This is a genomic window from Variovorax sp. Soil_C_26, from assembly GCF_057657075.1.
This window is the reverse complement of the sequence record NZ_JBDGJC010000001.1, coordinates 719,357-825,789: the sequence shown is the minus strand read 5'-3', so window position 1 is coordinate 825,789 and position 106,433 is coordinate 719,357. Positions and strand designations below refer to the sequence as shown.

The 106,433-nt window shown below is 67.4% G+C and carries 120 protein-coding genes and 4 tRNA genes (2 of these 124 running past the window's edge); 61 read left to right on the top strand and 63 right to left on the bottom strand.

The window, feature by feature from the left end; translation table 11 throughout:
- Positions 1-543: the final stretch of a hemolysin family protein gene (locus tag AC3A6G_RS03980; protein ID WP_487858333.1), read on the top strand. Its footprint begins 756 nt before the window's first position; only the last 543 of its 1,299 coding nucleotides appear in the window; its start codon lies beyond the left edge, outside the window; it ends in the stop codon at positions 541-543.
- 7 nt (positions 544-550) lie between these two features.
- Positions 551-1,189 (top strand): FABP family protein, encoded by a 639-nt coding sequence (locus tag AC3A6G_RS03975; RefSeq protein WP_487858332.1) that lies wholly within the window; start codon positions 551-553, stop codon positions 1,187-1,189.
- Positions 1,190-1,220: 31 nt separating this feature from the next.
- Here the strand turns inward: AC3A6G_RS03975 and AC3A6G_RS03970 are convergent, their stop codons facing one another.
- Genes AC3A6G_RS03970 through AC3A6G_RS03960 form a run of 3 tightly spaced genes read right to left on the bottom strand, consistent with a single transcriptional unit; the run spans position 1,221 to position 5,830 of the window.
- On the bottom strand, positions 1,221-1,880 hold the full coding sequence (locus AC3A6G_RS03970; protein ID WP_487873117.1) for a hypothetical protein: 660 nt from the start codon (positions 1,878-1,880) through the stop codon (positions 1,221-1,223).
- Entirely contained in the window at positions 1,880-2,623 is a 744-nt protein-coding gene (locus AC3A6G_RS03965) for an ABC transporter substrate-binding protein (protein ID WP_487873116.1), read from the bottom strand. Before AC3A6G_RS03965 ends, AC3A6G_RS03970 begins: the two co-directional genes overlap by 1 nt.
- Positions 2,624-2,668: 45 nt before the next feature.
- Positions 2,669-5,830, bottom strand: a complete 3,162-nt coding sequence (locus tag AC3A6G_RS03960; protein ID WP_487873115.1) for an autotransporter outer membrane beta-barrel domain-containing protein — start codon at positions 5,828-5,830, stop codon at positions 2,669-2,671.
- Positions 5,831-6,090: 260 nt separating this feature from the next.
- Here AC3A6G_RS03960 and AC3A6G_RS03955 point away from each other — a divergent pair, with 260 nt between their 5' ends.
- Complete coding sequence (locus AC3A6G_RS03955; RefSeq protein ID WP_487858328.1) at positions 6,091-6,438, top strand: hypothetical protein; 348 nt, start codon at positions 6,091-6,093, stop codon at positions 6,436-6,438.
- Positions 6,439-6,447: 9 nt separating this feature from the next.
- Here the strand turns inward: AC3A6G_RS03955 and AC3A6G_RS03950 are convergent, their stop codons facing one another.
- From AC3A6G_RS03950 to AC3A6G_RS03900, 11 genes are all read right to left on the bottom strand, one after another.
- On the bottom strand, positions 6,448-6,918 hold the full coding sequence (locus AC3A6G_RS03950; RefSeq protein WP_487858327.1) for an N-acetyltransferase family protein: 471 nt from the start codon (positions 6,916-6,918) through the stop codon (positions 6,448-6,450).
- A 51-nt stretch (positions 6,919-6,969) separates the two neighbouring features.
- A complete protein-coding gene (locus AC3A6G_RS03945; RefSeq protein ID WP_487873114.1) occupies positions 6,970-7,959 on the bottom strand; it encodes a CobW family GTP-binding protein in 990 nt (329 codons plus the stop codon).
- Positions 7,956-9,632 (bottom strand): amidohydrolase, encoded by a 1,677-nt coding sequence (locus AC3A6G_RS03940; protein ID WP_487873113.1) that lies wholly within the window; start codon positions 9,630-9,632, stop codon positions 7,956-7,958. The genes AC3A6G_RS03945 and AC3A6G_RS03940 overlap by 4 nt, the downstream gene beginning before the upstream one ends.
- A 25-nt stretch (positions 9,633-9,657) precedes the next feature.
- Positions 9,658-10,953, bottom strand: coding sequence for an NAD(P)/FAD-dependent oxidoreductase (locus AC3A6G_RS03935; RefSeq protein ID WP_487873112.1), 1,296 nt, complete (start codon positions 10,951-10,953; stop codon positions 9,658-9,660).
- Between the two features lies 1 nt (position 10,954).
- Positions 10,955-11,983, bottom strand: a complete 1,029-nt coding sequence (locus tag AC3A6G_RS03930) for an ABC transporter ATP-binding protein (RefSeq protein ID WP_487858323.1) — start codon at positions 11,981-11,983, stop codon at positions 10,955-10,957.
- Entirely contained in the window at positions 11,980-12,993 is a 1,014-nt protein-coding gene (locus AC3A6G_RS03925) for an ABC transporter ATP-binding protein (RefSeq protein ID WP_487858322.1), read from the bottom strand. Before AC3A6G_RS03925 ends, AC3A6G_RS03930 begins: the two co-directional genes overlap by 4 nt.
- Positions 12,993-13,853, bottom strand: a complete 861-nt coding sequence (locus AC3A6G_RS03920) for an ABC transporter permease (RefSeq protein WP_487858321.1) — start codon at positions 13,851-13,853, stop codon at positions 12,993-12,995. The genes AC3A6G_RS03925 and AC3A6G_RS03920 overlap by 1 nt, the downstream gene beginning before the upstream one ends.
- Positions 13,850-14,824 (bottom strand): ABC transporter permease, encoded by a 975-nt coding sequence (locus AC3A6G_RS03915; RefSeq protein ID WP_487873111.1) that lies wholly within the window; start codon positions 14,822-14,824, stop codon positions 13,850-13,852. The genes AC3A6G_RS03920 and AC3A6G_RS03915 overlap by 4 nt, the downstream gene beginning before the upstream one ends.
- 52 nt (positions 14,825-14,876) lie before the next feature.
- Positions 14,877-16,472 carry an ABC transporter substrate-binding protein gene (locus tag AC3A6G_RS03910; RefSeq protein WP_487873110.1) on the bottom strand — a complete coding sequence of 532 codons (1,596 nt, stop codon included), beginning with the start codon at positions 16,470-16,472 and terminating at the stop codon, positions 14,877-14,879.
- A gap of 199 nt (positions 16,473-16,671) precedes the next feature.
- Positions 16,672-18,117 carry an NAD(P)/FAD-dependent oxidoreductase gene (locus tag AC3A6G_RS03905; RefSeq protein WP_487873255.1) on the bottom strand — a complete coding sequence of 482 codons (1,446 nt, stop codon included), beginning with the start codon at positions 18,115-18,117 and terminating at the stop codon, positions 16,672-16,674.
- Positions 18,118-18,141: 24 nt separating this feature from the next.
- Positions 18,142-18,564: a nuclear transport factor 2 family protein gene (locus AC3A6G_RS03900; RefSeq protein WP_487873109.1), complete on the bottom strand. Its 423-nt coding sequence runs from the start codon at positions 18,562-18,564 to the stop codon at positions 18,142-18,144.
- Positions 18,565-18,681: 117 nt separating this feature from the next.
- Between AC3A6G_RS03900 and pdxR the strand changes: the two genes are divergently transcribed.
- From pdxR to AC3A6G_RS03880, 4 genes are all read left to right on the top strand, one after another.
- On the top strand, positions 18,682-20,202 hold the full coding sequence (gene pdxR, locus AC3A6G_RS03895) for a MocR-like pyridoxine biosynthesis transcription factor PdxR (protein WP_487873108.1): 1,521 nt from the start codon (positions 18,682-18,684) through the stop codon (positions 20,200-20,202).
- A 594-nt stretch (positions 20,203-20,796) separates the two neighbouring features.
- Entirely contained in the window at positions 20,797-21,813 is a 1,017-nt protein-coding gene (tauA, locus tag AC3A6G_RS03890; protein WP_487873107.1) for a taurine ABC transporter substrate-binding protein, read from the top strand.
- Positions 21,814-21,823: 10 nt separating this feature from the next.
- Positions 21,824-22,612 (top strand): taurine ABC transporter ATP-binding protein, encoded by a 789-nt coding sequence (locus tag AC3A6G_RS03885; RefSeq protein WP_487858315.1) that lies wholly within the window; start codon positions 21,824-21,826, stop codon positions 22,610-22,612.
- A complete protein-coding gene (locus tag AC3A6G_RS03880; RefSeq protein ID WP_487858314.1) occupies positions 22,605-23,495 on the top strand; it encodes an ABC transporter permease subunit in 891 nt (296 codons plus the stop codon). The genes AC3A6G_RS03885 and AC3A6G_RS03880 overlap by 8 nt, the downstream gene beginning before the upstream one ends.
- Here the strand turns inward: AC3A6G_RS03880 and AC3A6G_RS03875 are convergent.
- Positions 23,413-24,459 carry a LysR family transcriptional regulator gene (locus AC3A6G_RS03875; protein ID WP_487858313.1) on the bottom strand — a complete coding sequence of 349 codons (1,047 nt, stop codon included), beginning with the start codon at positions 24,457-24,459 and terminating at the stop codon, positions 23,413-23,415. The two genes, AC3A6G_RS03880 and AC3A6G_RS03875, sit on opposite strands and share 83 nt — an antisense overlap.
- Before the next feature lie 105 nt (positions 24,460-24,564).
- On the opposite strand from AC3A6G_RS03875, the gene AC3A6G_RS03870 reads away from it, so the two are divergent.
- The 5 genes from AC3A6G_RS03870 to AC3A6G_RS03850 are packed head-to-tail and all read left to right on the top strand — an operon-like array spanning position 24,565 to position 28,048.
- Positions 24,565-25,614, top strand: coding sequence for an SAM-dependent methyltransferase (locus AC3A6G_RS03870; protein ID WP_487873106.1), 1,050 nt, complete (start codon positions 24,565-24,567; stop codon positions 25,612-25,614).
- Positions 25,611-26,153 carry a DUF2878 domain-containing protein gene (locus tag AC3A6G_RS03865; protein ID WP_487858311.1) on the top strand — a complete coding sequence of 181 codons (543 nt, stop codon included), beginning with the start codon at positions 25,611-25,613 and terminating at the stop codon, positions 26,151-26,153. Before AC3A6G_RS03870 ends, AC3A6G_RS03865 begins: the two co-directional genes overlap by 4 nt.
- Positions 26,146-26,955, top strand: a complete 810-nt coding sequence (locus tag AC3A6G_RS03860; RefSeq protein WP_487858310.1) for a DUF1295 domain-containing protein — start codon at positions 26,146-26,148, stop codon at positions 26,953-26,955. The genes AC3A6G_RS03865 and AC3A6G_RS03860 overlap by 8 nt, the downstream gene beginning before the upstream one ends.
- Entirely contained in the window at positions 26,952-27,584 is a 633-nt protein-coding gene (locus AC3A6G_RS03855; RefSeq protein WP_487858309.1) for a DUF6134 family protein, read from the top strand. The genes AC3A6G_RS03860 and AC3A6G_RS03855 overlap by 4 nt, the downstream gene beginning before the upstream one ends.
- A 47-nt stretch (positions 27,585-27,631) precedes the next feature.
- Complete coding sequence (locus AC3A6G_RS03850) at positions 27,632-28,048, top strand: DUF2177 family protein (RefSeq protein ID WP_487858308.1); 417 nt, start codon at positions 27,632-27,634, stop codon at positions 28,046-28,048.
- A 1-nt stretch (position 28,049) separates the two neighbouring features.
- Here the strand turns inward: AC3A6G_RS03850 and AC3A6G_RS03845 are convergent, their stop codons facing one another.
- The 3 genes from AC3A6G_RS03845 to AC3A6G_RS03835 form a co-directional block, all read right to left on the bottom strand.
- A complete protein-coding gene (locus tag AC3A6G_RS03845) occupies positions 28,050-28,511 on the bottom strand; it encodes a carboxymuconolactone decarboxylase family protein (protein ID WP_487858307.1) in 462 nt (153 codons plus the stop codon).
- Positions 28,512-28,617: 106 nt separating this feature from the next.
- Complete coding sequence (locus AC3A6G_RS03840; protein WP_487858306.1) at positions 28,618-29,274, bottom strand: ChrR family anti-sigma-E factor; 657 nt, start codon at positions 29,272-29,274, stop codon at positions 28,618-28,620.
- Complete coding sequence (locus AC3A6G_RS03835) at positions 29,271-29,933, bottom strand: sigma-70 family RNA polymerase sigma factor (RefSeq protein WP_487858305.1); 663 nt, start codon at positions 29,931-29,933, stop codon at positions 29,271-29,273. The genes AC3A6G_RS03840 and AC3A6G_RS03835 overlap by 4 nt, the downstream gene beginning before the upstream one ends.
- Positions 29,934-30,050: 117 nt before the next feature.
- On the opposite strand from AC3A6G_RS03835, the gene AC3A6G_RS03830 reads away from it, so the two are divergent.
- From AC3A6G_RS03830 to AC3A6G_RS03820, 3 genes are read left to right on the top strand one after another with little or no spacing between them, the layout of a single operon-like run.
- Positions 30,051-31,433 (top strand): NAD(P)/FAD-dependent oxidoreductase, encoded by a 1,383-nt coding sequence (locus AC3A6G_RS03830; RefSeq protein ID WP_487873105.1) that lies wholly within the window; start codon positions 30,051-30,053, stop codon positions 31,431-31,433.
- Positions 31,430-32,227, top strand: a complete 798-nt coding sequence (locus tag AC3A6G_RS03825; protein ID WP_487858303.1) for a DUF1365 domain-containing protein — start codon at positions 31,430-31,432, stop codon at positions 32,225-32,227. Before AC3A6G_RS03830 ends, AC3A6G_RS03825 begins: the two co-directional genes overlap by 4 nt.
- Positions 32,224-33,483 carry a class I SAM-dependent methyltransferase gene (locus AC3A6G_RS03820; protein ID WP_487858302.1) on the top strand — a complete coding sequence of 420 codons (1,260 nt, stop codon included), beginning with the start codon at positions 32,224-32,226 and terminating at the stop codon, positions 33,481-33,483. Before AC3A6G_RS03825 ends, AC3A6G_RS03820 begins: the two co-directional genes overlap by 4 nt.
- On the opposite strand, the gene AC3A6G_RS03815 is transcribed toward AC3A6G_RS03820, so the two are convergent.
- Together AC3A6G_RS03815 and AC3A6G_RS03810 are read right to left on the bottom strand one after the other, a co-directional pair.
- Positions 33,484-34,806: an MFS transporter gene (locus AC3A6G_RS03815; protein ID WP_487858301.1), complete on the bottom strand. Its 1,323-nt coding sequence runs from the start codon at positions 34,804-34,806 to the stop codon at positions 33,484-33,486.
- Positions 34,807-34,892: 86 nt separating this feature from the next.
- Positions 34,893-36,536: a GMC family oxidoreductase gene (locus AC3A6G_RS03810; RefSeq protein WP_487858300.1), complete on the bottom strand. Its 1,644-nt coding sequence runs from the start codon at positions 36,534-36,536 to the stop codon at positions 34,893-34,895.
- Between the two features lie 100 nt (positions 36,537-36,636).
- On the opposite strand from AC3A6G_RS03810, the gene AC3A6G_RS03805 reads away from it, so the two are divergent.
- The gene (locus AC3A6G_RS03805) at positions 36,637-37,449 is read left to right on the top strand and encodes an IclR family transcriptional regulator (RefSeq protein WP_487858299.1); all 813 of its coding nucleotides are present in this window, start codon (positions 36,637-36,639) and stop codon (positions 37,447-37,449) included.
- 187 nt (positions 37,450-37,636) lie between these two features.
- Here AC3A6G_RS03805 and AC3A6G_RS03800 read toward each other — a convergent pair whose 3' ends face one another.
- The 9 genes from AC3A6G_RS03800 to AC3A6G_RS03760 form a co-directional block, all read right to left on the bottom strand.
- A complete protein-coding gene (locus AC3A6G_RS03800) occupies positions 37,637-38,512 on the bottom strand; it encodes a DUF2272 domain-containing protein (protein WP_487858298.1) in 876 nt (291 codons plus the stop codon).
- Positions 38,513-38,707: 195 nt separating this feature from the next.
- The gene (locus AC3A6G_RS03795) at positions 38,708-39,508 is read right to left on the bottom strand and encodes a sulfite exporter TauE/SafE family protein (RefSeq protein ID WP_487858297.1); all 801 of its coding nucleotides are present in this window, start codon (positions 39,506-39,508) and stop codon (positions 38,708-38,710) included.
- Positions 39,505-41,058 (bottom strand): AMP-binding protein, encoded by a 1,554-nt coding sequence (locus AC3A6G_RS03790; RefSeq protein WP_487858296.1) that lies wholly within the window; start codon positions 41,056-41,058, stop codon positions 39,505-39,507. Before AC3A6G_RS03790 ends, AC3A6G_RS03795 begins: the two co-directional genes overlap by 4 nt.
- The gene (gene sauS / locus AC3A6G_RS03785) at positions 41,058-42,500 is read right to left on the bottom strand and encodes an acylating sulfoacetaldehyde dehydrogenase (RefSeq protein WP_487858295.1); all 1,443 of its coding nucleotides are present in this window, start codon (positions 42,498-42,500) and stop codon (positions 41,058-41,060) included. The genes AC3A6G_RS03790 and sauS overlap by 1 nt, the downstream gene beginning before the upstream one ends.
- 22 nt (positions 42,501-42,522) lie before the next feature.
- A complete protein-coding gene (locus AC3A6G_RS03780; protein ID WP_487858294.1) occupies positions 42,523-43,527 on the bottom strand; it encodes a tripartite tricarboxylate transporter substrate binding protein in 1,005 nt (334 codons plus the stop codon).
- Positions 43,524-44,333, bottom strand: coding sequence for an IclR family transcriptional regulator (locus tag AC3A6G_RS03775; protein WP_487858293.1), 810 nt, complete (start codon positions 44,331-44,333; stop codon positions 43,524-43,526). The genes AC3A6G_RS03780 and AC3A6G_RS03775 overlap by 4 nt, the downstream gene beginning before the upstream one ends.
- Positions 44,334-44,575: 242 nt before the next feature.
- Positions 44,576-46,294: a cobaltochelatase CobT-related protein gene (locus AC3A6G_RS03770; protein ID WP_487873104.1), complete on the bottom strand. Its 1,719-nt coding sequence runs from the start codon at positions 46,292-46,294 to the stop codon at positions 44,576-44,578.
- Positions 46,291-47,247 (bottom strand): AAA family ATPase, encoded by a 957-nt coding sequence (locus tag AC3A6G_RS03765; protein WP_487858291.1) that lies wholly within the window; start codon positions 47,245-47,247, stop codon positions 46,291-46,293. Before AC3A6G_RS03765 ends, AC3A6G_RS03770 begins: the two co-directional genes overlap by 4 nt.
- Before the next feature lie 35 nt (positions 47,248-47,282).
- A complete protein-coding gene (locus AC3A6G_RS03760; protein WP_487858290.1) occupies positions 47,283-48,116 on the bottom strand; it encodes an IclR family transcriptional regulator in 834 nt (277 codons plus the stop codon).
- Positions 48,117-48,273: 157 nt separating this feature from the next.
- Here AC3A6G_RS03760 and xsc point away from each other — a divergent pair, with 157 nt between their 5' ends.
- Positions 48,274-50,097, top strand: a complete 1,824-nt coding sequence (gene xsc, locus AC3A6G_RS03755) for a sulfoacetaldehyde acetyltransferase (RefSeq protein ID WP_487858289.1) — start codon at positions 48,274-48,276, stop codon at positions 50,095-50,097.
- Between the two features lie 17 nt (positions 50,098-50,114).
- Entirely contained in the window at positions 50,115-51,044 is a 930-nt protein-coding gene (locus AC3A6G_RS03750; RefSeq protein ID WP_487858288.1) for a bifunctional enoyl-CoA hydratase/phosphate acetyltransferase, read from the top strand.
- A 1-nt stretch (position 51,045) separates the two neighbouring features.
- Here AC3A6G_RS03750 and AC3A6G_RS03745 read toward each other — a convergent pair whose 3' ends face one another.
- Entirely contained in the window at positions 51,046-51,990 is a 945-nt protein-coding gene (locus tag AC3A6G_RS03745) for a LysR family transcriptional regulator (protein WP_487858287.1), read from the bottom strand.
- Positions 51,991-52,074: 84 nt separating this feature from the next.
- Here AC3A6G_RS03745 and AC3A6G_RS03740 point away from each other — a divergent pair, with 84 nt between their 5' ends.
- The 3 genes from AC3A6G_RS03740 to AC3A6G_RS03730 are packed head-to-tail and all read left to right on the top strand — an operon-like array spanning position 52,075 to position 56,721.
- Positions 52,075-55,014 (top strand): molybdopterin oxidoreductase family protein, encoded by a 2,940-nt coding sequence (locus tag AC3A6G_RS03740; RefSeq protein ID WP_487858286.1) that lies wholly within the window; start codon positions 52,075-52,077, stop codon positions 55,012-55,014.
- Entirely contained in the window at positions 55,011-55,775 is a 765-nt protein-coding gene (locus AC3A6G_RS03735) for a 4Fe-4S dicluster domain-containing protein (RefSeq protein WP_487858285.1), read from the top strand. Before AC3A6G_RS03740 ends, AC3A6G_RS03735 begins: the two co-directional genes overlap by 4 nt.
- 4 nt (positions 55,776-55,779) lie before the next feature.
- Positions 55,780-56,721, top strand: a complete 942-nt coding sequence (locus tag AC3A6G_RS03730; protein WP_487858284.1) for a dimethyl sulfoxide reductase anchor subunit family protein — start codon at positions 55,780-55,782, stop codon at positions 56,719-56,721.
- A 15-nt stretch (positions 56,722-56,736) separates the two neighbouring features.
- Here AC3A6G_RS03730 and AC3A6G_RS03725 read toward each other — a convergent pair whose 3' ends face one another.
- On the bottom strand, positions 56,737-57,666 hold the full coding sequence (locus tag AC3A6G_RS03725; RefSeq protein ID WP_487858283.1) for an SMP-30/gluconolactonase/LRE family protein: 930 nt from the start codon (positions 57,664-57,666) through the stop codon (positions 56,737-56,739).
- A gap of 99 nt (positions 57,667-57,765) precedes the next feature.
- Between AC3A6G_RS03725 and AC3A6G_RS03720 the strand changes: the two genes are divergently transcribed.
- Together AC3A6G_RS03720 and AC3A6G_RS03715 are read left to right on the top strand one after the other, a co-directional pair.
- Entirely contained in the window at positions 57,766-58,140 is a 375-nt protein-coding gene (locus AC3A6G_RS03720) for a transcriptional regulator (protein ID WP_487858282.1), read from the top strand.
- On the top strand, positions 58,115-58,438 hold the full coding sequence (locus tag AC3A6G_RS03715; RefSeq protein WP_487858281.1) for a helix-turn-helix domain-containing protein: 324 nt from the start codon (positions 58,115-58,117) through the stop codon (positions 58,436-58,438). The genes AC3A6G_RS03720 and AC3A6G_RS03715 overlap by 26 nt, the downstream gene beginning before the upstream one ends.
- A 49-nt stretch (positions 58,439-58,487) precedes the next feature.
- On the opposite strand, the gene AC3A6G_RS03710 is transcribed toward AC3A6G_RS03715, so the two are convergent.
- From AC3A6G_RS03710 to prfB, 5 genes are all read right to left on the bottom strand, one after another.
- Positions 58,488-58,563: transfer RNA gene (locus AC3A6G_RS03710), tRNA-Thr, on the bottom strand.
- 25 nt (positions 58,564-58,588) lie between these two features.
- Positions 58,589-59,605, bottom strand: coding sequence for a class 1 fructose-bisphosphatase (locus AC3A6G_RS03705; protein WP_487858280.1), 1,017 nt, complete (start codon positions 59,603-59,605; stop codon positions 58,589-58,591).
- Between the two features lie 22 nt (positions 59,606-59,627).
- Positions 59,628-62,336 carry an aminopeptidase N gene (pepN, locus tag AC3A6G_RS03700; protein WP_487858279.1) on the bottom strand — a complete coding sequence of 903 codons (2,709 nt, stop codon included), beginning with the start codon at positions 62,334-62,336 and terminating at the stop codon, positions 59,628-59,630.
- Entirely contained in the window at positions 62,320-62,994 is a 675-nt protein-coding gene (locus AC3A6G_RS03695) for an HAD family hydrolase (protein ID WP_487873103.1), read from the bottom strand. The genes pepN and AC3A6G_RS03695 overlap by 17 nt, the downstream gene beginning before the upstream one ends.
- Positions 62,994-64,098 (bottom strand): peptide chain release factor 2 gene (prfB, locus tag AC3A6G_RS03690; RefSeq protein ID WP_487858277.1). Its coding sequence is split into 2 segments (ribosomal slippage): positions 62,994-64,016 and positions 64,018-64,098, totalling 1,104 coding nucleotides; the frame shifts between segments, so codons are not numbered across the junction. Before prfB ends, AC3A6G_RS03695 begins: the two co-directional genes overlap by 1 nt.
- A gap of 199 nt (positions 64,099-64,297) precedes the next feature.
- On the opposite strand from prfB, the gene AC3A6G_RS03685 reads away from it, so the two are divergent.
- On the top strand, positions 64,298-65,002 hold the full coding sequence (locus tag AC3A6G_RS03685; RefSeq protein ID WP_487873102.1) for an aspartate/glutamate racemase family protein: 705 nt from the start codon (positions 64,298-64,300) through the stop codon (positions 65,000-65,002).
- Here AC3A6G_RS03685 and AC3A6G_RS03680 read toward each other — a convergent pair.
- Positions 64,999-65,925, bottom strand: coding sequence for an alpha/beta fold hydrolase (locus tag AC3A6G_RS03680; protein WP_487873101.1), 927 nt, complete (start codon positions 65,923-65,925; stop codon positions 64,999-65,001). The genes AC3A6G_RS03685 and AC3A6G_RS03680 overlap by 4 nt on opposite strands.
- Before the next feature lie 64 nt (positions 65,926-65,989).
- Between AC3A6G_RS03680 and AC3A6G_RS03675 the strand changes: the two genes are divergently transcribed.
- The 4 genes from AC3A6G_RS03675 to AC3A6G_RS03660 all read left to right on the top strand — a co-directional run bounded on the left by AC3A6G_RS03675 (position 65,990) and on the right by AC3A6G_RS03660 (position 68,637).
- Positions 65,990-67,051: an aldo/keto reductase gene (locus tag AC3A6G_RS03675; protein WP_487864071.1), complete on the top strand. Its 1,062-nt coding sequence runs from the start codon at positions 65,990-65,992 to the stop codon at positions 67,049-67,051.
- A complete protein-coding gene (locus AC3A6G_RS03670) occupies positions 67,052-67,546 on the top strand; it encodes an aminoacyl-tRNA deacylase (protein WP_487858273.1) in 495 nt (164 codons plus the stop codon).
- A 64-nt stretch (positions 67,547-67,610) separates the two neighbouring features.
- Positions 67,611-68,246 (top strand): glycerol-3-phosphate 1-O-acyltransferase PlsY, encoded by a 636-nt coding sequence (gene plsY / locus AC3A6G_RS03665; protein WP_487873100.1) that lies wholly within the window; start codon positions 67,611-67,613, stop codon positions 68,244-68,246.
- Positions 68,247-68,280: 34 nt separating this feature from the next.
- A complete protein-coding gene (locus tag AC3A6G_RS03660) occupies positions 68,281-68,637 on the top strand; it encodes a RidA family protein (RefSeq protein ID WP_487858271.1) in 357 nt (118 codons plus the stop codon).
- 6 nt (positions 68,638-68,643) lie between these two features.
- Here AC3A6G_RS03660 and AC3A6G_RS03655 read toward each other — a convergent pair whose 3' ends face one another.
- On the bottom strand, positions 68,644-69,291 hold the full coding sequence (locus AC3A6G_RS03655) for a retropepsin-like aspartic protease family protein (RefSeq protein ID WP_487858270.1): 648 nt from the start codon (positions 69,289-69,291) through the stop codon (positions 68,644-68,646).
- A gap of 11 nt (positions 69,292-69,302) precedes the next feature.
- Positions 69,303-69,788: a YajQ family cyclic di-GMP-binding protein gene (locus tag AC3A6G_RS03650; protein WP_487864069.1), complete on the bottom strand. Its 486-nt coding sequence runs from the start codon at positions 69,786-69,788 to the stop codon at positions 69,303-69,305.
- A 43-nt stretch (positions 69,789-69,831) separates the two neighbouring features.
- Between AC3A6G_RS03650 and murB the strand changes: the two genes are divergently transcribed.
- Positions 69,832-70,884, top strand: a complete 1,053-nt coding sequence (gene murB, locus AC3A6G_RS03645) for a UDP-N-acetylmuramate dehydrogenase (RefSeq protein WP_487858268.1) — start codon at positions 69,832-69,834, stop codon at positions 70,882-70,884.
- A 30-nt stretch (positions 70,885-70,914) separates the two neighbouring features.
- Here murB and argG read toward each other — a convergent pair whose 3' ends face one another.
- From argG to AC3A6G_RS03625, 4 genes are all read right to left on the bottom strand, one after another.
- Positions 70,915-72,255, bottom strand: a complete 1,341-nt coding sequence (gene argG, locus AC3A6G_RS03640) for an argininosuccinate synthase (RefSeq protein WP_487873099.1) — start codon at positions 72,253-72,255, stop codon at positions 70,915-70,917.
- A gap of 20 nt (positions 72,256-72,275) precedes the next feature.
- Positions 72,276-72,602 (bottom strand): pyrimidine/purine nucleoside phosphorylase, encoded by a 327-nt coding sequence (gene ppnP / locus AC3A6G_RS03635; RefSeq protein WP_487864067.1) that lies wholly within the window; start codon positions 72,600-72,602, stop codon positions 72,276-72,278.
- A gap of 129 nt (positions 72,603-72,731) precedes the next feature.
- Complete coding sequence (locus AC3A6G_RS03630; RefSeq protein ID WP_487858265.1) at positions 72,732-73,379, bottom strand: hypothetical protein; 648 nt, start codon at positions 73,377-73,379, stop codon at positions 72,732-72,734.
- A 56-nt stretch (positions 73,380-73,435) separates the two neighbouring features.
- On the bottom strand, positions 73,436-73,792 hold the full coding sequence (locus tag AC3A6G_RS03625; RefSeq protein WP_487858264.1) for an ArsC family reductase: 357 nt from the start codon (positions 73,790-73,792) through the stop codon (positions 73,436-73,438).
- 81 nt (positions 73,793-73,873) lie between these two features.
- Here AC3A6G_RS03625 and folC point away from each other — a divergent pair, with 81 nt between their 5' ends.
- From folC to AC3A6G_RS03580, 9 genes are all read left to right on the top strand, one after another.
- Positions 73,874-75,181, top strand: coding sequence for a bifunctional tetrahydrofolate synthase/dihydrofolate synthase (gene folC / locus AC3A6G_RS03620; protein ID WP_487858263.1), 1,308 nt, complete (start codon positions 73,874-73,876; stop codon positions 75,179-75,181).
- A 71-nt stretch (positions 75,182-75,252) separates the two neighbouring features.
- A complete protein-coding gene (locus tag AC3A6G_RS03615; RefSeq protein ID WP_487873098.1) occupies positions 75,253-76,137 on the top strand; it encodes an SPOR domain-containing protein in 885 nt (294 codons plus the stop codon).
- An 18-nt stretch (positions 76,138-76,155) separates the two neighbouring features.
- Positions 76,156-76,641 carry a CvpA family protein gene (locus AC3A6G_RS03610; protein ID WP_487858261.1) on the top strand — a complete coding sequence of 162 codons (486 nt, stop codon included), beginning with the start codon at positions 76,156-76,158 and terminating at the stop codon, positions 76,639-76,641.
- Between the two features lie 12 nt (positions 76,642-76,653).
- Positions 76,654-78,180 carry an amidophosphoribosyltransferase gene (gene purF, locus AC3A6G_RS03605; RefSeq protein ID WP_487858260.1) on the top strand — a complete coding sequence of 509 codons (1,527 nt, stop codon included), beginning with the start codon at positions 76,654-76,656 and terminating at the stop codon, positions 78,178-78,180.
- A gap of 9 nt (positions 78,181-78,189) precedes the next feature.
- Positions 78,190-79,434, top strand: coding sequence for an O-succinylhomoserine sulfhydrylase (locus tag AC3A6G_RS03600; protein WP_487858259.1), 1,245 nt, complete (start codon positions 78,190-78,192; stop codon positions 79,432-79,434).
- Positions 79,431-80,825 (top strand): glutamate--tRNA ligase, encoded by a 1,395-nt coding sequence (gltX, locus tag AC3A6G_RS03595; RefSeq protein WP_487873097.1) that lies wholly within the window; start codon positions 79,431-79,433, stop codon positions 80,823-80,825. The genes AC3A6G_RS03600 and gltX overlap by 4 nt, the downstream gene beginning before the upstream one ends.
- Positions 80,826-80,898: 73 nt before the next feature.
- Positions 80,899-80,974 (top strand) — tRNA-Ala (locus AC3A6G_RS03590).
- 51 nt (positions 80,975-81,025) lie between these two features.
- A tRNA-Glu gene (locus AC3A6G_RS03585) sits at positions 81,026-81,101 on the top strand.
- A gap of 69 nt (positions 81,102-81,170) precedes the next feature.
- Positions 81,171-81,247, top strand: a tRNA-Asp gene (locus tag AC3A6G_RS03580).
- Between the two features lie 15 nt (positions 81,248-81,262).
- Here the strand turns inward: AC3A6G_RS03580 and AC3A6G_RS03575 are convergent.
- Genes AC3A6G_RS03575 through AC3A6G_RS03545 form a run of 7 tightly spaced genes read right to left on the bottom strand, consistent with a single transcriptional unit; the run spans position 81,263 to position 85,418 of the window.
- The gene (locus tag AC3A6G_RS03575; RefSeq protein ID WP_487873096.1) at positions 81,263-81,586 is read right to left on the bottom strand and encodes a hypothetical protein; all 324 of its coding nucleotides are present in this window, start codon (positions 81,584-81,586) and stop codon (positions 81,263-81,265) included.
- A gap of 9 nt (positions 81,587-81,595) precedes the next feature.
- Entirely contained in the window at positions 81,596-82,690 is a 1,095-nt protein-coding gene (locus tag AC3A6G_RS03570) for a hypothetical protein (protein WP_487873095.1), read from the bottom strand.
- Positions 82,687-82,914 (bottom strand): DUF4224 domain-containing protein, encoded by a 228-nt coding sequence (locus tag AC3A6G_RS03565; protein WP_487873094.1) that lies wholly within the window; start codon positions 82,912-82,914, stop codon positions 82,687-82,689. Before AC3A6G_RS03565 ends, AC3A6G_RS03570 begins: the two co-directional genes overlap by 4 nt.
- Positions 82,911-83,318, bottom strand: coding sequence for a hypothetical protein (locus tag AC3A6G_RS03560; protein WP_487873093.1), 408 nt, complete (start codon positions 83,316-83,318; stop codon positions 82,911-82,913). Before AC3A6G_RS03560 ends, AC3A6G_RS03565 begins: the two co-directional genes overlap by 4 nt.
- A complete protein-coding gene (locus tag AC3A6G_RS03555) occupies positions 83,315-83,680 on the bottom strand; it encodes a hypothetical protein (protein WP_487873092.1) in 366 nt (121 codons plus the stop codon). Before AC3A6G_RS03555 ends, AC3A6G_RS03560 begins: the two co-directional genes overlap by 4 nt.
- Complete coding sequence (locus AC3A6G_RS03550) at positions 83,677-84,327, bottom strand: hypothetical protein (RefSeq protein ID WP_487873091.1); 651 nt, start codon at positions 84,325-84,327, stop codon at positions 83,677-83,679. Before AC3A6G_RS03550 ends, AC3A6G_RS03555 begins: the two co-directional genes overlap by 4 nt.
- Positions 84,324-85,418 (bottom strand): hypothetical protein, encoded by a 1,095-nt coding sequence (locus tag AC3A6G_RS03545; RefSeq protein ID WP_487873090.1) that lies wholly within the window; start codon positions 85,416-85,418, stop codon positions 84,324-84,326. Before AC3A6G_RS03545 ends, AC3A6G_RS03550 begins: the two co-directional genes overlap by 4 nt.
- 229 nt (positions 85,419-85,647) lie before the next feature.
- Here AC3A6G_RS03545 and AC3A6G_RS03540 point away from each other — a divergent pair, with 229 nt between their 5' ends.
- Positions 85,648-85,893 (top strand): hypothetical protein, encoded by a 246-nt coding sequence (locus AC3A6G_RS03540; RefSeq protein WP_487873089.1) that lies wholly within the window; start codon positions 85,648-85,650, stop codon positions 85,891-85,893.
- Positions 85,894-85,895: 2 nt separating this feature from the next.
- Here AC3A6G_RS03540 and AC3A6G_RS03535 read toward each other — a convergent pair whose 3' ends face one another.
- The 11 genes from AC3A6G_RS03535 to AC3A6G_RS03485 form a co-directional block, all read right to left on the bottom strand.
- Positions 85,896-86,390, bottom strand: a complete 495-nt coding sequence (locus AC3A6G_RS03535; RefSeq protein WP_487873088.1) for a nuclease domain-containing protein — start codon at positions 86,388-86,390, stop codon at positions 85,896-85,898.
- Positions 86,387-87,055 (bottom strand): hypothetical protein, encoded by a 669-nt coding sequence (locus tag AC3A6G_RS03530; RefSeq protein ID WP_487873254.1) that lies wholly within the window; start codon positions 87,053-87,055, stop codon positions 86,387-86,389. Before AC3A6G_RS03530 ends, AC3A6G_RS03535 begins: the two co-directional genes overlap by 4 nt.
- 10 nt (positions 87,056-87,065) lie before the next feature.
- Positions 87,066-87,233 (bottom strand): hypothetical protein, encoded by a 168-nt coding sequence (locus AC3A6G_RS03525; protein ID WP_487873087.1) that lies wholly within the window; start codon positions 87,231-87,233, stop codon positions 87,066-87,068.
- Positions 87,230-87,433: a hypothetical protein gene (locus AC3A6G_RS03520; RefSeq protein ID WP_487873086.1), complete on the bottom strand. Its 204-nt coding sequence runs from the start codon at positions 87,431-87,433 to the stop codon at positions 87,230-87,232. The genes AC3A6G_RS03525 and AC3A6G_RS03520 overlap by 4 nt, the downstream gene beginning before the upstream one ends.
- Positions 87,430-87,789, bottom strand: coding sequence for a hypothetical protein (locus tag AC3A6G_RS03515; RefSeq protein WP_487873085.1), 360 nt, complete (start codon positions 87,787-87,789; stop codon positions 87,430-87,432). Before AC3A6G_RS03515 ends, AC3A6G_RS03520 begins: the two co-directional genes overlap by 4 nt.
- Positions 87,786-88,025 (bottom strand): hypothetical protein, encoded by a 240-nt coding sequence (locus tag AC3A6G_RS03510; protein ID WP_487873084.1) that lies wholly within the window; start codon positions 88,023-88,025, stop codon positions 87,786-87,788. The genes AC3A6G_RS03515 and AC3A6G_RS03510 overlap by 4 nt, the downstream gene beginning before the upstream one ends.
- On the bottom strand, positions 88,022-88,159 hold the full coding sequence (locus AC3A6G_RS03505; protein ID WP_487873083.1) for a hypothetical protein: 138 nt from the start codon (positions 88,157-88,159) through the stop codon (positions 88,022-88,024). Before AC3A6G_RS03505 ends, AC3A6G_RS03510 begins: the two co-directional genes overlap by 4 nt.
- Positions 88,160-88,382: 223 nt before the next feature.
- Positions 88,383-89,144: a hypothetical protein gene (locus AC3A6G_RS03500; protein ID WP_487873082.1), complete on the bottom strand. Its 762-nt coding sequence runs from the start codon at positions 89,142-89,144 to the stop codon at positions 88,383-88,385.
- A gap of 626 nt (positions 89,145-89,770) precedes the next feature.
- Positions 89,771-89,944, bottom strand: a complete 174-nt coding sequence (locus AC3A6G_RS03495; protein WP_487873081.1) for a hypothetical protein — start codon at positions 89,942-89,944, stop codon at positions 89,771-89,773.
- A 7-nt stretch (positions 89,945-89,951) separates the two neighbouring features.
- On the bottom strand, positions 89,952-90,683 hold the full coding sequence (locus tag AC3A6G_RS03490) for a hypothetical protein (protein ID WP_487873080.1): 732 nt from the start codon (positions 90,681-90,683) through the stop codon (positions 89,952-89,954).
- Positions 90,684-90,732: 49 nt separating this feature from the next.
- The gene (locus AC3A6G_RS03485; protein ID WP_487873079.1) at positions 90,733-91,404 is read right to left on the bottom strand and encodes a S24 family peptidase; all 672 of its coding nucleotides are present in this window, start codon (positions 91,402-91,404) and stop codon (positions 90,733-90,735) included.
- 72 nt (positions 91,405-91,476) lie between these two features.
- Here AC3A6G_RS03485 and AC3A6G_RS03480 point away from each other — a divergent pair, with 72 nt between their 5' ends.
- Positions 91,477-91,713 (top strand): hypothetical protein, encoded by a 237-nt coding sequence (locus AC3A6G_RS03480; RefSeq protein WP_487873078.1) that lies wholly within the window; start codon positions 91,477-91,479, stop codon positions 91,711-91,713.
- Between the two features lie 3 nt (positions 91,714-91,716).
- Positions 91,717-91,905: a hypothetical protein gene (locus AC3A6G_RS03475; RefSeq protein WP_487873077.1), complete on the top strand. Its 189-nt coding sequence runs from the start codon at positions 91,717-91,719 to the stop codon at positions 91,903-91,905.
- A 113-nt stretch (positions 91,906-92,018) separates the two neighbouring features.
- On the opposite strand, the gene AC3A6G_RS03470 is transcribed toward AC3A6G_RS03475, so the two are convergent.
- On the bottom strand, positions 92,019-92,255 hold the full coding sequence (locus tag AC3A6G_RS03470; protein ID WP_487873076.1) for a hypothetical protein: 237 nt from the start codon (positions 92,253-92,255) through the stop codon (positions 92,019-92,021).
- A gap of 66 nt (positions 92,256-92,321) precedes the next feature.
- On the opposite strand from AC3A6G_RS03470, the gene AC3A6G_RS03465 reads away from it, so the two are divergent.
- Genes AC3A6G_RS03465 through AC3A6G_RS03405 form a run of 13 tightly spaced genes read left to right on the top strand, consistent with a single transcriptional unit; the run spans position 92,322 to position 98,604 of the window.
- On the top strand, positions 92,322-92,804 hold the full coding sequence (locus AC3A6G_RS03465) for a phage regulatory CII family protein (RefSeq protein WP_487873075.1): 483 nt from the start codon (positions 92,322-92,324) through the stop codon (positions 92,802-92,804).
- The gene (locus AC3A6G_RS03460; RefSeq protein WP_487873074.1) at positions 92,804-93,478 is read left to right on the top strand and encodes an HNH endonuclease; all 675 of its coding nucleotides are present in this window, start codon (positions 92,804-92,806) and stop codon (positions 93,476-93,478) included. Before AC3A6G_RS03465 ends, AC3A6G_RS03460 begins: the two co-directional genes overlap by 1 nt.
- Positions 93,475-93,762, top strand: coding sequence for a hypothetical protein (locus tag AC3A6G_RS03455; protein WP_487873073.1), 288 nt, complete (start codon positions 93,475-93,477; stop codon positions 93,760-93,762). The genes AC3A6G_RS03460 and AC3A6G_RS03455 overlap by 4 nt, the downstream gene beginning before the upstream one ends.
- Before the next feature lie 3 nt (positions 93,763-93,765).
- On the top strand, positions 93,766-93,990 hold the full coding sequence (locus AC3A6G_RS03450) for a hypothetical protein (protein WP_487873072.1): 225 nt from the start codon (positions 93,766-93,768) through the stop codon (positions 93,988-93,990).
- A complete protein-coding gene (locus tag AC3A6G_RS03445; RefSeq protein ID WP_487873071.1) occupies positions 93,987-94,373 on the top strand; it encodes a hypothetical protein in 387 nt (128 codons plus the stop codon). Before AC3A6G_RS03450 ends, AC3A6G_RS03445 begins: the two co-directional genes overlap by 4 nt.
- Positions 94,370-94,771 (top strand): hypothetical protein, encoded by a 402-nt coding sequence (locus AC3A6G_RS03440; protein WP_487873070.1) that lies wholly within the window; start codon positions 94,370-94,372, stop codon positions 94,769-94,771. The genes AC3A6G_RS03445 and AC3A6G_RS03440 overlap by 4 nt, the downstream gene beginning before the upstream one ends.
- Before the next feature lie 21 nt (positions 94,772-94,792).
- Positions 94,793-95,647: a ParB/RepB/Spo0J family partition protein gene (locus AC3A6G_RS03435; protein WP_487873069.1), complete on the top strand. Its 855-nt coding sequence runs from the start codon at positions 94,793-94,795 to the stop codon at positions 95,645-95,647.
- Positions 95,604-96,491, top strand: coding sequence for a hypothetical protein (locus tag AC3A6G_RS03430; protein ID WP_487873068.1), 888 nt, complete (start codon positions 95,604-95,606; stop codon positions 96,489-96,491). Before AC3A6G_RS03435 ends, AC3A6G_RS03430 begins: the two co-directional genes overlap by 44 nt.
- Positions 96,491-96,742: a hypothetical protein gene (locus AC3A6G_RS03425; protein WP_487873067.1), complete on the top strand. Its 252-nt coding sequence runs from the start codon at positions 96,491-96,493 to the stop codon at positions 96,740-96,742. The genes AC3A6G_RS03430 and AC3A6G_RS03425 overlap by 1 nt, the downstream gene beginning before the upstream one ends.
- Entirely contained in the window at positions 96,739-97,290 is a 552-nt protein-coding gene (locus AC3A6G_RS03420; protein WP_487873066.1) for a hypothetical protein, read from the top strand. Before AC3A6G_RS03425 ends, AC3A6G_RS03420 begins: the two co-directional genes overlap by 4 nt.
- Before the next feature lie 3 nt (positions 97,291-97,293).
- Positions 97,294-97,608 (top strand): hypothetical protein, encoded by a 315-nt coding sequence (locus tag AC3A6G_RS03415; protein WP_487873065.1) that lies wholly within the window; start codon positions 97,294-97,296, stop codon positions 97,606-97,608.
- Positions 97,609-97,624: 16 nt separating this feature from the next.
- Positions 97,625-97,963, top strand: a complete 339-nt coding sequence (locus tag AC3A6G_RS03410; RefSeq protein WP_487873064.1) for a DUF1064 domain-containing protein — start codon at positions 97,625-97,627, stop codon at positions 97,961-97,963.
- A gap of 11 nt (positions 97,964-97,974) precedes the next feature.
- A complete protein-coding gene (locus AC3A6G_RS03405) occupies positions 97,975-98,604 on the top strand; it encodes a hypothetical protein (RefSeq protein ID WP_487873063.1) in 630 nt (209 codons plus the stop codon).
- Here the strand turns inward: AC3A6G_RS03405 and AC3A6G_RS03400 are convergent, their stop codons facing one another.
- Positions 98,605-99,606, bottom strand: a complete 1,002-nt coding sequence (locus AC3A6G_RS03400) for a hypothetical protein (RefSeq protein ID WP_487873062.1) — start codon at positions 99,604-99,606, stop codon at positions 98,605-98,607.
- A 775-nt stretch (positions 99,607-100,381) separates the two neighbouring features.
- Here AC3A6G_RS03400 and AC3A6G_RS03395 point away from each other — a divergent pair.
- From AC3A6G_RS03395 to AC3A6G_RS03365, 7 genes are all read left to right on the top strand, one after another.
- Positions 100,382-100,582, top strand: coding sequence for an HNH endonuclease signature motif containing protein (locus tag AC3A6G_RS03395; RefSeq protein ID WP_487873061.1), 201 nt, complete (start codon positions 100,382-100,384; stop codon positions 100,580-100,582).
- Positions 100,583-100,659: 77 nt separating this feature from the next.
- A complete protein-coding gene (locus AC3A6G_RS03390) occupies positions 100,660-101,109 on the top strand; it encodes a terminase small subunit (protein ID WP_487873060.1) in 450 nt (149 codons plus the stop codon).
- A complete protein-coding gene (locus tag AC3A6G_RS03385; RefSeq protein ID WP_487873059.1) occupies positions 101,109-102,809 on the top strand; it encodes a terminase large subunit in 1,701 nt (566 codons plus the stop codon). Before AC3A6G_RS03390 ends, AC3A6G_RS03385 begins: the two co-directional genes overlap by 1 nt.
- Positions 102,806-104,083, top strand: coding sequence for a phage portal protein (locus AC3A6G_RS03380; protein ID WP_487873058.1), 1,278 nt, complete (start codon positions 102,806-102,808; stop codon positions 104,081-104,083). The genes AC3A6G_RS03385 and AC3A6G_RS03380 overlap by 4 nt, the downstream gene beginning before the upstream one ends.
- A 3-nt stretch (positions 104,084-104,086) precedes the next feature.
- Positions 104,087-104,941, top strand: coding sequence for a head maturation protease, ClpP-related (locus tag AC3A6G_RS03375; RefSeq protein ID WP_487873057.1), 855 nt, complete (start codon positions 104,087-104,089; stop codon positions 104,939-104,941).
- A gap of 89 nt (positions 104,942-105,030) precedes the next feature.
- Complete coding sequence (locus AC3A6G_RS03370) at positions 105,031-106,323, top strand: phage major capsid protein (protein WP_487873056.1); 1,293 nt, start codon at positions 105,031-105,033, stop codon at positions 106,321-106,323.
- A 62-nt stretch (positions 106,324-106,385) separates the two neighbouring features.
- Positions 106,386-106,433: the 5' end (the start) of a hypothetical protein gene (locus tag AC3A6G_RS03365; RefSeq protein ID WP_487873055.1), read on the top strand. It continues 174 nt past the right edge of the window; only the first 48 of its 222 coding nucleotides appear in the window; the start codon lies at positions 106,386-106,388; the stop codon falls past the right edge of the window.

Sequence of the window (106,433 nt, the reverse complement as noted above, 5' to 3'; positions counted from 1 at the left end):
TGCCGCAATTCACTCGACGACGTGGTCGGCGTGATCAGTGTGGCGCACCTGCTGCGGCTCGGCATCGACCATGCGGGCCGGCTCGGCGAAGAGGCTGCGCCGGCCGTGTTCGTGCCCGAGACGCTCACCGGCATGGAACTGCTCGAGCAGTTCCGCGAACGCGGCGGCCGCCTGGTGTTCGTGGTCGACGAATACGGCGTGGTGCAAGGCCTCATGACGCCGCGCGACATGCTCGAGGCGATCACCGGCGAACTGCAGCCCGGCGTCCTGACCGACGCCTGGGCGCATCAGCGGCCCGACGGCGTCTGGGAGCTCGACGGCCTCATGCCGGTGTCGGAGCTGCGCGCGCGCCTCGGCATCCGCGAACTGCCGGACGAGGAGCGCGGGCGCTACAACACCGTGGCGGGCTTGCTGATGTCGGTGTCGGGCCACCTGCCCGAAGCCGGCGAGGTCATCGACTGCGCAGGCTGGCAGTTCGAGATCACCGCCCTCGAGGGCCGCCGCATCGACCGGGTGCTGGCCATGCCCGAGAAGGCCTCCTAGAAAAACCATGAATCCGACCGAAGACATCTACACCGAGCCCCCCGCCGACCCCGACACGCTGGCCAACCTCGGCCCGCTGCGCGCGATGGCCGGCGTCTGGGAGGGCACGCGCGGCGTGGATGTGAAGCCCAAGCGCGAAGGCCCGAAGACGCAGGCGTATGTCGAGCGCATCGAACTGCAGCCGATCGACGCGCAGACCAACGGCCCGCAGCTGCTCTACGGGCTGCGATACCACACCTACATCCACAAGCCCGGGCTCACCAAGATGTACCACGACCAGGTGGGCTACTGGCTCTGGGAGCCGGCCACCGGCATGCTGATGCACACGCTGGCCATTCCGCGCGGCCAGGTCGCGATGGCGGTGGGCCAGGCCAAGGCCGACGACACGCGCTTCACGCTCAGCGCCGAGCGCGGCAGCCTGGTGAACGGCATCGTCTCGAACCCGTTCATCGAGCGCGCCTTCACCACCACGGCCTGGAACATCAGCGTGACGATCAACCCCGACGGCACCTGGTCGTACGACCAGGACACGATCATGCAGATCGCGGGGCAGGCCGAGCCTTTCCATCACACCGACCGCAACACGCTGACGCGGGTGGCGGGGCCGGGGCTCAATCCGCTGGCATTGGCCGCCGCAGCGCACTGAGGCAGGAAGGCAGGGCGCGGCGGCAGCCGCATCACATCGGGCTGGGCCCGTCCCACTCCACCCGGATCGGCCGCGCCAGCGGCCCGCCGCCTTGCTCGCGCATCCACTTCTGCGCGAATTCGCGCACTGTCTGCTCGGCATTCTTCTGCTGCGCCGCGAGGTACGCGGGGCTCGCGCCGCGCCGCGCGAGTTCGGGGCCGAGGTGGCGCAGGGCCTTCTCGCGGTTGGCGGGCGCCGCGGGCGAGAGCAGGCTCCGTTCGGTCGTGACGATCTCCATCGTCGATGTGTCGAAGCCCACGGGCGCCTGCAACTCCAGCGGCGGCACCGTGAGCCGGTAGTGGTCGCCGCGGGGCTCGAGGCGCCATTCGGCCGCGAGCGGAATGCGGTAGACGTAGCGGGCCTGCACGCGCACGCGCGAAACGGTGCGCGGCAGCCGGCTGCAGTCGAGGAGCGGGCATTCCCACGAGGTCTGCCAGCCGAACTCCTCGGCCTTGGCCATCTCGCTGACCTGCAGGTGGCCGCCCGGCGTGCGGATCAGTTCGATCTTGGCCGGGTCGAGCAGATGCACATGCTGCCCGGTCGTGCCGCCGAGCGTCGACGACAGCCGCAGCCAGCCGCCGATCACCGCGGCCGCAAGGGCACCACCGAGGACGAAGGCCGCGACGGTCCGCTGGCCCGTCGTCATCGCCATCAGGCCGCGGGCGCGACCGACGCGCCCTGGATGCCGTGCCTGTGCAGCGCCTCGGCCACGAAGCCGCTGGCCTTCATTTCTTCGACGAACGCGGCGAGCGCGCCGGCCGCCGGCTCGCCGCGGCGCTTGGGCACGCCCATGGCCTGCTGGATCACCATGAAGCGCCCTGGCAGCAGGCGCAGGCCGGGGTGGCGGGCCTGGTCGGCCTCGAGCTGCTGCTTCACGCCGGCCGCGACCTCGAGGTCCTGGTCGAGGAAGGTCTGCACCACGGCGGGCGACGAAGGCGCGCGCACGATCTGCGCCTGCTTCAGTTCTCGCGTGAGGTAGAGGTCGTAGGCGCTGCCCTTGCCGACGGCCACGCGCATGCCCTCGCGATCGACCTCTTCGTTGCGCGTGAGCGCCGCGCCATCGCGCACGAGGTAGGCGCCCTCGATCAGCACATAGGCCGCGGTGAACGCGATTTCGGCGCCGCGCACCGGATCGATCGCGAAGAAGCCGATGTCGGCGCGGTCGGCGGCCACGGCCTCGACCGACTTGCCGGCGGTGTCGAACACCACCAGCTCGACCGGCACACCGAGCTGCGCGCCGAACGCGCGCGCGAGGTCGATCGACACACCGGCCGGCTCGCCGCTGGCGCTGTCGCGTCCGGCGAGGATCGGGTTGCCGAGGTTGATGGAGGCGCGCAGCACGCCGTTGGGCGCAAAGGCCTGGACGATGTCGGGGGTGGTGGACGAAGAGGGCATGGCCCCCATTCTGAATTCATTTCAGCCCCGCGTGCGCATCACCCCTCACCAGCTGAACTTCACCCCCACGCTCGCGTTGATGCCGCTCTTGATGCGCGCATCGCCGCCCGACGCCCAAAGCTTGCCGACCTCCCCGTACACGCTCATGGCCGGCGTGAGCTGCAGCGTGGCGCCCGCGGCCAGCTCGGTGCTGGTGCCGCCGGTGCGCGTGGCGATGTCGGTGGTGCCCGACGGCCCGACGAAGCGCGTCACGTCGGTGCCGTTGCTGCTGCGGTAGAGGTTGAGCCGCGCATAGGGCTGCAGTGGGCCGGCGGCGGTGGTGAGTTCGCCCTTGACCCGCACGCCCGCGCGCACCAGCCAGCCGCTGTGGCTGTCCTGCTGCACGAGCGCGCCGACGATGCCGGTGTCGTCGAGGCTGACGCGCTGGTGCACCAGTTGAAGCTGGGGCTCGATGGTCCATTGGGGCGAGAGTCGGAACGCCTGGCCGGCCTCGATCGAAGCCAGCAGGCTGTGGCCCTTGCCCGAACTCGCCGAGCCGAGCGTGGTGCTCGCGGTGTAGCGGTGGCGCCCGCCCTGCAGCACGCCGTCGACGTAGAGGCCGCCGTCGTTCTTCCAGGTTGCGTAGGCGCCCAGGTACTGGCTGCGCAGATCGTTGCTGCCGACGGCAAAGCCGTGCAGGCCGCGTGCGAAACCGTTCACGCGCTGGGTGCCTTCGAGCTGGCCGACATAGACACCGACGCGCCAGTTCGGATCGGCCCACAGATCGGTGCCGGTCTGGATGCCCGTGAGGTGCCCTTCGCTCGTGGGGCTCACGGTGCCGGCCTGGCCGATGGTGCGGTCGGTGCGGATGAGCCGGGCCCAGGCCTGGCGGTGGCTTGGCTGCCCGGGCGCACCCGCGCTGCTGCTGCTTACGCCCATCACGCCGTCGTCGCCCACGCGCTGGTGCAGGTTGCCCACCATCGCGAGGTTGCCCTGGCGGAACTGCTCGGGCAGTGCCGCGAGCAATGGCACCTCGACGCGGTAGGTGGGAATGGTCACGCCACCGATGGCGCCGGGCGTGGTGCCGCCGGGGCTGGTGCGCGGCGGGCTCGGTTCTTCGCTCGGCGGCGGTGCGGGAGGGGCTGGCGGTCCCGGCGGTCCGGGGGGCGGCGGTGGGGGCGGTGGCGGTGGTGGCGGCGGCACGGTGACGCCCGAGCGCAAGTACCAGTTCTCGCCTGCGCCGGCCGCATCGGCCGCATGCAGCCGGTATTCGTAGGCGCCTGCATCGACATGACCGCCGGCCAGCACGAAGGCGTCGCGCGTGGTCTGGGCGGTGGTGGTGGCGCCGTTCATCGCGGTCACCACCTCGATGCCGTTGCCGGTGGTCAGCGCGCCGAGGCCCGCGCGGTTGGTGATCTGAATGGCGGTGGTGCCGCTCGCGATCGCGGTGCAGCCGCTCAGGATCAGCCGGTCGCTCAGGCTGTTGCTCGCGCCGAGCGCGGTGCCCAGGCGCAGCGTGCCGCCGTTGCCGACCCAGGGGCCCTGCACGGTGAGCGTGGCGCCCGGCGTGCCGCTCAGGAGCGAGACGACGCCGCTGTTGGTCATGGCGGCGACGGTCTGGCTGTGGCCCGCGAGGTCGAGCGTGGCGCCTGCATCGACCACGACCGCACTCGCCGGGCTCAGCGCGCCGGCCGTGCCCGCGCGCAGCGTGCCCGCCGCGACACGGGTGCTGCCGCTCAGGCTGTTGTTGGCCGCCGAGAGCGTCAAGGTGCCGGCACCGTCCTTCACGAGGCCGCCCGTGCCCACGATCGTGCCCGACCAGCCCATGGCGCGGCCCTGGGTGTCGATGGTGCCCGTGCCGCCCAATCGCAGCGCATTGGGCATGTCGATGCCGTCGGCGCCCGGGGCGATGCGGGCGCTCGAACCGACCTCGATGGCGATCGCGCCCTGCAGCGATGAACCCGCATTCACCGTCAGGCTGTTGCTGTTGCCGCCCGTGAACTGCACCGCCGGCGCACGCGTCAGGCCGTCGCCGCCGAGGCCGCCGGCAATGGTGCCGCTGTTCGCGATGGCCAGGTTCGCACCCGTTGCGCCCGCGCCACCGGCACCGGGGGCACCTGCCGCGCCGCCGTTGCTGCTGGCGCCGCCGAGGCCGCCCGCACCGCCGGCGATGGTGCCGCTGTTGTCGATCGCCGCGCCGGCGCCGACCGACCGGAGCCCGGCGCCGCCGTCGCCGCCGCTGCCCGGTGCGCCGGAGCCACCCGCGCCTCCGCCGCCGGCACCACCCGCGCCACCGACGCCGCCCGTGATCTGGCCGGTGTTGTGGACGCTGGCGGCCGCGCTGCCGTCGAGCGTGAGCCCGTGGCCGCCCGCGCCCCCGCCGCCGCCCGAGGCATTGCTGCGCGCCGGCAGCAGCTCGGCGCCGCCCGCGCCGCCGGCGCCTCCGAGCATGCTGCCGCTGTGGGTGAATGCGGTGCCCGCGGTCGCGGTGCGCAGGAGGAACCCGCTGCCGCCACTGCCGCCGCCGCCCGCTTGCGAAAAGGCGTTGCCGCCGTCGCCGCCCGCACCGCCGGTCGAAGTGCCCGCGGCAACGTGCGCCGCCAGCGGATCGAGCAGCGTCGCGCCATGGCCGCCGGCACCGCCGCCGCCCGCGGCCCAGTACCCGTTGCCGCCGGTACCGCCCGCGCCGCCCGTGTGGCTGCCGATCGAGGCCGGGCTGGCCGCACCCATGGCCAGGCCGATGGCCCCGCCACCGCCGCCGCCGCCATAGCCGTTTCCGTGGCCGAAGCCGCCGGTGTGCGATTCGCCTGCTGCGCCGTCGTCGCCCTGCAGCGCGCCCGGCATCACGAGAGTGGCACCGGTCCCCGCGGCGCCGCCCGCGCCCGCAGTGGCGCCGGCGAAGCTGCCCACGTTGGCGCTCGAACCGGCCATGCCGCCGGCATCGGTCGATGCGCCGCCGTCGCCGCCCTGTGCGCCCAGGTTGCTATCGTTGAACCCGCCTGCGCCGCCGCTGCCGTCGCTGCCACCCGCGCCGGCGTGCAGCCTGGGGTCGCCCTGCGGTTCGCCGCCCGCACCGCCGGCCGCGATGCCCGCGCCGCTGCCGAGCAGCAGCACCGAGATGGCAACGGCGCGCGCACCAGCCGAACGGGCGTGCCCGCGCGCGCTCTCGGGGGCGGCCACGTACGTGCCCAGCGTGGGGTTCCAGAGACTCCTGAAGATCTTGTTCATGGCGTTACCTTTGTCGCGTGTTGTTTCCGTGGTGCAGGGGCCCTGCATGACCCGGTCCGCAACAGGGCCGGGCAGGGTCTGCCACCGTGGACCCACTGTAGGAATTGCCCCGTGCGCGGTCATGAGCCGTGCGCCCCTTGCGCAGGGAGACAAGCGTCACGCCCGCCGGGCCCGGGGCCCATGACAAAGCGCCTGCCGGACGGTTTGCTCGCTGCCTCGTCCTACAGGCGCGGCGCGGCGCTGCCCCGAGGATTCGGTGCATGAGCAGATCGATACTTGTGTGCCTGGGCGCGGCCGCGTGCTGGGCCGTCACCACCGCCGCGGTGGCCGAACCTCTGAAGCTGCCTGTGGACAGCGACGAGAAGGGCACGGTCTACATCGCGCCCAACATCAAGCCGACCGAGACGTCGGCCGTCACCCATGGCGCCACCGTGGGCGTACAGCGGCCTGACGGCAGCGGCACCTACATCGGCACCGACACTTCGATGCCCAAGCCGGTCTACTCGCTCGGCGCGAGCACGGGCGGCGACCTGTCACTCTCGGGTGGCGTGTCTTCGGATGGCAAGAGCAACAACGGCGTCAAGGCCGGCGTCACCATCAAGTACTGACCCCGCGGGTCAGACCATCGTGGCGTAGACGATGAAGCCCTCGTGCGCGGCCACCTTGTCGTAGAGCGCGCGGCCGGCGCTGTTGGTGGTGTGGGTCTGCCAATAGACGCGGTGCGCGCCCGCGTGCTGCACCTGCGCGTACACGCCTTCGATCAGTTGCCGGCCCACGCCGCGCCCGCGCTCCGACGCGCGCGTGAACAGGTCCTGCAGGTAGCAGTTGGGTTCGATGCGCGTGGTGCTGCGGTGGAACAGGTAGTGGACCAGTCCCACGAGCTCGCCATCGCGCTCGGCCACGAGCGCATGCACCGGCTCGTAGGCATCGAAGAAGCGCTGCCAGGTGACGCGCGTGATCTCGTCGGGCAGCGCGGTCGGGCCCTCGCGTCCGTAGAACGCGTTGTAGCCGTCCCAGAGCGGCTTCCAGGCCGCGAAGTCCTCGGGCACGGGCGGGCGGATCAGGAGCGAAGATGAAGGCGTGGTCATGGTGGTCGCACGTTGAATGATGTCAACGCGCGATTGCACCACGGCCGGCGCTCAGTGGGTGTGGAAGAAGCCGGCGAGCGCCGCTTCGGGCAGTTGCCCGCGCAAACCGATGGCGACCACGGCGGCCTGCGCATCGCGTGGCGCGGGCGCACGGCGCACGCTGCCGTGGCGGCCGGCGAATTGCACTTCGGACCATTCGTCGCCTTCGGCGCTGCTGAGGCCGGTGCGCAGCCACCCCTTGAGCCGCAGCACGCCGGGCGGGATGTCGCGCAGCCATGCGCGCAGCGTGTCGGCGGAAATCGCCCCGGTGGGCTGCGCACTCCAGGTCTGGAACATGGCGCCGTGGTCGGGCGCGTGGTCATGGTCATGGTCATGGTCATGGCCGTGTGCAGGGCCATGCGCATGGTCGTCGCCACAGACGGCGCATGCCGCGGTGGCCGGCGCCGGCAATCCGGACAGCAACGCCAATGGAACCGCCGACTGCACGGCCTCGATGCGCGGCGTGCCTGGCGCGGTGGCTTCGGCCCAGGCGTGCGCGGCCGCGAGCGCGGCGGCGTCTGCGAGGTCGGCCTTGTTGACGACGACGAGATCGGCCGAGGTGAGCTGGCGCGCCAGCGTGTCGGCGAGCAGCGGGTCGCGCGACTGCTGCGCCACCGCGCTCGCATCGACCAGCACCACCACGGCTTCGAGGCTCAGTTCGGGCGCGGCCATGCCGATCTGCGCGATGCGCCAGGGGTCGGACACGCCGCTCGCCTCGATCACCACCGCATCGAAGGGCGTGACCGACTCGATCACCTGCACCAGTGCGCGGCCCAGGTCGTCGCCGATCTGGCAACAGACGCAGCCATTGGTCAGCGCGACCGTGTCGCCGTGTGTGGCGGCGATCAGGTCAGCATCGATGTTGAGTGCACCGAAGTCGTTGACCAGCACCGCCATGCGCAGGCCCTGGGCTTCGCGCAGCCAGCGGTTGAGCAGCGTGGTCTTGCCCGCGCCGAGGAAGCCCCCGACGACGGTGAGCGGAATGCGGCGTACCGCCGTCATGCCTCGAACACGCGGCCCGACAGCACGGTGCCCCAGATGCGCACGTCTTTCAGCGCCGACGGGTCGACCTCGAGCGGATCGTCCTCGAGCACGCAGAAGTCGGCGCGCTTGCCGCACTCGATGCTGCCGATCTCGCCGTCGAGCTTCAGGGTCCAGGCCGGGCCGAGCGTGATCGCGTGCAGCGCCTGCATCACAGTGAGCTTCTCGCTCTCGCCGAGCACGCGGCCCTTGGGCGTGATGCGGTTCACCGCACACCAGGCCGTGAACAGCGGCCCGAGCGGCGTGACCGGCGCATCGGAATGGATGGCGAGCGGCACGCCGGCCGCGAGCGCGCTGCCGCAGGCGTCGAGCCGGTGCGCCCGGTCGGGGCCCATGGTCATCTCGTAGTGCTGATCGCCCCAGTACCAGAGGTGGTTCGCGAACAGGTTCGCGCTGAGGCCGAGCACGGCCATGCGGCGGAACAGCGGCGCATCGATCATCTGGCCGTGCTGCAGCGTGTGGCGGTGGTCGCGCCGCGGCGCGCGCGCGAGCACGCGCTCGATGGCGTCGATGGCCGCTTCGCTGGCCTCGTCGCCGTTGGTGTGGGTGTGGATGGTGAGGCCGGCGCGGTGGTAGGTCTCGAAGTCGGTCTCGTACTGCGCGGGCGCCGTGACCCAGATGCCGTTGGGCGCGCCGTTGAAGTGCCCGGGCCAGCGCAGCCGCGCCGAGAAACCCTGGATCGAGCCGTCGAGCATCATCTTCACGAGGCCGTAGCGCAGGCGGTCGGTGTTGCGCTCCATCAGCGTCTTGACGTGCTCGGCGCCGGCCGGCGCCGCATGCGTGCCGTGGAAGGCCTGGAACGCGGGCAGCAGGCGGATCGACACGCTGTCGTCCGCGAGCGCGCGTTCGAGCACCTGCACGTCGTTCTCGCTGAGCTTGTTGACGAGGTCGGTCGCCGTGGTCACGCCTTGGCGGCAGGCCAGCCGTGCGAACGAGCGCACGCCGGCTTCGGTCATGGGTGCGAGCAGGCCGGCGTTGTTGATCTTGCGCAGCACCAGGAACATGGCGGCGGGTTCCTGCAGCTCGCCCGTGGGCTCGCCGGCCTTGGCGTGGCCGGCTGCGAACTTGACGACGCCCTCGACATCGCCACCTTCACCGGTCAGGCGCGTGATCCCGGCCACCTTCAGCATCGCGCTGTTGGCGTTCATGAGGTGGCCGTTGGCATGCGAGATCACGATCGGCCGCGTGGCGCTCGCGCGGTCGAGGTGCTCGACCGTCATGCGCTCGCCGCCGAAATAGATCGGATCGAACCCCCAGGCGATCAGCGGCTCGGTCTCGGGCACGCCCTCGGCCGCCAGGCGCGCGGCGACCTCGGCCAGCCGCGCGACCACTTCGTCCATCGAGCGCAGGCCGGCCCAGATCTTTCCGTCGGGATCGCGCCGGTCGAACCAGCCGGTGTACGTCCACTCCCACATGCTGCCTTCCTTGAGGTGGCAGTGGCCCTCGACCAAGCCCGGCATCAGCACCTTGTCGGCGAAGCGCTCGTCGAGCGTGTAGTCGCCCCATTCGGCGCAGCGCGCCAGGTCGCCGACGGCAAGGATGCGGCCTTCGCGCACCGCCACGTGCGTGGCGCGCGGTTGCATGGGGTTCATGGTGAGGATGCTGCGGGCGGCGTAGACGGTGGTCTGGGTCATGGCAGTGAAGGAGTGGGGATGGTTGCTAGGTTGTATGTTCGGCCAGCTCGCGCCGCATGCGGCGCAGCGACCATTCGAAAGCCAGGCGGCGGATCGGTTCGGGCGGAATGAAGCCCGGCCGGCTGCGCTGCAGCGTCTCGTCGAGCAACGGCGAGCGAACGCCCGCTGCATGGTCCGCCAGCAGGCTGCCGAGCGCCGTCATCTTCAGGATGCCCGAGGCGTTGCAGCCGGCCACCGCATGCAGGCCCTCGGCGAGCTGGCGCACGATCGGCGCATCGTTGCGCGTCATGCCGACCGCGCCGCCCCAGGCATGCTCGAAGACATCGGCGGGCAGGCCCGGGTAGCGTTCGCGCAGGCCGGCCTGCAGCATCGTGCGCACCTGTTCGGGCGCGAGCTCGTGCTTGTACGAAAAGCCCAGGCGCAGCATGTAGCGCCGGCCCCCCACCTTGCGACTGGTGGCCTCCAGGCGCTCGACCGGCGTCACGCCCCATTCGGCCGCGCCGCCCAGTGCCGCGGCCTCGCTGTCGCTGAGGGCGCGCGTGAGCCCGGCATAGGTGAAGACGGCAAGTTGGCGCGAGGCGGCATGGCCGAAGCCGGGCAAATCGGTGCCGACGCACAGCAAGACCTGGCGCGCGCGCACGCAATGCGGGCCGACCTGCAGTTCGTAGCCCTGGCGCTGCTGCAGGCCGCTCACGGGGCTGTCGGTGTACAGGGCCACGTTCGGCGGCAGCGTGTCGACGAGGCCGTGCACCAGCTCGGCCGGCTGCACCAGCGTGCAGTTGCGCAGCCCGAGCGCCGCGGTGTAGCGCGCGGTGCCGAGTTCGTCCTTGATCTCGCCGGGCGCGAGGCGGCGGTAGTGCACGCCGTGCGCGTCGAGCGTGCGCGTCAGGGCCTCGAGGTTCCGAGCACCCAGCGCCGTCGTGGCGGCCTTGTAGTGGCCGATGGCCTGCCAGCCGCAATCGATACTGCCGCCCTCGACGAGGGTGCGCAGGTGCTGCATGCCGTGCGCGAGCAGTCGCGCCTGCCAATCGCGCATGGCAGGGTCGCTGCCGCTCGCGATCTTGGCGTAGGGCAGGTCGAGCATGAAGCCCGAGTTGCGGCCCGAGCTGCTTTCGGCAGGCTGGCCGGCGTCGAGCAGCACGATGCGTTCGTCGGGGTAGCGCAGCGCCAGCGCGCGAGCCGCGGCGAGTCCGGCGTAGCCGGCACCGACCACGGCGAAGCGCGCTTGCAGGTCGGCCTGCAGCGGCCCGCGCGGGGTTGCGCGGTGGCGTGCGATGGCGTTCCAGCCGCTCGGTGTGTGGTAGCGCCGCGGTGTGATCACGCTAGGCTGGGAGTTGCAGCGGGGCCACCGGCTGGCCGCCGACGCTCTCCACGCGCCGGCACCGCACCCAGTGATCCGGTGCCACTTCGCGCAGCGGCGGCAGCTCGGCCGCGCAGGCGGGCTCGGCCACCGGGCAGCGGCCGGCAAAGCGGCAGCCGGCCGGCGGGTTGATCGGGCTCGGCGGATCGCCCGTGAGCTTGATGCGCTGCGCGGCGCGCTGGCGTCCGCCGTGCACCGTCGGCACCGCCGACATCAGCGCCACGCTGTAGGGATGCAGCGGCCGCGCGAAGAACGCTTGGCGCGGTGCGCGCTCGACGATCTGGCCCAGGTACATCACCGCGATGTCGTCGCAGATGTGCTCGACCACGGCCATGTCGTGCGAGATGAACAGGTAGGTCAGGCCGAGTTCACGCTGCAGCCGTGCGAGCAGGTTCAGGATCTGCGCGCGGATCGCGATGTCGAGCGCCGACACCGGCTCGTCGCAGACCACGAGTTCGGGCTGCGTGGCGAGTGCGCGCGCGATGTTGATGCGCTGGCGCTGGCCGCCCGAGAACTGGTGCGGAAACAGGTGCTGCTGCTCGGGCCGGAGGCCCACCTGCATGAACAGCTCGGCCACGCGTGCATCGCGCTCGGCCGGCGTGCCGATGCCCATGAGGTCGAGCGGCGCGCGCACCGCTGCGCCGGCACGCTCGCGCGGATTGAGCGAGGAGTACGGGTCCTGGAAGATGATCTGCAGCCGCCGGCGCGCCTGCCGCAGCGCCTCGCCCTCGAGCTTGCCGAGGTCGGTGTCGCCGAGGCGGATATGCCCGGCCGTGACCGGCGACAGCCGCATCACGGCCAGCGCGGTGGTGGTCTTGCCCGAGCCCGATTCGCCGACCACGGCGAGCGTGCTGCCGCGGCGCACCGTGAACGAGACGCCGTCCACGGCCTTGACCACCTCGGGCGGCTTGAACCAGCCGGACCGGGCGCGCGGAAAATGCACTTGCAGGTCGTCGACCTGTAGCAACGTGTCTGGGGTCATCGCGTTCATGCCACCACCTCTTCTGCATGCAGCCAACAGGCCGCGCCGTGCGGCGTGGCCTCGTCAGCGCCGAGTTCGAACATGGGCGGCACCTCGCTCGCGCAGCGCGGCATCGCATGCGGGCAGCGCTCGCGGAACGCGCAGCCGTGGCCCAGCTCCCAGATCGAGGGCACCACGCCGTCGATCTCGGCGAGGTCGTCGCGCCGCCCCCCGATGCTGCTGCCGAGCTCGGGCAGGCAGCCGATCAGCCCGCGCGTGTAGGGATGGCCCGGCGCGCCGAGCACCTGTTCGCAGCTGCCCTGTTCGATCACGCGGCCGGCATACATCACCATCACGCGGTCGGCCATCTCGGCCACCGCGCCCATGTCGTGCGTGATCAGCAGGATGGCCGTGCCCTTCTCGCGCTGCAGGTCGCGCAGCAGGTCGAAGATCTGGGCCTGCACCGTCACGTCGAGGGCGGTGGTCGGTTCGTCGGCGATCAGGATGTCGGGCCGGCAGGCCAGCGCCATCGCGATCATCACGCGCTGGCGCATGCCGCCCGAGAGCTGGTGCGGGTATTCGTGCACGCGCCGCTCGGGCGCCGGAATGCCGACCTGCTGCAGCATCTCGATGGCGCGCTGGTGCGCCGCGTTGCCGTCGAGGCCGGCATGCAGCCGCAACGATTCGGCGATCTGCTCGCCCACGGTGAACACCGGGTTCAGCGAGGTCATGGGCTCCTGGAAGATCATCGAGATGCGGTTGCCGCGCACCTGGCGCATGCGATCGGTGCTCGCGGCCACCAGGTCTTCGCCCTGGAACAGCACACGCCCGCCGCTGATGCGGCCCGGCGGCGACGGAATGAGCCTGAGCAGCGCCAGCGCCGTCATGCTCTTGCCGCAGCCCGATTCGCCGACCACGCAGAGCGTCTCGCCGGCACGCAGTTCGAAGTCGACGCCGTTGAGCACCATGGCGCGGCCGCGGCGGCCGCTGAATTCGACGCGCAGGTCGTTCACCTGCAGCAATGCAGCTTCTTGTGTCATCAGCGTTCCCTCAGTTTGGGGTTGAGGGCGTCGTTGAGGCCGTCGCCGATCAGGCTCACGGCCAGCACGGTGATGAAGATCGCCGCACCCGGGAAGAGCACGGGCCACCAGGCGCTCAGCACGTACTGCCGCGACGAGCCGATCATCAGGCCCCAGCTCATCTGGTTGGGGTCGCCCAGGCCGAGGAACGACAGGCCGGCCTCGAACAGGATGGCCGCGCCGATCGCCAGCGTGGCCGACACCACCAGCGGCGGCAGTGCGTTGGGCATGATCACTTTCCAGATGATGCGCGCGTGGCGCGCGCCGATGGCGCGCTCGGCGCGCACGAACTCCAGCCCGCGGATCTTCAGGAACTCGGCGCGCGCGAGCCGCGCCGTCGAAGGCCAGCTCACGCTGCCGATCGCCAGCGTGACCGTGATCAGCGAAGGCGAGAACAGCGTGACCACCACCATCGCGAACAGCAGCGAGGGCAGCACCTGGAAGAACTCGGTCACGCGCATGAGCACCGCGTCGACGCGGCCGCCGTAGTAGCCCGCCATGGCGCCCAGCGTCACGCCGATGGTGACCGACAGCAGCGCGGCGATGGCGCCCACGGCCAGCGTGGCGCGCCCGCCGTGGATGATGCCGGTGAGCACGTCGCGGCCGAGCTGGTCGCTGCCGAGCCAGGCTTCTTCGGTGAAGGGCGGTGTCATCGGCGCCGTGATCATCTCGAACGGATCGGCCGGGTACACCCACGGGCCGACGATGGACACCAGCACGACGACGAGCAGGATCGCCATGCCGACGATGGCGGCCGGGTTGCGCATGAACATGCGCAATGCCTCGACGCCGGGATGTTCGACCTTGATGGTTTTGTTCATGAGGTCTTGATGCGTGGGTCGATCAGTCGGTAGCACAGGTCGGTGACCATGTTCATGACGATGACGACGATGGAGGAGAACAGCAGCACGCCGAGGATGGTCGGGTAGTCGCGCCGCAGCACCGAGTCGAAGGCCAGCCGGCCGAGTCCGGGCCAGTTGAACACCGTCTCGACCAGGATCGCGCCGGCCAGCACGTTGCCGAACTGCAGGCCCAGCACCGTGACCACCGGCAGCAGCGCATTGCGCAGCGCATGCTTGTAGAGCACCACGCTTTCGGCCAGGCCCTTGGCACGCGCGGTGCGAATGTAGTCGGCACCGAGCACGTCGAGCATCGACGAACGCGCGAGGCGGCTGTACTGCGCGAGGTAGATCACGGCCAACGTGACCGTCGGCAGCACCAGGTGGTGCAGCACGTCGAGCATGCCGCCCCAGAAGCCGTCGACCGGATCGGGCGCGCGCATGCCCGAGACCGGCAGGATCGGCCACACCGATGCGAACAGCAGCACCAGCATGATGCCGGTCCAGAACACCGGTGCCGCGAAACCGACCAGCGACAGCACGGTGATCGCCTGCGACAACAGGCCATTGGGCTTGCGTGACGACAGAACGCCGAGCAGCGTGCCGAGCACGAAGGCCAGGACCACCGAACTCAGCACCAGCAGCAGCGTGGCCGGTACGCGCTCGAGGATCATCTGCGAGACCGGCAGGTTGAAGTAGTACGAGTAGCCCAGGTCGCCGCTGGCGACCTTGCCGAGGTAGATGCCCAACTGCGTGAGGAACGGGCGGTCGAGGCCGTACTGCTTGCGCAGGTCGGCCATGAGTTCGGGGCTCATGCCGCCCGAGGCGCCGGCGATGGTTTCGACCGGGTCGCCCGGCGCGGAATGCACCAGCACGAAGTTCAGGACCACGACCGCCAGGACCAGCAGCAGGCCCTGGATCAGTCGGGAAGCGAGGAGGCGGAGGAAAGCCATCGTGGCGGCGCCGTTGTCGTTGTTGTCGTCGTCGTGGTGGTGGTCGCCGCGCCTACTTCAGGAACACCTCGTCGTACGGCGAGGCCGGGCCCCAGATGGTCGTCGGCACGTTGGCCACGTTCTTGCGCGTGACCGTGTGGTAGGGCGAATCGTTGATGAAGATGATCGGCACTTCGTCGGTCACGATCTTCTGGAACGTGGCGTAGTAGGCCTTGCGCTTGGTCGGGTCGAGCAGCGTGCCGGCGGTGTTGAGCAGCTCGTCGACCTTGGGGTTGGCGTACGACTGCGTGTTGGTCCAGATGATGGGCTTGATGTTGGTCGAGAGGTAGGTGCGGTGCACGCCGATCACCGGATCGCCCCAGTTGAACACCACGTCCATCGACATGTCGAAGTCGTGCGTGGCAAGGCGCTTGGCCCAGGCCGGGAAGTCGGCCGAGGCGCGCACCTCCACCGTGACGCCGATCTTCTTGAGCTGCGCGCGCACGTACTCGGCCACGTTCTTCTGCTGGTCGTCGTTGCCCGGCAGGTAGTCGATGGTCAGCTTGAGGCGTTCGCCGCCGTTGCCGGGTTTCAGGCCCGCTTCGTCGAGCAGCGCGGCGGCCTTCTTCAGGTCGAGCGGGTAGCGAACCAGGTCGTCGGTCGCGAACGGGCTGCTCGCCACGATCGGGCCGTCGGCCGGCGTTGCGAAACCGCCCATCAGTGCTTTGGTGATGAACTTCTTGTCGATGGCATAGGCGATGGCCTTGCGCACGCGCACGTCGTTGAGCGGCTTCTTTGCTGTATTGAAGGCAAGCCAGTTGAGGGCGCCGATGCCCTCGTAGCCCTTGTTGGTCAGCGCAATGTCGGTGCTGTTCTTGAGCCGCCGGAGTTCGGGAGAGGTCGAGAGGTAAGGGAACATCTGAATGTCGCCGCGCTCGAGGCTCAGGATGATGCTCGCGGCATCGGGCACGATGTTCAGCACGACCTTGTCGAGGTAGGGCTTGCCGGGCAGGAAGAACTTGTCGAAGCGCTCCATCACCACGCGCCGGCCGGCCTGGAACTCGACGAGCTTGAACGGTCCCGAGCCGACCACGTCGTTGCTGTTGCGCGGATGGTTCTTCAGGTCGGTGCCGTCGCCGTAGATGTGCTTGGGCAGGATCGGCGCGAGCGCGGGGCTCATGGCCAGCAGGATCGCCGGGTGCGGCGTGCTCATGCGGATGATGGCCGTGTGCGCATCAGGCGTGTCGACCTTCTCGACCGGCGCCAGCATGGTCTGGAACGGATGGTTGGCCTTGATCGCCATGATCGAGAACGCCACGTCGGCCGAGGTCACGGGCTTGCCATCATGGAACACCGCGTTCTTGCGCAGGTTCAGCGTGAGCGACATGCCGTCGTCGGCGAGCTTCCACGACTCGGCGAGGTAAGGCTGCGGATTCCACTTGTCGTCATAGCGCAGCGGGCTCGCGAACAGCTGCGCCGACGGGATCGCCGTGGCCGTGCCCGACTGGACCGCGCCGTTCAGGTGACGCGGCACCTGGGTGTAGCCGACCACCAGCGTGCCGCCGCGCTTGGGTTCCTGCGCAACGGCCGGCAGGGGCACGAGCGCGCTGGCGCCGAGCAATGCCGCCGACAACAAGACACCGCGGCGATGGGATAGCAAATGGAACATGGATCGACCTCCTGGAACTTCTGTGGATTGGGACGCCCTTGCGGGCCGCACTCGACGATAGGCGCAGGTCGAGCGGGACCGAAGAGCCAACCGTAGCCAAGTTGAAGGGCCAGAAGGCACGGGTTTGCCCCGTTGTGTGGCGGTGCGATGCGCCACTTCGGTGAATGCACCTCGGCCGCGCGGCCGAGAGTGTCAACAACTACTTTTCGTCGCGCAGCCAGTACCACTTGTAAAGCATGCGCTGGCCGAGGCGGCGGAATGGCGCGAAGGCCGGCGACTCGACCAGCCCGAGCACGTTTGGAAAGGGCAGCGGCGAGCGGTAGATCGGCAGTTCGAAGACCTCGCGGCCCGCGTCCTTGCCCGCGATGCGCTCGGCCAGGCGCTTGCCGGCCCAGGTCGAGAACGAGACGCCGTTGCCGCCGTAGCCCACGGCATACCAGATCGACTTGTCGCTGTCGGGCTGCGCGATGCGCGGCATCATGTCGTGGCTCACGTCGACCCAGCCCCACCACGAGTAGTCGATGCGGATGCCCGCGAGCGGCGGGAACTTGCGCGCGATCGCATCGGTGAGCAGCTTTAGGTGCATCGGATGCTCGGCGTCGGCGCCGCTGACGGCGCTGCGGCTGCCGATCTGCAGCCGGTTGCCCTTGAGCAGCCGGTAATAGAAGCGCAGCGTGCGCGTGTCGGTCAGGAAGGTCAGCGACTTGAAGTTGGTGGCCTGCAGTTCCGACTCGGTCAGCGGCCGCGTGACCACCGAGTTCGAGAGGATCGGCATGATGCGGTTCTTCAGCGCCGGATTCAGCGCCTGGCCGGTGTAGCCGCCGGTGCATACCGCCACACGGCGCGCGCGCACCACGCCGCCGGGCGTGCGCAGGTGGTGCACGCCGTCGATCGTCTGCCAGCCCTGCACCGGGCTCGAGGTGTGCACCGTCACGCCGAGGCCGCGCGCCTTCTGCAATAGGCCGAAGGTGAACTTCAGCGGATGGATGCCCACCCCTTCGGGTTCGAACATGGCGCCGCAGGCCTCGCGCTCGTCGCAATAGTCGCTTCGCACCTCTTCGGCCGTGAGCATGCGCGTGCCGTAGCCGAACTGTTCGCGCATCAGGCGCGCCTCGGCTTCGAGCACCGGGAGCTTCTCGGGCCGGTGCGCCAGATAGAGATGGCCACCGTCGAAGGCATCGCAATCGATCTGGGTGGTGAGATGCTTGAAGTTCTCGAAGCCGCCGCGAATCTCGGCGTCGAGCCGCCGCGCGGTGTCGATGCCCCAGCGCTCGATCCATTGCGAACGCTTGAGCCGGCCGCTTGCGTTTTGCCCCTGGCCGCCGCTGCGGCTCGAGCAACCCCAGGCGGCCTGGTTGGCCTCGAGCACCGTGGCCCGGATGCCGTGCTCCTGCGCGAGATAGAGCGCGGTCGACATGCCCGTGGCACCCGAGCCGATGATGGCCACGTCGACGTCGATGTCGTTGTGCAGCGGGCCGTCGTCCTCGGGCGGCGTGCCGGCGCTTGCCACCCACCAGGTAGGCGCATAGGCGCGGCCCGCGCCCGGATCGGACGCGACCAGCGGGTCGTAGCGCGGGTCGTACGGCCGGCCCGTGGGCTGCGGTTCGGACGACGCCGGGGAGAACGCGGCAGTGCCGGAAGGCATGGTCATGGGGTGGCTCCGCGGCGGCTACTTGGCAGCGGGCAGGTTGGGGCGTGCCTTGCGGAACACGTTCTTCAGGTGGATCTTTCCGCCGCGGAACGTGAACACGTCGATGCCGTCGCTCTCGATGCGGCCGCCGTCGGCCGCGGTGCCGGTGAAGGTCCATTGCGAGGTGCCGAAGTCGCCCTGCACGAAGTGCTTGCCGTTGGTCCACTGCGCATCGGGCACCGCCTCCCAGGCTGCGGCAAAGGCGCGGCGCACCGCTTCGGTGCCGACGTGGCGCGTGCCGCAGGCATCGGGGCCGGCGGCGGTCTGGAAGATGCAGTCGTCGGTCATGAAGGACATCAGCGCGTCGATGTCGTGGCGGTTCCAGGCGTCGCTGAACTCGGCGAGGGTGTCGGTGGTCACGGTGGATGAATCGACTGGGGATGAAGATGGCAGTGCAGTCACGCAAGGGCTCCTGAATTGAATGCTGCAAGCGTAGGCAGCACGCTCGCCGGGCGATAGGGCCAGATGGGGGAATTCGACCGAGCCAGAACGCAGCCCTTGCCCTACACTGCGGCGCCTATGGCCAACCACCGAGCGACCCAGTGGGCGCAGCTTTTCGCGTTGCCCGACCAACCCGCGCTGCCGCTGCAGGGTCGATTGCGTGCCGCCGTCGTGCAGGCGATCCTCGAAGACCACCTGAGTCCCGGCGCGTCATTGCCCTCGTCGCGCGAACTGGCCACGCTGCTCGGTTTGAGCCGCAACACGGTCACTTCGGCCTACCTGCAGCTGATCGACGAAGGCTTCCTCGAGGCGCGTCCGCGCAGCGGCGTGTTCGTGGCGCGCAATGCCCGCCCGCTGTCGGCCGCGCATGCCGAGCCGCTGGTGGGGCGCAGCGGCCAGTCGAGCCAGCCGCCCGACTGGCCGGCGCGCGTGCTGCGCTCGCTGCAGGACAAGCCCACGCTTTCCAAGCCCGACCGCTGGCGCGACTATCCGTACCCCTTCGTCTACGGCAACTACGACCCGCAGCTCTTTCCGACCGAAGACTTCCGCGAATGCTGTGCGCGCAGCCTGGCGCGCTCGCAGCTGCCGCACTGGACGCCCGACTTCGAGACCGACGACGTGCCCGAGCTGATCGAACAGATCCGCACGCGGCTGTTGCCCAAGCGCGGCGTGTTTGCCTTGAAGGAGGAGATCCTCGTCACACTCGGTGCGCAGCATGCGTACTACCTGTTGGCCGATGCGCTATTCGGCGAGCAGACGCGCGTCGGCCTCGAGGAGCCCGGCCATCCGCATGCGCGCAACAGCTTCTCGATGCGCAACCCCAAGTGGGTCGAGGTGGCGGTCGACGACGAGGGCCTGGTCGTCGATGCGCTGCCGGCGGCCGACTACCTCTTCGTGACCCCGTCGCACCAGAGCCCGACCACCGCCACGCTGAGCCTGGAGCGCAGGCAGTGGCTGCTGCGCAAGGCCGAACTGCAGGACTTCGTCATCATCGAGGACGACTACGAGGCCGAAAACCTCTATGAGGGCACGCCGATGCCCGCGCTCAAGAGCCTCGACAAGACGGGCCGGGTCATTTACGTGGGCTCGGTGTCCAAGAGCCTTTCGCCCGCGTTGCGGCTCGGCTTCATCGTGGCGCCGCGCGCGCTGATCAAGGAACTGCGGCTGATCCGCCACGCGATGGTGCGGCACCCGAGCGCGTTCCTGCAGCATGCCTATGCGCTGTTCCTTTCGCTCGGCCACCACGAGTCGCATGCGCGGCGCGTGAATGCCGCGATGCAGGATCGGCTCGCGATCGCCGCCAAGGCCCTGCGCGAGCATCTGCCGGAGTTCGATTTCACGCTGCCGCAGGGCGGGGCCTCGATCTGGGTGCGGGCGCCTGCGTGGGTGGATGCGGGGGAACTGTCGCTGATGGCGCGCAGCCATGGCGTGCTGATCGAGGCGGGGGACGTGTTCTTTGCGAAGCCGCCTTATCCGTGTCCCTTCTTCCGGCTGCGGTTGTCATCGATTGCGGCGGGACAGATTCTGGCGGGGATCCAGGCGCTGGGAGCGGCGTTCGAGGAGTTGGCGTTGGCGCGGGGGGAGGTTCGGGCGCATTGAGGCTGTTGGTTTCGTTTGTTGCCTGAGGCCGGGTTTCGCCCCGGCGGGCGACTCACTTTCTTTTGCTTCGCCAAAAGAAAGTAAGCAAAGAAAAGGCGACCCTGCTGTCTGTGTCCCTCCGCTTCGCTACGGGCAACCTGCGGTGCTCGGCTGCGGCGGGGGTCCGCAGAACTCGCTTCGCTCAAACAGCTGCGGCCCTGATCCCGCCTCCGCCTGCGCTCCTCGGCACAGCCAGAAGGGGTGGGCCCCCACGGGCCATCGCTTCGCTCGGCCCCGAATATTCACCAGAGCCTTTGCTTCGCTCGGCTGCCTTGCTCCCTCTCCCTCCGGGAGAGGGCTGGGGTGAGGGCAACTGCGGTGGACAAAGCGCGTCTCTGCCAACGCTGCCTGCCCTCACCCTGACCCTCTCCCGGAGGGAGAGGGAAAAAGAGGGAACGAGCGCACCGAGGCCGTGCGCCCCATCCCCAACGCACCAGAACGAGGGTATTTCCCAACCCCCTGGCTCCATCCTCCCCCCGATGCTGGTACTTCCTCCCGAGCGCCAACGGGTGCAAAGTCCGCCCAGCTTCACCACCATCACCCGGAGGAAAAGAAATGACCACGTCCCGCCGTCTCTCCCTGAAATGCGCAGCCACCCTCACTGCCGCTGCCATGCTGTGCGCAGGCTCCGCTTTCGCACAGAGCAAAAAGGAACTCACCTTCGCGCACCAGGACATGCTCGTGCCGCTGCGGCTCGTCATGGAATCGGGCGAGGTCGAGAAGGCCACCGGCTACAAGATCAACTGGCGGATGTTCTCGGGCGGCGGCGACGTGATCCGCGCCATGGCCTCGGGCGACGTGCAGATGGGCGAAACGGGCTCGAGCCCGCTCACCGCCGCGGCCAGCCAGGGGCAGGACATCAAGCTGTTCTGGATCTCGGCCGACATCGCCAATGCCGAGGCGCTCGTGGCGCGCAACGCATCGGGCATCAACAGCATGAAGGACCTGGCCGGCAAGAAGGTCGCCACGCCCTTCGTCTCGACCGCGCACTACCAGCTCATGGCCGGCATGAAGATGGAAGGCGTCGACGCGAGGAAGGTCAACGTCATGAACATGCGCCCGCCCGAGATCGCGGCCGCCTGGGAGCGCGGCGACATCGACGCCACCTTCATCTGGGACCCGGTGCTTTCCAAGATCCGTTCGAACGGCAAGGTCATCGCCACCTCTGGCAGCATCGGCCAGCGCGGTGCGCCGACCTTCGAGGGCATCGTGGTCAACGCCAAGTGGGCGGCCGAGAACGAGCCGTTCATGATCGCCTTCGTCAAGGCGCTGAACCGTGCGAACGAGGAGTACAAGGCCTCCGGCAAGAGCTGGACGCCCGATTCGCCGCAGACCAAGGCGATGGCCAAGTGGACCAAGGCCGACCCGAAGAACGTGGGCGCGGTGATGGCGCTCTACAGCTTCCCGACCATGGCCGAGCAGGTGTCTCCCACCTGGCTGGGCGGCGGCGCGGCCAAGGCCATGGCGGGCACGGCGGCTTTCCTGAAGGAGCAGGGCCGGGTGCAGGAAGTCAAACCCGACTACGCGGCCTTCGTAACCACCACCTACGTCGAGAAGGCGATGGCCAAGTAAGGCACCCCCCATGCCCACGCTCGACATCCGCGACCTCACGGTCAACTACGCCGTCAAGGGCGGCACGCTGCAGGCGCTGGCGCCGGTCAACCTCACCATGCGCGATGGCGACTTCGTCGTCGCACTGGGCGCCTCGGGCTGCGGCAAGACCACGCTGCTCAATTGCATCGCGGGCTTCCTGCCGCCGTCCAGTGGGCAGATCCTGCTCGATGGCCAACCCGTGGTCGGCCCTGGCGCCGACCGCGGCGTGGTGTTCCAGAAGCATGCGCTCATGCCCTGGCTCGACGTGCGCGACAACGTGGCCCTGGGCATGCGGCTCGCCGGCGTCGGCAAGGCCGAGCGCGACCGCGTCGCCGAAGAGAAACTGGCGCTGGTCGGCCTGCAGAAGTACGCCGACCGCGCCGTCTACGAACTCTCGGGCGGCATGCAGCAGCGCGTGGGCATCGCTCGCGCGCTGGCCAGCGACCCCGCCGTGCTGCTCATGGACGAACCCATGGGGGCGCTCGACGCCTTCACGCGCGAGCAGGTGCAGGAGATCCTGCTGAAGGCCTGGTCGACGTCGAACAAGATGGTGTTCTTCATCACCCACTCGGTCGAAGAAGCACTGTTCCTCGCGACGCGGCTGATCGTGATGAGCCCGAGCCCGGGGCGCATCTCGCACATCTACGACGACGTGCCGTTCTCGCGCCAGTTCCTCGCGCACGGCGATTCGCGCAAGGTCAAGTCCGAGCCCGAGTTCATCCGCATGCGCGAGGAGGTGCTCTCGATCATTCACCACCGCGAGGCCGAACATGCCTGAGGCCACCATGGCAACAACACCTTCCGCCACCGTCGTCACCCCACCCACCCGGCCCGCTGCGCCGCCGCCGGTGGCGGCCGGCACCCAGCTCAAGACCAGCGCCTTCAAGGTGCCCGGCGAGGGCTCGAGCGTGACCATCAGCGTGGTCACCGTGGCGGGGCTCATCGCGCTGTGGTTCCTCGTCACGAACATGGGCTGGGTCAAGCCGCTCTTCCTGCCGTCGCCGCAAGCCGTGTTCCAGCAGTTCCACGAATACCTCACGGGCCAGGCCAACGACAAACCGCTGTGGCAGCACTTCCTCGCGAGCATGTTCCGCGTGTTCTCGGCCTTCCTGCTGGCCTGCGTCACGGCCATTCCGGTGGGCATCGCGATGGGCATGAGCCGCGTCTGGCGCGGCATCTTCGATCCGCCGCTGGAGTTCTACCGGCCGCTGCCGCCGCTCGCGTACCTGCCGCTGATCATCATCTGGTTCGGCATCGACGAGCTGCCGAAGGTGCTGCTGATCTTCCTGAGCTGCTTCGCGCCGCTCGCGCTGGCCGCGCGCTCCGGCATGCGCAGCGCCTCGCAGGAGCAGATCAATGCGGCCTACTCGATGGGTGCCAGCTACGTGCAGGTGATCCGGCACGTGATCCTGCCGTCGGCGCTGCCGGACATCCTGGTGGGCATGCGCATCGCGATCGGCTTCGGCTGGACCACGCTGGTCGCGGCAGAGATGGTGGCCGCCAACATGGGCCTGGGCCAGATGGTGCTCAATGCGTCGAACTTCCTTCGCACCGACATCGTCATCATGGGCATCATCGTCATTGGCGTGGTGGCGTACCTCTTCGACCTGCTGATGCGCTGGCTCGAGCGACGTCTGGTGCCCTGGAAAGGGCGCATGTAGTAGGCGCCGGCCGCGGCGGCAACACCGGCTGCAGCGCCGGGATCGCCGACAGCACTGGCGCGCTGCCGGCGACGCTGCCCACGGCCGGCAGCATCGACTGTTCCAGGAAGTCGAGCATCGCGCGCATCGCCGCGCTGTTGTGGCGGCGCTGCGAATAGGCGGCGTACAGCCAGTGGTCGTGCGGCATGTGCTCGCGCAGCACCGGCACCAGCGCCCCGCGCTCCAGGTGCGACTGCGCCAGCGGCTCGGGCACATAGGCCACGCCGGCGCCGCGCAGCGCCAGTTCGATGAGCGCGAGGGCGTCGTTGGCTTCCATGCGGCTGTGCACCGGCACCTCGTAGGCCTTACCGCCGGTTTCGAACGGCAGGTGCGAGGTGGGCGCCGCCGAATAGCTCAGCACGTCGTGCCGGCCCAGGTCTTCGGGCACCTGCGGCATGCCGCGCCGGGCCCAGTAGGCGGGGCTGGCGCAGACCACCATCTCGAACTGCACCAGCCGGCGCACGATCAGGTTCATGTCGTCGATGCGCCCGCCTGTCAGGTGGATGTCGATGCCTTCCTCGATCAGGTCGACCGCGCTGTTGGTGAACACCAGGCTCACGTACACGTCCGGGTAGCGCTGGATGAATTCGGCAATCACGTCCGAGAGCCAGCCTGCGATCAGGCCGTGCGGCGCGCTCATGCGCAGCCGTCCGCGCGGATGCGCACCGTGCGCCTGCAGGTCGTTGAGCGTGTTCTCGGCCATCGCCACCAGCTCGGTGCTGCGATCGAGCAGCACCTGCCCGGCGTCGGTCAGGCTCAGCGAGCGCGTGGAGCGGTTGAGCAGGCGCACGCCGCTGCGCTGCTCCAGCTCTGCCACGTAGCGGCTCACCGTGGCTTTCGACATGCCGAGGGAAATGGCTGCGCGGGAGAAGCTGCGCCGGAACGCGACTTCGCGAAATGTCTTGATGAGATCGAGGCCGTCCATGGTGGCCGCATTGTTCCAGTTCCCGCAAAGGCCGCAGATCCGGCAGGCCCATTCCTGCGTATAGCGCGTGCCGGCACCACGCCCCGGGGCCGCGAACAAGGAGCCATGCGCATGTCGCAAACCGCTGAATTTGCCATCCGCTCGGTGGAGCAGGGCCTGGTGCCCGATCGCCTGCTGCGGCTCGGCATCCGCCGCCTGCTGAAGGCGCGGCTGGCCGAACTGCACGGCGGTGCCGCGGCACCGGCCGCCGACCTGACGCGGGAGTTCATCCGCGGCATACGCTCGGCCGAACTCGCACCCCTGCCCGAGAAGGCCAACGAACAGCATTACGAGGTTCCCGCGGGCTTTTTCGGCGTGGTGCTCGGCCGCCACCGCAAGTACAGCAGCTGTTTCTGGCCCGAAGGCGTCGAGACGCTGACGCAGGCGGAGGCCGCGGCGCTCGCGGCGACCTGTGCCCGGGCCGGGCTGTCGGACGGACAGGACGTGCTCGAGCTCGGTTGCGGCTGGGGCTCGCTGTCGCTCTGGATGGCGCAGCACTATCCGGCCAGCCGGATCACCGCGCTGTCCAACTCCCATTCGCAGCGCGCGTACATCGAGGCCGAAGCCGCGCGCCGCAACCTGCACAACCTGAGTGTGGCGACCCGTGACTTCAACGACTTCGACACGGCCGAGCGCTTCGACCGCATCGTGTCGGTCGAGATGTTCGAGCACCTGCGCAACTGGCCGCGCGCCTTTGCCAACTTGGCGCGCTGGCTGCGCGCCGATGGCCGCTTCTTCATGCACGTCTTTGCGCACCGCGGCGCGCCCTATGCCTTTGTCGAACGCGACGCGAGCGACTGGATGAGCCGCCACTTCTTCTCGGGCGGCATGATGCCGAGCGACGACCTCGCGCTGCGCTGCCAGGACGACCTGCGCCTGCTCGACCAGTGGCGCTGGGATGGCACGCACTACCAGCGCACCGCCGAGGAATGGCTGCGCAACATGGACGCGCACCGCGCCATGCTGCTGCCGCTGTTCAAGGCCACCTACGGCGACGATGCCGATGTGTGGTGGACGCGCTGGCGGCTCTTCTTCCTATCGGTGGCCGAGCTCTTCGGCTTCGACGCTGGCCAGCGCTGGTGGGTGAGCCACTATCTTTTCGAGCGGCGCGCATGACGGCCTCGGTGCAGGTGGCGAACTTCGTCGTGTTCCAGCTGGCCTGGTTCGCCGCGGTGCTCGGCGCCGCGCATGGCATGCCGCTGGCCGGTACGGCTTGCGTGGCGGCGGCCGTCGGCTGGCACTTGTGGGTTTCGGCCCGGCCCGCGCAGGAAGCGCGGCTCGTGGCACTGGCCTGCGTGGTTGGGCTGGCCGTGGAGATGGCCATCGTGCAGCAAGGCAACGTGGCCTATCCGTCCGGCCAGCCGGTGCCGCAGTTGCCGCCTTACTGGATCGTCGCGCTGTGGGGCCTGCTCGCCATCGCGCTCAACGTGACGATGCGCTGGCTGCGTCCGCGGCTTGGGCTGGCCGCGGTGCTCGGGGCCATCGTGGGGCCGCTGTCCTTCGTCTCGGGCGTGCGGCTCGGCGGCGCGCAGTTCGTGCATGCCGAGCCCGCGCTGCTGACGCTGGCGGTGGTCTGGGCGGTGCTGCTGCCGGCCCTGGTGCGGTTGTCGATGCGCTTCGACGGCGTGATGTCGGCGGAGGCGCGACATGCCTGACGTTTCCTTCGGCCTGGTCGGCGCCGCGCTCGCTGGCCTCGCGTTCACTGCCACGCTGGCCTTCGGCACCTGGCTCGCGAGCCTGGCGCGGCACGATGCAAGCCTGGTCGACCGTATCTGGTCGCTGTGCATCGCGGGGGCGGGCGCGGTGTATTTCTTCTTGCTGCCGCCGCAGGCCGGGCTGCGCGGGCTTGGCATGCTGCTGCTCGCCGCGGTATGGGCGCTGCGGCTGAGCCTGTTCATCACCTGGCGCAATTGGGGCCACGGCGAAGACCGGCGCTACCGCGAGATTCGCGCGCGCAACGAGCCGAATTTCGGGCTCAAGAGCCTGTACCTGGTGTTCGGCTTGCAGGCGGTGCTGGCGTGGACCGTCTCGGCGCCGCTGCTGGCCGGCATGCGCGGCCAGGGCGCGCTCGGTGCCCTCGATGCCGCGGGCTTCGCGCTGGCCGCCTTCGGCCTGGGCTTCGAGGCCATTGCCGATGCGCAGATGGCGCGCTTCAAGGCCGACCGCGCGAACGAGGGTCGGGTGATGGACCGCGGCCTCTGGCGCTACACGCGGCATCCCAACTACTTCGGCGAATGTTGCGTCTGGTGGGGGCTCTGGCTCGTGGCCATGGGCGGCGCGGGATGGGGTGGCGCCTGGAGCATCGTGTCGCCCGTGCTCATGACGGTGCTGCTGCTCAAGGTTTCGGGCGTGCGCCTGCTCGAGAAGGACATTGCCGAACGCCGTCCGGCCTACCGCGACTACATCGCGCGGACCAACGCGTTCTTGCCCGGACCTGTGCGAAGGGAGACACCATGACGAAAATGCAATGGGTCGCCGTGCTGGCCTGCGCGACGCTGCCCTGTGCCGTACAAGCGAACGAATGGAACTTCAGCGTCTTCCTCGACGACAAGCCGATCGGCGAGCACCGCTTCAGCGTGACGGGCCCGACCGAAGCGCGCAAGGTGCTCAGCGAGGCCGGCTTCGCCGTCAAGCTGCTGGGCCTGACCGTGTACCGCTACCGCCACCGTGCGGTCGAACAGTGGCGCGGCGACTGCCTGCGCACGCTCGATGCAAGCACCGACGACGACGGCGAGACGAGCCGGGTGCGCGCCGAGCCCGCGGGCGACGGGCTCGCCGTGACGGTTGGCACCGGCACCGCCGCGCAGACGCTGCCGGGCTGCGTCATGAGCTTTGCCTACTGGAACCCCGTCATCCAGCGCCAGGCGCGGCTGCTCAATGCGCAGAACGGCCGCTACGAGAGCGTGCAGGTCCGCCCGTTGGCAGGCGGGACGCTGGCGGTGCGCGGCCAAAGTATCGCGGCCATGCGCTGGCGCATCGACGGCGCGGCGCAGCCGATCGACGTCTGGTATTCGGCCGAGGGCGAATGGCTCGGGCTGGATTCGACGGTCGAGGGCGGGCGCAGGCTGTCGTACCGCCTGAAGTGATCTTTTGCCTTCTTGGCTTTCACACGAACAACAGGAGTTTTTCCATCATGTCCCTTCGGCAATTCGCCATCGCCTACCTCGCCGCGGCCGTGGTTTTTCTGGTGCTCGACGCCATCTGGCTGACCACGATGGCCGACCGGCTCTATCGTCCGGTGCTCGGCCACCTGATGCTCGAACGCTTCGCGCTCGCACCGGCCGTGCTTTTCTACGTGATCTACCTCGTCGGGGTGGTGGTGTTCGCGGTATCGCCCGCGCTCGCCAGCGGGCGCTGGCTCAGCGCGCTGGGCCACGGCGCGCTGCTCGGCCTCCTGGCCTATGCGACCTACGACCTGACCAACCAGGCCACGCTCAAGGATTGGTCATGGACCGTGACGATCGCCGACCTGTGCTGGGGCACCTTCGTGACCGCCGTATCGGCGGCCGCGGCCGCGAAGGCCGCGCTGACCTTCGGCGCGGCGCGCTGAGTCAGCCGGCCGCGTAGGGCGTCTCGGGCACCTGCATGTGGAAGCTGGCATTGAGCATGTTCCACGAGCGGATCGCGCAGACCGCAAAGGTGAGGTCCGCGACCTCGGCGTCGCTGAAGTGACGTCTCACGGCCTCGAAGTCGGCATCGCTGGGCGTACGCTGCGGCACCGCGTTGACGGCCTCGGCCCAGTTAAGCGCGGCGCGCTCGGCTTCGCCGAAGAACCGCTCCGCCTCGCGCCAGCCGGCCACCGCATTGATATGGCGGGGGTCCATGCCTTGCTTGACCAGGTCGGCCCAGTGCATGTCGATGCAAAAGGCGCAGCCGTTGATCTGGCTGATGCGCAGGTTGATCAGTTCTCGCAGGCGCTTGTCCAGCGTCTTGCCGGCGGCGTACGAGAACTGGGCGCCGGCGCGGGCCGCCGCAGGCGCGAGGGCGTGATAGTCGAGTCGTGCTTGAGACATGGTGAACTCCTTCGGTCTTGAGGTTGAGATATACCTCTTAGACGGGCGGGCGCTCGGCGTTGTGACAGTCGACGCAAAAAAGACGATTTTCTTCAACCGCCCCCGGTCACATCCCCACCAGCGCCCCCAGCGTGCGCGCAATCACCCCATCGAACAGCACCCGTCCACGCACCGACGCAAGGCAGATGCACTCGCTGCCGGCCTGAACCACCGGCTGGTGCTGGAAGCTCCCGTCGCCCTCGTCGAAGTCGCCGGGGCCGAACAGTGCGCGGCCGTCGTGGAAGGTGCCGTGCATCACCTGCGTGAGCTCCGAATCGCTGTGCGTGTGCAGCGGCAGGTTCTTGCCCGCGGCGATGCGCAGCAGAAAGACGTTGGCCGCGGGATCGTCGGGCAGCGTGACGCGGCTCCAGCGCATGCCCGGCCCGAGCCAGCGCCAGGGCGTGGCCGGGCAGGCGGCCAGGGCGCGCGGCCAGGCCATGCCGGGCGGCAGCACGGGCCGAGGCACCGGGGTGGGCGCCGGGCGCGGTGGTGGCGGCGGTGCATCGATGGCGGCCAGGGTGCGCGCGAGCGCATCGGGGGCCATGGCTTCGGGCGGCAACGCGTCGAGCAGCGCGCCGCCCGCGGCTTCGAGCAGGCGCATGCGTTCGCGGCAATGCGCGCAGCCTTCCAGATGGCTCGCGACGACCACCGCGTGGCCGCGCTCGAGGCTGCCGGCCGCGTGGGCAAGCAGCAGGTCGTCGGCAGGATGGTGTTGAATGGTCATGGTTCGTATCCGTCGAGCAGCCGGCGCAGATGGCGCACGGCCAGCCGGACGCGCGATTTGACTGTACCGAGCGGAAGGCCGAGCGTCTCGGCGATCTGCGAATGGGGCTGCTCCTCAAAGAAGGAAAGGCGCAGCACGTGCGCCTGCTCGGCCGGCAGTTGGGCGATCGCCTCGCGCACGCCGGCCTCGCGCTGCCGGGTCAACAGCAGGTCGTCGGGCTGGGGCAGGTCGTCGGGCGTGGCATCGCCGTCGAGTTCGTCGGCGTCGGCCGTGGGGCGATTGCCGATGCGGCGAAAATGGTCGACGCGCAGGTTGCGCGCAATGGTGAAGATCCAGGTCGAGACGTTCGCGCGGCGCGCATCGAAGCTCGGTGCCTTGCGCCAGACGCTCACCATGGCTTCCTGCGCCAGTTCTTCGGCCAGACCTTCGGTGGTGCCGAGCCGGATGAGGTACGACTTCACGCGTGGCGCGAAATGCTTGAAGAGCGCGGCAAAGGCCTGCCTGTCGCCCTGGCGCGCCACGGCTTCGGCCAGGCAGTTGAGTTCTTCGCTTGTCGGCATCGCGTCGCGGCCCTGATGCAGTGTCACCATCGACAGCCAGGGCGCTCGCGATCGGGGCCGCGCGAGGACCGGTGCCTGGGCATGTCGGACGGTGTTCATGCTGCTCCTACGCACCGCCGGCGGGATTAGATCACAGCGCATGCGGCGCACCCCCCGGGCAAATCCAAATCGGTAGCGGCTGCGTACAAGCGGCTACATGTTGTTTCCGGAGCCTCCATGACCGTTGCCGCCGCCCCCGACGCTTCCTTGCCGCCCCCTGGCACCGTGGGTGAAAGCGCGCTCGACATCGCCGTGATCGGCAGTGGCATCTCGGGCCTCGCGGCGGCCTGGCTGCTGTCGCAGCGGCACCGCGTCACCGTGTACGAGGCCGATGGCCGGCCGGGCGGCCACAGCAACACCGTGCAGGTGACGGGGCCCGGCGGCCAGGCGGTGGCGGTCGACACCGGCTTCATCGTCTACAACGAATCGGCCTATCCGAACCTCACGGCGCTCTTCGCGCACCTGGGCGTGGCGACGCAGCCGTCCGAGATGTCGTTCGCGGTGAGCCTCGACGACGGTGCGCTCGAGTATTCGGGCAGCGGGCTGCGCGGGCTGTTCGCGCAGCCCGCCAACCTCGTCAAGCCGCGCTTCTGGGCCATGCTGCGCGAGCTGGTGCGTTTCTACCGCGAGGCGCCGGCCGATGCCGCGCGGTTCGGCCTGCAGCCGCTCGACAGCTACCTCGACGCGCGCGGCTACGGCCGCGCCTTCCGCGACGACCACCTGTACCCGATGGCCGCCGCGATCTGGTCGACGCCCGCCGCACGCGTGGGCGACTACCCGACCGAAGCCTTCGTGCGCTTCTGCGAGAACCACCAACTGCTCAGCCTCGGCGAGCGGCCCGCGTGGCGCACCGTCACGGGCGGCAGCGCGCGCTATGTGGCGCGGCTGATCGAAGGCATCGGCGAGCCGCTGCGGCTCGACAGCGCCGCGGTCGAAGTGCGGCGCGACGCCAGCGGGGTGTTGGTGCGCACCGACGGAACGGCCGCCCCGCGGCGCTTCGACCAGGTGGTGATCGCCACCCATGCCGACCAGGCGCTGCGCCTGCTGCCCGACCCGAGTGCCGCCGAGACGCGGCTGCTCGGCGCCTTCGGCTACAGCCGCAACCGCGCGGTGCTGCACAGCGACCTGGCGCTGATGCCGCGGCGGCGCGCGGTCTGGTCGAGCTGGAACTACGCGGCCGACCGCCGCCGCGCCGAAGCGCCCTGCGTCACCTACTGGATGAACCGGCTGCAGGGGATTGCCGACGACACGCCGCTTTTCCTCACGCTGAACCCGGTGCGCGAGCCCGCGCCCGGTCACATGCTGCGCAGCGAGGTCTACGAGCATCCGGTGTTCGACCCGCATGCGATGCGCGCGCAGGACGAACTGTGGTCGCTGCAGGGGCAGCGCCGCACCTGGTTCTGCGGCGCCTACTTCGGTGCCGGCTTCCACGAGGACGGGCTGCAGGCCGGCCTGGCCGTGGCCGAAGCGCTTGGCGGCGTGCGCCGGCCATGGAACCTGGCCGGCGAATCGGACCGCATCCGCCTTCGGCCGCGCCAGCGCGTGGAGGCAGCCGCTTGAACGACGACGCCGCGCTCTACGTCGGCCGCGTCATGCACCAGCGGCTGCGCCCGGCGCGCCACCGCCTCGGCTACCGCGTGTTCTCGATGCTGGTGGACATCGACGCGCTGCCGGCGCTGTCGCGCAGGCTCCGGCTCTTCTCGTTCGACCGTTTCAACCTGTTCAGCCTGCATGCGCGCGACTATGGCGCGGGCGACGGCCTCGGGCTGCGCGCGCATGTCGAGCGGCAATTGCTCGCTGCGGGCCTGCGCACCGGCGGCGCCATCCGGCTGCTCAGCATGCCGCGCATCCTCGGCCATGCCTTCAATCCGCTCAGCGTGTATTTCTGCGACCACCCCGAAGGCGGCCTGCAGGCGGTGCTCTACGAGGTGAACAACACCTTCGGCCAGCGGCACAGCTACCTCATCGCGGTGGACGAGGCCGAGCGTCACGGCGAGCGCATCGCGCAGCAGTGCGCCAAGCAGTTCCACGTTTCGCCATTTCTCGACATCGACATGCACTATGCCTTCCGCGTCGAGTTGCCCGACCGGCTGCGGCCCGGGCTCGGCATCGGCATCACCGCGTCGGACGCCGAAGGTCCGCTGCTGGTCGCGCGCTTCGATGCCGAACGCCGCCCGCTCGGCGATGCGACGCTCGCGCGGGTCTTCTTCTCGCATCCGCTGCTGACGCTGAAGGTGGTGGGCGCCATCCACTGGGAAGCACTTCGGCTGTGGGTCAAGGGCGCGCGCTTTCGCAGCTGTCCGCCCGCGCCTGCGCAGCCTGTGAGCATTGTTGTTGGAACCAAGGACGCATGAACACGACCACCTCCACCCCTTCCGCGTCGAACAACCTCGAGGCCGATGTCCATTGCCCGCCCGCCGCCTGGACCCGCCGGCCGCTGCGCCGGCTGCTGGTGCGACTGCTGCGCGGCGTGCGCTGCGGCGCCATCGCCGTGGAGCTGCCGAACGGCGAACGCGTGGAAGGGCGCGGCGCGGCCGACGGCCCGCATGCGGCCATCCGCCTGCACCGCTGGCGCCCGCTCGCGCGCATGCTGCTGCGCGGCGACATGGGCCTGGCCGAGTCGTACCGCGACGGCGACTGGACGAGTCCGGACCTGACGGCGCTGCTCGAGTTCGGCATCCGCAACGAAGAAGGCTGGGGCCGTGCCTTCGAGGCCTCGCTGCCCGCGCGGTGGTTCGGCCGCGCGATGCACCGCCTGCGCGCCAACACGCGCCGTGGCAGCCGGCAGAACATCGCCTTCCACTACGACATGGGCAACGCGTTCTATGCCCAGTGGCTCGACCCCGGGATGATCTATTCGAGCGCGCTCTACGCGACCGGCGACGAAACGCTCGAAGAAGCGCAGGCGGCCAAGATCGCGCGCATCGCCGAGTTGCTCGCGCCCGCGCCGGACGACAGCGTGCTCGAGATCGGCTGCGGCTGGGGTGCGCTGGCGCTGGCGCTGGCCGGCCGCCACGGCGCGCGCGTGACCGGCCTCACGCTCTCGACCGAGCAGCTCGCGCATGCGCAGCAACGGGTCGACGAAGAGGGGCTGGCATCGCGCGTCGACCTGCGCCTGCAGGACTACCGCGATGCCGGCGGGCAGTACGACCGCATCGTGTCGATCGAGATGCTCGAGGCGGTGGGCGAACGCTACTGGCCGGTGTACTTCGACACGCTGCGCCAGCGCCTCGCGCCGGGTGGCGTGGCGGTGGTGCAGGTGATCACCATCGCCGACGAATTCTTCGAGCGCTACCGGCGCAGCCCCGACTTCATCCAGCGCTTCATCTTCCCGGGCGGCATGCTGCCGTCGGTCGGCGCGCTCGAAGCCGAGGCGGCCCGCGCCGGGCTCACGCTGGCGCGTGCCGAATCCTTCGGCGGCAGCTACGCGGCCACGCTCGCCGAGTGGCGTCACCGCTTCCTGGCGGCGTGGCCGGCGATCGAGCCGCTGGGCTTTGACGCCTCGTTCAAGCGGCTCTGGGAGTACTACCTCTGCTATTGCGAGGCGGGCTTCCTGTCGGGCCGGGTCGACGTCGGGCTGTTCACCCTCGGGCACTGCCCCGCCGAATAGCTAGCGTGCGGGTTGCACCGCCTCGGCCGGCGCTTCCTCGATGGCCGGCGAGCGTCCGATCATCCAGGCGCACGCCGCCGACACCGCGCCCGCGAACAGCACGTACATGCAGATCTGCCACGGCTGGCCACCGCCCGACTTGAGCAGCGCGGTGGCGATGATCGGCGTGATGCCCGAGGCGAAGATGCCCGAGAACTGGTAGACGAACGAGATACCCGTGTAGCGCACCTTGGCGTCGAACAGGTCGCAGAACAGCGCCGCCTCCGGCCCGTACACCGAGGCGTACAGGATGCCGAACGGCACGATGATCGCGAGCCACACCAGCAGCACGTTGCCACCACTGTTCATCATGAGCCAGAAGCCCGGGAACGCCGACACCGCGGTGATGATCGAGCCCCACATGTAGACCTTGCCGCGTCCCATCTTGTCCGAGAGCCGGCCGAAGAAGGGAATGAAGAAGATCATCACCACCGCCGCCGCCATCACGCCCAGCAGCGCGTCGGTGCGGCTGATCTTGAGCGTGCCGGTCAGGTAGTTGATCGAGAACACGCCGAAGATGTTGAAGAACACGCCGTCGATATAGCGCGCGCCCATGCCCTTGAGCACGTTGCCCGGATAGCGTCGCAGCATGTCGACGAAGGGAATGCGCAATTCGGCGTTGCGCGCCTTCACTGCGGCGAACTCCGGCGTCTCCTGCACGTGCAGCCGGATGTACATGCCCACGATCACCATCACGCCCGAGAGCAGGAAGGCGATGCGCCATCCCCACGCCATGAACTGCTCGTCGGTCAGGAGCCACGACAGCAGCGCCACCACGCCCGAAGCCATGCACAGGCCGATGGCCAGGCCGATCTGCGGCAGCGACGCGTAGAAGCCGCGCTTGCCCTTGGGCGCGTACTCGTACGCCATCAGCACCGCGCCGCCCCATTCGCCGCCCAGGCCGATGCCCTGCGCAATGCGAAGCAGCAGCAGCAGGATCGGCGCCGCGATGCCGATCTGCGCATAGGTAGGCACCAGCCCGATCAGGAAGGTGGCCACGCCCATGATCATCAGCGTGATGACCAGCATGCTCTTGCGCCCGATCTTGTCGCCGAAGTGGCCGAAGATCACGCCGCCCAGCGGCCGCGTGACGAAGCCCACGGCAAAGGTGGTGTAGGCCAGCATGGTCGACACCACCGGGTCGCTGCCCGGGAAGTAGAGCTTGCTGAATACGATGCCGGCCACCACGCCGTACAGGAAGAAGTCGTACCACTCGATGGTGGCGCCCACCAGCGCCGATATCACGACTTTGCGGATCTTTCTCTCTTCGACCGTTGCGCTCATTTGCCTGTCTCCTTTGGGTTGTCTTCGTCGCGGCCTCTCGCGGGCCGTGCGCCTTCAGCGGACTTCCAAGCTCACACCGACCGAACCTAAAGCTGAAGCGCAGTCATGGACGCCATCGCGTCCTCTCTGATCATGTCCACGGCCTTCTCGGCCATCATCACGGCGGGCGCGTTGGTGTTGCCGGACACCAGCGTCGGCATCGCCGAGCAATCGATCACGCGCAGCCCGGCCACGCCGTGCACGCGAAGGCGCGCATCGACCACGGCGAGCGGGTCGCTGCCCATGCGGCAGGTGCCGGTGGGATGGAAGATGGTGGCGCCGTTGTTGCGGCAGAACTCCAGCAGGTCGGCATCGCTCGCGGCCTCGGGGCCTGGCTTCACCTCTCGCTTCACGTAGGGCCGCATCGCGGGCGCCTCGGCAATGGCACGCGCCGCCTTCATGCCCGCGACCGTGGTGGCGCGATCGAGTTCGGTCGCCAGGTAGTTGGGCTGCATCTCGGGCGGCTCGGCCGCATCGAGCGAGCGGATGCGCACATGCCCGCGCGACTCGGGCCGCAACTGGCACACCGACATGGTGAAGCCCGAATACGGATGCACCTTGCCGCCGGCCATGTCGGCCGAGAGCGTGGCCACGTGGAACTGGATGTCGGGCGTGGCGGCCACCGGGTTGCCGCTTTCGTCCTTCAGCGCGCGCATGAAGCAGCCGCCCTGGTTGATGCCGACCGCGAGCGGCCCGGTGCGGTGCATCAACCATTCCATGCCCATGCTCGCCTGCCCGAACCAGGAGTTGAGCTGGTCGTTGGTGGTGATGGGTTTGGCGCACTCGTAGCCGAGGCGGATCTGCAGGTGGTCCTGCAGGTTCTCGCCGACGCCGGGCAGGTCGTGCACCACGGGCACGCCGAAGCGCTCGAGCAGCGCGCGCGGGCCGATGCCCGAGAGCTGCAGCAGCTGCGGCGACTGGATCGACCCGGCCGCGAGCAGCACCTCGGCGCGGCAGCGCGCGGTCTTCGTCTCGCCGCCCTGGCGGTAGGTGATGCCCACCGCACGCCGGCCGTCGAGCACCAGCCGCGTGGCCAGCGCCTCGGTCGCGATGCGCAGGTTCGGCCGGTTCTTCGCTGTCGTCAGGTAGGCCTTGGCCGTGCTGCAGCGCCAGCCCTTGTGCGTGGTGAGCTGGTAGTAGCCCGCGCCTTCCTGCGTGGCGCCATTGAAGTCTTCGGTGCGTGGCACGCCGATCTGTTCGGCGCCCTCGATGAAGGCCTCGATCAGTTCGTGCCGGGCCGCGATGTCCGATACCTTCAGCGGCCCGTCGCCGCCATGAAAGGCGCTGGCGCCGCGCTGGTTGCCTTCGGAGCGGATGAAATAGGGCAGCACGTCGTCGTAGCCCCAGCCTGGATTGCCGAGCGCGGCCCAGTGGTCGTAGTCCTCGCGCTGGCCGCGGATGTAGATCAGGCCGTTGATCGCGCTCGATCCGCCCAGCGTCTTGCCGCGCGGCCAGTAGATGCGCCGGCCGTTCATGTTCGGGTCGGGATCGGTCTCGAAGCGCCAGTTGTAGGTGGAGCTCCACATCGTCTTGCCGTAGCCGATGGGCAGGTGGATCCAGAGCGACTTGTCGGCCGGGCCGGCTTCGAGCAGCAGCACGCGCGTGGCCGGGTCTTCGCTGAGCCGGCCGGCCAGCACGCAACCCGCCGAGCCGGCACCCACCACGATGTAGTCGAACTCCTCGTCACGCATGTGTATCGCACTCCCGGGCAATGGAACAATCGCCGCAATGCGATGCATCCTAGGCTAATGTTTTTCGGAACGCAACGTTCCACTTTTAAGGTTTACCCGTATGCCACGACCCGTGCGCGCGTCCGCCGCAGTGCGTAGTTCTTCCGATTCCGCGACCCCCGAGGAGCCGTCTTCCGGCTCATCCGCCGAGCGCAGCCTGCGCCTGCTGGCGCTGCTGGCCAACCAGGGCCGGGCGCTGACCCTCGCCGAGCTCGCGGCGCAGCTCGGCCTGCCCAAAGGCACGGCGCACCGCATCTGCACCCAACTGCTGGGCACCGGCTTCCTGGCGCGCGACGTGGACGAGCGCTCGTTCATCGTCGGGCCCGCGTTGCGCCAGCTGGCGCTGGACACGCTGAACCACGGCACGGTGCGCGGCCTGCGCCACGAGGTGCTGGCCGCGCTGGTGCGCGAGGTCGGCGAGACCTGCAACCTCACCACGCTCGACGGCGCGCAGGTGCTCTACCTCGACCGGGTCGAGGCGCAATGGCCGCTGCGCCTGACGCTCGACGTCGGCTCGCACGTGCCGCTGCACTGCACCGCGAGCGGCAAGCTCTTTCTGGCGCTGATGCCCGACAAGGCGCGCGACACGATCATCGACAGCCTGCCGCTCGAACGCATGACGGCCAATACGCTCATGACGCCCGAGGCGCTGCGCGCCGAGTGCGACGAGATCGCGCGGCGCGGCCATTCGCGCGACCGCGAGGAGTTCATCGCCGGCCTCGTGGCCGTGGCCGTGCCGGTGCGCGACGCGGCGGGTGCGGTGCGCGCCGCGCTTGCGGTGCATGCGCCGACGGCGCGCATGTCGATGGCGGATGCGGTGGCGCGCATCGGTGCGCTGGAGGCGGCGGCGGGGCGCATGGCGGGGCTGCTGTAAGGTGAGTCAGGCCATCGCGAGATGGAGCAAGGGCAGTACCGATCGGCCAGCGAAGTTTTCGCCGCACACGACGAGAGAGACCGTTCGGCGACGTAGGAGCCGAAGCGGTGTGCGTGCGCCTGGCGTGCACATCATCCAAGCGGATCATGTGTGTTCCTGAGCGCGTCCTGCGCCCCGTCCCCGCGCCTCAGCGCCACTGCAGCAGCAACGACCACGGCTGCCGGCTCATGTGCCGGTCGACGCAGCCCGCGGCGGCGGGGTCGCAGTGGTCGGGCTGGTAGCTCGCATCGAGTGTTCGGGTGCCGGGTGCGAAGTCGAGCCGCCTGCGCGTGACCGACTGCAGCACGTTGCCTCCGACGGCCTCGAAGCCGCGCGCATCGACCTTGACCACCACGTCGCAGTGCATCGGAAGCGGCTCGCCGCCCGTAGGCCGCGTGGCGAGTACTTCGCCGATCTTCTCGAAGCGGTCGAGCCCGGCGCGGGCCGCGCGTGCATGGCAGACGAGGTCGCCCACGCGTGGCGGCGTGCGCATGAGGTCGCAGGCGCGCATCGCGTAGCGCGTCTCGCGGCCGGCCGCCTCGGCGGCGCCGGCCTGCCAGGCGGCGCCGGCATAGTCCACATGCGCTTCGGAGAAAACGAACTCGTCCGCGCCCAGGCCGGCCTCCCGCGCGAGCCAGCTCACGAAGGCGGCCGACCACGGCGTGTCGATGGCGGCGACGCGGTTCACTGCGGTTGTCATTGCATGCAGTTCGGCGGCATCGAGGCCCTGTTCGGGGCCCACGCCGAGGCCTTGCAGGTGCGCCGCGCTGGCCTGGTTGAGCGCTTGCAGCAGCAGCGTGCGGTCGGCCGGTCGCAGCGCGCCGAAGCGCACCAGCGACGGCAGCGCGCTGCGGCGCTCTGGCACCGCTTGCCAGTAGCCGTGCACCCGCTGCCACGGCGCGGGGCCCATGCGCAGCGGGCGCGAGGCGTCGGCCTCCGACCAGCCCGATTCGATGAGCCGGCCTTCGGCATCCATCGCCTGCGCGCCGAAGGCTGCGTGCTCGCGCTCGGCGGCGGCCGCCATGGAGAGCGCGCGCGGCGGTGGCGGAAATTGGATGGCCGTGTCGGCGCAACGGGATGCCGCGACGGCAGTGGTGACCGCCGATGCGAACAGCACCAACCCCGTGGCGGCGGCCCGTGCGGCCCGGCACGGGCGACGAAATGAAGCGCGAGAAATCAGCATGTCGCCGCAGCATACATAGCGGGCGTGCGCAGCGTCTCAGGCCGACAGCAGCGAGACCACCGAGCGCAGCACGCTCACCGACGCCAGCACCACGAGCAGATTCAGCACATGCCGGCGGAACTGCTCCGGCGACACGCCCTTGAACGAACGCTGTCCCCACCAGATGCCGGCCAGCATCGCGGGCGCGAGCCAGAGCGCCCATTTCAGCGTGTCGGGACCGAGCAGCGAGCCCGAGGCATGCGCGCCCGCAGGGATGAGCGCGGCACTCGCGAGCGACACCACGTCGCTGAACAGCAGCAGCGCGATCATGGTCGCACGCAGCGCGGCAGGCGTCATGGCGGTGGTGCTCAGCAGCACCGCGAGCGCGATGCCGCCGATGGCCGCCACGCCGTTGATGAGGCCCGACACCAGGCCGGCGCCGAAGCGCACCGCGCGCGTGGGCACGAGCGTGGCGCGCGCGCCGGCGCGCAGCAGCAGCGCCGCTGCCATGAGCAGCGCGCCGATCAACAGGCGCAGCGGTGTCTCGGGCAACCAGGCGAGCAGGGCGACGCCCAGCGGAATGAACAGCAGGTTGCCCAGCATCAGCCAGCCGAGCCAGGGCATGTCGACGTCGCGCGCCACGCCGCGCAGCTGGCTCAGGCTGGCGAGCACTTCGAGCATGAAGATCGCGGGCACCACGAGCGCGGGCGACACCACCAGCGAGAGCCCGGCCACGGTGACGGCCGAGAAGCCGAAGCCCGCAAAACCGCGCACCACGCCGGCCGCGAACACCACGCAGAGGCTGTAGGCGAGCAGCGCCGGCGCCAGCGGCGGCACCAGCAGTTCCGCCGCCGTCATGCGGCAAAGAGCGGCAGCAGCTTCAGGCGCTGCACCTTGCCCGAGGGGCCGCGCGGCAGGTCGGTGACGAAGCGGTAGTGCCCCGGCGCCTTGTAGCGCCCGAGCGCGGTGGCGCTGAAGGCGCGCAGTTCGTCCTCGGTGCAGGCGCAGCCCTCGCGCAGCACGATGCACACGCCGATCTCCTGGCCATAGTGGCGGTCGGGCACGCCCACGGCCGCGGCCTCGAGCACCGCGGGGTGCTGCAGCAGCGCCTCGTCGATCTCGCGCGGCGCGATGTTCTCGCCGCCCTTGATGATCAGTTCCTTGATGCGGCCGGTCACGAAGAAGAAGCCGTCGGCGTCGCGGTGCCCGAGGTCGCCGGTGCGCAGCCAGCCGTCGGGCGTGAAGCTCGCGCGCGTGGCGTCGTCGTTCTTGTAATAACCGCGCATCACGTTCGGCCCGCGGATCGCCAGCTCACCGGTGACGCCGTCGGGCACTTCGGCCAGGGCGGCGTCGATCACGCGCGCCTCGCAGCCCGAGGCGCGGCCGACCGAGCCGAGTTTGCGCAGCGCCGGCTCCATCGGGTTCGAGAACGAGGGCGCGGCGGTTTCGGTGAGGCCCATGGTCTCGACGATGCCGATGCCGAACTTCTGCTCGAAGGCGCGGTGGTGTTCGGGCGGCAGCGCGGCCGAGGCCGAGCGGCAGAAGCGCAGCGATGCCGTCTGCGAGCGCGGTGGTGGCTCGCCCTCGAGCAGGTATGAGATCATGGTCGGCACCACGTTGATCCAGGTGCAGTGCGTGTCGCCGGCCTGTTGCCAGAAGCGCCCGGCCGAGAACTTCGGCGGCATCGCGAGGCTGCCGCCGAAGGCCAGCGGCGCGAGCATGGTCACGCAGAAGGCATTGATGTGATAGAGCGGCAGCACGGCCAGTACGCGGTCGGCCGCACCGAGCGCATGCTCCGCGCCGATCGCGTGCGCATTGGCGGCCAGGTTGTGCTGCGTGAGCATCACGCCCTTCGGCAGGCCGGTGGTGCCGGAGGTGTACATCAGCAGCGCGACGGCGTCGGGTGAGGGGGGTGCTAACGCCGTGCTGTCTTGCCGATCGTCCTCGTCATCGTCATCGTCTTCGCCGGGCAGCGTGGCCGCATCGGGCGCGGCCACGAGCAGGTCCACCGGCCGGCCGGCATCGACCAGCATCGCGCGCACGCGTTCTTCCCACTCGGGCGCGACGCACACCACGCGGCAGTCGGAATGCGCGAGCACATAGCGCATCTGGTCGGGCTGCGACAGCAGGTTGACCGGATTGACCACGCAACCCGCATGCATCGCGCCGAGCAGCAGCCGCAGCGTCTGCAGCCCGTTCGGCATGACCACCGACACCGTGTCGCCGGGTCGTGCGCCGGCGCGGTGCAGCAGGCCCGCCACACGCCGGCAGCCGCTTGCGAGCGAGGAGAAGTCGATCTGCTGCTGCTCGCCGCTGTCGCAGGAGAGCGCATACACCGCATGCGGCGTGCGGGCGGCAGCGTTCTCGATCAAGCCATGGACGGTGTCCGCGCCGGCCGCCCTGTCCATCAGTTCGCTCCGTACTGCGAAAAGAACGCGCCGAAGATCTCGTCCTGGCTCGGCATGCGCTCGGCAATGGGCCGCGACACGCGCGTGATGTTCAGGTAGTGCCGGTAGTTCATGTTGTCGGAGAAGTTGTTCTTGCCCCAGGTGCCGCAGCCCATCGACAGCGAGAACGGCAGCCCGTTGTCGAAGCTGCCGCCGGTGGCGATGCAGTGCGCCTGGTCGACGATCACACGCGACACGGGCAACGTGAGGCCGAGCGCCAGCGCGCGTTCGGGTCGCGTGCTGTGCAGGCCCACGGAATGGCCCGCGCCTTCGTAGGCGTAGATGCGCTCGACCGTGGCGGCCGCCTCGGCGAAATCGCGCGCCGCGTAAACGGCCAGCACGGGGCTCAGCTTCTCGCCGGAGAACGGGTGCGCATGGCCCACGCCGTCTTCGGCCACCATGAGTACGCGCGGTTCGGCGGCGGCAATGGCGAGCCAGCCCTCACGGTTGGCGCCGTCCATGGCGGCCGCGCGTTCGGCGATCACGCGGGCCGATTGGCCGATGACCGCGGGCGAGAGCTTGCCTTCAGGCCACATCAGCGACTGCAGCGTGGCCTTCTGCGCGTCGGCGAGCATGACGGCGCCGCGGTCCTTGAGGGCCGCGAGCATCTTTGCGCGCACCGCATCGACGATGACCAGGCTGTTCTCCGACGAGCAGCTCGTGGCGTTGTCGAAGGTCTTCGACAGCAGGATGCGATCGGCCGCCGTGTCCACGTCGGCGGTTTCGTCGACGATGCCCGCCACGTTGCCCGCGCCCACGCCGAATGCCGGCGTGCCGCTCGCATAGGCGGCGCGCACGTTGGCCTGCGAGCCGGTCGCCACCACCAGGTCGCACAGGCGCATCAACTCGGCGGTCGACTGCTTGTTGACGGGCGAGGGCAGCAACTGCACCAGGTCGCGAGGTGCGCCGATGCGGTCGAACTGCTGGTGGATGAATTCGATGAGCCGCGCCGCCGTCGACCAGCCCTTCGGCGAGGGCGCCACGATCACCGCGTTGCGCCCCTTGAGCGCATTGATGATCTTGTTGGCTGGCGTGGCACCCGGGTTGGTGGACGGCGTGATGGCGCACACCACGCCCACGGGCCGCGCGATCTCGACGATGCCGCGCGCCGGGTCTTCGGCTATGACGCCCACCGAGCGCGCGCCCTGCAGGTCGCGCAGCAGGCCGAAGGTCTTGCGGTGGTTCTTGCGCACCTTGTCCTCGACGTTGCCCACGCCGGTATCGGCCACCGCCAGTTCGGCCAGTTCGCGGTTGCGCGCGGGTTCGATGATGGCCCAGCCCGCCGCCACCACCGCGGTGTCGACCTGCGCTTGCGACCATGTCTCGTAGATGCGCTGCGCAGCGCGGGCGCGCGCCACGAGTTCGGCGATGGGGGAAGAGGAGGGTGCGGTTGAATGTTCCATGGGTCTTTTCGTCGGTTGTCGGTCAGTCCACCTTGATGCTGGCCTCTTTGGCGAGTTTCTGCCAGCGCACGAGTTCGGTGTCCACCACCTTGCCGAGCTGCTCGGGCGGGCCGCCCACGCCTTCGCTGCCCTGCGCCAGCAGCTTGTCGCGGATCTCGGGCTCTTTCACGACCGTGTTGATCACGCGGTTGAGCTTGTCGATGGCGCTTTGCGGCGTCTTCGCGGGCACGAACATGGCGTACCACGAGTCGACGTCGAAGTCGGAAACGCCGGCCTCCTGCATCGTGGGCACGTCGGGGAAGGCCGCGCTGCGCTTGGTGGTCGACACTGCCAGCGCCTTGAGCTTGCCCGCCTTCACGAACTGCGCCGCGGCAGGGATCGACACCCACAGCAGCGGCACCTGCCCGCCCATGAGGTCGGTGACGGCGGGGCCGCCGCCGCGGTAGGGAATGTGGGTCATCTGCGTGCCGGTGCGCAGCTTCATGAGCTCGCCCGCCAGGTGGCCCGGCGAGCCATTGCCGACCGAGGCGAAGGACAGCGAACCGGGCTTGTCCTTGGCGAGCTTGACGAGCTCGGCCACGGTGTTGGGCGCGAACTGCGTGTTGGCCACGAGGATCTGCGGCAACGACGCGACCATGCCGACAGGCGTGAAGTCCTTCGCGGTGTCGAAGGGCAGCTTTGGGTAGATCGCCGGATTGATGGTGTGGGACGAAAGCGTGAAGAGCACCGTATAGCCGTCGGGCGCCGACTTGGCGACGATCTCGGTGCCGATGGAGCCGGCCGCGCCGCCGCGGTTGTCGATCAGCAACTGCTGGCCCAACAGCGCGGAGAAGCGCTCCTGCACGATGCGCGCGACGACGTCGGTGCCGCCGCCGGGCGGGTACGGCACCACCAGCCGGATGGGTTTGGACGGGTAGTCCGCGCCAGCCTGCTGCGCGTGCGCGGCAATGGGAGCGGCGAGCGAAGAAGCCAATGCGGCGGCGGACAGAAGCGTCGCGCGCAGCCCAGGGGCGAGTAACCGGTTCATTCGAGTCTCCTTCTCTTGGTGGTGGAAGTCGGAAGCGGCGTGACCGGCGCCGGGCTGGCCCGGTAGCCGAGCGTGACGCTCGCGTCGCGCGCGCATGCCATGAGCCGCTCGGCGAGTTCGCGCGCCTGCGTCCGCGCGAAGCGGATCGAGGGCACGCTCATGCCGACCGCGGCCACGGCCTCGCCGCGTGCGTTGAACACCGGCACGCCGAGACCGCAGACGCCGAGGCGCCATTCCTCGCGGTTCTCGGCATGGCCGCGAACGCGTGTGCGTTCGAGTTCCTGGAGAAGTGCATCGAAGTCGGTGATGCTGTTGGGCGTGTGTGCCACGAGGCTGCCGAGGCTCTCGCGCAGCGCGGCCGCGTCGGGCGCCGCCGCTGCGAGCAGCGCCTTGCCCGAGGCGACGCAATATGCCGCCGCACGGCCGCCGATGCGCGAATAGGCGGCCACGGGCAGGGGGCTGTCGAACTTGTCGAGGTACACGATCTCGGCGCCGTCGAGTACGGCGAGGTGGATGGTCTCGCCGGTCTGCTGCGCCAATGCCGCGAGGTGCGGCCGCAGCAGCGAGCCCATGTCGCTGGCCTCGGACACGAGCGCGCCGAGTTCGAACAGCCGCAGGCTGGGGCGGTAGGCGCTGGTGTCGGGGTCTTGCACGGCCCAGCCGCATTCGACCAGCGTCTGGAGGGTGCGGTGCGCGTTGCTGCGCGCCATGCCGAAAGCCTGTGCAAGGTCGGTGACGCGGCAGGGACGTTGTTGCCGGGTCATCCATTCGATGGCGGCGAGGCCTTTGGCTAGCGTGGAGTCCATTGTCTCTTGTTGTTCTAAATAATAGAACGTCGTTCCTGGATTTGAAACGCGATGGTCGGACGGGTTGGGTGGTTTGTCAACCTGGGGTTCTTTTCAGGGCGGGTGCCCAGGCCACCGGGTACTCCCCTCCGCGAATGTCCCCCGCCTTCGGCTCCTTCTTTATTTCGCTGCGGGGAGCACCCGGCACCCTGGGCACAGGGCACGCTGGTTGTGCATCGCCGCCCCGGAGAACGGCTGGAAGATCAGCGCCGGTGCCGCCCCGCCATGAGGTCGATCACCTCGCGAAAGATCGTGTTGCCCGTCGAGGTGGCAAGTTCGAGCACATGGCTGCGGCTGTAGTACGGGCTCAGGTCGAGCCCCACGCCGACGCCCGCGATCTCGATGTCGCCGCGCTGCTCGTGGCGCGCCACCACATCGCGCAGGTGGTGGTCGAGGTAGTGCGCGTCGTTCGCCAGGTGCGTCGCGCTGTCCATCGGCGAGCCGTCCGAAATCACCAGCAGCAGCTTGCGCGCCTCGGTGCGCTGGCCGAGCCGCAGGCAGGCCCAGTCGACCGCCTCGCCGTCGATGCCTTCGCGGAACAGGTCGGCTTTCAGCAGCGCCGCCATGGCCGGGCGCGCACGGCGCCAGGGCGTGGCAGCGGCCTTGAAGACGATGTGGCTGCGTTCGTTCAGGCGACCGGGGTGCGCTGGTTTGCCGGCGCGCACCCACTCGCGCTGCGGCCGGCCGCCGGTCCAGGCGCCGGTGGTGAAGCCCAGTACTTCGCTGGCCACGCCGGCCTGCTCGAGCGCGCGCGCGAACACGTCGACCATCATCGCGACGGATTCGGCATGCTCCTTCATCGAGCCCGAGCAGTCGATCAGGAAGCTCACGACGCAATCGGCCACCGGCGCCATGCGCTCGGTGCGGAACAGCCGGCGCTCGGTGGGCGAGGCCACCAGTTGCGCGAGCCGGCGCCCGTCGATGAGACCTTCTTCCTGGCCGCCGTCCCAGCCGTCGCGCACCGGGTCGGCCAGCAGCGCGCGCAGCTCGCGCGCAAGGCGGGCGATGTTCACGCCCTGGGCCGCGATGCGCCGGTCGAGCTTCTCGCGATGGCCTGCGAGCACTTCCTTGCGCGCCAGCGTGGCGGCGTCGTGCTCGCGGTCGTAGGCGGTGGTGAAGACGCGGTAGGTGCCGCCCGCGTCGTCGAGCACCGCGCTGCGGCCCGACTCGGCGGTGGTGAAGCGCTCGATGATCTCCTGGTCCATGTCGGCGACGAGGCTGAACACGCTGCGCTTGTCGTCGACGTGCGCGTCGCGCGCAGCGCTCGCGTCCTCGCCGGCCTCGTGCAGCATCGCGGCCACGGTGCGTGCGATGGCCAGCGCATGCACCGCATACGCGGCCTGGTCGGTGCGGTCGCGGCGCAGGCCCGCGAGCGCGTGGCCGATCAGCGGCGCGAGCGCGAAGCGCGTGGCCTCGAGCATGTCCTCGGTTTCTTCCACCACCTGCTGGCCGCTCACGCGGGCGCGGCAGATTTGCGCCACCGCGTACAGCAGCAGGCCGCGCGCGGTGTCGGTCATGCCCGAATGGTGGAACGCGAGCGACCATTGTTCATGGCGGTGCCGCAGGTTGCGGCGCATGCCGGCCATGGTGTCGGGCGCCAGCGCCTCGACGCGGAACTGCTCGAGCATCTCGAACAGCATGCGCTCGACCGGCTCCTCGGGCCGGAGCCTTTCGTGCAGCGCGGCATCGGACGCACTGAGCCGCAGCGCAAGCCCGTCGGCCACGCCGCGAAACGATGCGAAGTCGTCCGTCTCGGCCGAAGGATGCAGGTGCGGCGCGAACCACGGCAGCGCCGTGCGGCCGCGGTGCAGCCGCTGACCGCGAAAGTGCAGGTCGCGCTCGCCGCTGATGGCCCGCACCACGCCCGCGCAGAGCTCGAAGATCCGCTCTTCCTGCCGGGCGCGCTGCTGGGCTTCGCTCATAGTTCCTTATCGAAGCAGCGCTGGAAGTATTCGGCGACGAGCGGCCGCTCGGCGTCGTCACATTTGTTGACGAACGAAAGCCGAAACGCCAGTGCCGGGTCCTTGAAGATCTCGACGTTCTCGGCCCAGGTGATCACGGTGCGCGGCGACATCAGCGTCGACAGGTCGCCGGCCGCGAAGCCCTGGCGCGTGAGGCTCGCCACCGCCACCATCGAGGCGACGAGCGCGTGGCCTGCCTCGTCGGCGAGCGACGGCACGCGCGCCTGCACGATCGCGATCTCTTCGTCGGCAGGCAGGTAGTTGAGCGAGGCGACGATGTTCCAGCGGTCGATCTGCGCATGATTGAGCCGCTGCGCGCCATGGTAGAGCCCGTTGAGGTTGCCGAGGCCCACGGTGTTGGCGGTGGCGAAGAGCCGGAAGAACGGATGCGGGCGCAGCACCTTGTTCTGGTCCATCAGCGTGAACTTGCCGTCGCGCTCGAGGATGCGCTGGATCACGAACATCACGTCGGGCCGGCCGGCGTCGTACTCGTCGAAGATCAGCGCCACGGGTCGCTGCAGCGCCCAGGGCACGATGCCTTCCTGGAACTCGGTGACCTGCTGGCCTTCGCGCAGCACCACCGCGTCCTTGCCGACGAGGTCGAGCCGGCTGATGTGGCCGTCGAGGTTGAGCCGCACGCAGGGCCAGTTCAGCCGCGCCGCCACCTGCTCGATGTGGGTCGACTTGCCGGTGCCGTGCAGCCCCTGCACCATCACGCGCCGGTCGCGCGTGAAGCCCGCGAGGATGGCCAGCGTCACGTCGGGGTTGAAGCGGTACACCGCATCGACTTCGGGCACATGGTCGTCGATGGCTTCGGACGGGCCGAAGGCGGGCACCTGCAGGTCGGTGTCGATGCCGAACACCTCGCGCACGCTCAGCATCCGGTCGGGTCGCAGTTCTGCGGTATCGGTCACGGTGGGGCTTTCGAATAAAAAAGTGAGGGAGGCGCTCAGGCCTGTGCGCGCTCGGCGGCCGCGTCGGCGTCGATGCGGCTCAGCGCCAGCGCGGCGCGCTGCAGCGCGGGCAGCAGCGATTGCGCCTTGGCCGCATCGAGCCGCATCACGGGTGCCTGCACCGCGATGCACAGGTTCGACGGCGCGCCGTCGCCCGAGGGCACGAGCGCGGCAATGCACAGCAGCCCGGGCAGGAACTCCTCGTTGTCGAGCGCATAGCCATCTTTGCGCACGCGCTGCACTTCCTTCTCGAGCGCGTCGGGATCGATCAGCGTCTTGGCGGTGTAGGGCTCGAGCGGCGCGTTCGACAGCAGCCGGCGGCGCTGCGCCGGGCTCATCTGCGAGAGAAACACCTTGCCGCTGGCCGAGCAATGCACCGGCACGCGCGAGCCCGAGTGCAGGTAGAAGCGCAGCGGCGCCGCGGTTTCCACGCGATCGAGGTACACCACCTCGCTGCCCGACAACGCCGTGAGGTTGCAGCTCTCGCCGATCTCCTCGACCAGCTGGCGCAGCACGGTGTGGCGCGCGCCATGCAGGCTGTCGTTGAGCAGCAGGTTCTCGGCCAGGCGCCGCAGCCGCGTGCCGATGCCGTAGTGACGCCCATCGCTCTCGCGCTGCAGCAGGCCCGAGCCTTCGAGCTGCTGGAGCATGCGGTGCAGCGTGGGTTTTGGGATGCCTGTTTCTTCCACCAGGCCCTGCAGCGAATAGCGCTGGTCCTTCGCGGCCATGACTTCAAGCAAGCCGAACAGGCGCATGGTGGGGGTGTCGCCGGCGGCCGGCTCCGGCAGGACGGGCACAGGCCCTTTGACGATTTTCATGGGCCGGATCATAGTCTTTTTACAAAAAACAAGACGAATCGTCCCGTTTTTTGTATTTTGTTTGACGCAACGGCATCGCGGGCCTATATTCGCCGAAATGAAATTCGGAACAGGAAGTTCCGTCTTTCGAGACGCAACCCCAAGCCCATTCCTTCAGGAGACGCATGCCATGAGCCAGAAGCAACCCGCCGCACCCACCCGCGAAGCCGTCACCGGCGTGCAGAAGATGACGCCTTCCGAGGCCTTCGTCGAGACCCTGGTCGCCAACGGCGTGACCGACATCTTCGGCATCATGGGCTCGGCCTTCATGGATGCGATGGACATCTTCGCGCCGGCCGGCATCCGCCTGATCCCGGTGGTGCACGAGCAGGGCGGTGGGCACATGGCCGACGGCTACTCGCGCGTCTCGGGCCGCCACGGCGTGGTGATCGGCCAGAACGGCCCCGGCATCAGCAACTGCGTGACGGCCGTGGCCGCAGCCTACTGGGCGCACAGCCCGGTGGTGATGATCACGCCCGAGACCGGCACCATGGGCATGGGCCTGGGCGGCTTCCAGGAAGCCAATCAGCTGCCGATGTTCCAGGAGTTCACCAAATACCAGGGGCATGTGAACAACCCCAAGCGCATGGCCGAATACACCGCGCGCTGCTTCGACCGCGCGATCTCCGAGATGGGCCCGACCCAGCTCAACATCCCGCGCGACTACTTCTACGGCGAGATCACGACCGAGATCCCGAAGCCCATGCGCGTGGAGCGCGGCGCGGGCGGCGAGATGAGCCTGAACGCGGCCGTCGAGCTGCTGGCCACGGCCAAGTTCCCGGTCATCCTGTCGGGCGGCGGTGTGGTCATGGGCGATGCGGTCGAGGAGTGCAAGGCGCTGGCCGAGCGCCTGGGCGCACCGGTGGCCAACGGCTACCTGCGCAACGACTCGTTCCCCGCGAGCCATCCGCTGTGGGCCGGCCCGCTCGGCTACCAAGGCTCGAAGGCCGCGATGAAGCTCATGGCGCAGGCCGACGTGGTGCTTGCGCTCGGTTCGCGCATGGGCCCCTTCGGCACGCTGCCGCAGCACGGCATGGACTACTGGCCGAAGGAAGCGAAGATCATCCAGGTCGAGGCCGACCACACCAATCTGGGCCTGGTGAAGAAGATCACCGTGGGCATCCACGGCGATGCCAAGGCCACGGCCAAGGAACTGCTCAAGCGCCTGCAGGGCAAGACGCTCGCCTGCGACGCCACCAAGGCCGAGCGCGCCGAGAAGATCAAGTCGGAAAAAGCCGCGTGGGAGAAGGAACTCGACGAGTGGACCCACGAGCGTGACCAGTTCAGCCTGGACGCGATCGAGGAGGCCAAGGGCGAGAAGACCCCGACCGGCGGCACCTACCTGCATCCGCGCCAGGTGCTGCGCGAACTCGAGAAGGCCATGCCGCCGCGCGTGATGGTCTCCACCGACATCGGCAACATCAACGCCATCGCCAACAGCTACCTGCGCTTCGAGGAGCCGCGCAGCTTCTTCGCGCCGATGAGCTTCGGCAACTGCGGCTACTCGCTGCCCACGATGATCGGTGCCAAGTGCGCGGCGCCCGACCGTCCGGCCGTGGCCTATGCCGGCGACGGCGCCTGGGGCATGAGCATGGTCGAGATCATGACCGCCGTGCGCCACGACATCCCGGTGACGGCCGTGGTGTTCCACAACCGCCAGTGGGGCGCCGAGAAGAAGAACCAGGTCGACTTCTACAACCGCCGCTTCGTCGCCGGTGAACTCGAGAGCGAGAGCTTCGCGGGCATCGCCAAGGCGATGGGCGCCGAAGGCATCGTGGTCGACAACATCGAGGACGTGGGCCCCGCGCTCAAGAAGGCCATCGACATGCAGATGAACGAGAAGAAGACCTGCGTGATCGAGATCATGTGCACGCGCGAACTGGGCGATCCGTTCCGCCGCGATGCGCTGGCCAAGCCGGTGCGCTTCCTCGACAAGTACAAGGACTACGTCTAAGGCAGGCGGGAGTCGGCATGCCGTCGCTTCCCATTGCGCATCCGCACCTCGACGCGCTGGTGGTGCGCGCGCGCGCCGCGGCCACGCACGCGCGCATCGGCCTGGTCCACCCTTGCGATGCCGCCGCGCTCGAGGCCGCGGCCGGCATCCGCGAGGCGGGGCTCGGCGAGCCGGTGCTGATCGGCCCGCGCGCGGAGATCCTGCGCGCAGCCGAGCTGGCCGGCGTCGATGCGGGCGCGTTCGAGATCGTCGATGGCGCTGCGGACCCCGCGCAGAGCGCGCGGCGTGCCACCGCGCTGGCGCAGGCCGGTGCGGTCGGCGCGCTGATGAAGGGCTCGCTGCACACCGACGAGCTGATGTCGGCGGTGGTCGACAAAGAGACGGGCCTGCGCGGCAGCACGCGCATCAGCCACATCTTCCTGTTCGACCTGCCGCGCTATCCCAAGCTGCTCGGCGTGGCCGACTGCGTGGTCAACATCGCGCCCTCCCTCGCCACCAAGCGCGACATCCTCGGCAACGCCGTCGCGCTGCTGCGCACGATCGGCGTCGCCGAGCCCAAGGTCGGCATCGTCGCCGCCGTCGAGACCGTGAACCCCGCGATCCAGGCCACGGTCGATGCCCAGGCCCTGGTGGCCATGGCCCAAGAGGGCGCATGGCCCGGCGCAATCGTCGAAGGGCCCTTCGGCTTCGACAACGTGATCTCGGCCGAGGCCGCGCGCATCAAGAAGATGTCGTCGCGCGTCAGCGGCGAGGCCGACCTGCTGCTGGTGCCCGACCTCAACGCCGGCAACATGCTCTACAAGAGCTTCACCTACATCGGCGGCGGCGAATGCGCGGGGCTGGTGCTCGGTGCGCGCGTGCCCATCGTGCTGACCTCGCGCTCGGATTCGGCGCTCTCGCGCATTGCATCGGTGGCGCTGGCGGTGCTGGCGAGGGCGGACAGCTAGCTCAGGGCTGCGGCGCCACCGCCCCGCGCGGCACGCTCGCGCCGCAGTGCCGCAGGAAGTCGGCCGTCGCGCGGCCGAGCAGCTTGTCGCGGTGCATCACCGTCGCGAGCCGCCGCATGCCGGCCGGCAGCCGGGTGCGCAGCTCGACCAGGTGACCGTCCTCGAGCGCCTGCGCCACGGTGTAGCGCGACAGGCAGGCGAGGCCGGTGCCCGAGGCCACCACGCGCTTGATCGCCTCGGTGCTGCCGAGCTCGAAGCCGACATGCACCTGGTCGAGGTTCTGGATCAACCACGCGTCGGTCACCTGGCGCGTGCCGGAACCGTGCTCGCGCAGCACCCAGGTGGCCTGCGACAGCTGCCGGTGCGTGGCCACGCGGCCCGCGAGCGGATGCCCGGGCGCGGCCACGATCACCAGCTCGTCGGTGCGCCAGGCGCGCACCACGAGGTCGGGGTGCGTCTGCGGCCCCTCGATGAAGCCGACGTCGACGTCGAAGCCCGCCACCGCCTCGATCACGTCGCGCGTGTTGGCGATGTGCAGGTGCACCTGGCTCTGCGGATGCAGCGCGGTCCAGTGCGACACCCGCTCGGGCAGCAGGTATTCGCCGATGGTGAAGCTCGCCGCCACCCGCAGCGGCGCTGCATGCTCGCCGATGAAGAGCGCCTCGACCTCGGCCGCCTGGTCGAGCAGCGCCTGCGCCTTGGGCAGCAGCGCGCGGCCGTTCTCGTTGAGCACCAGCCGGCGGCCGATGCGATCGAACAGCAGCACGCCGACCGAGGCCTCGAGGTCGGCCAGCGCGCTGCTGGCGGCCGACTGCGAGCGCGCGATGCGGTCGGCCGCGGCGCGCGTGCTGCCGCCGCGCGCGGTGGCGACGAACACCTCCAGCTGGCGCAGGTTCAGCCGCAGCCGGGTGGACTGGCTCTGGTCTTGATCTGTTTTTCCGGTCATGGTGAGCAATATTCTGCGCTTTTCCGTTCGATGGCACGAACCTACCATCGGCTGCGCCACGCTCGAAAAAACAAAGGACCGCCAGTGTTCAGTTTCCTCTCCCGCGAACCCTTGCACGATCCGCTGGCGGCGCCCACGCCCACCGCCGAGACCGAGGTCAAGACCACCACCTGCTACATGTGCGCCTGCCGCTGCGGCATCCGCGTGCACCTGCGCGAGGGCGAGCATGGTCCCGAAGTGCGCTACATCGACGGCAACCCCGCGCACCCGCTGAACAAGGGCGTGATCTGCGCCAAGGGTGCGTCGGGCATCATGAAGCAGGTGTCGCCCGCGCGCCTCACGCAGCCGCTGCTGCGCAAGCCCGGCAGCGAGCGCGGCGCGGGCGAGTTCGAGCCCATCAGCTGGGAGCACGCCTTCGAGCTGCTGACCGATCGGCTTGCCAAGATCCGCGCCACCGACCCGAAGAAGTTCGCGCTCTTCACGGGCCGTGACCAGATGCAGGCGCTCACCGGCCTGTTCGCGCGCCAGTTCGGCACGCCCAACTACGCGGCGCACGGCGGCTTCTGCTCGGTCAACATGGCCGCCGGCATGATCTACACCGTGGGCGGCAGCTTCTGGGAATTCGGCGGCCCCGACCTCGACCGCGCCAAGCTGTTCGTGATGATCGGCACCGCCGAGGACCATCACAGCAACCCGATGAAGATCGCGCTCGGCAAGTTCAAGCGCGAGGGCGGCCGCTTCATCTCGATCAACCCGGTGCGCACCGGCTACTCCGCCATCGCCGACGAGTGGATTCCGATCAAGCCCGGCACCGATGGCGCGCTCTTCATGGCGCTGCTGCACGAGCTGATCGCCGCCAACCTCATCGACCACGCCTTCCTCAAGCGCTTTACCAATGCGCCGCAACTCGTGGTGCTCGACGAGGGCGAGCGCGAAGGTCTGTTCGCCTTCGACCCCGAGCGCGGCCCGCCCGGCGATGGCCGCAATCCGCACAACAAGCTGATCTGGGACCGCGCCGACGGCACCGCCAAGCCGGCCTATCCCGAAGGCATCGGCGAATGGTGCGACCCGGCGCTCGAAGGGCACTACACGCTGGCCGACGGCACGCGCGTGGCACCGTCGTTCCAGCTGCTGCGCGAACGCGTGGCGAGCTGCACGCCCGAATGGGCCGAGGCCATCACCGGCATCGATGCCGCCCGCATCCGCCAGCTCGCGCGCGAAATGGGCGAGACCGCGCTGCAGCAGGCTTTCGAACTGCCCATTCCATGGACCGACGCCTGGGGCAAGAAGCATGCGACCACGCAGGCACGGCCGGTGGCGTTTCATGCGATGCGCGGCCTGGCGGCGCATTCGAACGGCTTCCAGACCGTGCGCGCGCTCGCCATCCTGATGAGCGTGCTCGGCACCATCGATGCGCCCGGCGGCTTCAGGCACAAGGCGCCGTACCCGCGCCACATCGTGCCCAACTACCGGGCCTTCAACGACCCGGCCATGATCCAGCCCAACACGCCGCTCAATGCCGCGCCGCTGGGGTTTCCGGCCAGCCCGGACGAACTCGCGATCAACCCCGACGGCTCGCCGATCCGCATCGACCATGCGTTCTCGTGGGAGCATCCGCTGTCGGCGCACGGGCTCATGCACAACGTGATCGCCAATGCCGTCAAGGGCGACCCGTACCGCATCGACACGCTGCTGATCTTCATGGCCAACATGGCGTGGAACTCGAGCATGAACACGATGGCCACGCGCGAGATGCTCAATCGCAAGGACGACAAGGGCGAGTACATGATCCCGTTCCTGGTGGTGTGCGACGCCTTCCAGAGCGAGACGGTGGCCTTTGCCGACCTGGTGCTGCCCGATACCACCTACCTCGAACGGCACGACGTGATGAGCATGCTCGACCGGCCGATCTCCGAGTTCGAGGGGCCGGTCGATTCGGTGCGCGTGCCGGTGGTGCCGCCCATGGGGCAGTGCAAGCCGTTCCAGGAGGTGCTGATCGAACTGGCCTCGCGGCTCAAGCTGCCGGCCTTCACCACGCCCGAGGGCGGGCGCAAGTTCACAGGCTACCCGGATTTCGTCGTCAACTTTCAGCCGGCGCCGGGCATTGGCTTCCTGATGGGATGGCGCGGCAAGGACGGCACCGAGCACCTGCGCGGCGAGCCCAATCCGAAGCAGTGGGAAGCCTACGAGAAGAACAACTGCGTGTTCCAGTACCACATGCCCGAGAGCATGCACTTCATGCGCAACTGGAACCGCGAGTACCTCGATTTCGCGAAGGACAAGGGCTGGCGCCAGCGCAACGACCCGGTGCAGCTCGCGCTGTATTCCGACACGCTGCAGAGCTTCAGGCTCGCCGCCCAGGGCAAGACGCAGGGCCGCCAGCCGCCCGACGCGCTGCGCGAGCGCATCGCCAAGTATTTCGATCCGCTGCCGTTCTGGTACGCGCCGCTCGAGGAAGCAGCGACCGACACCGAGGCCTATCCGCTCAACGCCATCACGCAGCGGCCGATGGCGATGTACCACTCGTGGGATTCGCAGAATGCCTGGCTGCGGCAGATCCACAGCCACAACTACCTGCATGTGAACCCGCGCACGGCCGAGGCCGCGGGCATTGCCGACGGCGGCTGGTGCTGGGTCGAGAGCCAGTGGGGCAAGGTGCGCTGCATGCTGCGCTACAGCGAGGCCGTCGAGCCCGGCACCGTCTGGACCTGGAACGCGATCGGCAAGGCCGACGGCGCCTGGCAGCTCGCACCGGGCGCCGACGAAGCGCGCAAGGGCTTCCTGCTCAACCACCTCATCAGCGAAGAGCTGCCGTGCGCGGGCACCGCGAGCGGCACCATCAGCAACTCCGACCCCATCACCGGACAGGCGGGCTGGTACGACGTGCGCGTGCGCATCCGGCCGGCCGAGCCCGGCGAGCCCGAAGAGAGCTTTCCGCAGATCGCGAGCATGCCGACGGCGCCGGGTGTGCTGGGCAAGGCGGCGAACGTGCTGACGTACTTTGCTGGGAGGGCGAAGAAATGATGCAGTGGTTGAAGGACTTGATGGCGCCGGCGGCCATGCTTCAGCAGCCCGCGCCTGCGCCCGCATCGCCCGCCGCTCGGGCCGGGCAGGGAACCGTGCGCGCCGAACCCGGCGAGACGCTGGCCAAGCAGCTCGCGCTGGTCATCGACCTCAACGTCTGCGTCGGCTGCCACGCCTGCGTGACGTCGTGCAAGCAATGGAACACCTCCGGCAGCGCCGGTCCGCTGGCCGACGAGAAGCCCTACGGCGCCGATCCCACCGGCACCTTCTTCAACCGCGTACAGACCTACGAGGCCGGCACCTTTCCGGCCACGCAGACGGTGCACTTCCCCAAGAGCTGCCTTCACTGCGAAGACCCGCCCTGCGTGCCCGTGTGCCCCACGGGCGCAAGCTACAAGCGCAAGGAAGACGGCATCGTGCTGGTCGACTACGACAAGTGCATCGGCTGCAAGTACTGCGCCTGGGCCTGCCCCTACGGTGCGCGCGAGCTCGACGAGGAGCGCCAGGTCATGACCAAGTGCACGCTCTGCGTCGACCGCATCTACGACGAGCAGCTGCCGAAGGAAGACCGCAAGCCCGCCTGCGTCAAGGCCTGTCCCACCGGTGCACGCCTGTTCGGCGACGTGAAGGACCCGACCTCGGAGGTGTCGATCGCCATCCGCGAGCGCGGTGGCTATGCGCTCATGCCCGAATGGGAGACCAACCCGGCCAACCAGTACCTGCCGCGACGCATCACGCCGGCGGCCGAGACGAAGGAGTAGCCCGATGCATCCCGCGTTCTCCATCCTTTTCTTCACCACGCTGGCCGGCGCCGCGCAGGGGCTCGTCGTCGCGCTCGCGCTCGCGGTGCTGTTCGGCCTCGGCCTCGCGCCCGCTTTCCTGAGCGCCGCGCTCGCGTTCGCCGAGGTGCTACTGGTCGCGGGCCTCGCGGCCTCGTTCCTGCACCTCGGGCGCAAGTCGCGCGCCTGGCGTGCGGTGCTGATGTGGCGCACCTCGTGGATGTCGCGCGAAGTGATCGTGCTGCCGGCGTTCATCGCACTGGTCGCGGCCTGGTGGCTTTCGCTGCAGCTCGGCACCACGCCGGGTGCGATCGCGGCATGGCTGCTGCCTGTGCTGGTGCTGGCCGGGGCCGCTGCGCTCTGGTACTGCACCGCCATGATCTACGCCTGCCTGCGCTTCATCGAGGAATGGGCGCATCCGATCACCATCGCCAACTTCATGCTGATCGGCTTGTCGTCGGGCCTGGTGCTCGCCTGCGCCATGGGCGCGGTGGCCGGCGAGGCGCGCTTCGTGCAGGTCTTCGGCCCGTGGGCCCTGGCGGCCACGCTCGTGGCCTGGGGCGTGCGCGCGCTGTCGCTGCGCCGCAATGCGACCCTGCGCCCCAAGTCGACGCTGCAGTCGGCCACCGGCATCCCGGGGGCCAATCTGGTGCAGAAGTCGATGGGCATGTCGGCCGGCGCGTTCAATACGCGCGAGTTCTTCCATGGCGTCTCGCTCGCGGCGCTGCGCAACGTCAAGCTCGGTTTCCTGCTGCTGGCTTTTGCGCTGCCTTCGCTGCTGCTCGTGTGGGGCCTGCTGGCGAGCGAGGTCTCGTGGCCGTGGCTGCTCGCGGTGCTGGTGCAGGCGCCCGGCCTGCTGGCCGAACGCTGGTTCTTCTTCGCGCAGGCCCGGCATCCGCAGAACCTGTATTACCAGGTGGTGTCCTGAATCCGGCGCGGTTCTTCAGGCCTGGTGGTTGAGCCGCAGCCCCGGCGTCGGCCAGTCGTCGATGGCGATCAGCCGGCCGCTGCCGGACAGCGTGACGTAGGCCGTGCGCATGTCGCGCCCGCCGAAGCAGATGTTGGTGGTGTAGCGATCCGGCAGCGGCACGTGTTCGCAGCTGCTGCCGTCGGGCGCGACGATCGTGATGCCCCCGTGCAGCAGCGTCGCCACGCAGAGGTTGCCGAGCGCATCGGCCGCCATCGAGTCGAAGCGCTGGTAGTGCCCGCCCGGTGACGCGCAGAGCATGCGGCCGCCGTGCGGTGAGGGCCAGCCGTCCTTGCGCACGCGGCCCGGCGCGACGATGTCGAAGGCCCAGACCCGTGCGCCCTCGGTTTCGGCGTAGTAGAGCGTGCGCCCGTCGGGCGACAGCGCGATGCCGTTCGGCGTCATCACCGGCCGTGCGATCGCGTGCGCGCCGCTGCCGTCGGCATGGCCGTAGAACACGCCGCCCCGGTCCATGTCGCGCTCGCGCACCTTGCCCAGGTCGGTGAAGTAGAAGCCGCCCGCGGCGTCGAACACCAAGTCGTTCGGCCCGCGCAGCGCCGCCCCGTCGACCGTGTCGTAGAGCCGCTCGGCGCGGCCCGTGGCGAGGTTCACGCGCTCGATGCGGCCGCCCGAATAGTCGTCCGCCTCGCCCACCGGGCGCTGGCAGCCATCGGCCTCGGTGTGCCAGCGAAAGCCGCCGTTGTTGCACACGTACACCGCGCCGTCGGGCCCGACGGCCGCGCCGTTCGGCCCGCCGCCCAGGTCGGCCACCACCTGCACCAGCCCGTCATGCCGCACGCGCGTGAGCGTGCCGCGGGCGATCTCGACCAGCAGCACCGAGCCATCGTCCATGGCGATCGGGCCTTCGGGGAATTGCAAGCCGGTGGCGAGTTCGCGGATTTGCATCGGGCGTGCCTTTCTTATCAGGTCTGGGGTGTGGGGCTTGCAAGTGTGCTGTTTCTTGCGGGCGGTGCCCAGTCCCGGGAGTGACGTGCGGAATTCGTGATGGCCGTCACGGAACAATCGCCTAAAATATGCGCCATTGGCGTATGGCGATCGAATGCTCACCGTCGTCGAAACCCAGACCTTCAGAAGCTATGGCCGAACTATTGGACAGAGCAAGAAAGAGGCGATTTCGCAGCCTACATCTCCGTGCATCCCGATGCCGGCGATCCTGTTCAGAGGTCCGGCGGAGTGCGCAAGGTGCGCTGGAGCCGAAGCGGCTCCGGCAAAAGCGGCGGCGTCCGGGTCGTGTACTTCAACCGCAGAAACGCCGGTGAAATCGTCTTGCTGCTGATCTACCCCAAAGCGAACCTTGATTCGATCTCTGGCGAAACCTTGAAGGAGTTGCGAAATGCCGCAGAAAAAGCCGATGACTGATGCCGAGTTGATCGCCTTCGAATCGAATCAGGATTTCGAAGCGCTGCTCGTGCAGTCGGCCCGCGAGATGAGCGCCGGAAGGACCCGCAAGGTCTACACGCCTGTGGTGGCCGCGCGCGAGAATGCCGGCTTGTCGCAGGCGGGCTTCGCATCGCTCCTCGGCGTGTCGGTACGCACGTTGCAGCAATGGGAGCAGGGGCGCCGCGAGCCGACCGGCGCGGCCAAGACGTTGATTGCCATTGCAGAGAAGATGCCCGAGGCGCTGAGAGTGATCGATCCGAACTACCATCGCCAATGAGAAAAGCCCCGTTGCTACTTATTTAATAGCAACGGGGCTTTGTCTGTATTGGTGCCGGAGAGATGAATCGAACACCCGACCTTCTCATTACGAATGAGCTGCTCTACCGACTGAGCTACACCGGCGAAGCCTCAGATTATAGCCACTCCGTCAGGCCTTTTCGGCGTGGTAGCGGGTCAAACGCTCAACTTCGTTTCGCGAACCCAACATCACGCTCACGCGCTCGTGCAGCTTGGTGGGCTGCAGCTCGAGGATGCGCTGCTTGCCGTTGGTGGCTGCGCCGCCGGCCTGCTCGACGAGCCAGCTCATCGGGTTGGCCTCGTACATCAGTCGCAGCTTGCCGGCCTTTTCGGGCTCGCGCTTGTCCCAGGGGTACATGAAGACGCCGCCGCGCATCAGGATGCGGTGCACGTCGGCCACCATGCTGGCGATCCAGCGCATGTTGAAGTCCTTGCCGCGCGGGCCTTCCTTGCCGGCCAGGCATTCGTCGATGTAGCGCTTCATGGGCTCGTCCCAATGGCGCATGTTGCTCATGTTGACCGCGAATTCCTTGGTGTCGGCCGGAATCTGGATGTCTTCCTGCGTGAGCACGAAGCTGCCCTGCTCGCGGTCGAGCGTGAACATCGCGACGCCGTTGCCCACGGTGAGAACCAGCGTGGTCTGCGGGCCGTAGATGCAGTAGCCGGCGGCCACCTGCTCGGTGCCGGGCTGCAGGAAGTCGGCTTCCTGCACGCCGGGGGTGTCGTCGGGCTTCTTCAGCACGCTGAAGATGGTGCCGATGCTGACGTTCACGTCGATGTTGCTGCTGCCGTCGAGCGGGTCGAACATCAACAGGTATTCGCCCTGCGGGTAGCGGTTGGGCACCACGTAGATGCTGTCCATTTCCTCGCTGGCCATGGCGGCGAGGTGGCCGCCCCATTCGTTGGCCTCGATCAGCACCTCGTTGGCGATGATGTCGAGCTTCTTCTGGATCTCGCCCTGCACGTTCTCGCTCTCGGCCGTGCCGAGCACGCCGCCGAGCGCGCCCTTGTTGACGGCCTGGCTGATGCTCTTGCAGGCGCGGGCGACCACTTCGAGCAGCAGGCGCAGCTGGCCGGGAATGAGTCCGTCGGCGCGCTGCTGTTCGACGAGGTAGCGGGTGAGGGAGATCTTCTGTTGTTGAGCCATATGCTTTCTGTGTTCAGTTTCTTCAGTTGCCGGCCAATGCACGCGTAACCACTTCGTGCGTGTCCTTGCTCAGGTCGGGTTTGGCTGCCACGCGCGCGATCGCCTCGCGCGCAGCGCTGCGGTAGGGCTCGGCCAGCTTGCTCCAGCGGTCGAGCGCGCGTGCGAGGCGGGCGGCCACCTGGGGGTTGATGGCGTCGAGCTCGATGACGCGCTCGCTCCAGAACACGTAGCCGGCCGCGTCGGGGCGGTGGAAGGCGCCGGGGTTCGCGCTGCAGTAGCTGAAGATCACACTGCGTGCGCGGTTCGGGTTCTTGAGCGAGAAGTCCGGGTGCTTCATCAGCTGCTTGACCAGGGGCAGGATGTCGCCGCCGCGGTCGGATGCACCGGCCTGCAGCGAGAACCACTTGTCGATGACGAGGGCTTCGTCCTTGAACAGGGCATGGAAGCGCGCCAGCGCCTGTCCGGCCAGCGCATGGCCCGACGCCACGAGCGCATTGAGCGCGTTGAAGCGGTCGGTCATGTTGCCCGCGTCCTTGAAGCGCTGCAGCGTCTTGCCGGGCCACACGGCGTCGCCCGAGGCGCGCGCCGCGAGGCACAGGAAGTTCAGGGCCATGCCGGCCAGTGCGCGGCGGCCTGCCGACGTGGGGTCGGGGCTGTAGGCGCCGGTGTCGTGATGGGCTTCAAAGGCCCATTGCCAGTCGGCAAAAAGGGCGGTGGCGAGCTGGGCGCGCATGGCCTCGCGCACCAGGTGCACGCGCTGCGGGTCGACCACGTCGAGCTGCTCGGCGATGTAGGTCTCCGAGGGCAGCGTGAGCACCAGTTCCTTGAAGGCGGCGTCGAGCTGCGGATGGCGCAGCACGCTGCGCATGGCCTCGACGTAGGCGTCGTCGAGCACCGGCGTGGTGTCGCCCGCGACCGCGTCGATGCCCCTGACCGCGGCGCGAAGGCCGAGGCGCTGGCCGGCTTCCCAGCGGTTGAACGGATCGGGGTCGTTGGCCAGCAGCGTGAGCAGCTGGGCGTCGGTGTAGTCGAAGTCGAGGATCACGGGTGCGCTGAAACCGCGCAGGATCGAGGGCACGGGCTCGGCGTCGAGGCCGACGAAGGTGATCTGCTCGCCGGCACGCGAGAGCACCAGCGTGCGGGTGCCGCGGGTGACCTCGCTCTCGCCCTCGAGCTGCACCGGCAGCTCGCGCCCGCTGGCGTCGAGCAGGCCGACGTTCAGCGGAATGACGAAGGGCTCCTTGGTCGGCTGGCCCGGCGTGGGCGGGCAGCTCTGGACCACGCTGAGCGTGTAGCTGCGGTTCTGCGCGTCGTACACGCCGTGCGCTGCGAGGCGTGGCGTGCCGGCCTGGCTGTACCAGCGCTTGAACTGCGGCAGCAGGCGCGCGAGTTCGGAGTCGGGGTTGGCATCGGCGATGGCCTGCGCGAAGTCGTCGCAGGTCACGGCCTGGCCGTCGTGGCGCTCGAAGTACAGCGTGATGCCGCGCTCGAAGCCCTTGCGGCCGACCAGCGTCTGCATCATGCGCACCACCTCGGCACCCTTCTCGTAGATGGTGACGGTGTAGAAGTTGCTGATCTCGATGTAGCTGTCGGGCCGCACCGGATGCGCCATGGGGCCGGCGTCCTCGGGGAACTGGGCGGTGCGCAGCACGCGCACGTCCTCGATGCGCTTGACGGCGCGCGCCGACGCGTCGGCGCAGAGGTCCTGGCTGAACTCCTGGTCGCGGAAGACGGTGAGGCCTTCCTTCAGCGAGAGCTGGAACCAGTCGCGGCAGGTCACGCGGTCGCCGCTCCAGTTGTGGAAGTACTCGTGGCCGACCACGCTTTCGATGTTGCCGTAGTCGGCGTCGGTGGCGGTGGCCTGGTTGGCCAGAACGTACTTCGTGTTGAAGATGTTCAGGCCCTTGTTCTCCATCGCGCCCATGTTGAAGTCGCTCGTGGCCACGATCATGAAGCGGTCGAGGTCGAGCGGCAGGCCGAAGCGGGCCTCGTCCCACAGCACCGAGTTGATGAGCGAGTTCATCGCATGCTCGGTCTTGTCGAGGTCGCCGGCGCGCACGTACACTTGGAGCAGGTGCTCCTTGCCGCTGCGCGCGGTGATGCGCTGCTCGCGCGCGACGAGCTTGCCCGCCACCAGTGCGAACAGGTAGCTGGGCTTGCGGAACGGGTCGACCCACTTGGCGAAGTGGCGGCCTTCGGGCAGGTCGCCCTGATCGACGAGGTTGCCATTCGACAGCAGCACCGGGTAGGCGGCCTTGGCGGCGCGCAGCGTGACGGTGTAGGTCGCCATCACGTCGGGCCGGTCAAGGAAGTAGGTGATGCGGCGGAAGCCCTCGGCCTCGCATTGCGTAAAGAAGGTGTCCTCGCTCACGAACAGGCCCATCAGCTTGGTGTTCTTGATGGGGCAGCAGGTGGTGAAGATCTCGAGTTCGAAGGCGCCTTCCTGGGCCGAGGGCAGGCCGTCGAGCACGAGCTGCTCGCCTTCCATGCGGAACGAGGCGCCTTGGCCGTTGACCAGCACGCGGGCCAGGTTGAGCTCGTCGCCGTCGAGGCGCAGCGGCTGCGGCGGCACGTCGGGGTTGCGGCGCAGCTGCATGCGGTTGAGCACGCGCGTCTTGGCGGGGTCGAGGTCGAAAGTCAGGTCGACGGTGTCGATCCAGAATGCCGGGGCGGCATAGTCTTCGCGGCGAATGGCAATGGGTTGCCCTTGGGCGTCACGCTGCAGCAGCATCGAGGGTCTCCAGAAAATTCGAATGGGCGAGTTCGTTGTAGTCGCGAACCGCGGCGATCACATGCGGACCGCCGAGCTCGGCGGGGGAATGGGTGCTGCACACGGCCACGGCGCGCATGCCGCCGCGGCGTGCGGCCTCGATGCCGAAGGGCGCATCCTCGAACACGACGCAGCGTTCGGGCGCCACGCCGATGCGCCGCGCGGCTTCGAGAAAGATCTCGGGCGTGGGCTTGCCGGCAAAGCCTTCGTCGCCACCCACCACGGCGAGCGGCAGCGGATCCATCTTCAGGCGCGACATCACGAACTCGATGTTGTGCCGGTCGCCGGCCGTGCCCACTGCCACCTTCAGGCCGCGCGCGACGGCGGCGCCGGCAAAGGCGGTGAAGCCGGCCACCTCTGCGAAGCTGTCGCCGAACATCGTGCGGTAGATCGCTTCCTTCTCGTCGACCAGCGCCAGGCATTCGGCGTCGGACAGCGGCCGCTCGAACAGCTCGGGCATGCACTCCACGCCGGTGCGGCCGGTGGTGCGCGCGAGGATCTCGCTCGCGTCGAGCGCGAGGCCGTGGCGCGCCGCAAACTCGACCCATGCGCGCGCATGCGCCGGCATGGAGTCGATCATGGTGCCGTCCATGTCGAAGATCAGCGCTTCGACCTTCATCAGACGCCTTGCTTCAGCGAGGCTTCGATGAACACGTCGAGATCGCCGTCGAGCACCTTCTGGGTGGCCGAGACTTCGACGTTGGTGCGCAGGTCCTTGATGCGGCTGTTGTCGAGCACGTAGCTGCGGATCTGATGGCCCCAGCCCACGTCGGTCTTGCTGTCCTCGAGCTTCTGCTGCTCTTCCTGGCGCTTGCGCATCTCGTGGTCGTACAGGCGCGAGCGAAGGCGCTTCCAGGCCACGTCGCGGTTGCTGTGCTGGCTGCGGCCGTCCTGGCACTGCACCACGATGCCGGTCGGGATGTGCGTGAGCCGCACGGCCGAGTCGGTCTTGTTGATGTGCTGGCCGCCGGCGCCGCTGGCGCGGAAGGTGTCGGTGCGCACGTCGGCCGGGTTGATGTCGATCTCGATCGAGTCGTCGATCTCCGGGTACACGAAGATGCTCGCGAAGCTGGTGTGGCGCCCGCCCGAGGAGTCGAACGGCGACTTGCGCACCAGGCGGTGCACGCCGGTCTCGGTGCGCAGCAGGCCGAAGGCGTACTCGCCCTCGACCTTGATCGTCGCGCTCTTGATTCCGGCGGTGTCGCCCGGGGTCTCGTCCTCGAGCTGGGCCTTGAAACCCTTGCGCTCGGCGTACCGCGTGTATTGGCGCAACAGCATGCTGGCCCAGTCGCAGGCCTCGGTGCCGCCGGCGCCGGCCTGGATGTCGACGAAGGCGTTGAGCGGGTCGGCCGGGTTGTTGAACATCCGGCGGAATTCGAGCTGCTTGATGTCGGCCTCGAGCGCGGCGGCGTCATCGGCGATCGACTGCAGGCCATCCATGTCGCCTTCTTCCTTCGACATGTCGAAGAGCTCGGTGTTGTCCGAGAGGCCGCTGGTGAGCCGGTCGAGCGTGACGACCACGTCGTCGAGCGACTTCTTTTCCCTGCCCAATTCCTGGGCCTTCTTGGGGTCGTTCCAGACGTTGGGATCCTCGAGCGATGCGTTGACCGTCCTCAGACGTTCGGCTTTGGCATCGTAGTCAAAGATACCTCCGTAAATCTGCCGTGCGGGCGCTCAGGTCCGCAAGCGTTGCACCGATCTGGTTGATTTGTTCTGCGTCCATGGGGTGTCCTGATCTGTTCGGGGAAACCGGACATTTTCTCATGCCCGGCCCGATGGCCCCGGGCTGCGCCAGTTTTGGACCGGCCGGAGCGAACGCCCCAGGCGTTTCCATCTGTAGTAAGCCATAAGTCCCAAGGCAGCGCGCAAGTCCATGCCGGCAGGGTTGCCGCCGCCGCGGCGCCGCTTGTAGGATGGCGCGGATGACCCAGCACATCGGAATCGTCGGCTGCTCCGCCGAGGGCGCTGCACTCTGCTACCAGACCATCTGCGTCGAAGGCGCGGCGCTCTTCGGGCCGCATGCGCATCCCGAAGTCTCGATGCACACGCCGTCGCTCGCGGACTACATGGCGCACATCTACCGCGGCGACTGGCGCGGCGTGGGCGAGGTGATGCTCGCCTCCGCCGACAAGCTCGCCAAGTCGGGCGCCGACTTCCTGGTCTGCCCGGACAACACGATCCACCAGGCGCTGCCATTCATCGAGGCGCGCTCGCCGCTGCCATGGCTGCACATCGCGGGCTGCGTGGCCGACGAGGCCGCGCGGCGCGGCTTTCGGCGCCTGGCGCTGACGGGCACGCGCTGGCTCGTCGAGAGCGATGTCTATCCCGACAAGCTCTCGGCCGTGGGCCTGGAGTGCGTGCGGCCCGCCGCCGAGGAGCGCGAGGAGATCAACCGCATCATCATGGACGAGCTGGTCTGCGGCGTCTTCAAGCCCGAGGCGATCGCGACCTTCCGGCGCGTGATCCAGCGCATGCGCGAGCACGACGGCTGCGACGCGGTGATCCTCGGCTGCACCGAGATCCCGCTGATCATGAACGACGTGAACTCGCCGCTGCCGACGCTCAATTCGACGCGGCTGCTGGCGCGCGCGGCGCTGCGGCGGGCGGCGGCGAAGCGGGAAGGCTAGGCGAGGAAATCCTCGATCAGTTGCGCCACGCGCTCGGGCTGGTCGTGGTGCAGCATGTGACCCGACGCTTCGAGCCGCTCGATCCGCACTGAGGGCACGGATTTCAGCCGCTCGTGGAATTCGTCGAGCGTGTAGCGGTTTTTCCACCAGCCCTGGAGGCTGTCGTCGGCGGCCTCGACCATCAGCGTGGGCGCCGCGATGCGCGCATAGAGCGCGAGCGTCTCGTCGACGCGGAAGATGTTCGCATTGACGATCTTGTGCGCCGCCTCGCCGAGGATCTGCCAGCGCTCGCTGCCGTCGGGCTGCTTGCGCGCGGCCGACCAGTGGCCTGCGAGCCACTGGGCCTTGTCGGGCGACAGGCGCGGATTCGTCTTCATGAGGCGGCGCGCCACGCCGTCCACCGCGGAATAGGTCGACAGGTCCATCTCGCCGCGGTGCAGGCGCTTGAGTTCGTCGATCCATTTCCCGTAACGCTCTGGCGCTTCGTCGGGCCGGCGCGCCGGCATCCCGAAGCCTTCGAGGTTGACGAGGCGGCGGATGCGCTCGGGCCGGGTGCCCGCATAGTGCATGGCGACGTTGCCGCCCATGCTGTGGCCGACAAGATCGACCGGGCGCGCCGCGTCGCCTTCGCCCGCGTAATGGTCGAGCAGCCATTCGAGGTCGGCCAGGTAGTCGGGCAGCCAGTAGTTGTCGACGCCGCCGCCATCGGTCAGCCCGAAGCCGCGCCAGTCGGGCGCGACGATGAAGCACTCCTCGGCCATGGCGTCGACGACGAACTGCCACGAAGCCGCCACGTCCATCCAGCCATGCACCAGCACGAGCGGCGGGCGTTCGGCCGAGGGGCGGCCCCAGGTGCGCACGTGGTACTGGAGGTTGCGCACGGGGACGAATTCGCTGCGCGAGGGGCGGAGGGCTTGGTACATGGGCGCCGATGATACGAAGTGCAGCCGACCGGCAGAGTCCGGCAGACGACAGTAAAGTTCGCGCATGCAAAAAATCCAACTCGGTCAGAGCGACCTTCATGTCACGCCGATCTGCCTCGGCACCATGACCTTCGGCGAGCAGGTCGACGAAGCCTCGGCCCACCAGATCCTGGACCGCGCCCTCGATCGTGGCGTCGACTTTCTCGACACGGCGGAGATGTATGCCGTGCCCACGCGCCGCGAGACCTACGGCGCCACCGAGACCATCATCGGCAACTGGTTCGCGGCCCACCCCGGCGTGCGGCAGCGCGTCGTGCTCGCCAGCAAGGTGGCAGGCCCGGCGCGCAACACGCCGTGGGTGCGCGAAGGCGAGGGCATGACCCCCGCCGACATCGTGGCCTCGTGCGACGCGAGCTTGAAGCGGCTGCGCACCGACGTGATCGACCTCTACCAGATCCATTGGCCCGAGCGCCACGTGCCGGCCTTCGGCAACCTCTACTACGACCCGGCGAGCGAGCGTTCGAAGACCCCGATCCTCGAGCAGCTCGAAGCCTTTGCCGGGCTGGTGAAGGCGGGCAAGGTGCGCGCGATCGGGCTCTCGAACGAGACGCCCTATGGCGTGCACGAGTTCGTGCGGCTCGCCGAACAGCATGGCCTTCCGCGCGTGGCCTCGGTGCAGAACATCTACAACCTGGCCGCCCGCTTCGCCGAGAACGGGCTCGACGAGACGATGCACCGGCTCGGCGTGTCGCTCCTGGCCTACTCGCCGCTGGCCTACGGCCTGTTGACGGGCAAGTACGACCAGAGCGGCATCGTCGGCCCCGAGGCGCCGCAGGAGGCGCGCATCACGCGCTACGAATCGGTGCGCAAGCTGCGCTGGGGCCGGCCCGAGGCGCTCGCGGCCGCGCGGCGCTACAACCAGCTCGCGCGCGACAACGGCCTCACGCCGGTGCAGCTCGCGCTGGGTTTCTGCCGCGCCAAGTGGCAGGTGGCGAGCACCATCATCGGCGTGCGCACGCTGGCCCAGCTCGACGAGGACATCGACGCCTGGGGCACCGAGCTGCCGGCCGGACTGCTGGCCGAGATCGACCGCATCCGCTGGGAAATGCGCGACCCGGCCAACTAGATGCCGAAGAAGAGCGCCCACGTCTCGGAAACGCCGGCCACCCAGCTGCTGCGTGCCGCGAAGGTTGAGTTCACCGAGCATCCCTACGCGTACCAGGAACACGGCGGCGCCCAGCGCGGCGCCGAGATGCTCGGACTCGACCCGTTCATGGTCATCAAGACGCTGGTGATGCAGGACCAGGACGCGAAGCCGCTGATCGTGCTGATGCATGGCAACCGCACCGTCTCGACCAAGAACCTCGCGCGCCAGATCGGTGCCAAGTCGGTCGAGCCCTGCACGCCCGAGGTTGCGCAGCGCCACAGCGGCTACATGGTGGGCGGCACCTCACCGTTCGGCACGCGGCGCGAGATGCCGGTCTACATCGAGTCGAGCATCCTGGGGCTGCCGCGCATCGTGCTCAACGGCGGCCGGCGCGGCTACCTGATCGGGATTGACCCGCAGGTGTGCGTGCGGCTGCTCGGCGCCAAGCCGGTGGAATGCGCGCTGGCAGAATAGCCAGCCCGCCTGCATGCTGCCGGCCACCAGAACGAAAAGAAATCCATCCCACGTGGAGCGCGCCTTGAGCCTCGACCTGCCTTCCCTCGCCGCCATCGTCATCTCGTACCTGATCGGCTCGCTGTCCTTCGCCGTCATCGTGAGCAAGGCGCTCGGCATGGCCGATCCGCGCAGCTACGGCAGCAAGAACCCGGGCGCCACCAACGTGCTGCGCTCGGGCAACAAGGGCGCGGCGCTCGCCACGCTGCTGCTCGATGCGGTGAAGGGCTGGCTGCCGGTATTCGCGATCCGGCATTTCGGCGCGCAGTGGGGGCTCGGCGAGGGCGTGGCCGCGCTCGCGGGCCTGGCGGCGTTCCTCGGGCACCTGTATCCGGTGTTCTTCGGCTTCCAGGGCGGCAAGGGCGTGGCCACCGCCGCGGGTGTGCTAGTGGGCATTGCGCCCTGGCTCGGGCTCGCCACCGGCGCCACCTGGCTGATCATTGCGGTATTTTTCCGCTATTCGTCGCTGTCTTCGCTGGTGGCAGCCTTCTTTGCGCCGGCGTATTACCTGCTGGGGGGCAATATCGCCTGGGCGCTCGACCGCACGGTGCTGATCGCGCTCGTCGTGATGAGCCTGCTGCTGATATGGCGGCACCGCGAGAACATCCGCCGGCTCGCGGCCGGCACCGAGTCGAAGCTCGGTGCGAAGAAAAAAGCTTGAGCAACCAACGAAACCAACAAGGACAGAAACGACTATGGCTTCCATCACCCGCTTCCACGTCGGCCCGCGCCTTTCCGAGACGGCCGTGCACAACGGCACCATCTACCTCGCGGGCCAGGTGCCCGACGACACCACGCAGGACATCCGCGGCCAGACCGCGCAGGTGCTGGCGATGGTCGACCGCCTGCTGGCCGAAGCCGGCAGCGACAAGTCGCGCATCCTCATGACGCAGATCTTCCTGGCCGACATCGGCGACATCACGGCGATGAACGAGGTCTGGGACGCCTGGATTCCCGCCGGCAACACCCCGCCGCGCGCGACGGTGCAGGCCAAGATGGCCAACGCAGCCTACAAGATCGAGATCGTCGTCACCGCCGCTGCAGCAGCCTGAGGGGCGTCAGTACCGCTTCTCGAGGACCATCTGGTCGGCGTCGCGGCGCATCGAGAAACGATTGATGAAGCTGTTGCCCAACAGCACGAAGGGCATCGGCTGCGGTGACACCACGGCCTCGATGTCGTAGACCTCGACATCGCCCACGCGCACCGATTGGAGCCGCAGCCTGTGGCCGGTCGAGACGCCGTTCGCCGTGCTGATCTGGATGCGCTGCGCCTTGCTGTAGTCCAGGCCGATGCGCTTGGCGTCGTCGGCCGACAGCGCGATCGAGGTCGCGCCGGTGTCGAGCATGAAGGTGACGGTGCGCCCGTTGATGGCGCCCTGTGTCATGAAATGGCCCCGGCTGTCGGCCGGCAGCACGATGCGGCTACCGCCGCCATTGCCCCCACCGCCGCCGCCGATGCTCACGGGCGTGTCCATGCGCAGGCTGACGCGCTTGCCCTCGAGCTCGACCACCGCCTGCTCGGCCTGCAGTGAGACCAGCTTCACGCCCTGGAAGGTCTCGCCGACCGCCACGGTCTTGGGCGGCGCACCGTTCACGATCAGGATCGCGCGGCTGCCGATGGTGCCGGTCAACATGACCGAACTGGCCGCCTGCACGCCGGCTGCAGCGCACAGCAGCAGCGCTGCGGCGACGACGAGGGAGCGCATGCGAGGCTCGGTCAGTCGCGGAAGTTGTCGAAGCTCAGCGGCATGTCGGGCACCTCTTTCTTGATGAGCGCCATCGCCGCCTGCAGGTCGTCGCGCTTGGCGCCGGTGATGCGCACCGCATCGCCCTGGATCGCGGCCTGCACCTTGAGCTTGCTGTCCTTGACGATGCGGGTGATCTTCTTGGCCTGCTCGCTCTCGATGCCGCTCTTGATCTTGATGACCTGCTTGACCTTGTCGCCGCCCATCTTCTGGACGTCGCCCTTGTCGAGGAAGCGCACATCGACGCTGCGCTTGGTGAGCTTGCTGCGCAGGATGTCTTCCACCTGCACGAGCTGGAACTCGGCATCGCCGATCATGGTGATTTCCTTGTCCTTGAGCTCGACGGCGGCGGCCGTGCCCTTGAAATCGAAGCGGGTCGCGATTTCCTTGGCGGTGTTCTCGACCGCGTTCTTCACTTCGGGCAGGTTGGGTTCGCAGACGGTGTCGAAAGACGGCATGGACTCTCCTGATTCACGGGTAGCTGGATGCGACAATTCTCCCATGATCGTGGAGAACAACGTCCCGCTGCAGCCCTACAACAGCTTCGGCATTGCCGCGCGCGCGCAGCACCTGGCGCGCATCGCGAGCGAATCGGACGTGGCCGCGCTGCTGGCCGACCCCCGGTGGCGCGATGCGCCGCGCTTCGTGCTCGGCGGCGGCAGCAACATCGTGATCACCGGCGACGTGAAGCCGCTGGTGCTGAAGGTCGAGATCAAGGGGCTGCGCCTGGTCGAAGAGACGCCGCGCGCCTGGATCGTGGAGGCGGGGGCGGGCGAAACCTGGCACGAGGCGGTGCAGTGGATGCTTGCGCACGGCTATCCGGGGCTCGAGAACCTGGCGCTCATCCCGGGCACCGTGGGCGGCGCGCCGGTGCAGAACATCGGCGCCTACGGCGTCGAGCTGCAGGACCGCTTCGATTCGCTCGACGCCATCGACCTGGATACCGGCCGCAGCTTCACGCTCGATGCCGCGCAGTGCGCCTTCGGCTACCGCGATTCGGTGTTCAAGCACGTGCCCGCCGGGCCGACCGACTTCGGGCTCTCCGGCCGGGCGCTGATCACGCGCGTGCGCTTTCGCCTGCCGCGGCCATGGAAGGCGGTGGCGGGCTACCTCGACCTCGAGCGCAAGATGGAGGAAACGGGCAATTTCACGCCCAGCCCCACCGATGTCTTCGACTGGATCTGCGCCATCCGCCGCGCCAAGCTGCCCGACTGGCGCGTGCTCGGCAATGCGGGCAGCTTCTTCAAGAACCCGACGGTCACGCCCGAGCAGTGCGCCGACATCATCGCGCGCGACCCCAAGATCGTGCACTACCCGATGGACGACGGCACCATCAAGCTCGCGGCCGGGTGGCTCATCGACGCCTGCGGCTGGAAGGGCAAGTCGGTCGGCAATGCCGGCGTCTACGAGAGGCAGGCGCTGGTGCTGGTGAACCGCGGCGGACTCGAGAACCCGGTCACGGGCGGCGAGGTCATGACGCTGGCAAAGGCCATCCAGACCAGCGTGTACGAGCGCTTCGGCATCCGGCTGGAGCCGGAGCCGGTGGTGGTCTGAGCGGCGCCGCCTTGGTGCGCCACTCGTGCTTTATTTGCCTTCGTCGTCGTTCGCGAGCTTCGGCAGAGAAGCGCCCTGGCTCGCCGACAGCAGGCCCGTGCGCGTGTAGATCGCGAGCTTCTCGCGCGTGTCGACGATGTCGAGGTTGCGCATGGTCAGCTGGCCGATGCGGTCGAGCGGCGTGAAGGCGCCTTCGACCTTTTCCATGCTCAGGCGCTCGGGCTTGTAGGTGAGGTTGGGCGACTCGGTGTTGAGGATCGAGTAGTCGTTGCCGCGGCGCAGCTCGACCGTGACGTCGCCGGTGATCGCGCGCGCCACCCAGCGTTGCGCCGTCTCGCGCAGCATGATGGCCTGCGGGTCGAACCAGCGGCCCTGGTAGAGCAGGCGGCCGAGCTTGCGGCCATGGTCGCGGTACTGCTCGATCGTGTCCTCGTTGTGGATGCCGGTCACGAGGCGCTCGTAGGCGATGAACAGCAGCGCGAGGCCGGGCGCCTCGTAGATGCCGCGGCTCTTGGCCTCGATGATGCGGTTCTCGATCTGGTCGCTCATGCCCAGGCCGTGGCGCCCGCCGATGCGATTGGCTTCGAGGATCAGGTCGACCAGGTTCGGGTAGGCCACGCCGTTCAGCGCCACGGGCACGCCCTCTTCGAAGCGCACCGACACCGTCTCGCGCTTGACCTCGACTTCGTCCTTCCAGAACGCCACGCCCATGATCGGCTGCACGATCTGCATGCCGCTGTTCAGGTGCTCGAGGTCCTTGGCTTCGTGGGTGGCGCCCAGCATGTTCGAGTCGGTCGAGTAGGCCTTCTCGGACGACATCTTGTAGGCGAAGCCGGCCTTCTGCATGAATGCCGACATCTCGGCGCGGCCGCCGAGCTCGTCGATGAAGACCTGGTCGAGCCACGGCTTGTAGATCTTGAGGCTCGGGTTGGTGAGCAGGCCGTAGCGGTAGAAGCGCTCGATGTCATTGCCCTTGTAGGTGCTGCCGTCGCCCCAGATGTGGACGTCGTCTTCCTTCATGGCCGACACCAGCATCGTGCCCGTGACGGCGCGGCCCAGCGGCGTGGTGTTGAAGTAGGTGACGCCCGCGGTGGTCACGTGGAAAGCGCCGGCCTGCAGTGCGGCGATGCCCTCATTGGCGAGCTGCACGCGGCAGTCGATCAGGCGCGCATTCTCGGCGCCGTAGAGCATGGCCTTGCGCGGGATCTCGTCGTAGTCGGGCTCGTCGGGCTGGCCGAGGTTGGCGGTGTAGGCGTAGGGGATCGCGCCCTTGTTGCGCATCCAGTGCAGCGCCGCGCTGGTGTCCAGGCCGCCCGAAAAGGCGATGCCGACTTTCTGGCCGGCGGGTACGTTCTGAAGAATGGTCGACATGTGGGTGTCCGTCTCTCGGTTCAGCCGAAATGGCAGATGTAGCTGTAGGGCTCGCCAGTGACGCGGATCTGGAAGCTCGAGTTGCCGGGGATGCTGAACTTCTGGCCCGGGCCCGAAGCGATCCATTCGGTGGTGCCTGCCAACTGGTATTCGCAGCTGCCGGAAGTGCCTTCCATGATCTCGGCCGCGCCGGTGTTGAAGGTGAGGGTGGCGGGCAGGATCACGCCGACCGACTTTTGGGTGCCGTCCGCGAGCGTGAGGCTGTGGCTCACGCACTTGCCGTCGAAATACACATTGGCCTTGGTGGCCACTGCGGCGCTGTTGAGAGTGTCGGTAGTCGTCGTCATTGGATGGCGCCGGCGCAGGGGCGGTCGGCGTGGGGTCGAAGACGCGCCGCTGCGGCAGCGCACCCCCGGGGGTTGGAAAGTCCCCGATTTTAGGGCTTGCCCGGCGCCGACCCGCGCGGGCCGGGCGCCTCAGCGCCAGTGCCGATGGCGCCAGCCGCCGCGGTGGCCGCCCCAGCCGCGCGAATAGCCGAAATTCAGCGAAAGGCCGACCGGCGGGTAGGCATAGGGTTGCACATAGGGCTGTGCATACGGGTAGGCGTAGGCGGGTTGCACGTAGACCGGCGGGGCGTAGACCGGTGGCGCATAGACCGGAGCGGGCCGCGAGTACACGGGGGCGGGGGCCGGCGCATTGGAGACCACCACGCCGGGCTCGGGCACCACGTTGTCCCAGCGCGAGCCGTCGGCCCGGCGGTCCTGCGGCTCGTATTGCGGCTCGTACTGCTGGCTGTGGCCGGGGCTGTTGCCGGCTTCGACCGGGTAGGCTTGCAGCTGCGGTTGCGGCGCGACCGGCAAGGTGGTGACGCCATAGGCGTTGGCCTGGACCGGGATCGTGGCACCGGGCTGGCTGTCGGTGCGCGTGGTGTACTGGCGCCCGTTGTATTCGTAGGTGACGTTGTAGCTCACGTCGCTGCCGGTGGTCTCGCGGATCGGCGTGGCGGAAATCACGCGCGCCTGCACCACCTGCTGCTGTTGTTGCGCGTGCACCGCACCGGCCCCCAGGGCCAGCATGCCGAGCACCGAAACGCCCGCGAGGCTTCGAAAAACGTGTTTGTTCATGGTGTTCTCTCCTGCAGATCGGGTTGGAGGGCGGCGGTGGGGCGGGGTTCCCGGGTTTACGCGGCGTTCACAGCAGCCCAGGCTGCGGCGTCGAACCCCGTGGTAACGCCGTGTCGGCCGCCCCAGTTGACCACGGGCCGCTTGATCAGGCTCGGGTTGGCCAGCAGCACCGCGCGCGCCGATGCGGCATCGACCACCGCATTGCGCGTGGCGTCGTCTAGCTTGCGCCAGGTGGTGCCGCGGCGATTGACCAGGGCTTCCCAGCCGGGGCTCTGGAGCCATTGGTCGAGTTCGGCCTCGGGCACGCCCTGTTTCTTGAAATCGTGGAAGGTGTAAGCGATGCCGTTGTCAGCGAGCCAGGTGCGGGCACGCTTGACGGTGTCGCAGTTGGGAATGCCGTAGAGGATGGTCATGCCCGCGATGATGCCGCGAAAGCGCGGCCGCGGTTCGGCCGAGAAGACCCGGCCGCCCGCGCCTTTACCGGGTCGGCGACAATGCCGGCCTCCATGCAAACCCTCGAAGACTGGCTCGCGCGCGCCGAGCAACTCCATCCGAAGAACATCGAGCTCGGCCTCGACCGTGCCAAGGAAATGGCCACCCGCCTGGGCCTGCGCTTCGACTGCCCGGTCATCACCGTGGCCGGCACCAATGGCAAGGGCTCGACCTGCGCCATGCTCGAATCGATCCTCGGGCATGCGGGCTACCGCACGGCGGTGTTCACCTCGCCGCACCTGGTGCGGTTCGAGGAACGGCTGCGGCTCGCGGGCGAAGCCGTCGATGCTTCCAAACTGATAGCAAACTTCGAGGCCGTCGAGGCGGCGCGGGGCGAGATGGCCCTGACCTACTTCGAATTCACCACGCTCGGCATCCTGCGCTGCATGGCCGAGGAAAAGCCCGACGTCGCGATCCTCGAAGTGGGGCTCGGCGGCCGGCTCGACGCGGTCAACATCATCGACACCGACTGCGCGGTCATCACCAGCATCGACCTCGACCACATGGACTACCTCGGCCCCGACCGGGAGCGCATCGGTTTCGAGAAGGCCGGCATCATGCGCGCGGGCAAGCCCGCGATCGTGAGCGACCCGGTGCCGCCGCAGAGCGTGATCGACCACGCGGGCGCGGTCGGTGCACAACTGTGGCGCTTCGGGCACGACTTCAACGTCTCGGGCGACAAGCAGCAGTGGGGCTGGTCGGGCCGCGGCCGGCGCTACAGCGGGCTGGCCTATCCGGCGCTGCGCGGCGCCAACCAACTCCTCAATGCGGCGGGCGTGCTGGCGGCGCTCGAGGCGCTCAGGCCGCTCTTGCCGATCACGGCGCAGGCGGTTCGCAGCGGGCTCGCGATGGTTGAGCTGCCGGGACGCTTCCAGATCGTTCCGGGCGAACCGGCGCTGGTGCTCGACGTGGCGCACAACGCGCATGCCGTCGCAGCGCTGGCCGAGAACCTCGACGCGATGGGCTTCTATCCCACCACGCATGGCGTGTTCGGCGTGATGGCCGACAAGGACCTCGCACCCATCCTTGCGCGCATCGGGCCGCTGATCGACCGCTGGTATTTCACCGACCTGCCGACGCCGCGCGCCGCCAAGGCGGACGACCTGCTCGCGCGCTGGCAGGCGCAGAACACGCGCGCCGACGCCTCCGGCAGCGTGCACGCGGGGCCCATGGAGGCGCTGCGCGCGGCCATCGAGCAGGCCGACCCCGCTGATAGAATCGTGGTCTTCGGATCGTTCTTCACCGTGGGTGGCGTGCTCCAAAACGGCACCCCGCGGCTGCAGGCCAAACACCTGCTGCCCGGCGGCTGAAACGCCACAGCTCTGCTCCACGTCCGCACCATCCGGCATCACCCCGCTGCACTCCTCAGGGATCGAACTTCATGGCGTTTTTCAAGTTCCGCACGCGCGGCCCACAAGGCAACGAAGGGCGCAGCGCTCCGGCTGCAGCGCCTGCGGAAAGTGTCGAATCCATGCGTCGCCGCGCGCGGCATCGGCTCGTGGGCGCGGCGGTGCTGGTGCTGGTCGGTGTGATCGGGTTCCCGTTGCTGTTCGATACCCAACCGCGTCCGGTCGCGGTCGACATCCCGATCGAGATTCCCGACCGCAACAAGGTCAAGCCGCTGCCGGTGCCTGCCGCCCCGGCCGCCAACACCAGCAGCAACAACAGCAGCGGTGCGAGCGAGGGCGGCAGCCCGCGCGTCGCATCCGCGCCTGCGGCCGGCGGCATCATCACCGAGACGGCCGACGGGACCGTCATCGATCCGGGCAAGCCCGCTGCGAGCGCATCACCCACGCCGCCCGCTGCCGCCAATCCGGAACCGAAGCCCGAACCCAAACCCGAGCCGAAGCCCGAGCCAAAGCCCGAACCCAAGCCAGAGCCGAAACCGGAACCCAAGCCGGAACCCAAGCCGGAACCCAAGCCGGAGCCGAAGCCCGCCAAGCCGACCGCGGCCGAGGAGGCTGCCCGGGCGCGCGCCTTGCTCGAAGGCAAGCCCGCCGCCACGGCCGCCAAGCCGGCGGCAGCCGCCGACGATGCCGGCCGCTTCGTGGTGCAGGTGGGCGCATTCGCCGAGGCCGACAAGGCCCGCGACGTGCGGCAGAAGCTCGAGAAGGCAGGCCTCAAGACCTATGTGAGCGTGGCCAAGACCTCGGGCGGCGAGCGCACGCGCGTGCGCGTCGGCCCCTTTGCCTCGCGCGCAGAGGCCACCCGTGCGGCGGAGCGCGTCAAGGCCTTGTCTTTGCCGGCCGCCATCCTCACGTTGTAGAAGCCACAGTCCGCCACCGTGGCCTTGCTCGACTGGATCGCCGTCACGTTCGTCGTCGTGTCGATGTTGTTTGGCCTGGTGCGTGGCCTGGTGTTCGAGGTGATTTCGCTGGCGGGCTGGGTGGCCGCATTCATCGTCGCCCAGTGGCTGGCCTCCGATGTGGCGGCGTGGCTGCCGTTCGGCGACCCGCAGGCGACCTGGCGCTATCCGCTGGCGTTCGTGCTGGTGTTCGTGGCGGTGGCATTCGGCGTCGGGCTCGTGGCGGCGCTGACGCGAAAGTTGATTGCGGCGGTCGGGCTGCGGCCTGTGGACCGCATTCTGGGTGGGGCTTTCGGTGCGGCGCGCGGCGTGGTGGCCTTGCTCGTGCTGGCGGTCACTGTTCATTTGCTGGCGTTGAGCGACAGTGCCTGGTGGCGCGACTCGCTGAGCGCCAATGTTCTCGATGCGGCATTGCAGGGCCTGAAACCCGCGCTGCCTGAAAAGTTGGCAAGCTACCTGCCCTGAGAGGAATCGTTCATGTGTGGAATCGTCGGCGTTGTCAGCAACGCACCCGTCAACCAGCTGCTCTATGACGCCTTGCTGCTGCTGCAGCACCGCGGCCAGGACGCGGCGGGCATCGTCACCCTGCTCGAACGCAAGTTCTTCATGCACAAGGCCAAGGGCATGGTGCGCGACGTGTTCCGCACGCGCAACATGCGCGCGCTGCCGGGCGCGGTGGGCCTGGGCCAGGTGCGCTACCCGACCGCGGGCAATGCCTACAGCGAGGAAGAGGCCCAGCCCTTCTACGTGAATGCGCCGTTCGGCATCGTGCTGGTGCACAACGGCAACCTCACCAACGCCCACGCGCTGCGTGCGGAGCTGTTCTCGACCGACCACCGCCACACCAACACCGAGAGCGACTCCGAAGTGCTGCTCAACGTGCTGGCGCACGAACTCGAGCGCGCCTCGCGCGGCGTGCCGCTGAATCCGGCCGAAGTGTTCGCCGCAGTCAAGAACATGCACAAGCGCCTGCGCGGCTCGTACGCGGTGGTGTCGCTGATCGCAGGCCATGGCCTGCTCGCGTTTCGTGATCCGTACGGCATTCGTCCGCTCAGCATGGGCCGCAGCGCCGACGGCACGGTAATGGTGGCGAGCGAATCGGTCGCGCTCGAAGGTTCGGGCCACACGTTCGAGCGCAATATCGCGCCGGGCGAAGCCGTGTTCATCGACCTGCAGGGCAACGTGCACTCGATGCAGTGCGCCGAGGCGCCCACGCTCAACCCCTGCATCTTCGAGTTCGTGTACCTCGCACGGCCCGACTCGGTGCTCGACGGCATCTCGGTCTACCAGGCGCGCCTCAACCTCGGCGAGACGCTGGCCAAGCGCGTGGTGTCCACCGTGCCGCCGAACCAGATCGACGTGATCATCCCGATTCCGGAATCGAGCCGCCCGAGCGCCACGCAGCTCGCGCACCTGCTCGGCATTCCGTACCGCGAAGGCTTCGTGAAGAACCGCTACGTGGGCCGCACCTTCATCATGCCGGGGCAGGGCGTGCGCAAGAAGTCGGTGCGCCAGAAGCTCAACGTGATCGCGAGCGAGTTCAAGGGCCGCAACGTGCTGCTCGTCGACGACTCGATCGTGCGCGGCACCACGAGCCGCGAGATCGTGCAGATGGCACGCGACGCCGGCGCGCGCAAGGTCTACCTCGCCAGCGCCGCGCCGCCGGTGCGCTACCCCAACGTCTACGGCATCGACATGCCGACCAAGGACGAGCTCGTGGCGCACGACCGCACGGTCGAGGAGATCCGCGAGCTGATCGGCTGCGACGCGTTGATCTACCAGGACGTCGACGCGATGAAGCGCGCGGTCATGAAGGGTTCGCCGGGCACTGCCGGTTCGCCGGGCGTCGCGCTCGACGGCTTCGATGCCTCGTGCTTCGACGGCGTGTACGTGACGGGCGACATCGACACCGATGCCATCACGCGCATGAACGGCAACCGCCCACGCATCGAAGAGACCGAAGAAGATTCGTCGCGTCTCGCGCTTCCCAATCACAGCGAGTGAGGGCGTGAAATGACCGATGAGCGCCCCCTTCCGCCCGGGCTGCATCCCGACACGCTCGCGCTGCGCACCGGCCTGGCGCCGAGCCAGTACGGCGAGCATTCCGATGCGCTGTTCCTGACGAGCGGCTTCCTGCAGCCCGACGCCGAGACCTCCGCGCGCCGCTTTGCCGGCACGGAGCCCGGCTTCACGTATTCGCGCACGTCGAATCCCACGGTGACGAGCTTCGAGCGGCGCATCGCGGCGCTCGAGGGCACCGAGGCGGCCATCGGCGCATCCACCGGCATGGGCGCCATTCTCATGATGTGCATGGGCCTGCTCAAGGCTGGCGATCACGTCATCTGCTCACGCTCGGTGTTCGGCTCCACGCTGAACCTGTTCGGCAAGGAGTTCGCCAAGTTCGGCGTCGAGACCACCTTCGTCTCGCAGAGCGACGTGGCGCAATGGCGCGCGGCCCTGAAGCCGACCACCAAGCTCCTTTTCGCCGAGACCCCCACCAATCCATTGACCGAGGTCTGCGACATCCGCGCGCTGGCCGACGTGGCGCATGCCGCGGGGGCGCTGCTCGCGGTCGACAACTGTTTCTGTACGCCGATCCTCCAGCGACCGGCATCGCTCGGCGCCGACCTCATCATCCATTCGGGCACCAAGCACCTCGACGGCCAGGGCCGCGTGATGGCCGGCGCGATCTGCGGGCCGTCGAAGCTCATCGACGACGTATTCGGGCCTGTGGTGCGCACCGCCGGCATGGCGCTTGCGCCGTTCAACGCGTGGGTCGTTCTCAAGGGCATCGAGACGCTCGGCATCCGCATGAAGGCGCACTGCGCCAACGCGCTCGACGTGGCGCAGTGGCTCGAAAAGCAGCCCGGTGTTGCGCGCGTGTATTACCCGGGCCTTGCATCGCACCCGCAGCACGAACTCGCGATGCGTCAGCAGTCGGGGCTCGGCGGCGCGGTGGTGTCGTTCGACGTGGTCGGCGACACGCCCGAGACCGCGCGCGCCAATGCATTCCACGTGATGAACAGCACGCGCGTGGTGAGCCTTGCCACCAACCTCGGCGATGTGAAGACCATCGTCACCCATCCGGGGACCACCTCGCACGGACGCCTCACCGAAGTGCAGCGCCAGGCCGCCGGCATCGGTCAGGGCCTGATCCGCGTCGCCGTCGGTCTCGAGCACGTCGAGGACATCAAGGCCGACCTGGCACGCGGCCTCGGCACCCTGACGGGTTTCGCACAATCAACAACAACGACATGACCGCCAAAGTTCGCACCCGCATCGCTCCGTCGCCCACGGGCTTTCTTCACCTGGGCACCGCGCGCACGGCGCTCTATTCGTGGGCCTATGCGCGCCACCATGGCGGCGAGTTCGTGCTGCGCATCGAGGACACCGACGTGGCCCGTTCCACGCAGGATTCCACCGATCAGATCCTCGCGTCGATGCACTGGCTCGGCCTGGACTACGACGAGGGTCCGATCTACCAGATGCAGCGCCTCGAGCGCTACCGCGAAGTCGTCGCGCAGATGCTCGCGGCCGGCACGGCCTACCACTGCTACTGCACGCCGGCCGAGCTCGACGAGATGCGCGAAGCGCAGCGCGCGCGCGGCGAGAAGACGCTGTACGACCGCCGCTGGCGCCCGGAGCCCGGCAAGGTGCTGCCGCCCGTGCCCGAAGGCGTGCCGCCCGTGGTGCGCTTCTGCAACCCGCCCGAAGGCGACGTCAGCTGGAACGACCTCGTCAAGGGCGAGATCACCATCAACAACCGCGAGATCGACGACCTCATCATCCTGCGCCCCGACGGTGTGCCCACCTACAACTTCGCGGTGGTGGTCGACGATTGGGACATGAACATCACGCATGTGTTCCGCGGCGACGAGCACATCAACAACACGCCGTGGCAGATCAACATCTTCCGCGCGCTCGGCGCGCCGCTGCCGCAGTTCGGCCATGTGCCGGTGATCCTCGGCGATGACGGCCAGAAGCTCTCGAAGCGCCGCGGCGCGGTGAGCGTCACCGCCTACGAAGACAACGGCTACCTGCCCGAAGCCATGCTCAACTATCTGGCGCGCCTCGGCTGGAGCCATGGCGACGACGAGCTGTTCACGCGCGAGCAGATGGTGAGCTGGTTCGACGGCTCGCACCTCTCGAAGAGCCCGGCGCAGTGGGACGCGGCCAAGCTCGCCTGGGTGAATGCGCAATACATCAAGGCCAAGCCCGACGACGCGCTGGCGCCGCTGGTGGCCGCTCAATTGAAGAGCAAGCGCGGCATTGAAGCTGATGAGCGGCTTGTCGCCATCTGCGCGCTCTTCAAGGACCGCTGCGAAACCACCGTCGCGCTGGCCGACTGGACCGCGGCCTTCTATGCCGACGTGGCGCCGAGCGACGCCGACCGCGCGCAGCATGTCACCGACGCGGTGAAGCCCGCGCTCGCCACGTTGGCGGATAAGCTCGCAGCGCTCACCACGTGGGACAAGGCGGCGATCGCCGCGGCGATCAAGGAAACCCTGGCCGCGCATTCGCTCAAGATGCCTGTGTTGGCGATGCCGGTGCGCGTTCTCGTGATGGGCACACCGCAGACGCCGTCGCTCGATGCAGTGCTCACCATCTTTTCTCAAGAAAAAGTGATCGAGCGTTTGAAAGCGGCGTAAAACTCGGTCTATAATCTGAGGCTCGACAGCGACAACAAGGCAGTTCTGAAAAGAAAAGCCCGACGGTCAAGATGGGGGTATAGCTCAGCTGGGAGAGCGCTTGCATGGCATGCAAGAGGTCATCGGTTCGATCCCGTTTACCTCCACCATCAAAGTGTCGAGTAGGTTAGAAGTGCTGATCGCAGCACGTCCAAGGTTTTGACCCTATCGTCTAGAGGCCTAGGACACCACCCTTTCACGGTGGCTACCGGGGTTCGAATCCCCGTAGGGTCGCCAGTTTCACGCAAGTGAAGCCGGCACGAGTCGTCAACACTCGGTTCCGCAAGGAGCGAACGTTGTCTACCAGGAGTGGTAGTTCAGTTGGTTAGAATACCGGCCTGTCACGCCGGGGGTCGCGGGTTCGAGTCCCGTCCACTCCGCCAGATTCTCGTTAGAAATCAATGGGTTAGCAGCTTCGGTTGCTGGCCCATTAGTCTTTTTGGAATCTGATTTCGCGTCTTTGGAATATGCTGAGGAACGACCTCGCCGCAGTTCCTTCCGACTTTCACGGTCACGAAGTAGTCCGCGTGGTGGCTTTCGATCACCGTAGCAGCGTTGCAGTGGATGCCTCCTTGCGATGATCGGGCTGCGACATTGACCGGCTTCCCGCCGTTTGTGGCTGCCTCTGAAATGGCCCGGGCCAAGCGGCTGCCGAACTCGGCATCGTTCTCGATGAATGAAAGAGCGTCGTTCAGGACGACGACGGTTGTGTTGTACCCCATGGTTTCCTTTCAGCCCGCAGGCGTTGCTTTCTTGGTGGCTCGCCGGTCATAGACGCGCGCGATCATGGTTTCATTCGTGTGCAGGGTGGCGTTCGATGTGTCCGTATCCCCGCGCTCGAGCTTGTCGGTTACGCCTTTGGGCCGGCAGTCCTGCAGGCTGAAGTGCTGGAACTCGATGTCCATCGCCCGGGCTATTTCCTCCGACGCCGCCATGAGCGTCCCAAGCAGCTTCCCCCAGCCCGATTTCGTGTAGCGCTGCCCCTGCAGGTTGCCGAACAGCAGGAACGATCCGGCCAGATTGTTCCGCTTGATCGCCAGCACCTCGTCGATCGTCTCGCGGAGCTCGGGCGACCACTGAATCAGGCTCTTAGGCTTCGTCGGGTCTTTTGAGTCCGTCCAGAGAATCCCGGCCTCGGTGATGGCGTCCCGCGCCACCTTGCGCACCTCGAATGAGCGGCGCACGCACAGGAAAGCCGTCTTGAGCGCCAGCGCAATGATGTGGTACGGGCCGCCCATCTCCCGGCCGGTGGAGACCACGATGTTCATCTCGTCGTCGGTGACGTATCGCTTCGCCTCCTTGACCCGCTTGTTCTTCGTGATCCGGTCGAGTGGGTTGGTCTGGATCAGGTTCTTGCGGATCGCGTACTCGAGGATGAGACGGGCCAGCGCGATCTCCTTGTTCGCCTTCTCGGGCCGAGTGTGCTCATAGGCTTCGAGATAGTCGTAGCCCATCGTCCGGGTGATCTCGTTCACCTCGAAGTGCCCCCAGTCGGCCTTGAGCAGCTTGGCCTCGTTCTTGTTCTCGGCGATGGTGCTCGCCTTGCGCTTCTTCGCCGAGCCTTCAGGCAAGCCTTCTTGCCACTCGAACCACGCATCCACCAACCCGGCGAAGCCGCCTTCGGGCACGTCATCGACCACGCGCGCGGACTCGGCAATCGCGTTGCGGCGCAGCTTCTGGATCTGCGCGGCGTCGTCGACCGGGCAGCGATACCGGAACGCCCAGCGCCCGGACTTCATCTTGTAGCCGATGCTGTAGAGCCTTTTGCCGTAGCGCTCGTAGACGCGGAACGGCAAACCGTCAGGATTGTTGCGGGCGCGGATCATGCGGCCCTCAGGTTGGTGAGCCGAGCGACCTTGCGGGGCGGGGCAGCGGGCGCGTCGTCCTGGCCGCGCGTGACGGCCTCGTAGTGGGACCGCTCGAGGATCACCCCCTTGCGGCCGATGTAGGCCCGGTAGAAGCCGCGGCGGCGCAGAACCTCAAGCTGCATCGTGGACAGCTTGTAGCCAGTGATCGCCAGCAGTTCGTCTTCTGAAAGGATGATGCTCATCGCCCACCCCCATCTCCACCCTCAATGGCAGCGGCAATGTCGCCCTCACAGCGCTTGATCGCCTTCCCTGCGGCCTTGTGGCGCTTCTCGAAGATCGGCACGCTCTCGCCCATCATCACCAAGCCACCGTCAACTAGATCCCAGGCGTGGGTGTACATCGCGGAGAGATCCTTCAGCGCGGCCAGCAACTCGGCGCCCCGCTCGCGCTCCTGCTTCGCCGCCCGCTCCGTCGCGCCTTTGATTGCCTCGCGCATCTGGTCGGCGGTGAAGAGGGGCGCTGCGTGCCCGGCACGACGGCTGGTCCCGGGCCAAGCAAAGGCGCTGGCGTTTGATGGGTTGAACGGCTCGCAATAGGCAGCCGGCTCCGGCATCAGCGCCTCAAGCTCTGGGTGTAGTGTGCTCATGGCTGCTCCCTTGTTGTCTGTCGGGCTGCATCGATTGCGGCGTCGAGATAGCTGTCGCGGCGCAAGAGGCCGCCGCCTTCTTTGGAATAGGTCGGCCCGTACACGCAACCGTTGATGTTGTTCGGGTACTGACGCAGCCAGCGGTAGCGCTCCGCATCCGCCGTCAGCGCTGCAATCTCTGCCTGGGCGTCGGAGAGGCGGACGAGGGGGCCGGCAATGCTGCCGTCTTTACGGCTGGCAATGTCGCGCTCGGCGGTCTCGCGGGACTTCACGACAGATTCGCGAAAAACGCGCCCGCCCGTCACGAGATACGCCACCACCTCCAGCTCGGGCAGCTTCACTTCTTCTGTGGGGTTCGTCATGCGGTCTCCAGTTCAAGTTGTACGGGGACGCGCGCAGCAGATCGCGCGATTGCCAGCAGGACCCCACGGAACTCGGGCGGTGTGGCATTGCGGATGCGCGTCTTGTCCTTGCCGCCCACCATCGCCATGATTCCGATGCGTCGCGCCTTCTCGTAGCCGTGCAGTTCCAGCGCTCGCGGGTGGATGCGCTGCTCGGTCTTGCCCCAGCGCAGTTGCGGCAGGTCGGAAGGCTGCATGCCGCACGCCAGCAGCCATGTCGGCTTCCCCGCCAGATGCCCGTACTGCCCTTGGTAGACGCAGCAGGTCCAGAACCCATGGCCGGCGTACACCCATCCGCCAGTGCGCGGTGGCTTGTTCAGCTCAAACGCTGCCCATGCGTGAGAGTCGGCGGGATGCTCGAGCACGCCACCGAACCTGCGCAACGATGCGAAGGCAGCGGCGAAGCAGCCGCCGTCATCGCCCAGCTTGAACTGGTGTGGCTTGCGCGTGCTTCCGTGCCAGAACCGGCCCCAACGTTGGCAGGGCGGGTGCGCCACCACCGGATGCGGACCGGCATATCGGCGCGCGTCTCGGGCTTCATCCCAAGCATCCACGCCAGGCAGCCCGAAGTAGGCGCCGTCCGTTTCGACGTACAGCGCTGCGATCATCCCTCGCCTCCCTGTACGCCATCGACAGGCTGCGAGGCCTCCCCCTGATTTCCCGCTCCAGCCTGCGGGGGCGCGGCGTAGAGCTTCGTGCCGACAGGCGGCATCTTCCCTTTGCGCCAGGACACCTCTTTCTGCCCATCGAGCCCGCCGAAAGTCACTATCTCGGCCACCGCTTCCGAAGCTGGCGCAGCCTGCGGGGGCGCGGTCTGGAGGGCGGCGTCGATGGCCGAATCGAGCGTGCTGCCGAACACCCAGGCGTGGCCCTTTTTGTCGCGCACGGTGCACCATGGCCGCTCGCCGTTGCGATTTGGTTCGGCCTGCTCCCGCAACCAAAGATACCGGCGAGCGTTCACCGCTTCCGAAGCTGGCGCAGGCGCGCTGGGTGAGGCGGACGACAACAGGTCTTCGAGGTTCGGCCCAGGGAGCCTGCCTCGCAACTCGCGAACGACTTCCTCCAACTCAGCGACCTTCTCCTGCGACCAGCGCAGTCGCGTGCGTAGGCTGTCTTCCGTGGAGATAACGGGCGCAGGCGCTGCCACGGGAGCGGGCTGGGCAAGGGCGGCGATCAACGGGACGGAGTACACATCGCCTGCGTTCTCCCCGTATGCAGAAGTCCAATCCGCCTTGCACTTCGCGCTGACGCAATCGCCAGTCTCCGGGTTGAGCCATGCCATTACCTCGCTCGGGGCGGCCGGTGTAGCGGCGGGATGGGTGATGAGTCTGCCGCGCGCGATGATTTCGGAAGACGCAAGAGCTGCGCTGCGCAAAACCTTGTCTTCTTCGGAAGTGACGTTGCGCGCCGCTCCCTCTGCCTGCGGCTGCGTGGTCTGAGAGAGGGCGGCCCCCGCAGGGCAATTGCAGACGCCACGCCACTCGCCATCAAGGCCGTGAACGTCGCCGGTGCCGTCGCAGTATTCGCAGGGGCGCACCGCATCGCTCGGCACTGCTGGCACCACAGCGGGCGATTGACCGGCCGTGATGAGGTGGTCGCACTCTGCACGCTCGCGGTCATCGAGCGCGGCGTAGAGATCGCTTTGCAAGACGCGCATGGCGAGTGCATAGCCTCGCAGGCTGTCGTACTGGGCGCTCATGCTGGCTCTCCGGTAGCGATGGGGCTATACCGCGCGCGGGCACGGCACAACGTCACGGGCACCTTGTCTACGCAGGGCATCGGATGGCCGCACTGGCAGCGCTTCTGGTCAGCCGAACTGCGAAAGATGGGGGTGGTGCATTCGTCGGAATCAGCGATCACATCGAGCGCGCGGGGAGTGAGTTGGGCGGTGTTCATGGTGTAGCCTTCCCATCGAGGAGCAAATTGAGATGTCCAAGCCCACCCGAACCGCCGAGCAGTTGAAGCAGATGGTCTTGGAGCGCATTGAGGCGATACCGGACCTGCGCGGCCAGGTGACGGATGTGCACCGCGGCAACGTGGTCGGCACGGGCGGTGACGGGGAGGGCGGACCGAACTGGACGATCCCGATCCAGACCGACCGCGGCACTCACCGGCCGGACATCGCCAGAATCATTCGGCAACTGCAGATGCAGTACGAGCTCGACGACTACTAACATCACGCGACCTCCTGCGGGGCTTGCTGGAGCCGCTGGAGAGCCCACAGCGAAGCGGCGCGGTCTTTGGGGCTCGAGCCCGAGCCCTCGGCGATCGCCTTCCATTCCGCCACCTGCGCCAGCAGCGCGCACATGAAAGCAGCTTCCTTCTCTTCGAAGCCCGCGTCGTAGCTGCCGTCGAGCCACGAGTGGCAGCGCGAGCAGGCCCAGACCGAATAGCAGTCGTCGGCCTTCCGCCCGCGGCCCTTGCCGTGGATCAGCAGGTTCGAGTGCGCCGCCACCGTCGTGCTCGCGTCGAAGTTGCAGAGGCGCGTGCGCAGCAGGCACGGCCGGCCGCGGGCCATCGACAGCAGATGCGGGTTTCGCTGGGGCTCGGGCTTCTCCAGTGGCCTTGCCATGCCGCTGCAGTCCGCGAGCACCACCGGCCGCGTGAGTGGCGTTGGCGGCGGCGGCGGCATGTGCACCACCTGCAGCCGCTTGAAGCCGGAGCGCTTCATGCAACCATCCCGGCAGCCGCGACCACGGACGGAAGCCGCTCGATCTCGGCGCGCAGTTCGAAGTAGCGCTCGAGGAACGACTCTCGCCAGCCCTTCCATGAGATCGCCTCGCGCCAGGCCGCCCCGAGATCTACCCATTCGATCGGCTGCACCATGGAGCCCGTGTTGTCGCCCAGGATGCCCCATGGGCCGTTCTGGTTCGCGCGGTACGCGGTCAGGTCGCGCCGTTCCGTGGCGAGGGCGATCAGGTCGATGCGCTTGATCTGTTCGCGATGCGCGGCGAATGCGCTGATCAGGTTGAAGTGGCGGCGCACGGCCTTCGCGTGCTCGTCTTCGAACAACCCCCAGGCCTCCACGCCACCAGCGCCCATGCTGTACGCATTGACGGCGATCTTTGCCGGGCTGCTGAGGTCAGTGGTGTATGCCTCGTGCGCGTCGTGCATCAGCATGGCAAGCTGGAGGAATATCGGTGCGCCTTCGCGCCGCGCGATTTCGCTGCACAGCAGGCTGTGCTCGGCCACGCTGTAGGGGCGCGTGGTGGCGCCCGTGAAGCGGTTCACGAGCGCCAGGTGATGCGCGATGTCGCTGAGCGACACGGGACGGGCACCGAGGGCCAGTGAACCCGGGCCGGCAAGGTGGTATTCCGCCCCTGAGATGGTGATCATGTGGGTCAAGTCAGTCCTTCGACGCCACGCGGGCGAAATGGGCCGCATGCTCTGCGGCGAGGGATTCGGAGATCTCGGCGGAGAGCTGGAGCGCGTCGGTCTCGGACGGCCCGCTGCCGGCGAAGGCATAGAGGGCGATCACGAACAGCACGCCAAGGATTTGGAAGATCGGCTTCATGGGGTTGCCTCCAGGGATTCGCGAGTGACGACGGGTGCGTCGACCAGGTGCTCGAACGTGATGGAGCCGCGCTTCACGGCCACGTCGGCGCGAGGCACCGACCAGTTGCGCCAGCGCGTCTCGCCCTGAGGGCGCACGAACGCTTGGCGGCGCGTGCCCTTTGTGCGGAAGCAGACCTCCACGGCTTGGGCGGCGCTCATGCGGTAGCTCCGAAGCGAGCTAGCACGGCGGCACGCTCGCTGTCGCGCAGCTCGTCGGCCCCGATCAAGCCCGCGTTGTGCGCGTTGCGCGCACAGATGGCCTTCTGCTGGAAGCTCATCTGCTTGTGCGCGATGTAGAGCAACTGCCCGGCAATGCGCAACTCGGTGACTAGCTCCACGGGGCCGGCGGTCGCCCGCGCTTGCGCTGCCCTGACTCCCGCGTCATAGCCCAGGCGGAAGCTGCGAAAGTCGTTCGGCCGCCCGGCGTCCACCCATGCCGTCGACACTGCGTCGGCAGCCGCGAAGACCTGCTCAAGGGGAGGGTGGCGCGGCGGCGCCTTCTTCGCCGCGGTCACGATGCGCGCCCCTCCAGCCGCTCGACGCCAGCCACCGGATAGCCGAGCTTCTTGAACGCCTTGCGCTGCGCGTCTTCCGCACCATCAGCCTTCAAGTCGACGAAGGGCAGGACACCGGTCTCCATCGCAACGGGCCAGCCATCACGATCGAGGGGCGAATAGAAACAGCGGTAGCGCTTTCCCGCGGCCACTGGTGCGCAGCGTACCGCTGCGAAGTTGGGGGCGCCAAAGGTCACGACTGGACCTCCAGCGAGAGTTCATCGCCAGCCAGGCATGCGGCCACGACTTGCTGAGCGTCTTCGCCTTCGAGGATCTCGGCCTCGCACGACTCGACGAAGAGCCGGGTATCCAGGGAAAGCAGGGAGTCCATCTTCATCTCCGTTTGCTGCGGTGTGCAGCGCGTGGGATGAATTACATCAAACGGTGTTTAAAGTGTCAACATCATTTGATGTATTGACTGGGGATTTTTTGTAACATCCACTCGGCGGTGAGGGTCGGGTGGCCTTGGGCTTCGGCGCACGCACTAGAGCGCAGGGCTCAAGAAGCGCCCATGAAAAAGCCGCCTCTAGGGCGGCTTGGTTCGGAGTGGGCGCTCAGGAGGCGAGCGCCACCGATTGCTCGAGGAGTTGTGCCAAAGCGGTTGGCTCGTACACCACGGTCTTCTCTGTGAAATAACCCGCGCGTTCGAAATGCTTCCTTCCTACCGCCGCTTGGCTTTCCGCGATAGCCAGCACGGCCCCGGAGCGCTTTTCAAGGCGGTATTCCATCTGGATAAGCTCTGCCTCCATTAAACGGGCTGATGTAGTCGCGATTACGACGATCAGAGGCCGTTGGAGATTCAAGACGTGGTCGGCTTTAAGCCCCCCCATGATCGGTAGTTCGACATCGGAATCCACCGAGACATGCAGACTTTCGGCAACCTCTTTCACTAACTGGCTGACACGTTCCTTGAAGTCATTCGTTTGCCGTTCAGCACGGGCGGTCGCGATGGCATAGAGCTGTTGAGCTGCTTCTGCCACCCGGAAGATATACGGCACGACCAGACGCTCATCGTCGGTGTACGTGGAGAGCGTTTCGTATTCGTCGAAGGCTACAGGGGATGCGACAGAAAGGTCTTCGGCCCAACGCAAAACGGCCCCCGATTCGAGATCGCCTCCGTTCATGCTCGCGTAGAACGCCGCTTCGCCGTTCTCATCCAATCGCATCCCGTCGCCTTGAGGGCGGAGTCGCACCACAACACGATCACCGCTGCCCGTGTACTCTAGAGGCGTGACGACCCGCTGCACACCGTTCTCGTCCGGGTGCACTTCAAACAGCGAGCAGATCGCGTGTTTTATGTCGAGGGCGACGTCCATATGTCCAGTTGACTTCCGGCACTTTTGCTTCTGAGGGTTACCCCACAGCTCGCGCAGAGGAGCGCAACAAGTCGTGCGAGATCGTCGGATTTTCTAGGGTCAAGCTGCGTAGTCTTCAAGGCTAACTCGGGAGCTCCAGGGAGCATTCGGTTAGTGTAGTCAATGTCAGTCCTGCAAGGGGTCTTGCAGTGGAAGCCTTTGTGGCTGGGATGCCAGTGGAATTCGAACAAGGGGGTGAGGCTCCCGGTGGGCAGCCGTTCGAAGAGATGGGCGTAGAAGTGGGTATCCGTCAGAAGATCCCCGTCCTTCATGATGAACACCAAGACGTGATGATCGGAGACGTTGAGCAGACCACTCGAGCTCAGTCGACTTCCGCCCATCTTTGCGAATGGCTTTGGGAGTTTGCCCTTCTTTAGCGGTTTGAAGACGGGCATTTCGTCAAGGGTCTTCAAGGCTCTCTTGTGCTCGCGAAGCTGATAGGGAGTCATGTTGTAGCTTGCCAATCTCGTTCTCTTCGGTCGGTTCACCGTCTCGGCCAACTCGTCTCCTGACGCCACAGGAAGGCGCCGAACAACTACTCCTGGGTGGTATCTACCAAATACCCCCTCAGGGTGGTACGGCCTACGTCAGCCACTCTTCCACCAGGCCAGCACCCGCCCGAGCGCGTACAGCAGGGCGCCCAGCATCGCGGCGCCCGTCCACCAGTAGTCGCCGGTCCCGATGCGCGCGACCACGGAGACAATGAGCAGCAGCACGCCGACGAGCTGCAGGGCCTTGAAGGGCTTCGGCGTCTTTTCCATGCGACGCCTAGCTGCGCCTGTCTTCCAGAACCCGGAAGGTGATGCTGTCGCCCGACGCTTGATCGATCGACATCTTCAGGTTCCGGAACGTGACGGTCGGTGAGTTTCGCGGGTAGGTGAGGTTCTGAAAGAACGCCACGCGCGCGAGGCCTTCAGGGCTGAACTCTCGATAGGTGAGGTTTATGGCGCTATCCGTGACGCCTGTGAAAAGCAGTTCATAGTTCACGAAGCCCCTGTTGGTGTTGACCTTCGTCTTGGGCTGGCGAACAAGCGTCGCGTCAGGTGGCGAAATCTGTAGCGTGTAGATCACTAAGACGTGGTCGCCGTTCCTGCCCGGACCGACAACAATTCGCGGAAGGAGCTTCCCGTCATCGCCGAGCAGGGCGGCTTGATAGCCCGCCGGGTTCGCTTGGTTTGCGACTACTTGGTAGTCTTTGCCGTCGATTGCGATGCGCCCCTTTACCTGGTAGCTCTGTCCTTGCTGGAACGCAACGTTCACCGGGCCACCTGTCATCATGAATGACTTGTTGGGTGTCGCCGACGGCTCTTCGAAACGATCCTCCCAGTAGTCCTGCACCTTGACCATGGGATCGCCCACGTTGACGGTGAGGGGCTTGCCGACCTCATAGTTTTTCTTGAGCACATGTTGATTGCCGACATGCCGCTCGCCTTCTGGGCGCATCGGTAGCGCACACGCAGTCAAGGCCGTGGCTACGGCCAAGATCATCAATGCCTTCATTCCCTCACTCCTCGCGGCAGCGCCGCCCAGTTCTCTTCTTGTGCTTCGATCAGAGCTCGACGCCAGTCCACACGGCGCGGCCGATCACCTCGAAATCTTCGGGCCGACTGTAGACCACGTTCTTTGGTTTGAAGTCCGAGTTTTCCGCAGTAGCGATGATCCCGGCGCCCTCTAGTTTGCTAAGCCTTTTGATCATCAGCTCACCTTCGACCCGGAACGCGAAAAAGTCCCCATTGAGGTTCTCACGATCGGCGCTGTTGATCAGTACGACGGCGCCGGGGAGGATCTTCGGATAGTTGCTCTCGCCCTCAGCGTCGACCACCACGGCTTTGCCAGGGGGTATGCCGAGCTTCCTGAGAAAGTCTGCGCGAAACGAGAGTGGAGGGCGCTCATCCTCGTAATAGACGACTTGTCCGGTGCCGTTGGAGAACTTCACATCCACCCGCCGCACCTCCACAAAAGCCGAGTCAGTCGCCCCAAGACCGTCGAGCTCGCCCGGAGCCAGGTCCGGCACTGCACTTTCTATGTCACGGGCGATGGCCGCTCCAAATGAGCCCTTCCCGTTCAGAAGGTCGCTGACCTTGTTGACCGGCTTGCCAACGGCCTTGCTGATAGCCGTGGTTGCCCAGCGTCCGTTTTCCGCCTGCCAGCCTTTGTTCCTGCAGTAGTCGCGGAACGCCTCGCGCCGGACATCGGAGAGGGGATCGGGTTTTGCTGCCATACCCGCATTTCACTGCTCGGTGTACATCAAATGATGTTGACACGAAGAACACCGAATGATGTAATAACGCGCATGGACCTCAAAACCTTCTTCTTTTCGCTGGAGCCCGAGGGCCGTGAGGCCTTCGCTTCCAAGTGCGGGACTACGCGCGGGCACATGCAGAACGTGGCCTACGGGTACAGAGAGCCCTCGACCGAATTGGCTGTGGCCATCGAGCGCGAATCCGAGCACGTCGTGCGTCGACAAGACATGTTCCCTGAGACGTTTGCCGCCAAGTGGCCCGAGCTCGCAGAAGCAAGGGCGGCCTGACCAATGGACGGCGAAATCATTCCGTTGGGGCTCGTCCGCGAGCAAGCCGCGAAAGCAGCCCAGCGCCAGGACTGCCCGCACGTCACCAGCCCGTGGCCGATCGGCACTGCTGCCGGCCAGATGTTCGTGCAGGAGTTCCACGCTGCCCGCGCCTTGCAGAGGGCCCGAGAACAGCAAGGGAAGGGGGCCTGAGCCATGGAGACGATTCCGGTCTGGCTCGGCGCCGTGATTCTGCTGATCGGCGCTGCGGCGCTCTCGGGCGGTTTCCTCGCGCTCCTCGACTACGACCCCGCACCGAAGCGCGATCACCTTCGCACCTGCACTGCAAGCCGCGGATGCAAGAACGCATGCCGCGTGAAGCGCACCTGCAGCACTCCCTCGGCGACGTGCATTGCCATGCGTGACGACACCACCAGCACAGACCGCTCGCCGTCTTCGGCGTTGGCGGACATCTGCGTATGCGACGACTCGTGCAAGCAAGTGCCGTGCACGAAGGCGAGGGGCTCGACGGCCTCGAATAGTTCTGAGTTCTTCTCTTCCATGGCCGTGAGTGTCCCTGCGCAGGGGCTTGCTGGTCACATCCATAGCCAACAAGGAGACACGCTGCTATGAACCTCATCGACGCATCGCGGCACTTAGCCAGGCGCTTCCAGGGCGGCATCGAAGCCGTGGCAATGCGCTTCGGCAAGTCGCCGAGTACTGTCCGCCACGAGTTTGCCGGCTCCGACGCCTACAAGCTCGGCCTGCAGGATGCCGAGCTTCTCACGCAATGGGCCATCGAGCAGAAGGTCTCAGACCCGCTGCAGATCCTCAACGCTTTCGCGTCCAACTGCGGCGCGATGGTTCTGCCGCTGCCCGGCATGTACCAGACCGGCGGCGCCACGCTGCATGACCTCTCGGCCGCGGCTATCGAGTTCGCGCAATTCGTCTCGGTTGCAGCGAAAGCTACCGAGGACGGCAGGGTGTCGGTGAACGAGCTGCGCGACGTGGATCGCGAACTGTCCGAGTTGATCGGCTGCGCTCAGCGCGTGCGCACCACGCTCGCCGAGATCCACGAAGCCGGCAAGCCGGCGCACCTGAAGGTGGCGTGATGCGCAAGCGCTGGACCGACGACGAGATCGACTGGCTGCGGCTGTGCTATCCGTGCATGTCCACGGCGAAGGTTGCCGCGACCATCGGTAGGACGGTCGGGCAGTGCTACCAGAAGGCAGCAGCTCTCGGACTTTCCAAAACGCGCGAGTACCTCGCATCCGAGGACGCATGCCGATTGAGCGGAAGCCGCCGCACCGCAGCTATGACGGCTACGCAGTTCAGGTCCGGGCATGCGCCATGGAACAAGGGCAGCAACTACACGGCCGGCGGTCGATCTTCGGAGACCCGATTCAAGCCTGGGCGCTCGGCCGTCGAGGCACACAACTATCAGCCCATCGGCACGTTGCGCGTGAACGCCGACGGCTGCCTCGAGCGCAAGACGACCGACGACCCCGCAATCCTCCCGGCTCGGCGCTGGGTCGCAGTTCACCGCCTGGTCTGGATCGCGGCGAACGGCCTGGTTCCTGCCGGCCACGTCGTTGCCTTCAAGGCGGGTCGGCGCTCGGTCGTGCCGGACGAAATCACTCTGGACGCTGTGGAGCTCGTTTCCCGCGTCGACCTGATGAAGCGCAACACCGTGCATGCCCGCTACCCCAAGGAAGTTGCGCAGCTCATCCAACTGAAAGGCGCCATCAAGCGCCAGCTCAACCGTCTCTCAAAGGAAGCTCAATGACCAACCACATCAGCACGGTGCGCAAGCACCTCCTCGACACCCTGGCAGACCTCCGCAACAAGGAGACGCCGATGGACATCGACCGCGCACGCGCCGTTGCCGATGTGGCGAACGTGATCGTCAACACCGCAAAGGTTGAGGTCGACTATCTGAAGGCGACGAACCAGACGCATACGCCCTTTCTGGAGGTGTCGCCGGACGAACAGTTCCGCACGATCAGCGCCGACGATGCCACTTTGCCGAACGGCATCAGCAGCATCACCCGTCACCGCCTGGCAGGTTGAATCATGACCAGCGTCTACGTGCGCACAGAGGTCGAGGTCGATCTTTCCGAGATCGACACCGAAGACCTCGCCCGCGAGCTCGATTCCCGCGCCGTCGATTCCATTCGCGCCGATAGCGCTCAAGACATCACCGAAATGTTCTACGCCTTTCATCTCGGAAAACCTGAGCGCGCGATGGAGTTGGCCCGAAAGATCGCCCAGGACGTGACCGGAAGGACGCTCGCATGACCAAGCAAGACCGCTCAGCAAGACCGCTCAGCAAGACCGCTCAGCTGATCGCCGATCGAAAGGCGCGGCGCGAGCTGCGCGAAGCGAAGAAGGCGTCGGATGTCTCTCGTCTCGAGGCGGCCCGCGCCAAGGCCGCGACGTTCTCGAAGGGCATGCCCGCAGACTTCCCCGAGTGGGGCGTGGTGCGCACTCGCGCCTATGTGCAGTTGCTGGAGATCATCCAGTCGAAGGCCGGGAACGTCACCATGACGCCTGACCTTCTCGAGGGTTATCTGGCGGAACTGGCCCGGGCGTCTTCGTGGTCGCTCGAGTACTGCCACCACCTCTCAATGTTGCACGCGCGTGCCGTCGACATCTCGGCGCCTGCACTGGAGGCTGCATGACCCCCTCTCTCACCGACGCCATGGTCGCGGACATGGACGAGGTGGCTGGCTCGATGGTCGCTTCCGCTCGTTCGCTGGGGCTCGCATCCGCGGAAGGTGCCCTGCGTGCAGCAGAGCAAGACGATCCCCTGTTCGGGGCTCGTGCATTCGCGTTCATCGTCAACCACGTCCGCGCAAAAGGCCAAGTGCCCGGCGAAAGCGTGACTCTCGCCGCGACCGCCGCGGGCATCCGCTCGCGCAAAGGAGACCGCGCCTTCGGCGCCATCTACGCAAAGGCGCTGCGCAACAACTTCATCCGCGTGGTCGGCTACTGCCCGCGCGTGCGCGGTCATGGCACATCGGGCGGGAAGCTCTACGCGCCTGGCACCAACACCGACCCGGTGGAATTTCCCAACTGATCTCACACCAGAAAGCGAGACATGACAGCAACTGCCGAAATCGAACTGACCCCGGGCAACGTGAAGGCCGCCATGCGAGCGGTCGAGGCGAAATCCTCCGACCTCTGGAAGGTCAAGCCACAGAACATCCGCGTCATCGAGAACTTCAACGTCCGCACCGAGGACGCTGAATACCTCGAGCATGTCGCCACCATCAAGCAATCGATCATCGAGAACGGCTTCCGCCAGGACAAGCCGCTCGCCGGCTTCGTTGCGAAGGAAGGCGAGGGCGACATCATCTGCCTGACGGACGGCCACACGCGCCTGCGTGCCGCCCTGGAGGCCATCGCCGACGGCCATCCCATCGAGTTCCTGCCTGTGATCGTCTCGCCGGCCGGAACGAGCATGGCTGACCTGTGCGTCGGCCTCGTCACCAGCAACAGCGGCAAGCAACTGCGCCCGCATGAAGTCGCCGCCGTCTGCAAGCGCCTCATCGGCTACGGCCTCGACGAGAGCGAGATCGCCCGGCGCCTCGGCAAGTCCAAGCCCTACATCGTCGACCTGCTCGTGCTGGCCGGCGCGAGCCGCCGCGTAACCTCCATGGTGGAGACGGGCCAGGTCAGCGCCGCCAACGCCGTGAAGGTGCTCAAGAAGCACGGCGCCGAGGCCGCCAAGGTGCTCGAGAAGACGCTGGACACCGCCAAGGGCAACGGCAAGGCCAAGGTCACCACCGCCACGCTGAAGCCCAAGCGTGACCTCGTGGCCGATGGCGCAGCCTGGATCAGCGCCAACTTCGTGACTGGCGATGTCGGCCCGCTTGTGGGCCTCCTGTCCCACCTGACCGGCGCCCCGCATGCAGACATCGCCAGCCGTCTCAACCTCCAACCCGCAGCCTGAGGACGACATGGCCGGAATGGATTGGTTTCGCTGGCACCACGGGTCTGTGACAGATCCGAAGTTCCAGCTCGTCGCCAAGCGCTCAGGCGCCAGCGTGGCCGAGGTCATCGCAGTCTGGGCATGCCTGCTGGAGGCCGCCAGCACCGCCGAGGAGCGCGGAACAGCAGGCACGCCGGACTACGAGGCCATCGAGCTCTCGCTTGGCCTTGCAGACGGCCTCATGCCCAAGATCGTGGATGCCATGCATGCGCGTGATCTGCTCGACGGCACCGACTGCCGCATTGCTGCATGGGAGAAACGCCAGCCGAAGCGCGAGCGGCCCGACGACAACAGCACCGAACGAGTCAAGGCGTTACGTCAGAAGCAACGCCATGAAACGCCAAGCAACGCCACGGAACGCCAGGAAACGCCTAGAGGAGAGGAGAGGAGAGAAGAGGAGACATCCTCACTTCGTTCGGATGGTGCGAGCGCGGGCGAGATTTGCAAAGCGATGCGGGAGACCGGGTTGGCTGACGTGAGCCCATCGCACCCAAAGCTCATCAACCTGATCGCCGCGGGCATGACGAAGGCCGAGCTTGTCGACGCTGCGTCCGAGGCCGTGAAGCGCCAGAAGCCCTTCGCCTATGCCCTGTCGACGGCAGAGGGGCGACGACGGGATGCGGCTGTCGAAGCGCTGCCATCGGCCGAGAAGCCAGTCGACCCGGACTCGCAGCCAGCCGTCGAGGCGGAGGGCATTCGGCTCGGCCTCGGCAAGTGGTCGGGCACCGAGCAGTGGCCCGCGTACAAGGCTCGGGTCCGCGCCAAGCAGCAGGCCGAGCACATGGCGCCGGCGGGGGTGCACTGATGGCCTCGACCCTCGTCAGCACCGTCTGGATCGAGATCCTCCGCGCCCAGCGCCCCGTCACGTATGCCTACCTCGCCGGCCAACTTCGCGAGCTGTCGCACAACCAGCGGGCACCAGCCCTGAACGTCGCCCATCGGCTCGGCTATCTCGTGCGCACCGGAAAGAGCCGCGCCTACGAGTACTCCATCACCCCTCATTGCACTGTCCCGCCTGGCGTGGAAGTGCGCGAAATCCTCGAAGCCACCGCATGACCACAACCGAACTGCCGGCAGCCCTGCGCCGGATTGAACTGACCGACGCGCAACGCACCCAAGTACTCGCCGCCATCCGTGAGAGATGCGTGGAGGAGGGCAATTGCCTGCTCTGGACCGGAGCGCACTCGCGCGGCCAAGGTTCCAACCGCCCACAACCAGCCATCTGGATCGGCGGCAAGACCAAGCCCTTGCGCCGCCTCGCATACGTCGCCTACGGCAAGGAGTTGGTCGCTCACTTCCGTGTCTCCACCACCTGCGGCAACGACAGTTGCCTCTGCGAAGAACACCTGAAGCGCAAGACGCATTCCGAGTCGCTGCGCGGTCAAAAGCGGAGCGCACTGACCAGCGCCAAGATCGCGCTTGCCAAGCAAGCACAAAGCCCGCTCGACTGGGACAAGGTGCATTCGATCCGGGGCTCGGACCTCACGGACCGTCAATTGGCGGCGATCCACGGCGTCAACCGAGAAACCATCAGCAAGATCCGCAACTACGGCGCATGGCGCGAAGTCGGCGGCGTCTTCTCGGGGCTTGGAGCGAGGGCATGAGCGATGACGCCCGAGCAACACCTGGCGCACCTGAAGGTGCTCATTGCCCCGCCGTACACGAACGGATGGTGGGAGTACGTGAAGGGGCTTGCGGAGGATCTTGCGATGGCGGAAAGCGCCTATGCCAGCTTCCCGAGCCTGCTCCGTGCCGAGTGGGAACGCATCAGAGCCGAGGCGGTCGCCTCTCGTCCGCAGAGCGCAGCGCCGTCGAAGCCAGCGTCGACCGCGCCATCGCGCAATGTTTCACGCGAAACGAGGGATGCCCGTATCCGTTCGGCGGTCTCGAAGAGCGGCACTGGACCGCGTGTTTTGTCCTGAAAGGTGGTCGCCTGAAATGAAGTACCTCAACAAGCGGACGGCCGTGAACGGCGTCACTTTCGACAGCAAGCGCGAGGCCGAGCGCTGGAGCCACCTTCGCATGCTTGAGCGTGCGGGCCACATTTCGGAGCTGCGCCGCCAGGTGTCCTTCGAGCTCGTGCCTCCGGTCAAATTCGAAGGCGCCGCGAAGAGAAAGCCGGCGCTCCGCTTCATCGCTGACTTCGAATACATCGAGAACGGGGCTCGAGTGGTGGAGGACGTGAAGAGCGTTGTCACGGCCAAGCTCCCGGCCTTCCAGATGAAGCGCCACCTCATGAAACACCTGCACGGCATCGACGTGCGAATCACCACCTGAAGGAGACACAAATGCTCAATGACGAAAAGCGCGGTGTCGAGGAAGCCTATACCTCGGCCTCGACCAGTTCCAACCTCCGAGTTAAGGCCGACCGCCCCAGTGACGCGGACGTCATCATCGCCGCGGGGTGGAGCCAGAGTCGCATCGGCGGTGCGCTGTTGCGGCTGCACACCGAGTGGGACGGTAGCGAGAAACCTCGTATGTTGACATTCGAGCACTTCCTTTCGGGTCTACGAATCGGCGCTACGAAAGAGCGACGTTTGAGCGCTCACGCTCTAGCGCATCAGCACAACCTGCATCAGACTGGCCTGCTTCTTGGCAAGCTGAAAACGCTGCCTGACGTCCGTACCCAGGTAGCCCTACAACTGCTGCGCTGGAACGTCGAGGATGCTGAGGCGAAGGCTATTCAAATCGTCCGCTGGTGGCTGGCGCAAACGTGCCACGTATGCAACGGAACCAAGTTCCAAGTTGTGGAGGGCACGAATCGACATAGCGGAAGAGTCTGTGGCGCCTGTGGTGGCACTGGGCGTCGCGAGATCCCACATGGGCAAGTTGGTCGCAAATGCGCGAACTGGATGGACCAGTGCGTGGAGAGGGCAAGGGCGTCGATAGGACGCCGACTGCATTCGAATTTTGTATGACTAGCCCGCAGGGACGTCGAGATTTTCGAATGTGAATCCCACGCGGATCAGCCATGCGAGGAAAACTCGCCCGTCCGTGGTTATATTCACGGCATTCCGGTTGTACGCAATCAGTCCGCAATCTGTTAGCGCGTCAATGGTGCTCCGCAGATTGAAGGAGGGATCACCCACAATGAGTGAGCCTCCCTCACGATTGCGATATAAAAATGCGAACTCGTTTGCGGTGAAGAGTTTTCCAGAGATCCTGGCTGCAATTTCAGTTAAGAGGCCAGGCAGCTTCTGATACTCGGGCATCCATGGCCACGCTACCGGCATTCCAGAGAACGTCACGCGAAGCTGGTCAGACGGCCCGTCGCTCTGCACTATTCGCTGCTCACGAAGTCCAAGAAATGCGGCTCTCTGCTTTGCGGAAAGTGAGAAGAAGTCCGACACGTTGGCTAGCTCTGGCGAAGGAACGATTGGAGCATGTTCCGTTTCTTCAGCTTCGGTAGCCTGATATGGAGCTGGAGACGCAACTGGCGTAGGTTGTGGATCTTCCTCAGCCGGTTTCATGTCGGAGATCACCTTGAGGAGTTCCGATCTTTCGACATCCCAGGACTTACGCTCTTGCGCGAGTCTAGACAGCAAACGATCGCGTTCCTCCTCGGAGATAGGCGCTCTACCGGACGCCGCCAGAAGTGCTGCCTTGGTCTTGCTGGACTGATCTTCATGGTGCGTGGCGACCTGTCGTAGGAGCGGTGGCAGCCCATAGATCCATGTCAAAGCAAATGCGCTCGGCAAGAAGTAGCCGTGAAGGAGCCAAGCCCACCAATGGACCATCAGCTTTGTGTCGATAAAGTCGATCTTTGCACGCCACCCACCCTCACCATCGCCGATCAGAACCAGCACGACGCGGAAGTTCCAGATCAACCAAGCGATTGCGAATGCGCTAACGAAGGGGTTGCTGAGCCGATCACGTACTGTCTTGAGCAGTGATCCGATAAAGTCTTTTGCGTCGTCCATGCGAGAACGTTCTCCTCCGATTGAGATATTGGCATTGGACACTATTTGGTGGATAATTCTCACCGAGACCGCGCAGCCTGCTGAGGCTGCTGCCCTCAACTCTCCGCCTAACACCTGCCGCCGCTTCGGCGCCGGCCGCCACTCTTGACGGGGAAGGTGTCTCCAGAATCCAGCCGCCCTGCAGAAATGCTCGGCGGCTTCTTCGTTTCCGCGTTCGAGTAGCTCAACTGGCAGAGCACCGTCCTCCAAAGTCGGGGGTTGTGGGTTCGACTCCTACCTCGTTCGCCATTCGTTCGCCCGCCGGTCCTCGCTGCACACAGCATTCAAGCCGCAGATCGCGTCCGTGCGGGCGACAGTTGTCTCCGGGTAGCAAGGCAGTTGCCACCCTTTGCCCGCCTCGTGCGGGCGCTTTTATTCGTGAGGTGAGCATGGGTCTCCCAGTGCCGTACATGCGCCGGCCTAGCCCCATCAGCGGCGGGCCGTGCCACTGCACCCAGTGCGGCGCACCCCATGAGGCTCACGCTTCGGTGTGCGGCTACTGCTTGTCGCCTCGTTTGGATCTGGGTTCGCCCGACCTGATCGAGGTGACATCGCTGAGTGACAGCGTTCGGTGCTTCGTTCCGACGATGCAGGACGAGTACTTCAGGCGATGAGCCTCGCAACATTGAAGCCCAGGCTGGCAACAGCCAAGACGCACAGCACGCCAGTGCTTGAGGCCAAAGCAGGCACGACGCCTCGCATCCGCGGCCGAGCCTGGATGGAGACACGCGAGCGCGTGGCTCTAGCCCATGGCTACCGCTGTGCTGGCTGCGGCTGCGTGTGGGTGCCCAGCAGGGATCAGATCGACCACAAGATCGGGCTCGAGCTGGGCGGCAGCAATGAGGACTGGAACCTCCAGCCCTTGTGCCTGCCCTGCCACGAGAAGAAGTCGGCAGCCGAGCAGTCGGACCGGTTCGGCAAGGGGAGGGGTGGGTGAAAAGTCTGAAGCCCTTCGGCACTGGAAACCGGGCGCTTCCTCACGCAGACAAAAAATAGCCCTGGAGGGTTTTGTTAATGGTTCTCACGGGAAAAAAGAAGGCCTTCGCAGAGGCCGTGTTGAAGGGTTTCTCCAATAAGGAAGCCGCGATCAGGGCGGGGTACAGCGCCGCGACTGCGTCGGCCGCCGGGTCCCGACTTGTTAAAGATCTGCGGGTCGTTTCGTACCTCATTGCCGCCAAGGAAAAGCCCGCCGCGGCCATGTCGACGGGCGTCGAGGCTCCGAAATTCGGCCTCTCCGCTGCGCTCCAGTATTCGGACCCCAAGGCCTTCCTGCTGGCGGCGATCAACGATTTGGACATCGAGCCGAAGGAGCGGATCAATGCGGCCAAGGCGCTTTTGCCGCTGTTTCACGGGAAGGTGGCGGATGGCGGGAAGAAGGGCGACCAACGCTCGGCCGCCGAGAAGGCCGCTGGCGGTAAGTTCGCCCCCGCCGCACCACCGCTGAAATTGGTCGGTAGGCGCTGATGGCTGAATGGTCGACTGCCTGCCCAGACTGGGCGGATCGACTGCGCGCGGGCAAGTCCATCATCCCGCCGCCGATCTTCCCAGACGAGGCGGCCCGTGGCCTGGCTGTGATGCGCGAGCTGAAGATTGTGGACGCGCCGGGCAGCCCGGCCATCGGCGATGCGTGCGCGCCCTGGGTGTTCGACCTGGCGGCGTCCATCTACGGCGCCTATGACTCGCGCCCTGGATCGGAGACGGAAGGGCGCAGGCTGATCACCGAATGGTTCGTCTGCCTGCCAAAGAAGAATTCGAAGTCGACCATCGCCGCGGCGGTGATGCTGACGGCGCAGATCCTGAACTGGCGGCAGTCGGCCGAGTTCATCATCCTGGCTCCCACGGTGGAAATCGCGAACAACAGTTTCGCGCCGGCGCGGGACATGTGCCAGAAGGACGAAGAGCTCGACGAGCTCATGCAGGTACAGACGCACATCAAGACGATCACGCACCGCACGAGTGGTGCGAATCTCAAGGTGGTGGCAGCGGACAGCAACACGGTCGGCGGCAAGAAAGCCGTCGGCATCCTGATTGACGAGGCGTGGCTGTTCGGTAAGGTCGCCAATGCGGAGAACATGCTGCGTGAGGCCACCGGTGGCCTGGCATCGCGGCCCGAAGGCTTCATCATCTGGCTGACCACCCAGTCGGACGATCCGCCGGCCGGGGTCTTCAAGCAGAAGCTGCAGTACGCGCGAGACGTGCGCGACGGCAAGATCATCGACCCGAGATTCGTGCCGGTGATCTACGAGTTCCCGCAGGACATGCTGGACGCGAAGGAGCACCTGGACCCCGCGAATTTCCACATGGTCAACCCGAACATGGACTACTCGGTCGACCGGGAGTTCTTGGAGCGGGAATTCGGCAAGGCGCAGAACGCTGGCGAGCAGTCGATGCGAGGGTTTCTGGCGAAGCATCTCAACGTTGAGATCGGCATGAACCTGCGCTCCGACCGCTGGGCCGGCGCTGATTTCTGGGAGCGGCAGGGAACCGAGCGCGGACTGACCCTCGATTCGCTGCTCGAGCGCTGCGAAGTGGTCGACGTGGGCATCGACGGCGGCGGCCTGGACGACTTGCTGGGCCTGGCAGTGGTCGGGCGCGAGCGCGACACCAGGCGCTGGCTGGTTTGGACCCATGCGTGGGCGCATGCGTCGGTGCTCGAGCGCCGCAAGGAGATCGCGCCGCGGCTGCACGACTTTGCAAAGCAGCACGACGTGACGCTGGTCAAGGAGATCGGCGACGACGTGTTCGAGGTGGCCGAGATCGTCGCTCGGTGCGAGGCCTCCGGTCTGCTGGACGAGGTCGGATGTGACCCCGCCGGGTTGGGCGGCATCCTGGACGCGATGGTCGAAGCCGATGTCCCGCAGGAGAAGGTCATCGGCATCCGGCAGGGCTGGTCGATGACCGGCGCCATCAAGACGACAGAGCGAAAACTCGCTGAAGGCGCCCTGGTGCATGGCAACCAAGACCTGATGGCGTTCTGCGTCGGCAACGCAAAGGTCGAGCCGCGCGGCAACGCCATTCTGATCACGAAGCAGGCATCGGGTACGGCAAAGATTGACCCGCTGCTGGCACTTTTCAACGCAGTGACCCTGATGTCGCTGAACCCTGAGGGGATGGGCTCTATGGACGATTGGCTGAGCAGTCCCGTGAAGGGCGGTCGCACATGAAGAAACCGGGCGCCATGACGCGCGTGCGCGCTGCGATCGACGGGTTCGTGCGTTCCTTCTCCCTGCGCGACAAGGATCTGTACATCGATCGTGCGATGGCGAGCGAGTCGGGGGTAGAGGTCACACCGAAATCGGTGATGCAACTGGATGCGGTCTGGAGCTGCGTGCGGTTGATCTCCGAGACGATCGCCACGTTGCCCCTGGGAATGAACGAGCGCACGACGTCGGGCAAGCGGCCTGCGCCGCAGCACCGGTTGCACTTCGTCATCCACGATCAGCCGAATGCGGATTCGACGGCATCCATCTTTTGGGAGGCCATGGTCGCCTCGATGTTGCTGCGCGGCGCCGGCCGCGCCGAGAAGATGTACGTCGGCCCGCAGTTGGTCGGCCTGTCCTTCCTCGACCCCAACAAGCTGGTCTGCAATCGAGACCAGAACGGGCGAAAGCGTTTCCAGTACCCGCGGCCGAATGGCGAGATGCGAGAGATTCCCGAATCGCGAATCTGGACGATCCCCGGCTTCACGCTCGACGGCGTCAACGGCGTGTCGGTGATCAGCTACGGCGCCAAGGTGTTCGGCTCGGCCATCGCCGCTGACAAGGCGGCTGCACAGACCTTCAAGAACGGGCTGCTTCAGACCATCTACTACAAGATGACGAACTTCCTCAAGCCCGACCAACGGGCGGAGTTCAAGAAGAATCTGGCCGGCTCGATCGAGCGCGGCGAGGCGCCGCTCCTGGAGGGTGGAACGGATGCCGGAACGCTCGGCATCAAGCCGTCGGATGCGCAGTTGCTCGAATCGCGCGCCTTCTCGGTGGAGTCGATCTGCCGCTGGTTCCGCGTGCCGCCTTGGATGGTCGGCCACACCGAGAAATCCAGCAGTTGGGGCACCGGGATCGAGCAGCAGATGATCGGCTTCCTGACGTTCACGCTGGGGCCTTGGCTGCGCCGCATCGAACAGGCGATCAGCAAGGATCTCCTCACACCCGCGGACCGCGTCCGCTATTACCCGAAGTTCGCCGTCGAGGGGCTGCTGCGCGCCGATAGCGCCGGCCGGGCCGCCTTCTACGCTGCGATGGTGAACAACGGCATCTTGACCCGCGACGAGATCCGCGAGCTCGAGGACCGCGAGCCGATGGGCGGCAATGCCGCGGTGCTTACGGTGCAGTCGGCCATGACCACTCTCGACGCTCTCGGCACTGCGACCGACGCAAACCAGGCGCGGGCTTCTATCCGCGCGTTCCTCGGCATCGACGCCGAACCCTTGAAGGGCTGACCCATGAGCAAGAAAACACTACCGGGTGCGCCGGAGGGGCGCCCCTGCGCCGGCATTACCAGCCAACTGCATGCGCGTGCGCTGGACCGCTGGCACGCAGGTGTGCAGGCCGCCGACAAGGATGCCGACCGCACGATCAGCGTCTACGACGTAATCGGGTACGACTACTGGACCGGCGAGGGCGTCACCGCGAAGCGAATCGCGGGTGCGCTCCGGGCCATGGGTGCTGGCCCGGTCACGGTCAACGTCAACTCGCCGGGCGGCGATATGTTCGAAGGCCTTGCGATCTACAACCTGCTGCGCGAGCACGACGGCGAGGTGACCGTGAAGGTGCTCGGTCTCGCGGCCTCGGCTGCATCGGTGATCGCCATGGCCGGCGATACGGTGCAGGTGGCCCGCGCCGGCTTCCTGATGATCCACAACGCCTGGGTCATGGCGATCGGCAACCGGAACGACCTGATCGAGATCGCAGACACGCTGAAGCCGTTCGACGACGCGATGGCAAGCATCTACGCCGCGCGCACCGGGCAGGACATGAAGGCGATGGCGAAGCTCATGGACGCTGAAACGTGGATCGGCGGTCAGTCCGCGATCGACGACGGTTTCGCCGACGACTTCCTGCCGTCCGACCAGGTCAAGAAGGGTGATGGCAAGGCCAGCGCTTCTGCGGTGCGCCGCATCGAAGCTGGCCTGCGTGCCAGCGGCATGCCCAAGTCCGAGGCCCTGCGCCTCATCAGCGAATTCAAGTCCGGCGTGGGTGATCCCGCCGGCGGCGGTGAGGGCGATCCCACCGAACACGTCCGGGGCGATCCGGCCGTCTATGTCCTCTCGGCCCTCAAAGGCTTTTCTCTCTCCTGAACCACCCCCTGAAAGGTACTGTCATGCAACGCAAATTCATCGCGATCTTCGCGATCGCCCTCTGCGCCGTTTCCATCGGCGCCCAGGCCATGGGCTTCGATGTCCCGGCCGCTGTGCACTCGCTCCTGCTGGCTCATCCCGACGCCGCCTTGGCGCTGGCCGGACTCGCTTTCATCGGCGACACGCAGAACTTCAACCCGACCGAAATCAAGGCCGCGCTCGACAAGATCAGCGGCGAGGTCAAGGCCGCGGGCGAGAAGGCCCTGGCTGAAGCGCAGAACGCCGGCAAGCTCTCGGGCGAAACCAAAGCCGAAGTCGACAAACTGCTGGTGAAGCAGGGTGAGCTTCAGGCAAATCTGCAGACCACTCAGCAGGCCCTGGCCAAGCTGGAGGCCAATGGCGCTGGCGGCGACGTGCAGCACCAAACCCTCGGACAGCAGTTCGTCAACAGCGAAGACGTGAAGGCCTTCCTCGGGAAAACCACGCCTCGCGGTCGCGTCGACATGACGGTCAAGGCCGCGATCACCTCCCTCGCGACCGACGCCGACGGATCGGCGGGCGACCTGGTGCAAACCACCCGTGTTCCGGGCGTGCTGGCGCTGCCGCAGCGTCGCATGACGGTGCGAGACCTGATCACGCCCGGCACCATGGACGGGAACGCCCTCGAGTACGTGAAGGAAACCGGCTTCACGAACAGCGCTGGCATGGTCGCGGAAGGCGCGAAGAAGCCCGAGTCGACGATGAAGTTCGATCTGGTGAGCACGACTGCCAAGGTCATCGCTCACTTTGTGAAGGCTTCGCGTCAGATCCTGAGCGACGCCTCGCAGCTCCAGAGCCTGATCGACCAGCGTCTGCGCTATGGCCTGGCCTACAAGGAAGAGCAGCAGTTGCTCAACGGCGATGGCACGGGCCAGAACCTGCTGGGCATCATCCCCCAGGCCACCGCCTACGCCGCGCCGTTCGATCCGGCTGGCACCGAGACCGGCATCGACATGATCCGCCTTGCGCTTCTGCAGGCCGAGCTCGCCGAGTACCCGTCCAGCGGCATTGTCATGAACCCCATCGACTGGGCGCGCATCGAACTGCTGAAGGACACCACCGGCCGGTATCTGATCGGCAACCCGCAGGGCACGATCGGCGCCACGCTGTGGAATCGCCCGGTGGTGACCACGCAAGCAATCGAGGTCGACAAGTTCCTGGCCGGCGCGTTCCGCCTCGGTGCTCAGGTGTTCGACCGCTGGCAGGCGCGCGTCGAGGTCGCGACCGAGAACGAAGACGACTTCGTGAAGAACATGGTCACGATCCTGGCAGAAGAGCGCCTGGCGCTGGCCGTGTATCGCCCCGAAGCGTTCATCTACGGCGACTTCGGCAACGTGACCTGATCACGGTCATCCCGCAATCAAGGGCCCGGTCCGCCGGGCCCTTTTCATTGAAGGAGAACACCATGCGAATCAAGTTCAAGGCACCCGACCCCCGCGCCGGCACCATCGTG

Bases quoted from the DNA above. Each gene is read 5' to 3' on its own strand.
- AC3A6G_RS03965 (WP_487873116.1), bottom strand. From the start codon at position 2,623: ATGCCCTCTTCGTCCACCACCCCCGACATCGTCCAGGCCTTTGCGCCC.
- AC3A6G_RS03535 (WP_487873088.1), bottom strand. From the start codon at position 86,390: ATGAAGCGCTCCGGCTTCAAGCGGCTGCAGGTGGTGCACATGCCGCCG.
- AC3A6G_RS03835 (WP_487858305.1), bottom strand. From the start codon at position 29,933: ATGAACACCGTCCGACATGCCCAGGCACCGGTCCTCGCGCGGCCCCGA.
- AC3A6G_RS03500 (WP_487873082.1), bottom strand. From the start codon at position 89,144: ATGGACGTCGCCCTCGACATAAAACACGCGATCTGCTCGCTGTTTGAA.
- AC3A6G_RS03465 (WP_487873075.1), top strand. From the start codon at position 92,322: ATGAACCTCATCGACGCATCGCGGCACTTAGCCAGGCGCTTCCAGGGC.
- AC3A6G_RS03725 (WP_487858283.1), bottom strand. From the start codon at position 57,666: ATGCAAATCCGCGAACTCGCCACCGGCTTGCAATTCCCCGAAGGCCCG.
- AC3A6G_RS03870 (WP_487873106.1), top strand. From the start codon at position 24,565: ATGCGCATGTCGCAAACCGCTGAATTTGCCATCCGCTCGGTGGAGCAG.
- AC3A6G_RS03490 (WP_487873080.1), bottom strand. From the start codon at position 90,683: ATGAAGGCATTGATGATCTTGGCCGTAGCCACGGCCTTGACTGCGTGT.
- AC3A6G_RS03925 (WP_487858322.1), bottom strand. From the start codon at position 12,993: ATGACACAAGAAGCTGCATTGCTGCAGGTGAACGACCTGCGCGTCGAA.
- AC3A6G_RS03975 (WP_487858332.1), top strand. From the start codon at position 551: ATGAATCCGACCGAAGACATCTACACCGAGCCCCCCGCCGACCCCGAC.
- AC3A6G_RS03520 (WP_487873086.1), bottom strand. From the start codon at position 87,433: ATGAGCGCCGCCCAAGCCGTGGAGGTCTGCTTCCGCACAAAGGGCACG.
- AC3A6G_RS03760 (WP_487858290.1), bottom strand. From the start codon at position 48,116: ATGATCCGGCCCATGAAAATCGTCAAAGGGCCTGTGCCCGTCCTGCCG.
- AC3A6G_RS03745 (WP_487858287.1), bottom strand. From the start codon at position 51,990: ATGACCGGAAAAACAGATCAAGACCAGAGCCAGTCCACCCGGCTGCGG.
- sauS (WP_487858295.1), bottom strand. From the start codon at position 42,500: ATGGAACATTCAACCGCACCCTCCTCTTCCCCCATCGCCGAACTCGTG.
- xsc (WP_487858289.1), top strand. From the start codon at position 48,274: ATGAGCCAGAAGCAACCCGCCGCACCCACCCGCGAAGCCGTCACCGGC.
- argG (WP_487873099.1), bottom strand. From the start codon at position 72,255: ATGTCGACCATTCTTCAGAACGTACCCGCCGGCCAGAAAGTCGGCATC.
- AC3A6G_RS03860 (WP_487858310.1), top strand. From the start codon at position 26,146: ATGCCTGACGTTTCCTTCGGCCTGGTCGGCGCCGCGCTCGCTGGCCTC.
- AC3A6G_RS03400 (WP_487873062.1), bottom strand. From the start codon at position 99,606: ATGGACGACGCAAAAGACTTTATCGGATCACTGCTCAAGACAGTACGT.
- AC3A6G_RS03435 (WP_487873069.1), top strand. From the start codon at position 94,793: ATGACAGCAACTGCCGAAATCGAACTGACCCCGGGCAACGTGAAGGCC.
- AC3A6G_RS03445 (WP_487873071.1), top strand. From the start codon at position 93,987: ATGACCAAGCAAGACCGCTCAGCAAGACCGCTCAGCAAGACCGCTCAG.
- AC3A6G_RS03540 (WP_487873089.1), top strand. From the start codon at position 85,648: ATGTCCAAGCCCACCCGAACCGCCGAGCAGTTGAAGCAGATGGTCTTG.
- AC3A6G_RS03820 (WP_487858302.1), top strand. From the start codon at position 32,224: ATGAACACGACCACCTCCACCCCTTCCGCGTCGAACAACCTCGAGGCC.
- AC3A6G_RS03795 (WP_487858297.1), bottom strand. From the start codon at position 39,508: ATGACGGCGGCGGAACTGCTGGTGCCGCCGCTGGCGCCGGCGCTGCTC.
- AC3A6G_RS03875 (WP_487858313.1), bottom strand. From the start codon at position 24,459: ATGGACGGCCTCGATCTCATCAAGACATTTCGCGAAGTCGCGTTCCGG.
- AC3A6G_RS03440 (WP_487873070.1), top strand. From the start codon at position 94,370: ATGACCCCCTCTCTCACCGACGCCATGGTCGCGGACATGGACGAGGTG.
- AC3A6G_RS03525 (WP_487873087.1), bottom strand. From the start codon at position 87,233: ATGAAGCCGATCTTCCAAATCCTTGGCGTGCTGTTCGTGATCGCCCTC.
- AC3A6G_RS03660 (WP_487858271.1), top strand. From the start codon at position 68,281: ATGGCTTCCATCACCCGCTTCCACGTCGGCCCGCGCCTTTCCGAGACG.
- AC3A6G_RS03675 (WP_487864071.1), top strand. From the start codon at position 65,990: ATGCAAAAAATCCAACTCGGTCAGAGCGACCTTCATGTCACGCCGATC.
- AC3A6G_RS03770 (WP_487873104.1), bottom strand. From the start codon at position 46,294: ATGAGCGAAGCCCAGCAGCGCGCCCGGCAGGAAGAGCGGATCTTCGAG.
- AC3A6G_RS03470 (WP_487873076.1), bottom strand. From the start codon at position 92,255: ATGGAAGAGAAGAACTCAGAACTATTCGAGGCCGTCGAGCCCCTCGCC.
- AC3A6G_RS03705 (WP_487858280.1), bottom strand. From the start codon at position 59,605: ATGGCTCAACAACAGAAGATCTCCCTCACCCGCTACCTCGTCGAACAG.
- AC3A6G_RS03650 (WP_487864069.1), bottom strand. From the start codon at position 69,788: ATGCCGTCTTTCGACACCGTCTGCGAACCCAACCTGCCCGAAGTGAAG.
- AC3A6G_RS03380 (WP_487873058.1), top strand. From the start codon at position 102,806: ATGAAGAAACCGGGCGCCATGACGCGCGTGCGCGCTGCGATCGACGGG.
- AC3A6G_RS03840 (WP_487858306.1), bottom strand. From the start codon at position 29,274: ATGACCATTCAACACCATCCTGCCGACGACCTGCTGCTTGCCCACGCG.
- AC3A6G_RS03670 (WP_487858273.1), top strand. From the start codon at position 67,052: ATGCCGAAGAAGAGCGCCCACGTCTCGGAAACGCCGGCCACCCAGCTG.
- AC3A6G_RS03845 (WP_487858307.1), bottom strand. From the start codon at position 28,511: ATGTCTCAAGCACGACTCGACTATCACGCCCTCGCGCCTGCGGCGGCC.
- AC3A6G_RS03405 (WP_487873063.1), top strand. From the start codon at position 97,975: ATGCTCAATGACGAAAAGCGCGGTGTCGAGGAAGCCTATACCTCGGCC.
- AC3A6G_RS03865 (WP_487858311.1), top strand. From the start codon at position 25,611: ATGACGGCCTCGGTGCAGGTGGCGAACTTCGTCGTGTTCCAGCTGGCC.
- AC3A6G_RS03430 (WP_487873068.1), top strand. From the start codon at position 95,604: ATGCAGACATCGCCAGCCGTCTCAACCTCCAACCCGCAGCCTGAGGAC.
- AC3A6G_RS03550 (WP_487873091.1), bottom strand. From the start codon at position 84,327: ATGATCGCAGCGCTGTACGTCGAAACGGACGGCGCCTACTTCGGGCTG.
- AC3A6G_RS03855 (WP_487858309.1), top strand. From the start codon at position 26,952: ATGACGAAAATGCAATGGGTCGCCGTGCTGGCCTGCGCGACGCTGCCC.
- pdxR (WP_487873108.1), top strand. From the start codon at position 18,682: ATGGCCAACCACCGAGCGACCCAGTGGGCGCAGCTTTTCGCGTTGCCC.
- AC3A6G_RS03615 (WP_487873098.1), top strand. From the start codon at position 75,253: ATGGCGTTTTTCAAGTTCCGCACGCGCGGCCCACAAGGCAACGAAGGG.
- AC3A6G_RS03530 (WP_487873254.1), bottom strand. From the start codon at position 87,055: ATGATCACCATCTCAGGGGCGGAATACCACCTTGCCGGCCCGGGTTCA.
- AC3A6G_RS03715 (WP_487858281.1), top strand. From the start codon at position 58,115: ATGCCGCAGAAAAAGCCGATGACTGATGCCGAGTTGATCGCCTTCGAA.
- AC3A6G_RS03955 (WP_487858328.1), top strand. From the start codon at position 6,091: ATGAGCAGATCGATACTTGTGTGCCTGGGCGCGGCCGCGTGCTGGGCC.
- AC3A6G_RS03945 (WP_487873114.1), bottom strand. From the start codon at position 7,959: ATGACGGCGGTACGCCGCATTCCGCTCACCGTCGTCGGGGGCTTCCTC.
- AC3A6G_RS03930 (WP_487858323.1), bottom strand. From the start codon at position 11,983: ATGAACGCGATGACCCCAGACACGTTGCTACAGGTCGACGACCTGCAA.
- AC3A6G_RS03545 (WP_487873090.1), bottom strand. From the start codon at position 85,418: ATGAGCGCCCAGTACGACAGCCTGCGAGGCTATGCACTCGCCATGCGC.
- AC3A6G_RS03970 (WP_487873117.1), bottom strand. From the start codon at position 1,880: ATGGCGATGACGACGGGCCAGCGGACCGTCGCGGCCTTCGTCCTCGGT.
- AC3A6G_RS03655 (WP_487858270.1), bottom strand. From the start codon at position 69,291: ATGCGCTCCCTCGTCGTCGCCGCAGCGCTGCTGCTGTGCGCTGCAGCC.
- AC3A6G_RS03570 (WP_487873095.1), bottom strand. From the start codon at position 82,690: ATGATCCGCGCCCGCAACAATCCTGACGGTTTGCCGTTCCGCGTCTAC.
- AC3A6G_RS03730 (WP_487858284.1), top strand. From the start codon at position 55,780: ATGCATCCCGCGTTCTCCATCCTTTTCTTCACCACGCTGGCCGGCGCC.
- AC3A6G_RS03505 (WP_487873083.1), bottom strand. From the start codon at position 88,159: ATGGACTCCCTGCTTTCCCTGGATACCCGGCTCTTCGTCGAGTCGTGC.
- AC3A6G_RS03485 (WP_487873079.1), bottom strand. From the start codon at position 91,404: ATGGCAGCAAAACCCGATCCCCTCTCCGATGTCCGGCGCGAGGCGTTC.
- AC3A6G_RS03815 (WP_487858301.1), bottom strand. From the start codon at position 34,806: ATGAGCGCAACGGTCGAAGAGAGAAAGATCCGCAAAGTCGTGATATCG.
- AC3A6G_RS03460 (WP_487873074.1), top strand. From the start codon at position 92,804: ATGCGCAAGCGCTGGACCGACGACGAGATCGACTGGCTGCGGCTGTGC.
- AC3A6G_RS03375 (WP_487873057.1), top strand. From the start codon at position 104,087: ATGAGCAAGAAAACACTACCGGGTGCGCCGGAGGGGCGCCCCTGCGCC.
- folC (WP_487858263.1), top strand. From the start codon at position 73,874: ATGCCGGCCTCCATGCAAACCCTCGAAGACTGGCTCGCGCGCGCCGAG.
- gltX (WP_487873097.1), top strand. From the start codon at position 79,431: ATGACCGCCAAAGTTCGCACCCGCATCGCTCCGTCGCCCACGGGCTTT.
- AC3A6G_RS03805 (WP_487858299.1), top strand. From the start codon at position 36,637: ATGCCACGACCCGTGCGCGCGTCCGCCGCAGTGCGTAGTTCTTCCGAT.
- AC3A6G_RS03450 (WP_487873072.1), top strand. From the start codon at position 93,766: ATGACCAGCGTCTACGTGCGCACAGAGGTCGAGGTCGATCTTTCCGAG.
- AC3A6G_RS03630 (WP_487858265.1), bottom strand. From the start codon at position 73,379: ATGAACAAACACGTTTTTCGAAGCCTCGCGGGCGTTTCGGTGCTCGGC.
- AC3A6G_RS03885 (WP_487858315.1), top strand. From the start codon at position 21,824: ATGCCCACGCTCGACATCCGCGACCTCACGGTCAACTACGCCGTCAAG.
- AC3A6G_RS03940 (WP_487873113.1), bottom strand. From the start codon at position 9,632: ATGACCCAGACCACCGTCTACGCCGCCCGCAGCATCCTCACCATGAAC.
- AC3A6G_RS03720 (WP_487858282.1), top strand. From the start codon at position 57,766: ATGGCCGTCACGGAACAATCGCCTAAAATATGCGCCATTGGCGTATGG.
- AC3A6G_RS03750 (WP_487858288.1), top strand. From the start codon at position 50,115: ATGCCGTCGCTTCCCATTGCGCATCCGCACCTCGACGCGCTGGTGGTG.
- AC3A6G_RS03950 (WP_487858327.1), bottom strand. From the start codon at position 6,918: ATGACCACGCCTTCATCTTCGCTCCTGATCCGCCCGCCCGTGCCCGAG.
- AC3A6G_RS03600 (WP_487858259.1), top strand. From the start codon at position 78,190: ATGACCGATGAGCGCCCCCTTCCGCCCGGGCTGCATCCCGACACGCTC.
- AC3A6G_RS03370 (WP_487873056.1), top strand. From the start codon at position 105,031: ATGGGCTTCGATGTCCCGGCCGCTGTGCACTCGCTCCTGCTGGCTCAT.
- AC3A6G_RS03810 (WP_487858300.1), bottom strand. From the start codon at position 36,536: ATGCGTGACGAGGAGTTCGACTACATCGTGGTGGGTGCCGGCTCGGCG.
- AC3A6G_RS03625 (WP_487858264.1), bottom strand. From the start codon at position 73,792: ATGACCATCCTCTACGGCATTCCCAACTGCGACACCGTCAAGCGTGCC.
- AC3A6G_RS03575 (WP_487873096.1), bottom strand. From the start codon at position 81,586: ATGGGGTACAACACAACCGTCGTCGTCCTGAACGACGCTCTTTCATTC.
- AC3A6G_RS03555 (WP_487873092.1), bottom strand. From the start codon at position 83,680: ATGACGAACCCCACAGAAGAAGTGAAGCTGCCCGAGCTGGAGGTGGTG.
- AC3A6G_RS03685 (WP_487873102.1), top strand. From the start codon at position 64,298: ATGACCCAGCACATCGGAATCGTCGGCTGCTCCGCCGAGGGCGCTGCA.
- AC3A6G_RS03390 (WP_487873060.1), top strand. From the start codon at position 100,660: ATGGTTCTCACGGGAAAAAAGAAGGCCTTCGCAGAGGCCGTGTTGAAG.
- AC3A6G_RS03695 (WP_487873103.1), bottom strand. From the start codon at position 62,994: ATGAAGGTCGAAGCGCTGATCTTCGACATGGACGGCACCATGATCGAC.
- AC3A6G_RS03735 (WP_487858285.1), top strand. From the start codon at position 55,011: ATGATGCAGTGGTTGAAGGACTTGATGGCGCCGGCGGCCATGCTTCAG.
- AC3A6G_RS03830 (WP_487873105.1), top strand. From the start codon at position 30,051: ATGACCGTTGCCGCCGCCCCCGACGCTTCCTTGCCGCCCCCTGGCACC.
- AC3A6G_RS03775 (WP_487858293.1), bottom strand. From the start codon at position 44,333: ATGGACTCCACGCTAGCCAAAGGCCTCGCCGCCATCGAATGGATGACC.
- AC3A6G_RS03415 (WP_487873065.1), top strand. From the start codon at position 97,294: ATGACGCCCGAGCAACACCTGGCGCACCTGAAGGTGCTCATTGCCCCG.
- AC3A6G_RS03475 (WP_487873077.1), top strand. From the start codon at position 91,717: ATGGACGGCGAAATCATTCCGTTGGGGCTCGTCCGCGAGCAAGCCGCG.
- AC3A6G_RS03560 (WP_487873093.1), bottom strand. From the start codon at position 83,318: ATGAGCACACTACACCCAGAGCTTGAGGCGCTGATGCCGGAGCCGGCT.
- pepN (WP_487858279.1), bottom strand. From the start codon at position 62,336: ATGCTGCTGCAGCGTGACGCCCAAGGGCAACCCATTGCCATTCGCCGC.
- purF (WP_487858260.1), top strand. From the start codon at position 76,654: ATGTGTGGAATCGTCGGCGTTGTCAGCAACGCACCCGTCAACCAGCTG.
- AC3A6G_RS03565 (WP_487873094.1), bottom strand. From the start codon at position 82,914: ATGAGCATCATCCTTTCAGAAGACGAACTGCTGGCGATCACTGGCTAC.
- AC3A6G_RS03680 (WP_487873101.1), bottom strand. From the start codon at position 65,925: ATGTACCAAGCCCTCCGCCCCTCGCGCAGCGAATTCGTCCCCGTGCGC.
- AC3A6G_RS03790 (WP_487858296.1), bottom strand. From the start codon at position 41,058: ATGGACAGGGCGGCCGGCGCGGACACCGTCCATGGCTTGATCGAGAAC.
- AC3A6G_RS03850 (WP_487858308.1), top strand. From the start codon at position 27,632: ATGTCCCTTCGGCAATTCGCCATCGCCTACCTCGCCGCGGCCGTGGTT.
- ppnP (WP_487864067.1), bottom strand. From the start codon at position 72,602: ATGACGACGACTACCGACACTCTCAACAGCGCCGCAGTGGCCACCAAG.
- AC3A6G_RS03905 (WP_487873255.1), bottom strand. From the start codon at position 18,117: ATGCCTTCCGGCACTGCCGCGTTCTCCCCGGCGTCGTCCGAACCGCAG.
- AC3A6G_RS03800 (WP_487858298.1), bottom strand. From the start codon at position 38,512: ATGGCGGCCGCCGCCGAGCGCGAGCACGCAGCCTTCGGCGCGCAGGCG.
- AC3A6G_RS03420 (WP_487873066.1), top strand. From the start codon at position 96,739: ATGACCACAACCGAACTGCCGGCAGCCCTGCGCCGGATTGAACTGACC.
- murB (WP_487858268.1), top strand. From the start codon at position 69,832: ATGATCGTGGAGAACAACGTCCCGCTGCAGCCCTACAACAGCTTCGGC.
- AC3A6G_RS03915 (WP_487873111.1), bottom strand. From the start codon at position 14,824: ATGGCTTTCCTCCGCCTCCTCGCTTCCCGACTGATCCAGGGCCTGCTG.
- AC3A6G_RS03495 (WP_487873081.1), bottom strand. From the start codon at position 89,944: ATGGAAAAGACGCCGAAGCCCTTCAAGGCCCTGCAGCTCGTCGGCGTG.
- AC3A6G_RS03910 (WP_487873110.1), bottom strand. From the start codon at position 16,472: ATGTTCCATTTGCTATCCCATCGCCGCGGTGTCTTGTTGTCGGCGGCA.
- AC3A6G_RS03780 (WP_487858294.1), bottom strand. From the start codon at position 43,527: ATGAACCGGTTACTCGCCCCTGGGCTGCGCGCGACGCTTCTGTCCGCC.
- tauA (WP_487873107.1), top strand. From the start codon at position 20,797: ATGACCACGTCCCGCCGTCTCTCCCTGAAATGCGCAGCCACCCTCACT.
- AC3A6G_RS03385 (WP_487873059.1), top strand. From the start codon at position 101,109: ATGGCTGAATGGTCGACTGCCTGCCCAGACTGGGCGGATCGACTGCGC.
- AC3A6G_RS03920 (WP_487858321.1), bottom strand. From the start codon at position 13,853: ATGAACAAAACCATCAAGGTCGAACATCCCGGCGTCGAGGCATTGCGC.
- AC3A6G_RS03425 (WP_487873067.1), top strand. From the start codon at position 96,491: ATGGCCTCGACCCTCGTCAGCACCGTCTGGATCGAGATCCTCCGCGCC.
- AC3A6G_RS03455 (WP_487873073.1), top strand. From the start codon at position 93,475: ATGACCAACCACATCAGCACGGTGCGCAAGCACCTCCTCGACACCCTG.
- AC3A6G_RS03480 (WP_487873078.1), top strand. From the start codon at position 91,477: ATGGACCTCAAAACCTTCTTCTTTTCGCTGGAGCCCGAGGGCCGTGAG.
- AC3A6G_RS03960 (WP_487873115.1), bottom strand. From the start codon at position 5,830: ATGAACAAGATCTTCAGGAGTCTCTGGAACCCCACGCTGGGCACGTAC.
- AC3A6G_RS03410 (WP_487873064.1), top strand. From the start codon at position 97,625: ATGAAGTACCTCAACAAGCGGACGGCCGTGAACGGCGTCACTTTCGAC.
- AC3A6G_RS03880 (WP_487858314.1), top strand. From the start codon at position 22,605: ATGCCTGAGGCCACCATGGCAACAACACCTTCCGCCACCGTCGTCACC.